General features: G+C 65.4%; 108 protein-coding genes and 3 tRNA genes (2 of these 111 only partly in view). 49 read left to right on the plus strand and 62 right to left on the minus strand.

Annotated features, from left to right (window positions below):
• The 7 genes from tuf to ABQE93_RS10045 form a co-directional block, all read right to left on the minus strand.
• Positions 1-1,113: the 5' portion of an elongation factor Tu gene (gene tuf, locus ABQE93_RS10015; RefSeq protein WP_448406725.1), read on the minus strand. It extends 78 nt beyond the left edge of the window; only the first 1,113 of its 1,191 coding nucleotides appear in the window; its start codon is at positions 1,111-1,113; the stop codon falls past the left edge of the window.
• Positions 1,114-1,201: 88 nt separating this feature from the next.
• Positions 1,202-3,307 carry an elongation factor G gene (gene fusA, locus ABQE93_RS10020; protein ID WP_448406724.1) on the minus strand — a complete coding sequence of 702 codons (2,106 nt, stop codon included), beginning with the start codon at positions 3,305-3,307 and terminating at the stop codon, positions 1,202-1,204.
• Positions 3,308-3,381: 74 nt separating this feature from the next.
• Positions 3,382-3,852 carry a 30S ribosomal protein S7 gene (rpsG, locus tag ABQE93_RS10025; RefSeq protein WP_448392744.1) on the minus strand — a complete coding sequence of 157 codons (471 nt, stop codon included), beginning with the start codon at positions 3,850-3,852 and terminating at the stop codon, positions 3,382-3,384.
• Positions 3,852-4,226 carry a 30S ribosomal protein S12 gene (gene rpsL / locus ABQE93_RS10030; RefSeq protein WP_448392743.1) on the minus strand — a complete coding sequence of 125 codons (375 nt, stop codon included), beginning with the start codon at positions 4,224-4,226 and terminating at the stop codon, positions 3,852-3,854. Before rpsL ends, rpsG begins: the two co-directional genes overlap by 1 nt.
• Positions 4,227-4,515: 289 nt before the next feature.
• Positions 4,516-5,124: a TetR/AcrR family transcriptional regulator gene (locus ABQE93_RS10035; protein ID WP_448406723.1), complete on the minus strand. Its 609-nt coding sequence runs from the start codon at positions 5,122-5,124 to the stop codon at positions 4,516-4,518.
• A gap of 82 nt (positions 5,125-5,206) precedes the next feature.
• Complete coding sequence (locus tag ABQE93_RS10040) at positions 5,207-5,728, minus strand: DUF3558 domain-containing protein (protein ID WP_448406722.1); 522 nt, start codon at positions 5,726-5,728, stop codon at positions 5,207-5,209.
• Positions 5,729-5,730: 2 nt separating this feature from the next.
• Positions 5,731-6,264, minus strand: coding sequence for a DUF3558 domain-containing protein (locus ABQE93_RS10045; RefSeq protein WP_448406721.1), 534 nt, complete (start codon positions 6,262-6,264; stop codon positions 5,731-5,733).
• A gap of 88 nt (positions 6,265-6,352) precedes the next feature.
• On the opposite strand from ABQE93_RS10045, the gene ABQE93_RS10050 reads away from it, so the two are divergent.
• Both ABQE93_RS10050 and ABQE93_RS10055 read left to right on the plus strand, forming a co-directional pair.
• Entirely contained in the window at positions 6,353-6,727 is a 375-nt protein-coding gene (locus ABQE93_RS10050; protein ID WP_448406720.1) for a DUF3060 domain-containing protein, read from the plus strand.
• Positions 6,724-7,125 (plus strand): DUF3060 domain-containing protein, encoded by a 402-nt coding sequence (locus ABQE93_RS10055; protein WP_448406719.1) that lies wholly within the window; start codon positions 6,724-6,726, stop codon positions 7,123-7,125. Before ABQE93_RS10050 ends, ABQE93_RS10055 begins: the two co-directional genes overlap by 4 nt.
• An 89-nt stretch (positions 7,126-7,214) precedes the next feature.
• Here the strand turns inward: ABQE93_RS10055 and ABQE93_RS10060 are convergent, their stop codons facing one another.
• The 7 genes from ABQE93_RS10060 to ABQE93_RS10090 form a co-directional block, all read right to left on the minus strand.
• Positions 7,215-7,973 carry a crotonase/enoyl-CoA hydratase family protein gene (locus ABQE93_RS10060; protein WP_448406718.1) on the minus strand — a complete coding sequence of 253 codons (759 nt, stop codon included), beginning with the start codon at positions 7,971-7,973 and terminating at the stop codon, positions 7,215-7,217.
• The gene (locus ABQE93_RS10065; RefSeq protein ID WP_448406717.1) at positions 7,970-8,701 is read right to left on the minus strand and encodes a PaaX family transcriptional regulator C-terminal domain-containing protein; all 732 of its coding nucleotides are present in this window, start codon (positions 8,699-8,701) and stop codon (positions 7,970-7,972) included. The genes ABQE93_RS10060 and ABQE93_RS10065 overlap by 4 nt, the downstream gene beginning before the upstream one ends.
• A gap of 2 nt (positions 8,702-8,703) precedes the next feature.
• Positions 8,704-9,642, minus strand: a complete 939-nt coding sequence (locus ABQE93_RS10070) for a crotonase/enoyl-CoA hydratase family protein (RefSeq protein ID WP_448406716.1) — start codon at positions 9,640-9,642, stop codon at positions 8,704-8,706.
• Positions 9,643-9,754: 112 nt separating this feature from the next.
• Positions 9,755-11,383, minus strand: a complete 1,629-nt coding sequence (locus ABQE93_RS10075; RefSeq protein WP_448406715.1) for an acyl-CoA dehydrogenase family protein — start codon at positions 11,381-11,383, stop codon at positions 9,755-9,757.
• Positions 11,384-11,442: 59 nt separating this feature from the next.
• Positions 11,443-12,651, minus strand: a complete 1,209-nt coding sequence (locus ABQE93_RS10080) for a cation:proton antiporter (RefSeq protein ID WP_448406714.1) — start codon at positions 12,649-12,651, stop codon at positions 11,443-11,445.
• A gap of 1 nt (position 12,652) precedes the next feature.
• Positions 12,653-13,846 carry a phosphatase PAP2 family protein gene (locus ABQE93_RS10085; protein ID WP_448406713.1) on the minus strand — a complete coding sequence of 398 codons (1,194 nt, stop codon included), beginning with the start codon at positions 13,844-13,846 and terminating at the stop codon, positions 12,653-12,655.
• Between the two features lie 55 nt (positions 13,847-13,901).
• Positions 13,902-14,657 carry a deoxyribonuclease IV gene (locus tag ABQE93_RS10090; protein WP_448406712.1) on the minus strand — a complete coding sequence of 252 codons (756 nt, stop codon included), beginning with the start codon at positions 14,655-14,657 and terminating at the stop codon, positions 13,902-13,904.
• A 196-nt stretch (positions 14,658-14,853) separates the two neighbouring features.
• On the opposite strand from ABQE93_RS10090, the gene ABQE93_RS10095 reads away from it, so the two are divergent.
• The 5 genes from ABQE93_RS10095 to ABQE93_RS10115 are packed head-to-tail and all read left to right on the plus strand — an operon-like array spanning position 14,854 to position 19,316.
• Positions 14,854-15,480, plus strand: coding sequence for a TetR/AcrR family transcriptional regulator (locus tag ABQE93_RS10095; protein ID WP_448406711.1), 627 nt, complete (start codon positions 14,854-14,856; stop codon positions 15,478-15,480).
• Complete coding sequence (locus tag ABQE93_RS10100) at positions 15,477-16,916, plus strand: FAD-dependent oxidoreductase (RefSeq protein WP_448406710.1); 1,440 nt, start codon at positions 15,477-15,479, stop codon at positions 16,914-16,916. The genes ABQE93_RS10095 and ABQE93_RS10100 overlap by 4 nt, the downstream gene beginning before the upstream one ends.
• A complete protein-coding gene (locus tag ABQE93_RS10105) occupies positions 16,913-17,878 on the plus strand; it encodes a quinone oxidoreductase family protein (protein ID WP_448406709.1) in 966 nt (321 codons plus the stop codon). The genes ABQE93_RS10100 and ABQE93_RS10105 overlap by 4 nt, the downstream gene beginning before the upstream one ends.
• Before the next feature lie 17 nt (positions 17,879-17,895).
• Positions 17,896-18,288: a nitroreductase family deazaflavin-dependent oxidoreductase gene (locus ABQE93_RS10110; protein ID WP_448406708.1), complete on the plus strand. Its 393-nt coding sequence runs from the start codon at positions 17,896-17,898 to the stop codon at positions 18,286-18,288.
• A gap of 32 nt (positions 18,289-18,320) precedes the next feature.
• Positions 18,321-19,316 (plus strand): YihY/virulence factor BrkB family protein, encoded by a 996-nt coding sequence (locus tag ABQE93_RS10115; RefSeq protein ID WP_448406707.1) that lies wholly within the window; start codon positions 18,321-18,323, stop codon positions 19,314-19,316.
• A 133-nt stretch (positions 19,317-19,449) separates the two neighbouring features.
• Here ABQE93_RS10115 and ABQE93_RS10120 read toward each other — a convergent pair whose 3' ends face one another.
• From ABQE93_RS10120 to ABQE93_RS10145, 6 genes are all read right to left on the minus strand, one after another.
• Positions 19,450-23,400 (minus strand): DNA-directed RNA polymerase subunit beta', encoded by a 3,951-nt coding sequence (locus ABQE93_RS10120; protein ID WP_448406706.1) that lies wholly within the window; start codon positions 23,398-23,400, stop codon positions 19,450-19,452.
• 35 nt (positions 23,401-23,435) lie between these two features.
• Complete coding sequence (gene rpoB, locus ABQE93_RS10125; protein WP_448406705.1) at positions 23,436-26,939, minus strand: DNA-directed RNA polymerase subunit beta; 3,504 nt, start codon at positions 26,937-26,939, stop codon at positions 23,436-23,438.
• 319 nt (positions 26,940-27,258) lie between these two features.
• The gene (locus ABQE93_RS10130; RefSeq protein ID WP_448406704.1) at positions 27,259-29,037 is read right to left on the minus strand and encodes a hypothetical protein; all 1,779 of its coding nucleotides are present in this window, start codon (positions 29,035-29,037) and stop codon (positions 27,259-27,261) included.
• Positions 29,038-29,062: 25 nt separating this feature from the next.
• On the minus strand, positions 29,063-30,850 hold the full coding sequence (locus tag ABQE93_RS10135; RefSeq protein WP_448406703.1) for an alpha/beta hydrolase: 1,788 nt from the start codon (positions 30,848-30,850) through the stop codon (positions 29,063-29,065).
• A 103-nt stretch (positions 30,851-30,953) separates the two neighbouring features.
• Complete coding sequence (locus ABQE93_RS10140; RefSeq protein ID WP_448406702.1) at positions 30,954-33,134, minus strand: molybdopterin-dependent oxidoreductase; 2,181 nt, start codon at positions 33,132-33,134, stop codon at positions 30,954-30,956.
• Between the two features lie 18 nt (positions 33,135-33,152).
• Entirely contained in the window at positions 33,153-34,232 is a 1,080-nt protein-coding gene (locus ABQE93_RS10145; protein ID WP_448406701.1) for an ABC transporter ATP-binding protein, read from the minus strand.
• Between the two features lie 529 nt (positions 34,233-34,761).
• Between ABQE93_RS10145 and ABQE93_RS10150 the strand changes: the two genes are divergently transcribed.
• The 8 genes from ABQE93_RS10150 to ABQE93_RS10185 are packed head-to-tail and all read left to right on the plus strand — an operon-like array spanning position 34,762 to position 43,398.
• The gene (locus ABQE93_RS10150; protein WP_448407245.1) at positions 34,762-35,607 is read left to right on the plus strand and encodes an MlaE family ABC transporter permease; all 846 of its coding nucleotides are present in this window, start codon (positions 34,762-34,764) and stop codon (positions 35,605-35,607) included.
• Between the two features lie 9 nt (positions 35,608-35,616).
• Positions 35,617-36,474, plus strand: a complete 858-nt coding sequence (locus ABQE93_RS10155) for an ABC transporter permease (protein ID WP_448406700.1) — start codon at positions 35,617-35,619, stop codon at positions 36,472-36,474.
• Positions 36,475-36,476: 2 nt separating this feature from the next.
• Entirely contained in the window at positions 36,477-37,826 is a 1,350-nt protein-coding gene (locus ABQE93_RS10160; protein ID WP_448406699.1) for an MlaD family protein, read from the plus strand.
• Entirely contained in the window at positions 37,823-38,875 is a 1,053-nt protein-coding gene (locus ABQE93_RS10165) for an MCE family protein (protein ID WP_448406698.1), read from the plus strand. Before ABQE93_RS10160 ends, ABQE93_RS10165 begins: the two co-directional genes overlap by 4 nt.
• Positions 38,872-39,894 (plus strand): MCE family protein, encoded by a 1,023-nt coding sequence (locus ABQE93_RS10170; RefSeq protein WP_448406697.1) that lies wholly within the window; start codon positions 38,872-38,874, stop codon positions 39,892-39,894. Before ABQE93_RS10165 ends, ABQE93_RS10170 begins: the two co-directional genes overlap by 4 nt.
• Entirely contained in the window at positions 39,891-40,994 is a 1,104-nt protein-coding gene (locus ABQE93_RS10175) for an MCE family protein (RefSeq protein WP_448406696.1), read from the plus strand. Before ABQE93_RS10170 ends, ABQE93_RS10175 begins: the two co-directional genes overlap by 4 nt.
• On the plus strand, positions 40,991-42,085 hold the full coding sequence (locus ABQE93_RS10180; protein WP_448406695.1) for an MlaD family protein: 1,095 nt from the start codon (positions 40,991-40,993) through the stop codon (positions 42,083-42,085). Before ABQE93_RS10175 ends, ABQE93_RS10180 begins: the two co-directional genes overlap by 4 nt.
• Positions 42,082-43,398, plus strand: coding sequence for an MlaD family protein (locus ABQE93_RS10185; RefSeq protein ID WP_448406694.1), 1,317 nt, complete (start codon positions 42,082-42,084; stop codon positions 43,396-43,398). Before ABQE93_RS10180 ends, ABQE93_RS10185 begins: the two co-directional genes overlap by 4 nt.
• 53 nt (positions 43,399-43,451) lie before the next feature.
• On the opposite strand, the gene rplL is transcribed toward ABQE93_RS10185, so the two are convergent.
• The 7 genes from rplL to ABQE93_RS10220 form a co-directional block, all read right to left on the minus strand.
• Positions 43,452-43,844, minus strand: a complete 393-nt coding sequence (gene rplL, locus ABQE93_RS10190; protein WP_448406693.1) for a 50S ribosomal protein L7/L12 — start codon at positions 43,842-43,844, stop codon at positions 43,452-43,454.
• 79 nt (positions 43,845-43,923) lie between these two features.
• Entirely contained in the window at positions 43,924-44,451 is a 528-nt protein-coding gene (rplJ, locus tag ABQE93_RS10195; protein WP_448406692.1) for a 50S ribosomal protein L10, read from the minus strand.
• Between the two features lie 273 nt (positions 44,452-44,724).
• On the minus strand, positions 44,725-45,159 hold the full coding sequence (locus tag ABQE93_RS10200; RefSeq protein WP_448406691.1) for an anthrone oxygenase family protein: 435 nt from the start codon (positions 45,157-45,159) through the stop codon (positions 44,725-44,727).
• 68 nt (positions 45,160-45,227) lie between these two features.
• Entirely contained in the window at positions 45,228-46,133 is a 906-nt protein-coding gene (locus tag ABQE93_RS10205; protein WP_448406690.1) for an ROK family protein, read from the minus strand.
• Positions 46,133-46,678 (minus strand): DUF7158 domain-containing protein, encoded by a 546-nt coding sequence (locus ABQE93_RS10210; protein ID WP_448406689.1) that lies wholly within the window; start codon positions 46,676-46,678, stop codon positions 46,133-46,135. The genes ABQE93_RS10205 and ABQE93_RS10210 overlap by 1 nt, the downstream gene beginning before the upstream one ends.
• Positions 46,675-50,802: a glycoside hydrolase family 38 N-terminal domain-containing protein gene (locus tag ABQE93_RS10215; RefSeq protein WP_448406688.1), complete on the minus strand. Its 4,128-nt coding sequence runs from the start codon at positions 50,800-50,802 to the stop codon at positions 46,675-46,677. The genes ABQE93_RS10210 and ABQE93_RS10215 overlap by 4 nt, the downstream gene beginning before the upstream one ends.
• Positions 50,803-50,914: 112 nt before the next feature.
• Positions 50,915-51,682, minus strand: a complete 768-nt coding sequence (locus ABQE93_RS10220) for an endonuclease/exonuclease/phosphatase family protein (RefSeq protein ID WP_448406687.1) — start codon at positions 51,680-51,682, stop codon at positions 50,915-50,917.
• A gap of 46 nt (positions 51,683-51,728) precedes the next feature.
• On the opposite strand from ABQE93_RS10220, the gene ABQE93_RS10225 reads away from it, so the two are divergent.
• Positions 51,729-52,280 carry a nucleotidyltransferase gene (locus ABQE93_RS10225; RefSeq protein ID WP_448406686.1) on the plus strand — a complete coding sequence of 184 codons (552 nt, stop codon included), beginning with the start codon at positions 51,729-51,731 and terminating at the stop codon, positions 52,278-52,280.
• Here the strand turns inward: ABQE93_RS10225 and ABQE93_RS10230 are convergent.
• Positions 52,270-53,229: a helix-turn-helix transcriptional regulator gene (locus ABQE93_RS10230; RefSeq protein WP_448406685.1), complete on the minus strand. Its 960-nt coding sequence runs from the start codon at positions 53,227-53,229 to the stop codon at positions 52,270-52,272. The two genes, ABQE93_RS10225 and ABQE93_RS10230, sit on opposite strands and share 11 nt — an antisense overlap.
• A gap of 61 nt (positions 53,230-53,290) precedes the next feature.
• Here ABQE93_RS10230 and ABQE93_RS10235 point away from each other — a divergent pair, with 61 nt between their 5' ends.
• Together ABQE93_RS10235 and ABQE93_RS10240 are read left to right on the plus strand one after the other, a co-directional pair.
• A complete protein-coding gene (locus ABQE93_RS10235) occupies positions 53,291-53,809 on the plus strand; it encodes a DinB family protein (protein WP_448406684.1) in 519 nt (172 codons plus the stop codon).
• Between the two features lies 1 nt (position 53,810).
• A complete protein-coding gene (locus ABQE93_RS10240) occupies positions 53,811-54,407 on the plus strand; it encodes a DinB family protein (protein WP_448406683.1) in 597 nt (198 codons plus the stop codon).
• On the opposite strand, the gene ABQE93_RS10245 is transcribed toward ABQE93_RS10240, so the two are convergent.
• Both ABQE93_RS10245 and ABQE93_RS10250 read right to left on the minus strand, forming a co-directional pair.
• A complete protein-coding gene (locus ABQE93_RS10245; protein WP_448406682.1) occupies positions 54,404-54,754 on the minus strand; it encodes a hypothetical protein in 351 nt (116 codons plus the stop codon). The two genes, ABQE93_RS10240 and ABQE93_RS10245, sit on opposite strands and share 4 nt — an antisense overlap.
• Positions 54,755-55,318: 564 nt before the next feature.
• On the minus strand, positions 55,319-55,915 hold the full coding sequence (locus tag ABQE93_RS10250; protein ID WP_448406681.1) for a TetR/AcrR family transcriptional regulator: 597 nt from the start codon (positions 55,913-55,915) through the stop codon (positions 55,319-55,321).
• An 89-nt stretch (positions 55,916-56,004) separates the two neighbouring features.
• Here ABQE93_RS10250 and ABQE93_RS10255 point away from each other — a divergent pair, with 89 nt between their 5' ends.
• The 5 genes from ABQE93_RS10255 (at position 56,005) to ABQE93_RS10275 (ending at position 61,441) form a co-directional block, all read left to right on the plus strand.
• Complete coding sequence (locus ABQE93_RS10255) at positions 56,005-56,997, plus strand: oxygenase MpaB family protein (protein ID WP_448407244.1); 993 nt, start codon at positions 56,005-56,007, stop codon at positions 56,995-56,997.
• Positions 56,998-57,115: 118 nt separating this feature from the next.
• Positions 57,116-57,991, plus strand: coding sequence for a type IV toxin-antitoxin system AbiEi family antitoxin (locus ABQE93_RS10260; RefSeq protein ID WP_448406680.1), 876 nt, complete (start codon positions 57,116-57,118; stop codon positions 57,989-57,991).
• 114 nt (positions 57,992-58,105) lie between these two features.
• Positions 58,106-59,452 carry an ABC1 kinase family protein gene (locus tag ABQE93_RS10265; protein ID WP_448406679.1) on the plus strand — a complete coding sequence of 449 codons (1,347 nt, stop codon included), beginning with the start codon at positions 58,106-58,108 and terminating at the stop codon, positions 59,450-59,452.
• A gap of 32 nt (positions 59,453-59,484) precedes the next feature.
• A complete protein-coding gene (locus ABQE93_RS10270; RefSeq protein WP_448406678.1) occupies positions 59,485-60,384 on the plus strand; it encodes an alpha/beta fold hydrolase in 900 nt (299 codons plus the stop codon).
• Positions 60,385-60,544: 160 nt separating this feature from the next.
• Positions 60,545-61,441 (plus strand): cyclopropane mycolic acid synthase family methyltransferase, encoded by an 897-nt coding sequence (locus ABQE93_RS10275; protein WP_448406677.1) that lies wholly within the window; start codon positions 60,545-60,547, stop codon positions 61,439-61,441.
• Between the two features lie 31 nt (positions 61,442-61,472).
• Here the strand turns inward: ABQE93_RS10275 and ABQE93_RS10280 are convergent, their stop codons facing one another.
• Positions 61,473-62,117 (minus strand): porin MspA, encoded by a 645-nt coding sequence (locus ABQE93_RS10280; RefSeq protein ID WP_448406676.1) that lies wholly within the window; start codon positions 62,115-62,117, stop codon positions 61,473-61,475.
• A 202-nt stretch (positions 62,118-62,319) separates the two neighbouring features.
• The gene (locus ABQE93_RS10285; protein ID WP_448406675.1) at positions 62,320-63,834 is read right to left on the minus strand and encodes a PE-PPE domain-containing protein; all 1,515 of its coding nucleotides are present in this window, start codon (positions 63,832-63,834) and stop codon (positions 62,320-62,322) included.
• A gap of 398 nt (positions 63,835-64,232) precedes the next feature.
• Here ABQE93_RS10285 and ABQE93_RS10290 point away from each other — a divergent pair, with 398 nt between their 5' ends.
• The 12 genes from ABQE93_RS10290 to ABQE93_RS10345 all read left to right on the plus strand — a co-directional run bounded on the left by ABQE93_RS10290 (position 64,233) and on the right by ABQE93_RS10345 (position 77,661).
• Complete coding sequence (locus tag ABQE93_RS10290) at positions 64,233-64,529, plus strand: hypothetical protein (RefSeq protein ID WP_448406674.1); 297 nt, start codon at positions 64,233-64,235, stop codon at positions 64,527-64,529.
• 77 nt (positions 64,530-64,606) lie between these two features.
• On the plus strand, positions 64,607-67,360 hold the full coding sequence (locus tag ABQE93_RS10295; RefSeq protein WP_448406673.1) for an AAA family ATPase: 2,754 nt from the start codon (positions 64,607-64,609) through the stop codon (positions 67,358-67,360).
• A gap of 190 nt (positions 67,361-67,550) precedes the next feature.
• Entirely contained in the window at positions 67,551-67,961 is a 411-nt protein-coding gene (locus ABQE93_RS10300; RefSeq protein WP_448406672.1) for a hypothetical protein, read from the plus strand.
• 115 nt (positions 67,962-68,076) lie between these two features.
• Positions 68,077-69,936 (plus strand): DUF4012 domain-containing protein, encoded by a 1,860-nt coding sequence (locus ABQE93_RS10305; RefSeq protein ID WP_448406671.1) that lies wholly within the window; start codon positions 68,077-68,079, stop codon positions 69,934-69,936.
• Between the two features lie 163 nt (positions 69,937-70,099).
• Positions 70,100-71,497 carry a tyrosine-protein kinase domain-containing protein gene (locus tag ABQE93_RS10310; protein ID WP_448406670.1) on the plus strand — a complete coding sequence of 466 codons (1,398 nt, stop codon included), beginning with the start codon at positions 70,100-70,102 and terminating at the stop codon, positions 71,495-71,497.
• Between the two features lie 65 nt (positions 71,498-71,562).
• The gene (locus tag ABQE93_RS10315) at positions 71,563-72,603 is read left to right on the plus strand and encodes a glycosyltransferase family 4 protein (protein WP_448412361.1); all 1,041 of its coding nucleotides are present in this window, start codon (positions 71,563-71,565) and stop codon (positions 72,601-72,603) included.
• 5 nt (positions 72,604-72,608) lie between these two features.
• Complete coding sequence (locus tag ABQE93_RS10320) at positions 72,609-73,781, plus strand: O-antigen ligase family protein (RefSeq protein WP_448406668.1); 1,173 nt, start codon at positions 72,609-72,611, stop codon at positions 73,779-73,781.
• Positions 73,778-74,674 carry a sulfotransferase family protein gene (locus ABQE93_RS10325; RefSeq protein WP_448406667.1) on the plus strand — a complete coding sequence of 299 codons (897 nt, stop codon included), beginning with the start codon at positions 73,778-73,780 and terminating at the stop codon, positions 74,672-74,674. The genes ABQE93_RS10320 and ABQE93_RS10325 overlap by 4 nt, the downstream gene beginning before the upstream one ends.
• A gap of 88 nt (positions 74,675-74,762) precedes the next feature.
• Positions 74,763-75,881: an MATE family efflux transporter gene (locus tag ABQE93_RS10330; protein ID WP_448406666.1), complete on the plus strand. Its 1,119-nt coding sequence runs from the start codon at positions 74,763-74,765 to the stop codon at positions 75,879-75,881.
• Positions 75,878-76,936: a polysaccharide pyruvyl transferase family protein gene (locus ABQE93_RS10335; protein ID WP_448406665.1), complete on the plus strand. Its 1,059-nt coding sequence runs from the start codon at positions 75,878-75,880 to the stop codon at positions 76,934-76,936. The genes ABQE93_RS10330 and ABQE93_RS10335 overlap by 4 nt, the downstream gene beginning before the upstream one ends.
• A 165-nt stretch (positions 76,937-77,101) precedes the next feature.
• Positions 77,102-77,413, plus strand: coding sequence for a transposase (locus tag ABQE93_RS10340; RefSeq protein ID WP_448406664.1), 312 nt, complete (start codon positions 77,102-77,104; stop codon positions 77,411-77,413).
• Positions 77,414-77,493: 80 nt separating this feature from the next.
• Positions 77,494-77,661: a hypothetical protein gene (locus tag ABQE93_RS10345; protein ID WP_448406663.1), complete on the plus strand. Its 168-nt coding sequence runs from the start codon at positions 77,494-77,496 to the stop codon at positions 77,659-77,661.
• Here ABQE93_RS10345 and ABQE93_RS10350 read toward each other — a convergent pair.
• Positions 77,631-78,431 carry a hypothetical protein gene (locus ABQE93_RS10350; protein WP_448406662.1) on the minus strand — a complete coding sequence of 267 codons (801 nt, stop codon included), beginning with the start codon at positions 78,429-78,431 and terminating at the stop codon, positions 77,631-77,633. The genes ABQE93_RS10345 and ABQE93_RS10350 overlap by 31 nt on opposite strands.
• A gap of 275 nt (positions 78,432-78,706) precedes the next feature.
• A complete protein-coding gene (locus ABQE93_RS10355; protein WP_448406661.1) occupies positions 78,707-80,011 on the minus strand; it encodes a sugar transferase in 1,305 nt (434 codons plus the stop codon).
• Between the two features lie 1,003 nt (positions 80,012-81,014).
• On the opposite strand from ABQE93_RS10355, the gene ABQE93_RS10360 reads away from it, so the two are divergent.
• Entirely contained in the window at positions 81,015-81,533 is a 519-nt protein-coding gene (locus tag ABQE93_RS10360; protein WP_448407243.1) for an arsenate reductase/protein-tyrosine-phosphatase family protein, read from the plus strand.
• A 108-nt stretch (positions 81,534-81,641) separates the two neighbouring features.
• On the opposite strand, the gene ABQE93_RS10365 is transcribed toward ABQE93_RS10360, so the two are convergent.
• A complete protein-coding gene (locus ABQE93_RS10365) occupies positions 81,642-83,423 on the minus strand; it encodes an SLC13 family permease (protein ID WP_448406660.1) in 1,782 nt (593 codons plus the stop codon).
• A gap of 295 nt (positions 83,424-83,718) precedes the next feature.
• Between ABQE93_RS10365 and ABQE93_RS10370 the strand changes: the two genes are divergently transcribed.
• Positions 83,719-84,693 (plus strand): endonuclease/exonuclease/phosphatase family protein, encoded by a 975-nt coding sequence (locus ABQE93_RS10370; protein ID WP_448406659.1) that lies wholly within the window; start codon positions 83,719-83,721, stop codon positions 84,691-84,693.
• A 24-nt stretch (positions 84,694-84,717) separates the two neighbouring features.
• Here the strand turns inward: ABQE93_RS10370 and ABQE93_RS10375 are convergent, their stop codons facing one another.
• The 4 genes from ABQE93_RS10375 to ABQE93_RS10390 all read right to left on the minus strand — a co-directional run bounded on the left by ABQE93_RS10375 (position 84,718) and on the right by ABQE93_RS10390 (position 87,785).
• A complete protein-coding gene (locus tag ABQE93_RS10375) occupies positions 84,718-85,032 on the minus strand; it encodes a DUF732 domain-containing protein (RefSeq protein ID WP_448406658.1) in 315 nt (104 codons plus the stop codon).
• Positions 85,033-85,194: 162 nt separating this feature from the next.
• Complete coding sequence (locus ABQE93_RS10380) at positions 85,195-85,677, minus strand: hypothetical protein (RefSeq protein WP_448406657.1); 483 nt, start codon at positions 85,675-85,677, stop codon at positions 85,195-85,197.
• Between the two features lie 143 nt (positions 85,678-85,820).
• A complete protein-coding gene (locus ABQE93_RS10385) occupies positions 85,821-87,443 on the minus strand; it encodes an alpha/beta hydrolase (RefSeq protein WP_448406656.1) in 1,623 nt (540 codons plus the stop codon).
• A gap of 6 nt (positions 87,444-87,449) precedes the next feature.
• On the minus strand, positions 87,450-87,785 hold the full coding sequence (locus ABQE93_RS10390; protein WP_448406655.1) for a WXG100 family type VII secretion target: 336 nt from the start codon (positions 87,783-87,785) through the stop codon (positions 87,450-87,452).
• 134 nt (positions 87,786-87,919) lie between these two features.
• Here ABQE93_RS10390 and ABQE93_RS10395 point away from each other — a divergent pair, with 134 nt between their 5' ends.
• The gene (locus ABQE93_RS10395) at positions 87,920-88,594 is read left to right on the plus strand and encodes a hypothetical protein (protein WP_448406654.1); all 675 of its coding nucleotides are present in this window, start codon (positions 87,920-87,922) and stop codon (positions 88,592-88,594) included.
• 85 nt (positions 88,595-88,679) lie between these two features.
• Complete coding sequence (locus ABQE93_RS10400) at positions 88,680-89,315, plus strand: RES domain-containing protein (RefSeq protein ID WP_448406653.1); 636 nt, start codon at positions 88,680-88,682, stop codon at positions 89,313-89,315.
• 6 nt (positions 89,316-89,321) lie between these two features.
• Here ABQE93_RS10400 and rplA read toward each other — a convergent pair whose 3' ends face one another.
• The 11 genes from rplA to ABQE93_RS10455 all read right to left on the minus strand — a co-directional run bounded on the left by rplA (position 89,322) and on the right by ABQE93_RS10455 (position 94,025).
• On the minus strand, positions 89,322-90,029 hold the full coding sequence (gene rplA / locus ABQE93_RS10405; protein WP_448406652.1) for a 50S ribosomal protein L1: 708 nt from the start codon (positions 90,027-90,029) through the stop codon (positions 89,322-89,324).
• Positions 90,030-90,095: 66 nt separating this feature from the next.
• Entirely contained in the window at positions 90,096-90,524 is a 429-nt protein-coding gene (gene rplK / locus ABQE93_RS10410) for a 50S ribosomal protein L11 (protein ID WP_448406651.1), read from the minus strand.
• 68 nt (positions 90,525-90,592) lie between these two features.
• A complete protein-coding gene (nusG, locus tag ABQE93_RS10415; RefSeq protein ID WP_448406650.1) occupies positions 90,593-91,417 on the minus strand; it encodes a transcription termination/antitermination protein NusG in 825 nt (274 codons plus the stop codon).
• Between the two features lie 28 nt (positions 91,418-91,445).
• The gene (gene secE / locus ABQE93_RS10420) at positions 91,446-91,892 is read right to left on the minus strand and encodes a preprotein translocase subunit SecE (RefSeq protein WP_448406649.1); all 447 of its coding nucleotides are present in this window, start codon (positions 91,890-91,892) and stop codon (positions 91,446-91,448) included.
• Between the two features lie 67 nt (positions 91,893-91,959).
• Positions 91,960-92,032, minus strand: a tRNA-Trp gene (locus ABQE93_RS10425).
• A 143-nt stretch (positions 92,033-92,175) separates the two neighbouring features.
• The gene (gene hadC / locus ABQE93_RS10430) at positions 92,176-92,727 is read right to left on the minus strand and encodes a (3R)-hydroxyacyl-ACP dehydratase subunit HadC (protein WP_448406648.1); all 552 of its coding nucleotides are present in this window, start codon (positions 92,725-92,727) and stop codon (positions 92,176-92,178) included.
• Between the two features lie 3 nt (positions 92,728-92,730).
• Positions 92,731-93,159: a (3R)-hydroxyacyl-ACP dehydratase subunit HadB gene (gene hadB / locus ABQE93_RS10435; RefSeq protein ID WP_448392091.1), complete on the minus strand. Its 429-nt coding sequence runs from the start codon at positions 93,157-93,159 to the stop codon at positions 92,731-92,733.
• Complete coding sequence (gene hadA / locus ABQE93_RS10440; RefSeq protein WP_448406647.1) at positions 93,146-93,622, minus strand: (3R)-hydroxyacyl-ACP dehydratase subunit HadA; 477 nt, start codon at positions 93,620-93,622, stop codon at positions 93,146-93,148. The genes hadB and hadA overlap by 14 nt, the downstream gene beginning before the upstream one ends.
• Positions 93,623-93,643: 21 nt before the next feature.
• Positions 93,644-93,811 carry a 50S ribosomal protein L33 gene (gene rpmG, locus ABQE93_RS10445; RefSeq protein WP_059101288.1) on the minus strand — a complete coding sequence of 56 codons (168 nt, stop codon included), beginning with the start codon at positions 93,809-93,811 and terminating at the stop codon, positions 93,644-93,646.
• A gap of 35 nt (positions 93,812-93,846) precedes the next feature.
• Positions 93,847-93,920, minus strand: a tRNA-Met gene (locus tag ABQE93_RS10450).
• Between the two features lie 32 nt (positions 93,921-93,952).
• Positions 93,953-94,025, minus strand: a tRNA-Thr gene (locus ABQE93_RS10455).
• Positions 94,026-94,305: 280 nt separating this feature from the next.
• Between ABQE93_RS10455 and ABQE93_RS10460 the strand changes: the two genes are divergently transcribed.
• The 6 genes from ABQE93_RS10460 to ABQE93_RS10485 all read left to right on the plus strand — a co-directional run bounded on the left by ABQE93_RS10460 (position 94,306) and on the right by ABQE93_RS10485 (position 99,282).
• Positions 94,306-95,169 carry an NYN domain-containing protein gene (locus tag ABQE93_RS10460; protein WP_448406646.1) on the plus strand — a complete coding sequence of 288 codons (864 nt, stop codon included), beginning with the start codon at positions 94,306-94,308 and terminating at the stop codon, positions 95,167-95,169.
• Positions 95,170-95,189: 20 nt separating this feature from the next.
• Positions 95,190-95,906, plus strand: coding sequence for an MBL fold metallo-hydrolase (locus ABQE93_RS10465; protein ID WP_448406645.1), 717 nt, complete (start codon positions 95,190-95,192; stop codon positions 95,904-95,906).
• 9 nt (positions 95,907-95,915) lie between these two features.
• Positions 95,916-96,464 (plus strand): DUF4352 domain-containing protein, encoded by a 549-nt coding sequence (locus ABQE93_RS10470; RefSeq protein WP_448406644.1) that lies wholly within the window; start codon positions 95,916-95,918, stop codon positions 96,462-96,464.
• Between the two features lie 85 nt (positions 96,465-96,549).
• On the plus strand, positions 96,550-97,503 hold the full coding sequence (locus tag ABQE93_RS10475; RefSeq protein WP_448406643.1) for a phospholipase effector Tle1 domain-containing protein: 954 nt from the start codon (positions 96,550-96,552) through the stop codon (positions 97,501-97,503).
• Between the two features lie 108 nt (positions 97,504-97,611).
• Entirely contained in the window at positions 97,612-98,310 is a 699-nt protein-coding gene (locus ABQE93_RS10480) for a crotonase/enoyl-CoA hydratase family protein (RefSeq protein ID WP_448406642.1), read from the plus strand.
• A gap of 6 nt (positions 98,311-98,316) precedes the next feature.
• Positions 98,317-99,282, plus strand: a complete 966-nt coding sequence (locus ABQE93_RS10485; protein WP_448406641.1) for a magnesium transporter CorA family protein — start codon at positions 98,317-98,319, stop codon at positions 99,280-99,282.
• On the opposite strand, the gene ABQE93_RS10490 is transcribed toward ABQE93_RS10485, so the two are convergent.
• From ABQE93_RS10490 to ABQE93_RS10510, 5 genes are all read right to left on the minus strand, one after another.
• A complete protein-coding gene (locus ABQE93_RS10490; RefSeq protein WP_448406640.1) occupies positions 99,260-99,445 on the minus strand; it encodes a hypothetical protein in 186 nt (61 codons plus the stop codon). The two genes, ABQE93_RS10485 and ABQE93_RS10490, sit on opposite strands and share 23 nt — an antisense overlap.
• 129 nt (positions 99,446-99,574) lie before the next feature.
• The gene (locus tag ABQE93_RS10495) at positions 99,575-100,240 is read right to left on the minus strand and encodes a DUF2927 domain-containing protein (protein WP_448406639.1); all 666 of its coding nucleotides are present in this window, start codon (positions 100,238-100,240) and stop codon (positions 99,575-99,577) included.
• 119 nt (positions 100,241-100,359) lie between these two features.
• Complete coding sequence (locus ABQE93_RS10500; protein ID WP_448406638.1) at positions 100,360-102,627, minus strand: BamB-related PQQ repeat family beta-propellar protein; 2,268 nt, start codon at positions 102,625-102,627, stop codon at positions 100,360-100,362.
• A 308-nt stretch (positions 102,628-102,935) separates the two neighbouring features.
• Positions 102,936-103,244 carry a hypothetical protein gene (locus ABQE93_RS10505; RefSeq protein ID WP_448406637.1) on the minus strand — a complete coding sequence of 103 codons (309 nt, stop codon included), beginning with the start codon at positions 103,242-103,244 and terminating at the stop codon, positions 102,936-102,938.
• Positions 103,245-103,584: 340 nt separating this feature from the next.
• Positions 103,585-104,262 (minus strand): DNA-binding response regulator, encoded by a 678-nt coding sequence (locus ABQE93_RS10510; RefSeq protein ID WP_448407241.1) that lies wholly within the window; start codon positions 104,260-104,262, stop codon positions 103,585-103,587.
• A 216-nt stretch (positions 104,263-104,478) separates the two neighbouring features.
• Here ABQE93_RS10510 and ABQE93_RS10515 point away from each other — a divergent pair, with 216 nt between their 5' ends.
• Both ABQE93_RS10515 and ABQE93_RS10520 read left to right on the plus strand, forming a co-directional pair.
• Positions 104,479-105,249 (plus strand): WXG100 family type VII secretion target, encoded by a 771-nt coding sequence (locus ABQE93_RS10515; RefSeq protein ID WP_448406636.1) that lies wholly within the window; start codon positions 104,479-104,481, stop codon positions 105,247-105,249.
• Between the two features lie 15 nt (positions 105,250-105,264).
• Positions 105,265-105,864: a hypothetical protein gene (locus tag ABQE93_RS10520; protein ID WP_448406635.1), complete on the plus strand. Its 600-nt coding sequence runs from the start codon at positions 105,265-105,267 to the stop codon at positions 105,862-105,864.
• A gap of 15 nt (positions 105,865-105,879) precedes the next feature.
• Here the strand turns inward: ABQE93_RS10520 and ABQE93_RS10525 are convergent, their stop codons facing one another.
• From ABQE93_RS10525 to ABQE93_RS10555, 7 genes are all read right to left on the minus strand, one after another.
• On the minus strand, positions 105,880-106,515 hold the full coding sequence (locus ABQE93_RS10525; protein WP_448406634.1) for a hypothetical protein: 636 nt from the start codon (positions 106,513-106,515) through the stop codon (positions 105,880-105,882).
• Between the two features lie 11 nt (positions 106,516-106,526).
• The gene (locus ABQE93_RS10530; protein WP_448406633.1) at positions 106,527-107,840 is read right to left on the minus strand and encodes a hypothetical protein; all 1,314 of its coding nucleotides are present in this window, start codon (positions 107,838-107,840) and stop codon (positions 106,527-106,529) included.
• Positions 107,837-108,778, minus strand: a complete 942-nt coding sequence (locus ABQE93_RS10535) for a PP2C family serine/threonine-protein phosphatase (protein ID WP_448438057.1) — start codon at positions 108,776-108,778, stop codon at positions 107,837-107,839. The genes ABQE93_RS10530 and ABQE93_RS10535 overlap by 4 nt, the downstream gene beginning before the upstream one ends.
• Positions 108,775-109,476: a vWA domain-containing protein gene (locus ABQE93_RS10540; RefSeq protein ID WP_448406631.1), complete on the minus strand. Its 702-nt coding sequence runs from the start codon at positions 109,474-109,476 to the stop codon at positions 108,775-108,777. The genes ABQE93_RS10535 and ABQE93_RS10540 overlap by 4 nt, the downstream gene beginning before the upstream one ends.
• 158 nt (positions 109,477-109,634) lie before the next feature.
• On the minus strand, positions 109,635-111,323 hold the full coding sequence (locus ABQE93_RS10545) for a DUF7937 domain-containing protein (RefSeq protein ID WP_448406630.1): 1,689 nt from the start codon (positions 111,321-111,323) through the stop codon (positions 109,635-109,637).
• Positions 111,324-111,371: 48 nt separating this feature from the next.
• Entirely contained in the window at positions 111,372-113,624 is a 2,253-nt protein-coding gene (locus ABQE93_RS10550; RefSeq protein ID WP_448406629.1) for a DUF7159 family protein, read from the minus strand.
• Positions 113,625-113,944: 320 nt separating this feature from the next.
• Entirely contained in the window at positions 113,945-114,196 is a 252-nt protein-coding gene (locus tag ABQE93_RS10555; RefSeq protein WP_448406628.1) for a hypothetical protein, read from the minus strand.
• 314 nt (positions 114,197-114,510) lie between these two features.
• Here ABQE93_RS10555 and ABQE93_RS10560 point away from each other — a divergent pair, with 314 nt between their 5' ends.
• Together ABQE93_RS10560 and ABQE93_RS10565 are read left to right on the plus strand one after the other, a co-directional pair.
• Positions 114,511-115,212: an RDD family protein gene (locus ABQE93_RS10560; protein WP_448406627.1), complete on the plus strand. Its 702-nt coding sequence runs from the start codon at positions 114,511-114,513 to the stop codon at positions 115,210-115,212.
• Positions 115,213-115,343 carry the 5' end (the start) of a type VII secretion EssC family protein gene (locus ABQE93_RS10565; protein ID WP_448406626.1) on the plus strand. The gene runs 4,318 nt beyond the window's last position, so only the first 131 of its 4,449 coding nucleotides appear in the window; it begins with the start codon at positions 115,213-115,215; its stop codon lies off the right edge, out of view.

Genomic DNA, 115,343 nt, shown 5'->3' on the forward strand with positions numbered 1-115,343 from the left:
CATGGCGACGGGCTGAATCAGCTTCACGGAGATGTCGGTGTTGTCACCGGGCATCACCATCTCGGTGCCCTCCGGCAGCGTCACCACACCGGTCACGTCGGTGGTGCGGAAGTAGAACTGCGGACGGTAGTTGTTGAAGAACGGCGTGTGCCGGCCACCCTCGTCCTTGGCCAGGATGTAGACCTGACCCTCGAACTCGGTGTGCGGCGTGGTGGTGCCGGGCTTGGTCACAACCTGACCGCGCTCGACGTCCTCACGCTTGATGCCGCGCAGCAGCAGGCCGACGTTGTCACCGGCCTGGCCCTGGTCGAGCAGCTTGCGGAACATCTCCACACCGGTGACCGTGGTCTTGGTGGTGTCCGGGCGGATGCCGACGATCTCGACTTCCTCGTTCACGTTGATCACGCCGCGCTCGACACGACCGGTGACCACGGTGCCGCGGCCGGTGATCGTGAAGACGTCCTCGACGGGCATCAGGAACGGCTTGTCGGTCTCGCGGACCGGGTCCGGAATCTTCTCGTCGACGGCTTCCATCAGCTCTTCGATGGACTTGACCCACTTCTCGTCGCCCTCGAGCGCCTTGAGCGCCGAGACCCGGATGACGGGGGCGTCCTCGTCGAAGTCCTGGGCGGCCAGCAGCTCGCGGACCTCCATCTCGACGAGCTCGATGAGCTCCTCGTCGTCGACCGCGTCCGACTTGTTCAGCGCGACCAGGATGTAGGGCACGCCGACCTGACGGGCCAGCAGCACGTGCTCGCGGGTCTGCGGCATCGGGCCGTCGGTGGCGGCCACGACCAGGATCGCACCGTCCATCTGGGCCGCACCGGTGATCATGTTCTTGATGTAGTCGGCGTGGCCAGGGGCGTCGACGTGGGCGTAGTGCCGCTTGTCGGTCTGATACTCCACATGGGAGATGTTGATCGTGATGCCGCGCTGACGCTCCTCGGGCGCATTGTCGATCTGGTCGAATGCGCGCGACTCGTTCAACTCGGGGAACTTGTCGTGCAGAACCTTGGTGATTGCTGCGGTCAGCGTGGTTTTGCCGTGGTCAACGTGACCGATGGTCCCGATGTTGACGTGCGGCTTCGTCCGCTCGAACTTCGCCTTCGCCACTGTGGTGTCCTCCTGGACTGTGTTGGTGCTTGATAAGCAGTGTTGATCTTTACAGTTGTGCGGTCCCGCCAAACCGGCGGGTCAGAATCTACTGACCCGTCGCCTTCGCGATGATCTCCTTCGACACGTTGGCCGGAACCTCGGCATACGAGTCGAACACCATGGAGTAGTTCGCCCGGCCCTGGGTCTTCGACCGAAGGTCTCCGACATAGCCGAACATCTCCGACAGCGGAACCTGCGCCTTGACGACACGAGCACCGCTCCGCTCCTCCATGGCCTGGATCTGACCACGGCGGGAGTTCAGGTCACCGATCACTTCACCCATGTAGTCCTCGGGTGTGGTCACTTCGACCGCCATGATCGGCTCGAGGATCACCGGCTGAGCAGCCTGCGCCGCCTTCTTCAGCGCCTGTGAACCTGCAACTTTGAACGCCATTTCCGACGAGTCCACCTCGTGGTAGGCGCCGTCGAGCAGGGTGAGCTTCAAGTTCACCAGCGGGTAACCGGCCAGCACGCCGTACTGCATGGCGTCCTGAGCGCCGGCGTCCACCGACGGGATGTACTCCCGCGGGATACGACCACCGGTGACCTTGTTCTCGAACTCGTAGGTCGCCCCGTCCTCGCCGGTGAACGGCTCGATCGTGATGATGACCTTCGCGAACTGACCCGAGCCACCCGTCTGCTTCTTGTGGGTGAACTCGACGTTCTCGACCTTGCGCTTGATCGTCTCGCGGTAGGCCACCTGCGGCTTGCCGACGTTGGCCTCGACCTTGAATTCGCGCTTCATCCGGTCGACCAGGATGTCGAGGTGCAGCTCGCCCATGCCGCCGATGACGGTCTGGCCGGTCTCCTGATCCAGGTGCACCTTGAACGTCGGATCCTCTTCGGCCAGCTTCTGGATCGCCGTGCCGAGCTTTTCCTGGTCGCTCTTGGTCTTGGGCTCGATCGCCACCTCGATCACCGGATCCGGGAACGTCATCGACTCCAGCACCACCTGCTGGTTCGCGTCGCTCAGGGTGTCACCGGTGGTGGTGTCCTTCAGCCCGATCACCGCGTAGATATGCCCCGCCGAGGCCCGGTCAACCGGGTTCTCCTTGTTGGCGTGCATCTGGAACAGCTTGCCCAGCCGCTCCTTCTTGCCCTTGGTCGCGTTGATCACCTGCGAGCCGGACTCCACCGTGCCGGAGTACACCCGCACGTAGGTCAGCTTGCCGAAGAACGGGTGCACGGCGATCTTGAACGCCAGCGCCGAGAACGGCTCGTCCACCGAGGGCTTGCGGAGGATCTCTTCGTCCTCCTTGCCGGGAACGTGTCCGCGCACCGACTCGACGTCCAGCGGCGACGGCAGATAGTCGATGACGGCGTCCAGCATCGGCTGCACGCCCTTGTTCTTGAACGCGCTGCCGCACAGCACCGGGTAGACCTCGCTGGCCACCGTCAGCTTGCGGATGCCGCCCTTGATCTCCTCGAGGGTCAGCTCCTCGCCACCGAGGTACTTCTCCAGCAGTTCCTCGTCGGCTTCGGCGACCGCCTCGACCAGCTCGTTGCGGTACTGCTCGGCCTTCTCGGTCAGATCGGCCGGAATGTCGACGACCTCGTAGGTCTCGCCGAGCTTGGTCTCACCGCGCCACACCTTGGCGCGCATCTCGACCAGGTCGACGATGCCTTCGAAGTCGGCCTCGGCGCCGATCGGCAGCTGGATCACCAACGGCTTGGCGCCGAGGCGGTCCTTGATGGTCTGCACGGTGAAGTAGAAGTCCGCACCGATCTTGTCCATCTTGTTGACGAAGCAGATGCGCGGCACGTCGTACTTGTCGGCCTGCCGCCAGACCTGCTCGGACTGCGGCTCGACACCTTCCTTGCCGTCGAAGACGGCGACGGCACCGTCGAGCACGCGCAGGGAGCGCTCTACCTCGACGGTGAAGTCGACGTGGCCGGGGGTGTCGATGATGTTGATCTGGTTGTCGTTCCAGAAGCACGTCACGGCCGCGGAGGTGATGGTGATCCCCCGCTCCTGCTCCTGCTCCATCCAGTCGGTGGTCGAAGCGCCGTCGTGCGTCTCACCGATCTTGTAGTTGACGCCGGTGTAGTACAGGATGCGCTCGGTCGTCGTGGTCTTACCGGCATCGATGTGCGCCATGATGCCGATATTGCGGACCTTGTTCAGGTCGGTCAGCACGTCCTTCTGTGCCACAGAAGTCTTCTCTCTCGCTTAGTTCGCTTCGGTTGCTGTCAGTGACCCCGCCGGGAGCACCGCCGGGGCTTCAATCACCAGCGGTAGTGCGCGAAGGCGCGGTTCGCCTCGGCCATCTTGTGGGTGTCCTCACGCCGTTTGACGGAGGCTCCGAGACCATTGCTGGCGTCGAGGATCTCGTTCGCCAGACGCTCGACCATGGTCTTCTCCCGGCGCTGCCGCGAGAAGCTCACCAGCCAGCGCAGGGCCAACGTGGTGGACCGGTCCGGACGCACCTCGACGGGCACCTGGTAGGTCGCACCGCCGACGCGGCGGCTGCGGACCTCGAGTGCGGGTTTGACGTTGTCGAGAGCGCGTTTGAGGGTGATGACCGGATCGGTACCGGTCTTGTCCCTGGCCTGTTCGAGCGCACCATAAACAATGCGCTCGGCCAACGATTTCTTCCCTCGGACGAGAACTTTGTTCACCAGTTGGGTGACCAGCTGTGAGCCGTAGACCGGATCGTTCACCAACGGACGCTTGGGCGCGGGTCCCTTCCGCGGCATCAGCTCTTCTCCTTCTTGGCGCCGTAGCGACTGCGTGCCTGCTTGCGGTTCTTCACACCCTGGGTGTCGAGCGAACCGCGGATGATTTTGTAGCGCACACCCGGCAGGTCCTTCACACGACCACCACGCACCAGCACCATCGAGTGCTCCTGCAGGTTGTGGCCCTCGCCCGGGATGTAAGCGGTGACCTCAACCTGCGTGGTCAGCTTGACGCGCGCGACCTTCCGAAGCGCCGAGTTCGGCTTCTTCGGAGTCGTGGTGTACACGCGGGTGCACACGCCACGGCGCTGCGGGCTGCCCTTGAGGGCCGCAACTCGCACCTTGCTCGGCTTGTCACGGCGGCCTTTGCGGACCAGCTGCTGAATGGTTGGCATCTACCGGCTTTCTGTGTTCTCTGCTGTTGTTAAGTCTCTGTACTGCTGTTATGTCCCGTTCGCGTACCCCGCGACCGGGTGTGTCGCGCGCGTCCGCCGTGACAATTCAAGGCATTGCCTAGTTCTCAGGGCATGGCGACGCGCGAATTTGCCCAGCGTGCAGGCATGCCTGCGGAAATTTCCAGCCGCAAGCGCCTTATCTGCCAGGCACGATCGTCCACAATACCAGGGCAGCCCGCGCCGAAACAAACTCGTCCGACGGCCCCTTCGTGCAGGTCAACAGACTAGCTCAGCGCCGTTCCATACCTGAAGCCAGCCGCATCACCATGTCGGTGAACACCGCATCGGTGTCGATGCCGTCCATCGCCCCGGTCATCTCCAGCAGCACGAAGCCGTGCATCGCCGACCAAAACTCCAGCGCCGCATAGAACGCGTCCTCGCCGTCCAACCCGTAGGAGGCCAGCACGCTGATCACCGGTGCGGCGGCCGCCCTGGTGGCCGCGGTGAACTCGGGGTCGTCGCCGCCGAGCGGCATCCGGGTGAACGCCGAGTACCGGCCCGGGTGGTGGTGGGCGTAGCTGCGGTAGACGCTGGCCATCACCATCACCGCGTCGTCGCGCGTGCGGCCCTGCCCGGCGGTGTTGAGCATCTCGATGATGTCGCCGACGACCCGCATCCGCACGGTTCGGCGCAGGTCGTCGAGGCTGTGCACGTGGTTGTAGAGCGACGGGCCCTTGGTGCCGAGTTGCTGGGCTAAGGCGTTGATGGTCAACGCATCCCAGCCTTCCCGGTCAAGGAACGTCAGGGCGGCGTTGACGATGGAATCGCGGCTCAGCCTGGCAGGTCGGCGTCCCGCTGGGCGGGCCGGTGGAGCGTGCGGCTCCGGCTCGGCTGCCATGCGCTTCTCCTAGGTCGACGCGGAACCCCGAAAAAGGGGCAGCGCCAAACTAACACCTCTAGTTTTCACTGGTCGGTGCAACTCAGTTCACCCGCTCTTGGCTCAGGTGTGCCAGTTGTTCGGTGACCGCGCACAGGTCGGGCAGCACCGCCGGGTTCATCGTCTGGACCGACCAGGTGATGACGTCACCGCCCTTGGCCACGTAGATGCTGCACGCATTGCCGTCGTAGGCCTTGAAGCCCTTGTTGTCGTCGACCGACAGTTCCTCGATGGTGCGGCCGGCCCGCTGTTCCAGGGACCGCTCGGTGTCCATGTCGCTGCCGCGGTACCACCATGTCGAGATGCCCATCCCGGCGCCGACCGCGCCGAACATCGTGTTCTCCTGCCAGAAGCAGCCGGCGTCGCTGACGACGGTTCTGGTGAACATCGCCGGGCCGACGGCGTTGGCGATGTCGGCGTCGGTGATGCCGTTGCAGTCGACGCTGTGAAAGCCGCTTTCTGACCCGGTGGCCGTGGGTGTCGGCGCCGACGGCGGGTCATCGGAGCCGCAGCCGGCCAGCAGCACCGCCGCTGCCGCCAGCACGCCCCGCAGTCCCCCACGCATGGTCACATCTCCGATTGCAGGGTCGCCGACAGCAGCTTTGCGGCGCCGACGCACGGGTCGCCGCTGGTTGCGTCGCGCAGTTGAACCCACCAGCTCAGCACCCCGGTGCCGGCGGCGGCGGTCGCCGAACAGGCCGCGCCGGTGACGTCGCGCCGGGACACGAACGCCGGACGCCGTTCGATGACGGTGTCGGTGATCTCGGCCCCGCGCTGGTCGGCCAGCGCCCGTTCGCGGTCCAGGCTGCCGGATTCAAACCAGGAGAACGTGACGTCGATCGGGGCGCCGCCGCGCATCAACACGTATTGGCAGACGGCGCCGCTGTAGGGGCGCACGACGGAATCGGCGTCCAGGACCTGCTGCACGGTGTCGTCGGCGAGCAGCCCGCAGCGGTCGTTGACGTAGCCGTAGTTGCGGTCGGGATCGGGCACGCCGAGTCGGGCCCGCTGCGCGGTCCCGCTAACGGTCGAAGAGCAACTTGCAACGGTCATCGCCGCCGCGACCGCTACGACAGCAACCTGATTGACACGCCAACGCATCGCATCTCACGCTACCCAGCGCCGACGCCGATGGCGACTCGTGCGAACCGCCGTCGTTCACACCGCACGCCACGTACGCTTACCGATCATGATGTCGACTGTTGTGGCCAGGACACTGACGGCGAGCCTGCTCGCGGTGCCCGCGCTGATCGTGGCGGCGCCCGCGGCGTCCGCGGAGCACGGCGACACCCACGTGACGGGTCTGGGCGTCACGCAGACCATCGACTGCAACGACGCCACGTTGTTCGTCAACGGCGCCAACAACCGGATCACCGCGCTGGGAACCTGCTATGCGGTGACGGTTCAGGGCAGCTCGAACTTCGTCGTAGCCGACAACATCGTCAACGACGTGACCGTGTACGGCTGGGATCAGACCGTGCTGTACAAGAACGGCTCCCCGATCGTGTGGGACCGCGGGCGAGAGCTGGGCATGACCAACCACGTCGATCGGCTCGTCGCATGAGCATCCGCCTGTTCGCCACCGCAGCAGCCGTTTCGGCTGCCGTCGTGCTCGCCGGCTGCGGTTCGGAAAGCGCCGACACCAACACGCCGACCGCGACCGCGGGCACCTCGGGCGCTCAAGTCGAGGTCGGCAACACCATCAACTACGGCTCGTTCGGCACGACGGCCGACATCGACTGCGCCGACGGTAAATCGCTGAACATCGGCGGCTCGAACAACACGTTGACCGTCAAGGGCACGTGCGCGAACGTCAACATCGGCGGCGCGGACAACAAGATCACGTTCGAGCGGATCGACAAGGAGCTCAGCGTCGTCGGGCTCAACAACACCGTCACCTACAGCGACGGCGACCCGAAGATCAACGACACCGGCCGCGACAACCGGATCACCAAGGCCTGACGCCTCTTTTCTGTGCGAGCGTGCGTGTTTGCGGGCGACACGCCGCGTTTCATCCCGAGTTTGCGCACGCTCGCGCCGCCAGTGGGCCTCTACGCCCCGTGCCGTCCGGCGCCCGCCGCGAACCGCGCGGCGCCTTCCAGCGACTCGGCGGCGACGCGCGACATGCTGCCGAACTCGAAGTCCATCGCCTCGGCTTCGGGCATACCCCACTGGTTGAGCATCGAGAGCCGGTCGGCGCGCATGCACTGCTGCGGCAGTGCGGCCAGTTCGGCGGCGAGTTCCTCGGCCCGTTGCCGCGCTTCACCTTTGGGCACCACCCGGTTAGCCAGCCCCATCGCCAGGGCCTCGGGAGCGTCGACCGCGCGGCCGGTCAGGATCAGGTCCATCGCGCGGCTTTGGCCGATCAGGCGCGGTAACCGCACGGTGCCGCCGTCGATCAGCGGCACACCCCATCGGCGGCAGAACACGCCCATCACCGCGTCGTCCTCCATCACCCGTAGGTCGCACCACAGGGCCAACTCGAGCCCACCCGCGACGGCGTACCCGCTGATCGCGGCGATCACCGGTTTGGACAACACCATCCGACTCGGGCCCATCGGACCGGGGCCGGTGCGGTGCACCGGGTTGGAGTCGGGGGTGCCGAACGCCTTGAGGTCGGCTCCCGCACAGAATGTTCCGTTGTCACCCCACAACACCGCGACGGCCGCGGAGTCGTCGCGGTCGAACGCGTCGAAGGCCTCGTACAGCTCGGCGGCCGCGGGGCCGTTGACGGCGTTGCGCGCCTCGGGCCGGTTCATGATGACCGTCGTCACCGCGCCGTCGCGTTCGACCCGCACTCCACCGCTCATGTCGCCTCCATCAGTTGTTGGGTGTCGCGCCGCGAACTCAACTTTGCGGCGAAGTCCGTGTAGGCCTCGCGCAGCGCCGCGCCGGGCCAGACTTCGGGCAGCAACTCGGCGGGCAGCACGGGGTCGGTCAGCAGATGCCGCACGATACCGGCCGCCGCGACGAACCGGCCGGGAATGTTTGGGGCCGAGTTGATTTCGTCGAGCAGCTGATGGCCCACCGCCGCCCAGCCCGACAGGTCCCACAGCTGTGCGGCGAGGGCGACGGAGTCGTCGTCGCGCGCCCGCAACACCCGCACGCGGTCGAGCACGTCGGCCGGTGACACCAAGTCGAGGTTGTCGGGGCGCAGCCACACCCCTTCGCGCAGTTCGGCGAACCTGTTGTGCTGCAGTGCGGTCCGCAGGCACGCGCGGGTGCGGGCGTCGGTGCCGACGCTGGTGATCACCAGCGTCGTCCAGTCGCCGTTCCACTCGCGCAGTCGCGGGTTCAGCGCGTCATCCTGGCGGCGCTGCCGGGCCAGCAGCCGCTCTGACAACCGGTAGCCCTCCGGGGCACGCACCAGGTCTCCCGCGCTGACCATCCGGGTCAACGCGACCCGTATCGTCGACTCCTTGATGCCGAAATCGGCGGTGAGACCGATCAGTTCACTTGCCGTGGCGCAGGCCGGATGCGCGCCGAGCAGGACGCTCAGCACCACGGAGCGGGCCGTCATCCGCGAAAGCTTCGGCATCGCTAGACGTCCGATGCCTTCCGGCCGTGATCGCCGAACGGTTCGTCGCGTTGGCGTACGGCCTCACGGAAGCCGTGTTCGCGCGACTGCGCGACGAACGCGTGCCCCTCGGGGGTGTGCCGTGCGATGCCGTCGAACACGGTCGAGATCATGGCGCTGTTGGCGGTGCCCTGGTTGTACAGCGCGGAGTTCATCGCCAGCTTGACCATGATGAGCTGGTTGATCGGCACGGCGGCGATCCGTTCGACCAGGCGCTCGGTACGTTCGTCGAGATCGTCGGCCGACGGCGCCTCGACCGCGAGACCCCATTCGGCGGCCTGCGCGCCGGTGATCGAATCACCGGTCAGCAGTAGCCGTTTGGCCCGCTGGTCGCCGAGCCGGTGCGCCCACATCCCGGCCGCGGGCACCCCCCACACCCGGGTGGGCGGATAGCCGATCTTGGCGTCGGCCGCCGCGATCACCTGGTCGGCGTGCAGCGCGATGTCGGTGCCGCCGGCCACGCAGTAGCCGTGGATCTTGACGACGGTGGGCTTGTCGGCGTGCATCAGGCTGGCGAAGCCGCGCACGAACCGGCTCATCATCTGGTAGTCGATCATCGGATCCCACGGCTGGTCTGGCAGGTGATTGACCGCCTGCGTCTTACCCGACAGCACGGTGTCGCGGTAGGGGCTGCCGCCACCCGCCGACGAGGAGCCCTCGGCGTATGCCGACAGGTCGAATCCCGCGCAAAACCCTTCGCCCCGACCGGAAACCAGGATCACGTGCACGGTCGGGTCGAGGTCGGCGCGCTCCACCAGCGCCGACAATTCCAGCGGGGTGTCGGCGACGATCGCGTTGCCCTTCTCGGGCCGGTTGAACGTGATGCGGGCGACGCGGCCCGTCACCTCGTAGGTCATCGTCTTGAGGTTGTCGAAGTCGACGGGCCTGATCGCGTGGGTCATCGCGCCTGCCCCTCCTTGCGCGAGCAGACACAAAATGCCCCAATTTCACCCTTTCTGGGGGCCTTCTGCGTCTGCTCGCGGAACGAACGGGTCATCGAGCGGGAGTAACGGGTCATCCCTTGACCAGCGCCCGCTCGAGGACCGGCGCGAGATCCAGCCCGGTGGGCAGGGTTCCGAACGCGCCGCCCCACACGCCGCCCATGCGCGTCGCGAGGAACGCCTCGGCGACGGCGGGGTGGCCATGCCGCACCAGCAGCGAGCCCTGCAGCGCCAGGCTGATGTCCTCGGCGACCTTGCGGCCCCGGTACTGGATGGTCTCGAGGTCGGACAGCGAGGGCCGCAGCGTTTCGACGTGCGCGTCCAGGCGCGGATCGTGGCCTGCGGTGGTCGCCAGTTCGTCGAACAACACGTCGATGCACTCCGGGCGAGTTGCCATGGCGCGCAACGTATCCAGCGCGCTGACGTTGCCCGAGCCTTCCCAGATGCCCATCAGCGGCGCCTCGCGGTACAGCCGCGGCATACCGGAGTCCTCGACGTAGCCGTTGCCGCCCAGACACTCCATCGCCTCGGCGGCGTGCGGGGTGGCGCGCTTGCAGACCCAGTACTTGGCCGCGGCCAGGCCGATGCGGCGCAGCAGCGTCTCGCGTTCGTCGCCGCGCACCGCGGCGTCGGTGGCCCCGGCCATGCGCATCGCGAGAATCGTTGCGGCTTCGGCCTCCACAGCCAGGTCGGCCAACACGTTACGCATCAGCGGTTGGTCGATCAGATACTCGCCGAACGCCTTTCGGTGCTGCGCGTGGTGGATGGCGCGGGTCAGGCCGTTGCGCATGCTGGTCGCGCTGCCCAGCGTGCAGTCCAGCCGGGTGAGGTTGACCATCTCGATGATGGTCTTCACGCCACGGCCCTCCTCGCCGACCAGCCACGCGATCGCGCCGTCGTACTCGACCTCGCTGGACGCGTTGGCGTGGTTGCCGAGCTTGTCCTTGAGGCGCTGCAGGTGCATCCGGTTGCGGCTGCCGTCAGGCAGCACCCGCGGCAGCAGGAAACAGCTGAGCCCGCCGGGGGCCTGCGCGAGCACCAGGAAGACGTCGCACATCGGCGCGGAGGTGAACCACTTGTGCCCGCGCAACGAGTAGCTGCCGTCGCCGTTGGGGGTGGCCTGGGTGGTGCCCACCCGCACGTCGGAGCCGCCCTGCTTTTCGGTCATCGACATGCCCGCGGTGATGCCGGCCTTGGTGGTCGGCACCTTGAGCTCGGGGTCATAGGCCCGGCTGGTCAGCAGCGGCTCGTAGACCGCGGCCAGTTCGGGGTTGTGGCGCAGTGCCGGCACGACGGCATACGTCATCGAGATCGGGCAGATGTGGCCGGGTTCGGGCGTCCACACCGACGTCTTGGCGGCGCGTACGACGTGCGAGCCGGTGCGGTCGTCGGCCCACGGCGCGGCGTGCAGGCCGTGGGCGATCGCCACCGTCATCAGCTCGTGGTAGGCGGGATCGTATTCGACCTCGTCGACGCGGTGCCCGTAGCGGTCGTGGGTGTGCAGGATCGGCTGGTTGCGGTCGGCCAGCTCACCCCAGCGCTGCGCCTGCGGCGAACCCGCCAGCGCGCCCAGCTCGAAGACCTCATCCAGGCCCCACTCACCGCCTTCGCGGATCAGCGCCTCGGTGAGCACCGGCGACGTGGCCGGGTTGTAGTTCTGCAGGGGTGGAACCTGGTTGGTGACGACGTGCGTGTCTGGCATACCACCACTATTACACTTCCTCGACAACTGCACAATGCATGTAATGCGCCGGGGACGGGTCACGTCTTTCGCGCGGCCGAGACATAGAGAGCGCGGCCGGGGGCTCCGCTCAGCCCGAAGGCGATCGTGCTCATCACCAACACGAGGTACCCGGCAGCCAGCACCGTTTCGTTCACGCCCGCGCGGTCGGATTCCAACGTCAGATAGAACAGCGCAGAGACGCCCACCGGGCCGAACCATCCCAGGTAGAGAGCGTCCCGGACGCGCAGCCGCAGCGGACGTTGCAGCGCCAACAGGATGGGGACGCGTCGCAGCAGCAGCACGCTTACCGCCAAAACCAGTGCGGGCCAACCGAGTTGGAACCAGGCCTGCCACGGCAGGGTGATTCCGACCAGGACGAACAGGGGCATCACCGCGAACCGGTTGACCGCCTCGTCGATCGACACCTCCATGGCCCGTTCCCGGCCGCTGCCCACCGCGTTGAAGACAAGACCACCGACGAAGACCGCGAGAACGCCATCGGTGCTCAAGAGCCCCGCAGCCCCCAGGATCCCGAGCGCAAGCACCACCGTGAAGAACAACGCCGGCGCGGCGTCGGTGGCGCCGTATTCCTCGCCCCACCTGAGCGCTTTGCCGCCGGCCCACCCGACGGCCGCGCCGATCACGACCGCCCCGAACACCTGCCACAGCGACTCCCGGACGGCGGCACCGACGCCCATTCCTCCGGCAAGCGCGACGGCGACCAGAACGAGCGGCAACGCCAACCCGTCGTTGGCGCCGGACTCCAGCGACAGCATCTGACGGTTGCGCGCCGGAAGGTCCCGTTCGGCGTCATCGCCGGTCACCACCGTCGAGGCCAGCACCGGGTCGGTGGGACATAGCGCGGCGCCCAGCAGGGCTGCCAGCGCGACGGGGATCGACAGCACGAGCCACCCCAAGGCGGCCGTCACGACCGCCATCACCGGCATCGCCACCAACAGCAGCACGGTCACCGGGCGCCACATGCGTCGGATGTCGCTGATCGGATACCGCAGCGCCACCGCCATCACCGACACCGCCAGCAGGATCCGGCTCGTCTGGTGCAGCAACGACTGCTCTTCGGTGATGAGCGGAATGCGCACCACGTCGAGCACCTGCGGCCCGATCAGCACCCCGGCGGCCAGGCCCAGCAGCGGCTCGGAGATGGGCAGCCGACGCATCTTGGCCGACAGCGCCGCGACGAACACGCCCAGGACACCGATGACGGTGAGCAGGACGTCCGTTTCCATGTCAGCGACTGTCGAGTTCGGCGACGACGTCGTGGCGGCGCGGCTCCGGTTCGACGACGGGCTGGGGCTCAACTGCCGTCACGGGCTCGGCCGGTCGGTCGTATAACGGGACCATCTCGACCGAACGTTCCGCCGAGCGCAACGCCCTCGCCCGTCGCCACGCCTCGTAACGGTGGAGAAGGACGATGATCGCGGCCGCCAGCGCCCAGCCGAGCAGGATGTCGATGACGTAGTGCTCGGCGGTGTACACCAGCGTGAAGGCCATCAGCAGCACATAGGCCACCAGCAGTGGACGCCACGCCCCGTGTACGCGACGCCACAGGAAGGCCGCGATGGCCGCGGTCATGCCCGCGTGCAGGGACGGTATCGCCGCCACCAGGTTGACGCTGGCTTGGCCCGCGTCGAGCAGCGCGCTGGCGGTGTGCATGTTCAGGTTGCCCCAGCCGCGGCCGACAATCCGCTCGATCCACTGGTTCGCCCCGTCCTGGCTGGTCTGCATCGCGCCGAGGACACCGCCGTCGGGCACGCCGCGCGCCGAGCCGAACATGCAGCGCGCGTACGCCGGTCCTCCCTCGACGTCGGCGGGGGTGCACCGGGCTGCTGCCCACGGCGGCGCGGCCGGCACCAGGGCGTAGATGGCCAGGCCCACGAAGTTCAAGCCGACGAACAGGCGCACAAACGCTTTCCACTCCTCGCGGTCACGCAGCCACAGCACCCCGGCCACCACGTACGGCAGGATGAAAAACGACATGTAGACGCAGCTCAGGACCACTTCCCACCACGGCGGATGGCCCTGTTTGAGCTGCTCCTGCAGCCACACGGTCGGTACCGTGCCGAAGAACAGCCAACGATCGGCGTCGACGGGCCACTCCCACAGCGTCGGTCGCCCGATCATGTCCGCGGCGCCCCTGCTCAGGTCGTAGGCGATCAGGATCAACGCGAACGGCAGCCAGTCGCGGATGACGTAGAGCATGCGGCGGACCTGACCGATGCTCGCGGCCAGCAGCCCGGTGGCGATGTAGAGCAGCACCAGCTCGCGGTTGAACGCAAAACCCTCGGTGACCGTGCGATACAGAACGACCGCAGCCCAGATCGCAACCGCGATCCGGCGCGCATACTTGAGTCGGCGTTCCCGCGTCTGGTTCGCCTCTGGGGCACGCTGCGACGCAATTGACGACTCGTCAATCGCAGACACTCGGTTGAATCTAGTTCACCGGACCGTTACCGCGGGTTCGACCGGGGTTCGGTTATCAGGTCGTGATGTGCTCGCGCAGAAAGGCGATGTCGTCTTTGCGGCCCTCGTCTGCGGTTTCGCAGATGACGGGCGCGCCGGCGGCCTCCACGACCGCGACCAGCAGTTGCGGGTCGATCTGGCCGGTGCCGAAGTTGGCGTGGCGGTCGGCGCCGGATCCCGCCGCGTCTCTGGAGTCGTTGCAGTGCACCAGGTCGATGCGCCCGGTGATGGCCTTGATCCGGTCGACGGCGTCGATCAGCTTCTCCCCCGCGGCCCAGGCGTGGCAGGTGTCCAGGCAGAAGCCGATGCCCTTGTCGCCGATGTGGTCCCACAGCCGGGCGATGGTGTCGAAGTGGCGGGCCATCGCGTGGTCGCCGCCTGCGGTGTTCTCGAGGTAGACGGGCACGTCGGTTTCGAGGTAGTCGAGGGCCTTGACCCAGCGTTCGAAGCCGGCGTCCCAGTCTTTGTCGTCGGCGTGCCCGCCGTGCACGATGACGGCCGTCGCGTTGACCTCGGCGGCCGCGTCGCAGGTGTCCTGCAGGATCTTGCGCGACGGGATGCGCACCCGGTTGTTGGCCGACGCCACGTTGATCAGATACGGCGCGTGCACGTAGAGCGGGATGCTGGATGCCCTGAGCACCTCGGCGTCCTCGCGCGGCTTGGGTTTCTTCCAGCTTTGCGGGTTGCCGAGGAAGAACTGCACCGCGTCGGCGCCGTCAGCCTGCGCGGCGGCCAGGGGGTCGTCACCGTGGACGTGCGATCCGATGAGCACGACGCCAGTCTAGGCGGCGCCCCTTTTTGGTCCGGCGAACGTTCCTTACCACTCGAAAAATGCGCGAAAGTTCGAGCGGTAAGGAACGTTCGGCAGGCCCGGTCGACACCTCGACAAGCCCCTTGCGCGCTCCGGCCGGCCCGCGCTATCGTCGAACCGTACCGTTCGGTTCGGTCCGGTTCGGAGGGAGGTTCGGATGGCCCGCGACGACATCAAGGTCCAACAGATCAGGGCGGCCGCCCACACGTTGTTCCTCAAGCACGGCTTCGCCGGCGTGAGCACCGCGGCCCTGGCCAAAGAGGCCGGGGTCTCCAAGGAGACGCTGTACTCCCGCTACCCCAACAAAGACGCCGTCCTCGCCGATGTGCTGGAGCACCTCATCGCCCTCGGCCAGCTCGACGCCGACGTGGACCTCCCCGCACCGGCCAGCATCGCCGACCTGCGCGTCGCACTGCGGTCGCTCGCGACCGAACTCGGTGAGCAACTCATCCAGCGCGACTACATCGAACTGGTGCGCATCGTGATCGCCGAGACCCCGCGACTGCCGCACGTCGGCGACATCTTCCGGCAGTCGGTGCCGCGGCGGGCCTTTCAGCTGACCGGCGCGCTGCTGACCGCGGGCAAGGACGCCGGCCTGATCGGCGACGTCGACGTCTTGGCGGCGTCTCGAATGTTCCTGGGCCCGCTGGTTTTACACACGTTGATCAACGTGTTGCTGGTGGCCCCCAGCGCGGGCTCGGCTGTGCAGCCCATCGACGTCGACAGCCACGTCGACCTTCTACTCGCGGCGATCACTTCGCCGAACTTCAAGGAGAACTCATGACTTTCGATGTACTCGTCGTCGGTGCCGGCCCCACGGGCCTGACGATGGCGGCCGAACTGGCCCGTCGCGGTGTCAAGGTGCGCATCATCGACGCCGCCGCTGCCCCGACCACCGAAACCAGATCCCTTGGCGTGCAACCCAGAACACTTGAGCTGTTCGAGCGCCTCGACTTGACCGACGCCGCCGTCGCAGAGGGAACGCGCGTCACCGACTTCAAGGTGTTCAGCGAAGGTAAGCAGTTCATGCACCTGTACTTGGACGGCCTGGACAGCCCATACCCGTATCTGCTGATGCTGCAACAGCCACGCGTCGAATCGCTGCTGCGAGGGCGCCTCGACAGCCTCGGCGTCTCCGTCGAGCACAGCACCGAGCTCACCGCGCTGAGCCAGAATGACGGTGCGGTGCAAGCGATTCTGCGACACGGCGACGGAACCACGGAGACGACGCGGACGTCGTGGTTGATCGGCTGCGACGGCGCCCACAGCACCGTGCGCCACCAGCTCGGCGTGCAGTTCGTCGGCGCCGCGTTCGAGGAGAACTTCGCGGTGGCCGACGTCCGGATGGACTGGGCGCTGCCCCACGACGTATTCCACGCGTTCCTCAACCGCGGAAACTTCGCCGCCTACTTCCCGATGCCCGGTGGGCTGCACCGGCTCACCATCGCCTACCGCCCCGGCGAGACCCCGACCGGCGACGTGACCTACGACGAACTGCAAGCCGCCGTCGACCGCGGCGCACCACCGGGCGCGCGCATCGCAGAAGTCCACTACGCGGGCCGCTTTCAAATCAACCAGCGCAAGGTCGCCCGCCATTCGGTGGGCCGGGTCTTCCTCGCCGGCGACGCAGCACATGTGCACTCCGTGGTCGGCGGCCAGGGCATGAACACCGGCATACAGGACGCGTTCAACCTGGGTTGGAAGCTCGCCGCGGTCGTCAACGGCCATGCCCACCGTCGGCTGCTGGATTCCTACGCCGACGAACGCGCACCCGTCGCGCGCCGGTTGGTCAAGGGTACGCGGCGAGCGACGCGGATGACGTTGCTGCGCAACCCGATTGCCACGGCTGCACGACGCCACATCGCACCGCACATCACCCCACGCCCGGCCCTGCAGCGTGTGTTGCGTCGTGCGCTGACCCAGCTCGACGTGTCCTACCGCGACGGTAGCGGCGGCAGCACCGACGACCGCATCGCCGTCGGTGACCGGTTCCCCGACATCGGACTGCTGCACCCAACCAAGTACACGCTGCTGGTACACGGCACCGAACCGCCGCCCCGGTTGGCCGACTACTCCGCGCTGGTCGACGTGCGCCACGTCCCAGACGGTGTTGGGCTGACGCTGGTCCGGCCCGACGGCTACATCGCCGTGCTCGCCGACGATGCGGATGCGGTATCGGCCTATCTCGAAACGACCCTCGGACAACGGAGTCTCGTGTGAAGGCGATCAGAATGCACGGCTTCGGCGACCCGGACGTGCTCCACCTCGACGAGGTCGACGTCCCCCGCCCGGGTGACGACCAGGTGCTGATCAAGGTCGAGGCGGCAGGCGTGGCGTACGGCGACGTCATGAAACGCCAGGGCGTCTTCGGCCAGGATCTGCCGCTGCCCGTCGGGCTCGGGCTCCAAATCGCCGGTGAGGTAGCAGAACTCGGCGAGGGCGTCTCCGGTCCGGCTCCCGGCACCCGGGTGATCGCGTGGGTCGAGCACGGATACGCGCAATACGCCGTCGCCCCAACGGCCAACGTCGTCCCGATCCCCAACGGCGTCGAATTCACGGATGCCGCCGTCCTGCCGGTGCAAGGGTTGACCGCCTACCAGACCTTGCTGGAGGCCGGAAACCTGCAACCCGGCGAATCGGTACTGGTGCACGCCGCAGCGGGCGGGGTCGGGGGCCTCGTCGTGCAGCTGGCACGCCTGCGTCGCGCTGACGTCATCGGCACGGCCAGCACCCCCGACAAACTACGGCATATCGGTGAATCAGGCGCCACCGCTGTCGATTACACCCGCGACGACTGGCCGCAACGGGTTCGCGACGCCACCGGCGGACGCGGTGTCGACCTCATCCTGGACTCCGTCGGCGGCGCGGTGACGACCCGAAGCCTCGAGTGCCTGGCCCCGTTTGGCCGAATGGTCAGTTTCGGCGCAGCGAGCGGCTCACTCGCCGACATCCCGACGATGGCGTTGATGCAAAACAACGCGTCGGTCACCGGGTACTCCCTCGACGGGTGGCTGTCCCGCAGAGACCGCAGAGACACCGCGGTCGAGAGGCTCCTCGGCTATGTGGCCACCAGACAGCTCAACGTCCCTGTCGCACAGGAGTTCCCACTGGAGAAGGCCGCCGAAGCGCACCGCGCCATCGGTGACCGAAACACCGTCGGCGCCACGGTCCTGGTGCCGTAAGTAGAGGAGGTTCCGCCATGCCGGCTCCACGATGGGTCGCCCGCGCCAACAAGAAGGTGCTCAACCGGGTCACCAAGTTCATCGCCCCCTGGGCGCCGGGCTGGGCGGTCGTCATTCACCGCGGCCGCAAATCGCAGCGCCTCTATCGGACGCCGCTGTGGGCGTTTCGGCGACACGGCGGGTTCGTCATCGCCTTGACGTACGGCTCCGGCGCCGACTGGGTGCGCAACGTGCTGGCCACCGACGGCTGCGAGATCGAATCCCGCGGCCGTCGCTACCAGGTCGGGTCGCCGCGCGTCTACCACGACGAGAACGCCACGGATATGCCCGCGTTCATCCGGTTCATGCTGCGCAAGGTGATCAAGGCGCCGGAATTCCTGCGCCTCGACATCGTGCGCGAATCCGGATAACCCGCGTTCGCCGCGCCCCCTAGGCTCGGAGCGTGGCATCTGGAAGCGACCGGTCACCGTTCTCGTCGTGGGCTGACACGGTCGCCTCCGCCCGTTCGACACTGCAACGACGCGCGCTGACCATGCTGTCGCGTGCGCCCCGACCGGCGCGGCAGGCCGGACGGCTGATCGCGCGCACCATCAACGACACATTGCGGGACCGCGTACCCGGGCTGGCCGCCGAGGTCGCGCTGTTCTCGCTGATCTCGCTGCCGTCGCTGCTGATTGCGGTGCTCGGCTCGCTGGGGTTCATCGCCGAAGCGCTCGGCCCGGAGGGCACTGAGCAACTGCACCGGTTGCTGCTGGAGGTGCCCAGCTCCTTTCTCGCCGAACGAACCTTCGAGTCATACCGTCGCGTGGTCGAGGCCGGGCTTGCCCAGTCGCGCGGAAGCGTGATCTCCATCGGCATCCTGCTCAGCCTGTGGACGGGCTCGCGGGCGGTGAACCGGTACCTGGAGACGATCACCATCGCCTACGGGGTCGAGCCCAGGCCCGCATGGCGACGACGGCTGCTGGCGATGGGGCTGACCATCGCCGGGCTCCTCGGTGCCGTGGCGATTCTGCCGCCGCTCGTCCTGGGACCCGACCTCGTGGCGTGGGTGACGCCTGACCCGTTGACCGACAGCACGTTGCGCGCACTGGATCTGCTGTTCTGGCCGGGGGTGGCGCTGCTGATCCTGGTGGGGCTGGTCACGCTGTATCACTTCGGTGTGCCGTGGCGAACCCCTTGGCGCCGCGACATTCCCGGGGCGGTGCTGGCGATGGTCCTGTGGCTGGTGGCCTCGGCTGGCCTGCGCGCCTACCTGGCGGTCAGTGCGCGCGACGACGCGGTCTACAGCCAGCTCGCCGTGCCGATCGCCGTCGTCCTGTGGCTCTACATCACGGCTTTCGCGGTGTTGCTCGGTGCGGAGTTCAACGCCGAGATCGAAAAGATGTGGCCACACGACAAGCATCCGTGGCGGCTGCGCCGGCTGCGAAGGGCTGGCTGACCTCTCCGGCGCGCCGAGTGTGGGCTTGTGTCACGCGAAATCGTGCCGGGGCGTGCGGGTAACCCACGTTCGCGCCACAGACCAGGCAACGAAAAGGCCCCCGGGTCGTACCCGGGGGCCTCTTCGTCAGTGACTAGCGGTAGTCGCTGTAGCCGTAGTCGTCCAACGGCACCGCGGCACCGGTGGCCTGGCCGAAGTCCGGGCTGTAGTACTGATCCTCGTAGGACGGGATCGTGTACGCCGCAGCGCGGGCCTCTTCGGTCGGCTGCACCTGGATGTTGCGGTAGCGGTTGATACCCGTACCGGCCGGGATCAGCTTGCCGATGATCACGTTCTCCTTCAGACCCATCAGCTTGTCGCTGCGGCAGTTGATCGCCGCATCGGTCAGCACGCGAGTGGTCTCCTGGAACGACGCCGCCGACAGCCACGAATCGGTGGCCAGCGACGCCTTGGTGATACCCATCAGCACCGGACGCCCGGCCGCGGGCTCGCCGCCCTCGGCGACCACCCGACGGTTCTCGGACTCGAACTCGGACCGCTCGGTGAGCGAGCCGGGCAGGAACTCCGTCGCACCCGAATCGATGATCGTCACGCGACGCAGCATCTGCCGGACGATCACCTCGATGTGCTTGTCGTGGATCGACACGCCCTGGGCACGGTAGACCTCCTGGACCTCCTTGACGAGGTGGATCTGCACCTCGCGGGGGCCCTGGACGCGCAGCACCTCGTGCGGGTCGGCGGAGCCTTCCATCAGCTGCTGGCCCACCTCGACGTGGTCGCCGTCGGCCAGCAGCCGCTCGGTGCCGTCGGCGTGCTTGAACACCTTCAGGCGCTGACGACGAGACAGCTTGTCGTACACCACTTCTTCGCCGCCATCGTCGGGAATGATGGTGATCTTGTAGAAGCGCTCGCCCTCTTCGAGCTGCACCCGACCCGAGACGTCGGCGATCGGCGCCTTGTCCCGCGGGATGCGCGCCTCGAACAGCTCCTGCACGCGAGGCAGACCACCGGTGATATCGCTACCGCCGGTGACGCCGCCCTGGTGGAACGTACGCATGGTCAGCTGCGTGCCGGGCTCGCCGATGGACTGCGCGGCCACGATGCCGACGGCCTCGCCGATGTCGACGAGCTTGCCCGTCGCCATCGAACGGCCGTAGCACTTGGCGCAGACGCCGGTGCCGGTGGCGCAGGTCAGCACGGAGCGGACCTTCACCTCGGTGATACCCGCGGCCAGCAGTGCCTCGATGGCCGGGTCGCCCAGGTCGTGGCCGCGCTCGACGACCACGTTGCCCTTGGCGTCGACGGCGTCAGTCGCCAGCGTCCGTGCGTAGGCCGACGTCTCGATGTGCTGATCGCGCACCAAGGCATCACCCTGCAGTTCGGCCAGCGTGACGTTGATGCCACGCTCGGTCTCGCAGTCGGTCTCGCGCACGATGACGTCCTGCGACACGTCCACCAGACGACGGGTCAGGTAACCCGAGTCGGCGGTGCGAAGCGCGGTGTCCGCCAGACCCTTTCGGGCGCCGTGGGTGTTGATGAAGTACTCCAGCACCGTCAGGCCCTCACGGAACGAGGACTTGATCGGACGCGGGATGAACTCACCCTTCGGGTTGGTCACCAGACCCTTCATGCCGGCCAGCGTGCGGGTCTGCGTGAAGTTACCCGTGGCACCGGAGTCGACGATCAGGATGATCGGGTTATCCGACGGGTAGTGGCTACGCAGCGCCTCGCCCACCTCTTCGGTGGCCGTCTGCCAGATCTTGACCAGCTCGCCGTTGCGCTCCTCGTGGTTGAGCTTGCCGCGCTGGTACTGCTTTTCGATCGCGTCGGCTTCCTTCTCGTAGCGCTCGAGGATCTCCTGCTTCTCCGGCGGCACCAGCACGTCGGCCATCGACACGGTGACACCCGAGCGGGTGGCCCAGTAGAAGCCGGCGTCCTTGAGCTTGTCGACGGTCTGCGCCACCACGATCATCGGGTACCGCTCGGCCAGATCGTTGACGATGCGCGCCTGCACCTTCTTGTGCATCTGCTCGTTGACGAACGGATACTGCACCGGCAGAAGCTCGTTGAACATCACCCGGCCCAGCGTCGTCTCGGCCGTCCAGGCGTCGCCTGGATTCCAGCCGTCGGGGAACAGCTCGGCCTCGATGTCGGCGGGCGGACGCAGCTGCGTCAACCGCACGCGGATCTTGGCGCGCACCGAAAGCGCATCGCGGTCCATCGCCATGATGGCCTCGGCCGGCGAGCTGTACACACCCGACTCCGGCTGATCCTTGGCGGCAGGCGTGTATTCGCCGGCCTCGCCGTCGATCATCGTGGTCAGGTAGTACAACCCCGTCACCATGTCCAGACGCGGCATGGCCAGCGGGCGGCCCGACGCCGGCGACAGGATGTTGTTCGACGACAGCATCAGGATGCGAGCCTCGGCCTGCGCCTCCGCCGACAGCGGAAGGTGCACGGCCATCTGGTCGCCGTCGAAGTCGGCGTTGAACGCCTCACACACCAGCGGGTGCAGCTGAATCGCCTTGCCCTCCACCAGCTGTGGCTCGAACGCCTGGATGCCGAGGCGGTGCAGCGTCGGTGCGCGGTTCAGCAGCACCGGATGCTCGCCGATCACCTCTTCGAGCACATCCCACACCTGCGGACGCTGACGCTCCACCATCCGCTTGGCGCTCTTGATGTTCTGCGCGTGGTTCAGGTCGACCAGACGCTTCATCACGAACGGCTTGAACAGCTCGAGTGCCATCAGCTTGGGCAGACCGCACTGGTGCAGCTTGAGCTGCGGGCCGACCACGATGACCGAACGGCCCGAGTAGTCGACGCGCTTGCCGAGCAGGTTCTGGCGGAACCGACCCTGCTTGCCCTTCAACAGATCCGACAGCGACTTCAGCGGGCGGTTGCCCGGCCCGGTGACCGGACGTCCGCGCCGACCGTTGTCGAACAACGCATCCACCGACTCCTGAAGCATGCGCTTCTCGTTGTTGACGATGATCTCGGGTGCGCCGAGATCGATCAGCCTCTTGAGCCGGTTGTTGCGGTTGATGACGCGGCGGTACAGGTCGTTGAGGTCCGAGGTGGCGAAGCGGCCACCGTCGAGTTGCACCATCGGGCGCAGCTCCGGCGGGATCACCGGAACCGCGTCGAGCACCATGCCCATCGGCGAGTTGCTCGACTGCTGGAACGCCGCAACCACCTTGAGCCGCTTGAGCGCACGAAGCTTCTTCTGCCCCTTGCCACTCCGAATCGTCTCGCGCAGCGAATCGGCCTCAGCCTCGATGTCGAAGTTCTCGATCAGCCGCTTGATGGCCTCGGCGCCCATGGCGCCGGTGAAGTACTCGCCGTAGCGGTCCTGCAGCTCGCGGTAGAGCACCTCGTCGACGATCAGCTGCTTGGGAGCCAGCTTGGTGAAGGTGTTCCAGATCTCCTCGAGCCGGTCCAGCTCACGCTGGGAGCGGTCGCGAAGCTGGCGCATCTCACGCTCGCCGCCGTCGCGCACCTTGCGGCGCACGTCGGACTTGGCGCCTTCGGCCTCCAGCTCGGCCAGGTCGGCCTCGAGCTTCTGCGCGCGGGCCTCCAGATCCGAATCACGCTGGTCCTCAACGGCCTTGCGCTCCACGGCCATTTCGGCCTCGAGCGTCGACAGCTCGTTGTGGCGCATCTCCTCGTCGACCTCGGTGATGACGTAGGCCGCGAAGTAGATGATCTTCTCGAGATCCTTGGGTGCCAGGTCGAGCAGATACCCGAGCCGTGACGGCACACCCTTGAAGTACCAAATGTGGGTGACGGGCGCGGCCAGCTCGATGTGGCCCATCCGCTCACGACGCACCTTGGCGCGGGTCACCTCGACGCCGCAGCGCTCACAGATGATGCCCTTGAAGCGCACACGCTTGTACTTGCCGCAGTAGCACTCCCAGTCGCGAGTCGGCCCGAAGATCTTCTCGCAGAACAGGCCGTCCTTCTCCGGCTTCAACGTGCGGTAGTTGATGGTCTCCGGCTTCTTTACTTCACCGTAGGACCAGTTACGGATGTCCTCCGCAGTGGCAAGGCCAATCCGGAGCTCATCGAAGAAGTTGACGTCTAACACGTAACTCCCTTTCCCCTTGCGGGACTAGAAAACTATTAGGCCAAATCCTCAACAGAGGCAGATTCGTTGCGCGACAGGTTGATTCCCAGGTTCGCAGCAGCGCGCTCCAGGTCCTCGTCGTCGCCGTCACGCATCTCGATCGCCGCGCCGTCACTGGAGAGCACCTCAACGTTGAGGCACAGCGACTGCAGTTCCTTGAGCAGAACCTTGAACGACTCCGGTATGCCCGGTTCGGGGATGTTCTCGCCCTTGACGATCGCCTCGTACACCTTGACCCGGCCGACGGTGTCGTCGGACTTGATGGTCAACAGCTCCTGCAGCGTGTACGCCGCGCCGTAGGCCTGCATGGCCCAACATTCCATCTCGCCGAACCGCTGACCGCCGAACTGCGCCTTACCGCCCAGCGGCTGCTGGGTGATCATCGAGTACGGCCCGGTGGAACGCGCGTGAATCTTGTCGTCCACCAAGTGGTGCAGCTTGAGGATGTACATGTAGCCGACCGTCACCGGGTACGGGAACGGTTCACCGGAGCGACCGTCGTACAGCATCGCCTTGCCGTCGGAGTCGACCAGCTTCTCGCCGTCGCGGTTGGGCAGCGTCGAGCCCAGCAGGCCCAGCAGCTCGTCACCGGTGGCGCCGTCGAACACCGGGGTCGAGACGATGGTGTTCGGCTCGGCCTCCATCAGATCGTCGGGCAACTGCTCGGCCCACTCCGGCTTACCTTCGACCTTCCACCCGCTGTGCGCGGCCCAGCCCAGATGGGTCTCCAGGATCTGGCCGATGTTCATCCGTCGCGGCACACCGTGCGTGTTGAGGATGATGTCCACCGGGGTGCCGTCGGGCATGAACGGCATGTCCTCGACGGGCAGGATCTTGCCGATGACGCCCTTGTTGCCGTGGCGTCCGGCGAGCTTGTCGCCGTCGGAGATCTTGCGCTTCTGCGCGACGTACACGCGGACCAGCTCGTTGACGCCGGCGGGCAGCTCGTCGTCGTCCTCGCGCGAGAACACGCGGATGCCGATGACCTTGCCGGACTCACCGTGGGGCACCTTCAGCGACGTGTCGCGGACCTCGCGCGCCTTCTCCCCGAAGATCGCACGAAGCAGCCGCTCCTCCGGGGTCAGCTCGGTTTCACCCTTCGGGGTGACCTTGCCGACCAGGATGTCGCCGTCGCGGACCTCGGCGCCGATGCGGACGATGCCGCGCTCGTCGAGGTCGGCCAGCACCTCATCGGAGACGTTCGGGATGTCCCGGGTGATCTCCTCGGCGCCCAGCTTGGTGTCGCGGGCGTCGATCTCGTGCTCCTCGATGTGGATCGAGGTGAGCACGTCCTCTTCGACCAGGCGGTTGGAGAGGATGATCGCGTCTTCGTAGTTGTGGCCTTCCCACGGCATGACGGCGACGAGCAGGTTCTTGCCCAGCGCCATCTCACCGTTCTCGGTGCACGGTCCGTCGGCGATGACCTGGCCGGCCTCGACCCGGTCGCCGGCGTCGACGATCGGGCGCTGGTTGGCGCAGGTGCCGTGGTTGGACCGGGCGAACTTGCGCATCCGGTAGGTGTAGCGGGTGCCGTCGTCGGCCATCACCGTGATGTAGTCGGCCGAGACCTCCTCGATCACGCCGGACTTGTCGGCGACGACGACGTCACCGGCGTCGATCGCGGCGCGCAGTTCCATGCCGGTACCGACCAGCGGGGCCTCGCTGCGCACCAGCGGAACCGCCTGACGCTGCATGTTGGCACCCATCAGGGCGCGGTTGGCGTCGTCGTGCTCGAGGAACGGGATCATCGCCGTCGCGACCGACACCATCTGGCGCGGCGAGACGTCCATGTAGTCGACCCCGCTCGACGAGATCTGCTCGACCTCGCCGCCCTTACGACGGACCAGCACGCGCTCCTCGAGGAAGCGGCCCTTGTCGTCGATCGGCGAGTTGGCCTGCGCCACGACGTGGCGGTCCTCCTCGTCGGCGGTCAGATACTCGATCTCGTCGGTGACGATGCCGTCGCGCACCTTGCGGTACGGCGTCTCGATGAAGCCGAACGGGTTGACCCGCGCGTACACCGACAGCGACCCGATCAGGCCGATGTTGGGGCCCTCCGGGGTCTCGATCGGGCACATCCGGCCGTAGTGGCTGGGGTGCACGTCGCGGACCTCGAGGCCGGCGCGCTCACGGGACAGACCGCCGGGGCCCAGCGCCGAAAGGCGGCGCTTGTGGGTGAGCCCGGACAGCGGGTTGTTCTGGTCCATGAACTGCGACAGCTGGCTGGTGCCGAAGAACTCCTTGATCGCCGCCACGACGGGACGGATGTTGATCAGGGTCTGCGGCGTGATCGCCTCGACGTCCTGGGTCGTCATCCGCTCGCGCACGACGCGCTCCATCCGCGACAGGCCGACGCGGATCTGGTTCTGGATCAGCTCGCCGACCGTGCGCAGACGACGGTTGCCGAAGTGGTCGATGTCGTCGACCTCAACGGGCACCTCGGCGCCGCCGGGCACCGTCATCGTCTGATCGTTCTGGTGCAGGCGCACCAGGTACTCGATCGTGGCGACGATGTCCTCTTCGGTGAGCGTGGTCGTGGTGATCGGCTCACCGGGGTTCAGGCCCAGCTTCTTGTTGACCTTGTAGCGGCCGACGCGGGCCAGGTCGTAGCGCTTCTCCTTGAAGAACAGGTTCTCCAGCAGGGTCTGCGCGGACTCCTTGGTCGGCGGTTCGCCCGGGCGCAGCTTGCGGTAGATGTCGAGCAGCGCCTCGTCGGTGCCGGCGGTGTTGTCCTTCTCCAGCGTCGACATCATGATCTCGGAGAAGCCGAACCGCTCGGTGATCTGCTCGCTGGTCCAACCGAGCGCCTTGAGCAGCACGGTGACGGGCTGACGGCGCTTGCGGTCGATGCGCACGCCGACGGTGTCGCGCTTGTCGACGTCGAACTCCAGCCACGCGCCGCGGCCGGGGATCACCTTGACGCTGTGCAGCGTCTTCTCGGTGGACTTGTCGATCGTCTCGTCGAAGTACACGCCGGGCGAGCGGACCAACTGCGACACCACGACACGCTCGGTGCCGTTGATGATGAAGGTGCCCTTCTCGGTCATCATCGGGAAGTCACCCATGAAGACCGTCTGGCTCTTGATCTCGCCGCTCTCGGCGTTCATGAACTCGGCCGTGACGAACAGCGGGGCCGCGTACGTCATGTCCTTGTCTTTGCACTCGTCGACCGACGCCTTGACGTCGTCGAAGCGCGGATCGGTGAACGTCAGCGACAAGTTGCCGGCGAAGTCTTCGATCGGCGAGAGCTCGGTGAGCACCTCTTCGAGGCCACCGACCGGGTCCACGTCGCCGCGGGCCTTGGCTTTCTCTTTCCACTCATCCGCGCCGATCAACCACTGGAACGACTCGGTCTGCACATCAAGAAGCCCCGGAACCTCGAGCGGTTCGTGGAGCTTTGCAAAAGTAATTCGGTTGGGTGCTCCGGGGACGGAGTTATTGGGGTTAGCTACAGCTGTCTTGTTTGGGCGGGACCCTGCCAAGATGCATCCTTCCAGCACCTCATGCGACTATCTGGGAGACCGGTGAGCCGGTTTTCCCGAACGGCCGCGATATCTGCATCGGTTCGGCTGGCCTCTCCAGGAACCACAGCCTCCCGAACAAGCGGCACGCGACTAGATCACCGAGCGGAGCTCAGGCTAGGACAGCGGTGTCAAGTGCGGGTTTAGGTGGGCAGGACGCAGCCAGCGCAACGTCCAACAATAGCGCAGGACGGCGCATTCCTCAACCACCGTGTGCGTAATCACAGGGGTCGCTGGCTGGCGTCATAAACCCGTGCACACATGCTGTCCAACAGACTGGCGCGTCGTGGCCTTTCCGTCAAGAGATAACGCGGTGTTTGGTGTGGAGTTTTGTGTCGGTCGAGTGGGTGATGAAGTCGTTGGAGTTGATCGAATGCAGCAGCCGGGCGAAGAACCACTCGATCGGCGACAGCGAGGGTGGCGGGCCGGGCAGCACGTAGCCGCGGGCCAGACCCGCGTCGGTCGGGATGTCGATCACGGTCTCGCCGGGCTCGCCCGGTGCGCCGTAGATGCCGGTGCGCGTCGCCGGGTCGTAGACCCGACCGGCGTACATATCGGTCAACCAGCCCTGCGACAGCACCTGGACGGCTTCGACGTTCTGCGGCGCGGAAAAGCCGAACACCAGCCCCACGAAACCCTGGACCAGGCCGAAGTAGGCGTCGCTGCGGAAGGCATCCGAATGCGCCCCACCGATCAGCTGCACCCCGTTGAACTGGCCGGGGCGCTTCTCGGTGAGCACCTTGTTCGCCCCACCGCCGTAGTTGAACACCGACGGGGTCGCGGCGACCTGCAGGACCGGCACCGACGACGGCAGCTTGTCCAGGGCGCGACCCAGCGCCCCGTTGGCCGCCGAGCCGTCGTAGAGCAGGACACCGACCAAGTCGTTCCGGTCGCCGGCCGGGGCTCTGTCATAGAAGTAGCCGGCGGCACCTGCGGCCAGCATGCTGCCTGCGGACTGGCCGGCGAAGACGAACTGCTCGGGCAGCGTCCCTTCGAAGCCTGCGGCCCTGGCACTGGCGACAAGAGCCTCGCGGTCGCCTTCGAATAGGCGGGCCACCGCGGCGTGCATCGGGTCGGCGGTGAGGCTGCACCCGTCGCAGGCGAAGTAATTCGAGGTGATCGACGGCGCCACCACGATCGCGTTGTTGCGTTCGGCGAGCTCGGCCAGCGTGAGGTTGTAGACGCCCGCGTGCGCCAAGAACCCGTGCTGGAAGTAGATGAACTTGTCGGGTTGTCCTTCCTTCGGGTAGTACCAGTCGGCGTCGGCGGTGTAGCCGTCGCCGCAATCGATCTGCAGCGTGGAGCGGCGCGCGGTCACCGTGCTGCCCGGCGGCACGGCGGGCGGGCCCACGACCAGCTTCACCATGAAGTCGATGACGCTCCAGGCGATCGTGCCGATCACGTTGATCACCTTGGTCACAAGCGATTTCGGCGTGGGCAACGCCGGCGTCGCCACCTCGATCTGGGTGGTCGCCGACTTGGGCTCCGCATCCGGTGCCGTGAACGTCCGGGGCTCGGGTGCGGCGGCGGGAGCGTCCTCGGCGGCGGACAAGGGCTCGACGGTGACCTCGGTCTGTTCGTCGGTCTCCTCGGACTGCTCGAGCTGCTCGGGTTCCTCGACCTGGTTCGCGATGGCGACTGCCGGGTTGCGCGTCGGCTCCTCGGTGCCGGTGTCGCTGCTCGCGTCGTCGTCGACGACGGCCGCTTCTGCGGCGTCTCCTACGGCGACGACGTGCTCTTCGTCCTCGGTCCCCACGTCCTCGACCGTGACGTCCTCTTCTTCGGCCGCTCCTTCGACGACGTCCTCTTCCTCGGTGACGCCGTACTCGTCGGTGCCGTCTTCGGTGACGTCTTCGACGTCGGCGGCGGGTTCCGCGTCGTCCTCCTTGACGGCGTCATCGACCTTCACACCAGCCTCACTGTCCGGCTCGGATTCCGACTGCGACGAACTCGGCTGACCGGCGCCGGTGCCCGAACCCGGTTCGGCCACCGCGATTCCCGCGCCGACGAGCACCACGCACGACAACCCCGCGGTGAGGACACCCGCACTCACCCAGCGCTGCAGCCGGTCGTTCATCGACGCACCCTTTCGCGGTGGCTCGCTACGCGGCGATCGAGCCCTCGCACGCGTTCCCGGCGGCCGCACCGACGCTCGCGTCCACGCACGCCGGGCTGAACCGGAAGATGCCGTCACCGAGTTGGACAAACGGTTGCAGCAGGTTGAACGGGAACAGCTTCGTCAACGGGTTGGGCAACCCGACCAGGACGGCCAGACCGCCGGGGTTCCTCATCTCCAGGCGCTCACCGGGACCGAGGTCGTAGACGCCGGTGGCCTGGTTGCCGGCGAACATGTCGTTGGCCCACGTCACCATGAGGTGGCGCGCCGCGGCGACGTTGCGCGGCTGAGAGAACCCCGACACCAGCTGCTGGGCGAACTGGATCAGCGGGTTGCCGCCGCGCATCGTGTCGACGTGCGAGCCGCCTTCCAGCGTGACGCCGACGAACTGACCCGGCCGCGCCTCCAGCAACGCGGCGCTGCCGACGCCGAACTGGTTCCAGAAGTAGCGCGGCGCGGCGATCTGATAGATCGGGATGTCCAGCGGCACCTTGCGCAACGCGCCGGTCATCGAGTCGTCCAGGCCGACACCGTCGAGCAACACCACACCGGCCAGCCGATCGGAGCTGCCGTTGTCGACCATGTAGCCGGCCGCTCCCGAGACTGCGCCGCCGCCCAGCGAGTGGCCCATCAGCACCACCCGGTCGGGAACCGGCCCGGTGTAGCCGGTGCGCGCGGCGCTCTCCGCGAGCGCGGTGTTGTCCTCGTCGAACAGGCCGGCGATGGCCTGGTGCATCGGCGGGGCGCCGAGCCAGCAGGCGTCGGCGGCCAGGAAGTTCGACGTGATCGTCGGCGCGACGACGATGCTGCCGGTCTGCGTGGCCAGCGCCGCCGCGGTGTAGCTGTACCACGGGCCGGCGGCCAGGAAGCCGTGCTGCAGGTAGATCATCCGGTCCGGCGGGTTCTCCTCGGCGCCTTCGGGGAAGTACCAGTCGACCGGCACGTTGACGCCCTCCCCCGGCGCGCAGCCGCAGTCGAGCCGCAGCGTGGTGCTGCGCACGGTCACGTTGCTGCCCAGCGGAAGCACCGCCGGGCCGCCGAACACCCGGGTCACCGCGGCGTAGATGCCGAAGACGACGGTGCCGATGAAGTCGAGCACGGTGGTCAGCGGGTTGCGGAACGCGGTCGCGCTGACGGCAGGCGCCGCAGCCGCGAACGTGATCGCCTCGACCTTCGGAATGGCCTTGAGCTCCGCGGCGACGTCCTCGACGACGACGGAGGTGCGCTCGGCAGCCTCGGGTGCGACGTCGATTTCTGCGGCCTCGTCGTCCTCGGCGACGACGACGGCGCTGTCCGCGGGCTCGGTGTCGACGGGGGCTTCTTCTTCGGGCTGCTGGGTCGCGGGCTGGGTCGCGGGTTGCGCGGTCGTGGAGGTGTCGACGTCGCGGTCGCTGTCGGAGCGGTCGTCGGCAACCTCCTCGGCTTCATCGACGGCGGGCTCTTCCTCGTCGACGACGGCCTCGGAAAGCTCCTCCTCTTCGCTGAGTTGCTCCTCGTCGACGGCCGGCTCTTCCTCGTCGACAGCGGGCTCCTGCTCGGACAGCTCTTCGTCGTCGACGGCGGGCTCCTGCTCGGTGGGCTCGCTGTCCTCGGTGTCGGCCGCCGAATCCTCGCTATCTTCAGTCGAATTCGTCGACTCCGAGGTGTTGGTCGAACTCGAGGTCGCACCGGAGTCGTGGTCGGCGACCGCTGCGCCCGCGCCGGCGAGCATCGCCGCCACCATTGCGCTGGTAACCACGCCTGCGCCGAACCATTTCAAGATCGAGTCGCCCATGACTAGCAAATCTATTGCGCGCATCGACGCCGAAAGGGACAAACGGGCGGAAAAGTGCGAGCAAGACTCACCATCTTGTCGATCTCGGCGGGGGTTCGGGGTGTTACGCGCGGCGAACGCGCACCGGCACACCCGTCAACCGCGCCATCCCGGCGAGGCTTTCGATGTCGTCGGGGTCGCTCGACATCAGCTTGTTGACGTTGGCGCCGCCCGCATCGTTGGCCAGCCGCCACCCCGCCGAACCCGTGTGCCCCCATCCGTGCGGGACGGCGACCACACCGGCGACGATGTCCTTGGTGACGATCACCGGCAGCTCGATCTCGCCGTTGACCGACGCGATCCGCACGACATCCCCGTCGGCGATGTCGGCCGCGGCGGCGTCGTCGACGTGCATGCGCGCGTGCTGGGTGCGTTCGCCGCGCATCAACAACGGCGAGTTGTGCATCCACGAGTTCTCCGACCGGGCCTCCCGCATCCCGATCAACCGCATCGGATAACCGGCGGGCGCGCTGCGCCGCGTCAACTTCGAGACCTCGTCACTGATCTCGCGGTGGCGCAACTGGACTCGTCGATCCCGATACACCACGACGTCGCGCAGCACCCCGGCACGCAGGTTGGTCGTCAACACCTTCCCGTGCGGGTATGAGCGCGTCAACGTCGCGAAGCTCAACCCGCCGCGCCGCAGACCGAACCGGTCGCCGCCCTCCCCCAACCGGATCAGCGCATCGACCAGCAACCGCGGCGAAAGTTGAACACCGAAGACACCCAACGCCTTTCGCGCTACCGCCAGCATCGCCAACGAAGGTGTGCGACGCCACAACCGCCGCGTCAGCTCGTCGATGATCTCCCACTCCGCGCGCGCCTGTCCCACCGGCGGAATCACCGCCTCGGTGGCCTGCCGGAACGGCGTGGGCTGCAGCGGCTGAAACGGAAGCGGGAAGTCGTCGCGTTCGTACATGCTGGCCGCGGGCAACACGTAGTCGCAGTGCGCCAGCGTCTCGTTGACGTAGAGGTCGATGCCGACCATCAAATCCAGTCCAGCCAAGGCGGATTCGAGTTCGTCACCGTTGGGCACCGACAGCACCGGGTTGCCCGCGCTGACGAACAACGCCTTGACCTGCCCCCGGCCGGGCGTGGTGATCTCCTTGGCCATCACCCCGGCGGGTTCGGACCCGAGCACCGCGGGAAAACCACCGATGCGGGAACGCCTGCGGTGGTAGACCGAACGCAGCAGCCCCGCGCCCGCCTTGTTCAGCCACCGCTCCGCAGGCAACCCGTACCGGCCGAACATGGCGCCCCCGGCCCGGTCGAGGTTGCCGGCGACCAGGTTCACCGCGTCGAGCAGATACGTTGTCAGCGTGCCGTTTTCGCCGGTGCTGGTGCCGACGCGCCCGTACACCGCGGCCCGTTCGGTGCGCACCAGGTCGTGGGCCAGGGTGTGCACCGTATCCGGGTCGATCCCGGTGTGCGGCGCGGTGACCTCCGGGGTGAACGGCCTGGCGAGTTGCTCGAGCCAGACGACGCCCTCGGCGTGCCGTGCCAACTGACCGCGGCGCACGAGGTTTTCGGCGAACATCACCTGCAGCAGTGACAGCAGCAGGTAGGCGTCCCCGTCGGGCATGATGCCCAGCCATTCGAACGCCGCCGCGGTTTCGGTCTTGCGCGGGTCGATCACCAGCACCCGCCCACCCCGCTTGACGATGTCCTGCATGCGGTCCTTGATCCGCGGCAGGGTGAGCACGCTGCCATGGGACACAATGGGATTGGCGCCGATCACGACGAGCAACTCGGCGCGCAGCACATCGGGAACAGGCAGCGCCAGCGGGGTGCCGTAAAGCAGTTGGCTGGCCACGAACCGGTTGTTGACGTCTTGGGAGCCCGCGGTGAACAGATGCATGCGCGGACCCAGGCCGAACATCAACGAGGTGAGGCTCAACGTGTGCGAGTAGCTGAACGCCCCGGGGTTGCCGAAATACCAGCCGATGGCGCCCGCTCCGTGCGCACGATAAAGAGCCGCCAGCCGTCGCGTGATGTCGGTCATCGCGACATCCCAGGACACCGGCTCAAAGCGACCGTCGGCGCGCTTGCGCAGCGGGGTGGTGACGCGGTCGGGGTCGTTGACCACTTCGGCGAACGCGATGCCCTTCTGGCAGGCGAACCCCTTCGAGACCGGATGGTCCTTGTCGGGGCGCAGTTCGACCAGCCGGCCGTCCTCGACGGTCGCGATCATGCCGCACAGCGGCTCGCAGATCCGGCAGAACGTCGGGTGGTACTCGCGGGCCATACCGACCCCGGTGTGGGGCTACCTTTCGGCGGTGGGGATGGCGCCGGTCGGGGCGTCGTCCTCGACCGCATGATGGCGAGCGGTCTCGGTGTCGCCGAACTCGCTGCCCGCGTACTGGTGCGTGCCCTCGAGGTCGTCGCGGATCGCGGCCTGCGCCTTGGGCGGCAGGGTGTGCAGGATCTCGCGCACCCGAGCCTGGCGGCGGCCCACGGCGCGACGCTCCGGCATACCCGGCGTCGCCTGGATCTGCGGCGGCACGCCTTCGATCTCCTCGACACCGCCGTCGTGGTGGCCGGCGTCGAACATGGCCTGCTCTTCGGCCATCGTCGACTCGTCCTTCTCCTCCGACATACCGATCGGACCGATCCGGCGGCCGTTGAGGAACTGCTTGACGACGGGCTCATCGCTGGTCAGCAACACTTCGCGCGGCCCGAACATCACCAGCTTCTTGCGGAACAGCATGCCCATGTTGTCGGGCACGGTGCGGGCGATGTTGATGTTGTGCGTGACGATCAGGATCGTCGCGTCGATCTGGGCGTTGATGTCGATCAGCAACTGCGACAGGTAAGCGGTACGGACGGGGTCCAGACCGGAGTCCGGCTCGTCGCAGAGGATGATCTGCGGATCGAGCACCAGCGAGCGGGCCAACCCGGCGCGCTTGCGCATACCGCCGGAGATCTCGCCGGGGAACTTGTTCTCGTCGCCGGCCAGACCGACCAGCTCGAGCTTCTCCATGACGATGTTGCGGATCTCGCTTTCCTTCTTCTTGGTGTGCTCACGCAAGGGGAAAGCGGTGTTGTCGTAGATGCTCATCGAGCCGAACAGCGCGCCGTCCTGGAACATCACGCCGAACAGCGTGCGGATCTCGTAGAGCTCTTTGGCGGTGCACTGAATGACGTCGGTGCCGTCGACGATGATCTTGCCGCGTTCGGGGCGCAGCAGTCCGATCAGTGACTTCAGGAAAACCGACTTACCGGTACCCGAGGGGCCCAGGAGCACGCTCACCTCACCCGGCGGGACTTCCAGCGTCACGTCTTCCCAAATTCGCTGGGGGCCGAAGGACTTGGTCAGCCCCTCAACCTGAATACCAATGCCCACGCGAGATCCTTCCGCCCAATTTTGTCCGCCACACGGCTCCCACCTGTGGCTTGAGTCACTGTAGCGCACGTCGGTATCCGGCACTGCGGTTGTGTCCCGACCAATATCACCGATTACCGAGAACGGCGTTCTCGGGGCGTTCACCCGCACCGGAAACACCATCGTAGTTCGTTTGCTGCGTTAGCTCAACCATGTCGATTTACTGCAGCGTTAATACGACGGTGGCATTGCCATGCTGGGTACGGATTCCCAGCCCGGCGCGGTGAGCACCCCGCGGGCGAGAAGCCCTCTAGCCGAAGTTTGGCGCCGATTCCGACGGCCCAGCCGATCTTGCTAGCCGCTCGGTTGAATGCTCAGTACGAACCGCCAAGCTCGGCTAATATCCGCGGTGCGGTGGATCACAGTCGACCGCATTCCATGAAGCGCATCACATATTGACGTGCTGGTCGGCGCACGTATTCGGGGGTCCGATCGCTGCCCCGCGGTGAATCCGAGCCGACCAGAGGGAGACGCATCGTTGTCGCAGTCCGTGTGTGACCCGCCCCGGGTGCCCGAGCGTGCCGTCGTCGCCGACTCCGTGCGCGGCTACGTGCGCGCCCACCCCGTGGCCGCCATCGAGACCACCGGCAACCAGGTCGTCCTCGGACTGCGCTGCCTGCAGTACCTCTTTCTCGACATCGTCACCGGCCGCTTCGCGTGGCGCGAGTTCGTCCGGCAGGGCGCGTTCATGTCGGGCACCGCCGTCATTCCCACGCTGTTGGTCGCGATACCGATCGGCGTGACGCTGTCCGTGCAGTTCGCGCTGCTGGCCGGACAGGTGGGTGCGACGTCGTTGGCCGGCGCGGCCAGCGGGCTCGCGATCGTCCGGCAGGGCGCCTCGCTGGTAGCCGCGGTCATGATGGCCTCCGCCGTCGGCTCGGCGATCACCGCCGACCTCGGCTCGCGCACCATGCGCGAGGAAGTCGCCGCGATGGAAGTCATGGGGGTGTCGCCCATCCGGCGCCTCGTCGTCCCGCGCGCGGCCGCGGCGATGCTGGTGGCCGTCGGGCTCACCGGCACGACGTGCTTTGTGGGCTTCTTCGCCAGCTATCTGTTCAACGTCTACTTCCAGCACGGGGCACCCGGAAGTTTCGTCAGCACGTTCTCCGCGTTCGCGACGGTCGGTGACCTGATGCTCGCCTTGTTCAAGGCGGTGCTGTTCGGGTTGATCGTCGCTGTGGTCGCGTGCGACAAGGGCCTGCGCACCAAGGGCGGGCCTGCGGGTGTGGCCAATTCCGTCAACGCCGCGGTGGTGGAGTCGATTCTGGTGCTGATGCTGCTCAACGTGGCAATCACCCAGGTGTACGTGTTGATGGTGCCGCAACATGGGCTGTGATCCGACGCCGTGACGCCCTCGACGTATCTCGTTCCCGGTACCCGACCGCTCGTGGCGTCCCTCCGTGCAGCCACGCGGACGGTGCGACGGCTCGGACACATGCTGTCGTTCTTCATCGAGTCGATCGCGTCGATCCCAATCGTGTTGCGCCACTACCGCGCCGAGTTCCTGCGGCTGCTCTCCGATGTCACCTGGGGCAACGGTTCGATCGTCGCGGGCGGCGGGACGGCGGGGGTCGCGGCGGTGCTCGGCATCGCCGCGGGGGCGATGATCGGCATCGAGGCCTACAACATGCTCGGCATGATGGGGCTGGGCCCGGCGACCGGCTTCGTGTCCTCCCTGGTCTCCACGCGCGAGCTCATCCCGATGATGGCCGCGCTGGCGTTCGCCATGCAGTCGGGCTGCCGGTTCACCGCTCAGCTCGGCGCGATGCGCATCAACGAAGAGATCGACGCCCTTGAGGCGCTTGCCATTCGGCCCATCCCGTTCCTGGTGTCCACTCGGATGCTGGCCTCGGCGGTGGCGGTGGTGCCGCTTTACGTGATGTGCCTGTGCCTGGGATACCTGACCGCGCAGGTGGTGGTGAGCCTCTCAGGCGGCGGCTCGACAGGGGCGTACCTGCACTACTTTTCGCTGATGCTCAGCGGCGCCGACATCATCTACTCGGTGTTCAAAGCGGTGATGTTCGTCTGGCTGGCGTCGACGATCCAGTGCTACTTCGGCTATTTCGCCGCCGGCGGACCGGAGGGCGTCGGCGTCGCCGCCGGGCACGCCATGCGCGCGGCCGTCACCACCGTGGTCGTCGTCAACATGCTTCTCACGATGGCGATTTGGGGCGCCGCCTCCGGCGCGAGGTTCGGCGGCTGAACATGGCGAACTCGATCGAACCCAACGGCCGCGGCTGGTCTGACCGCCAACTGCTGATCGGCGGCGTCGTCGTGCTGGTGGTCGCGACGTTGGTCACCGGCGTGCTGTTGGCCAAGTCGCAGGGCCATCTGGATCGCCACGTCCGGGTGACCGCCGAACTGGTCAACGTCGGCGACGGCTTACCGGAGCGCGCCGACGTCAAGTTCCGCGGCGTGCTCGTCGGGGCGGTCGGCAGCGTGCAGCCCGCGCTCGACGGCCGACCCAACATCGTCACGATCAACCTCACACCCGATGCCGCCCAGGGCATTCCGAGCACTGTCACCGCCCGGGTGGTGCCGAGCAACGTGTTCGCCGTGTCCTCGGTGCAGCTGGTCGACAACGGCGACGCACCGCCGCTGCACAACGGCGCCGTCATCGCCGAGGACACCCGACTGCCCACGGTGCTGTTCCAGACCACGATCGACCGGATGCGCCAGATCCTGGCGGCCACCCAGCGCGACGACACCGATCCGCCGGTCGGGATGATCAACCTGCTCGCCGAAGCCACCGATCACCGCGGCGACGCGCTGTTGAGTTCGGGCGCCCGCGTGCAGCGCATCCTCACCGAGCTGAACCGGTTGATCGCGCGCAGTTCCGATGAGCCGTCGACGGTTTCCGCGCTGAGCGAGATGGCCGACACGTTGTCGGCGACGGTTCCCGGGCTCGTCGACTCCATGGACAACGCCGTGGTGCCGATGCGCACGCTCGCCGAAAAGCAGGCGCAGTTGCGCAGCCTGCTCGCCGCGGGCCTGGACACGTCGGGCACCGCGGCCACCGCGTTCGACAACCACGCCGACCAACTCATCGGCATCACCACACATCTGGAACCGGTCCTCGGCGTGCTGGCCATGAACCATGACAAGTTCCTGCCCATCGCCACCCGGCTCACCCGCCTGTCCGAGAAGGCCATGACCGACGCCTGGGATCCCGAACAGCAGGTGTTTCACGGCAACTTCATCGTGTCGTTCACGCCGCTGCGCACCTACGTCCGCGCCGACTGCCCGCGCTACGGGCCCCTCCAGGGACCGAGTTGCCATACCGCACCGGAGACACCCCAGAAGTTCGACATTCCCCAGGTGCTGCTTCCCGAGAGCTACGAGCCTCCGCCCGGCCTGGCCCCGCCGCCCGGCACGCCGCTGCCTGCGTCGTACGGCGGCAACGTCGGGCCCGTCGGCAGCGCCGGTGAACGCGAACAACTTTCGACGATCCTGGGCGAGGACGCGAACAGCGCCCAGCAAGTCCTGCTCGGGCCGGTGGCGCGCGGCACGGCCGTGACGGTCAGCCCTGCTCCCGACGGCGACGGTGGCCGATGAAGTTCCGGGGCGCGCTGGTCGGCTTTTCCGCTTTCATGGTGGTGGCGCTGGCGTTGACCGTTCTCGTGTACGGCACCCTGCGTCGCGACCCCGACGGTCCGACGGACCGTTATTCGGCGTTGTTCACCGACGTCACCGGTCTGCGCGGCGGCGACGACGTCCGTGTCGCCGGTGTGCGCGTCGGGCGTGTCGACGCGGTCACCCTGGCCGGTGACGTCGCGCAGGTCACGTTCCAGATCGACAGCGAACAGTCGATCTACCCCGACACCATCGCCTCGGTGATGTACCAGAACATCGTCGGCCAGCGTTATCTCGGGCTGTCGCGCGACCGCAGCAGCGCACCCGCACAGCGGCTACCGCCCGGCAGCCGAATCCCGTTGGAGCGCACCGAACCGTCCTTCGACGTCGGCGCGCTGCTCAACGGTTTCGAACCGCTGTTCACGCTGCTCGATCCGGCGCAGGTGGACCGGTTGACCACCGCCATGATCGACGCCTTCCAGGGCGATTCGGTCGACGTCGCCCGGTTCGTCGCCCAAACCGCCGAACTGACGGCCACTTTCGCGGGCCCCGACGAAATCCTCGGCGACGTGATCGACAACCTCGACACCATCGTCGGCGACCTCGCGGCCCAGGACGCCAACCTCGACGCGGTGATCACCTCGGCGCACGCGATGGTGTCCGAACTCAACCACCGGCGCACGCAGCTCGTCGCGTCAGCCGGATCGCTGAACCGCACCGCCGCGCGCATCGCCGCGATCGGGGACGCCGTCTACCCGCAGATGTCCGAACTGCTGCACCGCGAACCGGGTTTCGCCCAGCACCTCGCCGGAATGCCCGACCAGTTGGCGTTCCTCGGCTCGAACACGCCGCTGCTGCTCAAGGGGCTGGCCCGGATGTCGGGGGACGGCGCGTACGCAAACGCCTACGGCTGCAGCGTGAACCTGATGGGCTTCTTTCCCGGCCTCACCGAGCTGGTGCCCAAGATCGTCGAGCTGGCCTCCCCCGGCAACGACGTGAAGAACTCACCGAAATGCAGACCCACCTCATGAAACGCACGCCAAGGCTGGAGTCCTACCACCCGTTCTGGATCGGGCTGGTGGCGCTCGTGATGACCGCCGTCGTGGTCGCCGCCCTGCTGATCGCGCGCACCGCAGGATTCGGATACACCAGCTACAAAGCCGAATTCGCCCAAGCCGCGCAGCTGCGCGTCGGTGACAATGTCAGCGTCGCCGGCATCAGCGTGGGCGAGGTCAGGTCGGTCGCGTTGGCCGGTGACCGCGTCGTCGTCGCGTTGCGGGTGCGCGACGACGTCCGGTTGGGCGCGCACACCAGGGCGGCCATCAAGCTGACCACGCTGCTGGGCTCGCGCTACGTCGAGCTGCGCCCACGCGGTGAACAGCCGCTGGCCGACAAGCTGATCCGGCGGGAGTACACCGAGGTCCCCTACGACCTGCAGGCGCTGCTGACGGACTCGACGTCGACGTTCGAACAGGTCGACACCGACCGGCTCGCGTCCGCGCTGACGGTGCTATCCGGCCAGCTCCACGGGCTGCCCGAAGCGTTGCCGCAGGCCATGACGAACCTGCAGAACCTGTCGGGGATCATCGCGGCGCGCCGCGACCAGATCGGCACCCTGCTCAACGCGAGCGCGACGCTGACCGCCACGCTGCACCGCCAGCAGGCCAACCTGGGCCAGCTGGTGTTTCAGGGCCGGGACCTGTTGGCGGAGTTCGTGTCCCGACAACAGTCGTTCCGGCAGCTGATGGCGTCGCTGACCCAGCTCGTCGACCTGCTGAGCAAAGCCGTGATCAGCGACCGGCCCGCCGCCGAGAAGCTGGTCGACGACCTGCTGGAGCTCAGCGCGATGGCCGCCGAACACGACGACCTGTTCCGCAACACCCTGCAGGCCCTGCCGATCCCGGTCCGCAACCTCACCAACGCCACCGGCACCGCACCGGGCGTGGACGTCTTTCCGGCCGCCGGCATCCTGATCGACGACTGGATGTGCGCGATCAGCGGCCGCGCCACCCAATTCGATCTCGTCGAGTACTTCCAGGACTGCGGATGAAAAAGTTCATCGTCGCCGGCGTCGTCGGGATCCTCGCGGTGGCCGCCATCGGCTATCTCACCGCCGCCAAATCGGGTATCACGTCGCGGCCCATCACCGTGACCGCCCACTTCGACGAAGCCTCCGGGCTGTACCCGGACAACGCCGTCGAAGTGCTCGGCATGCAGGTCGGCACCGTGCAAAGCGTCACGGCCAAGGGTTCCTACGTCGAGGTGGTGCTGAGCATCGACGAGGACGTCCAGATACCGGCCGACGTGATGGCCGCGACCATCTCGAGTTCGATCCTCACCGACCGCCGCGTCGCGCTGTCCCCGGCCTACACCGGCGGCCCCGTGCTCGAGGACCACGACGTGATCCCGCTCAACCGGACCCGCACACCGGTCGGCTTCGACCGGGTGCTGGCCACCATCGACCGGCTCATGGCCGCCATGCACGGCGACGGCCGCGGCGGCGGGCCGCTGGCCGATTTGGTCAACATGGGCGCCAAAACCGTTGCGGGCAACGGCAACGACATCAAGGGCGCGCTCGATCAGTTGTCGCAGGCGTTGCGGATGACCTCCGACGGCGCGCAGACCGAAGACGACCTCACCACGATCGTCACCAGCCTGAGCGCGTTGGCCAAAGCGGCCTCGGACAACGACGCGACGATCCGCGAGTTCGGCTCGTTGGTGCGCGCCACCAGCGCGGTGCTGGCCGCCGAGAACTTCGGTTCGGGCACCACCGGCGGTCGGGCCAACGAGGTGCTCGCGGCCGCCGCCGATCTGCTGGAGAAGAACCGGGACACGATCAAGCAGGCCGTCACCAACAGCGACGTGTTGCTGACCGCGACCAACGACCACAACCGCGAACTCGCCGAGACGTTCGACCTGCTGCCGTTGTTGATGGACAACGTCTACAACGCCATCGACGCGAACAACGGGGCGATCCGCGCCCACGCCCTCGTCGACAAGATGATGTTCGACAGCCAGATGACCAAAGAGGTCTGCAACATGATGGGTCTGCGCCAACTCGGCTGCAGCACCGGCACATTGCAGGACTACGGACCGGACTTCGGGCTGACCTACATGCTCGACGGCATGGCACGGATGGGGCAGCGATGACCCTCCGACTGCGCAGGTACGTCATCCTCGGCCTCAGCGCCGTGCTGGCTCTCAGCGGGTGCGCCGCACCGAGTCTCGACCGCATCCCGCTGCCGGCACCCTCGGTGGGTGCGGAGTCCTACACGTTGACCGCGACGTTCGCCAACGCGCTGAACCTGCCGCTGAAGGCCAAGGTGCGCCTCGGCGGCGCCGACATCGGCCAAGTCGTGTCGATGAAGTCCGTCGACTACACCGCGGTGGTCACGATGGAGATCCGCAAAGGCGTCCAGTTGCCGATCGGGTCGATGGCCGAACTGCGCACCGCCACCCCGCTCGGCGACGTCTACGTCGCGGTGAAACCGCCGGAAAGGCCGGGGCAGGCACTGCTCGCCGACGGCGACAACCTCGGGTTGGGCTCGACCGGGTCCGCGGCGACGGTCGAGGCGGTGCTGAGTTCGGCGGCCGTCCTGGTCAACGGCGGCGTCGTGCGCAACCTGACCAAACTGGTCAACGGCGTCGGAAGCGCCGCGGGCGACAACGGTGACGCCTTCCGCGATCTGGTGCGTCAATCCAACCAGCTCACCGAGACACTCAGCGCGCGCTCGCAGCAGATCCGGGCCTCGCTCGACAACACCGCGACGCTGATCGACACCGTCAACAGCCGCCAGGACAGCATCAACGAACTGCTTGCCGCGTCGTCACCGGCGATCGGCGCTGTGGACACCCGCGAACTGATCGATCTGCTCGACACCACCGGCGCCATGTCGCGCCAGCTGTCGCGGTTCCCGTCGCTTCAGGGCACCGACACCCGCAGCATGGTCGCCGACATCAACGCGCTCTCAAACGCTTTCAACGACGTGGTGGTCAGCCCGGACACCAGCATGCTCGCGATGAGCCGGATGCTGCCGCCGTTCGTCAAGGCGACGTCGGGCACCGCGATCGCCGGGAAGGGCAACCTGGCCAAGTTGGCGCTGGGCAGCATGCCGGATATCGGCTATCTGGGCGACCCGCAGTTCCACGGTCCCAAGCGGGCCGACTGGCACTTCATGGTCGGCAGCCTGAAGTACACCCTGTTCCGGTTGCAGGAACGCGTCGTTGGGCAGGGGCCGTGATCGACCGGGCCGCCGCGGCGTGGTTGGGAGCGCTGGAGACGGTGCGCCGCAACCGGTTTGCGCTCTCAGGGCTGTCGCTGGTCGTCATCTTCGTGGTCAGCGTGGCGTATCTGACCTTCGGCGCGCTGCGGATCAACCCGGCCCGCACCACGATCGAGGTGCGGGTTCCGCTGGCCGAATCGGGTGGGTTGCTGCCGAATCAGGACGTCACGGTGCGCGGTGTGCCGGTGGGACGCGTCGAATCGGTGGTGCTGGCCGACGGCGGGGTGACCGCGGTCGCCTCGATCGACGCGCGGGCGAAGATCCCGGTCGACAGCGCGGTGCGGGTGTCGGGCTTGTCGGCGGCCGGTGAGCAGTATCTGGATTTCCGCCCGCTCGCCGATTCCGGGCCGTATCTGGCCGACGGCAGCGTAATCGACCGGGACCGCACGTCGGTGCCGGTGACGTTGGCGCAGGCGTTGGCCAACGCGAACGGCGCTCTGACACAACTGGATCCGGACAAGCTGGCGACCATCCGCCGCGAACTCGGCGTCAGCGTCGAGGGTCCGGAGAAGCTGGCCGACATCCTCGACGGCGCAACGTTTCTCATCTCCGCGTTGGACGGTGTGTTGCCGGAGACGGTGAGCCTGCTGTCCACCAGCCAGGTGGTGTTCACGACGGTGGCCGACGTCGACCCGGGGCTGGCCGCCACCGGGCAGAGCTTGGGCTCGCTGTTCGCCGGGATGGCCCGGATGGACGGCGGATTCCGCACGCTGGTCGCGCGCGCGCCGGACAATCTGCGGGGCATCGACCACCTCTTCGCCGACAACTCCGAAACCATGGTGCGGTTGTTGGGCAACCTCGCCACGGTCGCCGAACTGTCGTATGTGCGGGTGCCCGCGCTCAACGCGTTGTTCCCCGACCCCGCCGTGCGAGGTTCGGTGCTGGAGAACATGTTGACGGTGTTCCACGACGGCGCCGCGTGGGGCATCGGCGATATGTACCCGCGCTATGCATGCGATTACCAGGCGCCGCGCCAGCCGCCGTCGTCCGCGGATTACCCGGAGCCGCGCCGATACACCTACTGCAACGACCCGGACCCGTCGGTGCTCATCCGCGGGGCGCGCAACGCGCCGCGGCCCGCCGGCGACGATACGGCCGGGCCTCCGCCGGGCGCGGATCTGACCGCCACCACCGACCCCACCCCGCGCGGACGGTGGACGATCCCCACGCCGTACGGCGGGCCGCCGTTACCGCTGGCGGTGCCCGGCGATGCCCCGCTACCGCCGGGCGCCCCGCCGCAGCCGCCGGGCTGGCCGATTCAGGTTCCCTAGAGACGCAGAACCGCCCGGGATCGCGGTGATCCCGGGCGGTTCGAAACGGTGAACTACTTGACGGTGACCGACGCGCCGGCGGCCTCGAGCTTGGTCTTGGCCTCCTCGGCGGCGTCCTTGGCGACCTTCTCCAGCAGCGGCTTGGGCGCGCTGTCGACCAGGTCCTTGGCCTCCTTGAGGCCCAGGCCGGAGACGATCTCGCGGACAACCTTGATGACGCCGATCTTCTTGTCGCCGGCGGCCTCGAGGATGACGTCGAACTCCGACTGCTCCTCGGCGGCCTCGGCGGGCGCGCCGGCAGCAGCGCCGGGGGCGGCCGCGACGGCGACCGGGGCGGCAGCGGTGACGTCGAACGTCTCCTCGAACTTCTTGACGAACTCGGAGAGCTCCAGCAGCGTCAGTTCCTTGAACGCGTCGAGCAGCTCGTCGGTGGACAGCTTGGCCATGATGGGTCCTTCCTAATTTGTTGCGATTTGTGGAGTCCTGGCCGCGCTCAGCGCGGTTGCGGCTCCCCAAGTTGGGTGGTTACGCGGCCTCTTCGCCGGATTTCTTCTCTTCCAGTGCGGCGGCCAGCCTTGCGACCTGCGACGCCGGAGCGGCGAACAGACCGGCGGCCTTGGACAGGTTGGCCATCATCGCGCCGGCCAGCTTGGCCAGCAGCACCTCACGCGACTCCAGGTCGGCGAGCTGCTCGACCTCGGCGACGCTGAGCGGGCGGCCGTCCATGTAGCCGCCCTTGATGACGAGGGCCTTGTGGTCCTTGCTGAACTTCTTCAGCGCCTTGGCGGTGTCGACGGCCTCGCCCTTGACGAACGCGATCGCGGTGGGACCGACGAACAGGTCGTCGAGCCCCTCGATGCCCGCCTCCGCCGCGGCACGCTTGACCAGCGTGTTCTTGGCGATCCGGTAGCTGGCGGAATCCCCGAGCGACCGCCGCAGCTCGGCCAGGTTGGCGACCGAGAGCCCGCGGAACTCGGTGACGACCGTGGCCGTCGACGAGTTGAATCGCTCGACGATGTCGGCAATCGCGGCGGCCTTGTCCTCCGTGGCCATGCATGCCTCCTCGTGGTTGGTGTTCGGCGTTCCGCCTCAAACCGCCCCGAGAATGACGAACGCCCCGACGCAGACAGGTCGGGGCGCACACGAATACAGCGTTAGCCTCGTCCTCCTGCGTGGGCCGCCGGGTAATCCCGGACCTTCAACCGACTTCTCGGTGACCGACGGTCTTCGGTGGAACCGACACAGAATAGCCTGCCACCCGCCGATCAGCCAAAACGGCGATTTCGGCGCGCTCATGACCCGTCACGGTCCGTGAGCGCGCCGAAGTCACCACATCACGCCGACGACCAGCAGCACATACAGCGCCACGAGCAGTAGCACCCGCCGAAAATGCAGCCGGTCCCACAGCCGGGCGTCGTCGCGCGACACGTCGCCGGCCCCTGACCAGCGGCCGATCCGGTTGTTGATCGGCACCATCAGGATCACGGTCATCAGCACGACGACGGCCATCACCGCGGCGGCCGTGACGATGAACCAGTTCTCCCAGGTGACGACGGCGGTCGCGATCAGCACCAGCAGCGTGCCGACGTACCAGAACGGCATCACCTTGCCCAGCACCCGGGCGCCGTCGCTGCGGGCCTGCGCGAACCCGTCGTCGGGCAGCCGGCCGAAGACCGGGTTGGTGAACGCCGCGACCGCGATCTCCACGCCGACCAGCGGGCCGGTGATCAACAGGGCCAGAGCTTCCACGGTTGCGTCCATACCCTCAACCCTGACAGCTTCTCGGGTTCCGCCGCGACTTCGGCGCGCAAACAGCCCGTCAGCGAGCGTTAGCGCGCCGAAGTCGCCAGGGCGGCCGCGCCGACGAGCCCCGCCTCCCCGCCCAATTCGGCGGGCACCACCCGCAGGCCGTGCAAGAACGACAGCCCGGCATAGGACGTCAACGCCTCACGCACCGGGTCGAAGAGCAGCGCACCGGATTTCGCCACGCCGCCGCCGATGACGACAAGGTCCAGGTCGCACACGGCGGCCACCGACGCGATCATGGCTGCGACGGCCGTGGCCCCGCGCCGAAATGTCCGCAGCGCGACGGGATTTCCGGCATTGGCGGCGTCGGCGAGTTCCTTGGCGTCGGCGCCGACGGGTGCGTCCCAGCCCTGCGCGCGGGCCCAGGCCGCCATCCGCGGGCCGGCGGCGATGGTCTCGACGCAGCCGTGTCCGCCGCAGCTGCACCGCGCGCCGCCGGGGTCGACGACGACGTGGCCGACGTGCCCGGCGTTGCCGGTGCGCCCGCCGTAGGGTGCGCCGTCGAGTACCAGCCCGCCGCCGACGCCGGTGGACACCACCATGCCCAGCAGGAACCGCGCGCCCCGGCCCGCGCCGCGCCACCGCTCCCCCAGCGCCATGCAGACCCCGTCGTTGTGCATCCGCACCGGGGCGTCGACCATCGCGGCCACCCGGTCGACAAGCGGAAAGCGTTGCCACTCAGTGATGTTGATCGGGCTGACGGTGCCTGCGGCCATATCGATCGGGCCGCCGCATCCGATCCCGGCGGCGCGCACACTGCCGCCGGCTGCCGCGAGCGCCTCGCTGATCAGCGACTCGACCGCCGCCCACACGGTCTCGGCGTCCCCGTTGGGCGTCGGCAGCCTGCCCTGGTGCACCAGCGTGCCGTCCTCGTCGACCAGCCCGACGGCGATCTTCGTGCCGCCGATGTCGATCGCCAGCGTGGTCATCAGTGCCGATGGGTGTTGTCGGGTTGACGCGGGTCGCCGGGGTGCTCGTAGCCGGGGGCGAGTTCGACGACGGCCGCGCAGCGTGCGTCCAGCCACAGCCGAAATGCCCGGCGACGGGCCACCCCGCGCAGATGCGCGGCGACCGCGTCGGCGTCGTTGAACCGCAACGGGTTTCGTTGTTGGTACGACGCGACATCCTCGGCGGTGACGTCGACATCGGCGGTGACGCTGGCGAACACCGCGCGGGCCAGCGGGTCGGCGAGCACCGACGCCGCGACGCTGCCGATCTCCATACGGGTCACCGTGTCGGGCAGCAGGTCGTCTTCGGTGGGCGCGCCGTCGGCCGTCAACCCCAACGTACGGGCTTCGGCGGCGACCACGCGTTCGGTCACCAGCAGCTGGGTCAGCCACCGGCGCAGCTGTCGGCCCTCGCTGGTGCCCGGCCGGGGCAACGACGACGCCAAGCGGGTGGCCCGCAGTTGCGCCTCCCGCGCGTCGACGTCCTCGACGGTCACCGGGACCCCGTCGACGGTCGCGGCGTTCATCGCACCACCACCTTCACCGCCGGCGAGTACAGCAGGCTGCCGGCACCCGCGACGCGGATCAGCACCCACCATTCGCCGGGTTGCACCCACGGCGGCGGGGCGACGTCGAACTCCAGTTCAGCGGTGCCGCGGGCGGATAACTCGGCGCCACGGGCAGCCGGGCCCATCCACTCCCAGGTCCCCCACGGGCTGATGAGATGCGCCTCGACCGCGATGTCGGCGTGCGCGTCAGTGTCGACGGTGACACTGATCCGCGCCGTGTCACCGGCTTTCACGTCGACCGGTACGGGTTCGGTGACCAGTCGCAGCAGCCTGTCGTCGGGCGGTGCCTCGACCGACACCACACAGACGTCCTCGACCGTCTGCCGCCACGCCGGCGGCATCGAAGTGTGATTGCCGGTCAGCGTCAACTCCGCGCGCACCGGATACAGACCCGGCGCGACGGCGGACGCTGGCGTCAACGACACCCCGGTCTCGAGGTACTCCCCCGGCGGCAACATAAACGACAGCTCGGCCGGATCGGCCGTCCAGCCGGTGGGGCAGCGCAGCCGCACCCGGCCGTGCAGGACCGCGTCGCTGCAGTCGCTGACCGCGGTAAGACGCACCGACACCGTGTGATTCGGCTCGGCGTCGACGGTCTGCGGATGCAGGTGCGCGACGACGGGCATACCGCCCAGCGCGGCGGGTCCGCGGTTGTGCAGCCAGTACCGCGCATACAGCGGTTGGGCGGCCTCGGCGTCGGGCGCCAGCACGGTGTGGTCGGCGTCCAGCGTGCGCGGCAGGTTGAGCTGGGCCCGAACGGTCGCGATCTCGTAGCCGTGCATCTGCAGCTCATCGGTTGCCGGCGATTGCGGGTGTTCGAGCAGGTCGACCCGCACCGCCCCCGAGACCCGTTGCAGCCCCGCCTGTACAGTCACATCTGTTGATGTACCGCAGGTCTCGACCAGCCGGATCACCACGCCGTCGGACGGGCTGACCCGCTGGGTGCTTCCGGACTCCAATGGGTTGCCCGCCGCTTTCAGCGCACCGAGCTGAACCTGTCCGGCCGGCTCGATCTCCAGCAGCGACCCTGTCGCAGGTAATCTTCCCGTGGCATAGGGCTTTTCGGTGATCGCTTGCAGCGGGTGGGAGAACTCCGCGCTGCGCGACGGCAGGTCGGCCTGACGCCAGTCGCCGTCGCCGGATACCAACGCGTAGTCGAAGGTGTGCGTCCAGTGCTGCAGCTGAAAGTTGGAGCCGTCCGGCGCGGTGCGCCGCGGCGGGTCGATCCAGGTGCCCGACGGCCATCCGGTACACGACCGCATCAGCGACATATGCAATGTCCCGTCCGATTCCACTGCGAACCCGGGCATTCCGCGGTTGAGCAGCGCAACCGTGCGTGCCTCGAACGGCTCGAGCTCGGACGGCGCGGCCTGCTCGACGTGGATCTCGAAATCGTCGAGATCCTCGATCACCTCCGCGATCGCCGACCCCGCCACGATCAGCACGGGCAGCGCACGCACATGGCGCAGATCGGCGCCGGGCACCCACACGTCGGCCAACGGTGCGATCGGCGGCACCCATACCCGCGCCGCACCGGTGGCATACAGCTGGCGCTTGAGCTCTTCGCCATACACCGGATCAGCTTCGGCCAGAACCTCGGCTGTGAACGCGTTTTCGTCCGGGCCACCGAGCGCGATCCGCGCGTCGGGCAGATTGGAGTCGACGGTCAGGTCACCGTAGCGCGGCTTGTCCGCGCTGCTGCAGGTGGCGGTGACACCCGCGCGCGCCAGCGCGACTATCAGATCACGTGCCTGCCCCGACGTCGGCGCCACCACCTCTGCCACCGAGACGGCGCGCACACCGTCGCCAACGCGCACTCGCACCGCCGACGACAACCCGAACCAGCCGTACGCCGGATTATTTAGTGTCCAAGGATGTTTCGCCGAGTCGACAGCCGCTTCACCGTCGTGGAACAGGCCGAACCCGCGCCCGATCACCGCGTCGCCGACCTCGCTCACCGGAAGCGCCCCGGGCACCGGGCAGGGCCAACGCACCCGCAGCAGGTGATCGGCGCCGGTGAACTCGTCGATCGCGGTCTGGCACTCCACCCGCGCCACACCGTGCCAGAGCGTCAGGGTCTGCGTGTAGCGCAGCACTTCGCCGATGCGGCCGCGCACCACGATCCGCTGCCCCAGCGCACTCCGGTAGGCCCGCACCTCCGCCGGCGCGGCCGATGAGGCCACCACGGGACCCTTCGGCAGCAGATGCCACGGACCCTCACCGGCCTCGGGGTGCGCGGGATACTCGTCGTAGACGGCCAGTTCGTTGCCGACCCGGCCGTCGGCGATAAGCTCGCGCCCCGAGGCCACCTCGGTCAGCGATGCGACGCCGCCGCCGCGGGCCGGGTCCACCGTGAGGCGGTAGTGCTCGTTGCCGATGGTGTTGCCGTCCAACGGCTCCCAGCCGTCGGCGGTATCGCCGTCGCCCAGCCGATACGACTGCCACCCCAGCGACGGCACATCGCGCGCCAACCAGCTGACGCAACAGCCCGACACATGGGTCGGCAACGCCGCGCCGTCGGCGTCCAGCACCTGCGCCTCAGGCGGCACCGGCTCGGCAAATCGGGCGGTGACGATGTCGGTCCGCTTGTGCGCCAGCGTATTCCACACCACCAGAGGGCCGTCGACCGCGCTGGACAGCAGCGCCAGCGCGTTGTCGCGGGCGGTGGTGCCGAGTTCCCAGGCGTCGCGCCAACCGGTCAGCAGATCGAGGTACACCTGGTCGGATTCCGAACCGGTGATCGCGTCGTGGTGGGCGCCGTAGGCCAGTTGCACCCAGGCCTTCGCCAGCGCGGCGTGCGGATAGGTCGCGCCACCGAGGAGGCCGGCGAACACCGCGAACTTCTCCGCGTCCAATACCGCGTCCTCGGCGGCGCGGTTGGCCTGTTTGGTGTCGATGTAGGACACATGACAGCCGGTGTAGATCGGGTTCATGTCGCGGGTCTGCGGCGACGCGTCGACACCGCGCTCGGCGAGTTCGGCGCGCACGGCGGCGAAGAACTCGCGCGGCAGCGCGCAGATGAACTTCGGCCACGTGTAGCGGGTGTTCCAGTCGCGGTGAATCTCGGTGACCCACTTGTTCGGCGGCGTGTAGTCGGTGCCGACCGGCAGCAGCACGTTGCGGGTCAGCGCGACCTTCTTCAGCGAGGTGAACAACTCATACGTCGCCGTCGATGCCTCGTCGAGTGTCGCGGCGGAGTCCATCCACCATCCCGCCGAGTAATGCGCGGGCATGTAGTGCGTGAGCAGCCCGCGACCCGACGGGGCGATCCATTCGAACTCGCTGCAGAACTGCATCCGCTCGGGGTCGCCGCCGCCGGCCATCGGGCCCCACTGGTGGTGCGGGCCGCGTGCCCAGGAACTCGAGGTCAGGCCGGCGTCGGCGGCCATGCCGGGGAACTGCGGGTCGTGGCCGAACGCGTCGAGCTGCCAAGCGGTTTCGGGCGAAGCGCCCAGCACGCCGCGTTGAAAACCCATGCCTGCCACGAAGTTCCGGATCGTCGTCTCGGGACTGGTGAGGTTGGTGTTGGGTTCGTTGTAGGTGCCGCCCATGATCTCGACGCGACCCTCGCCGAGGAAGCGGCGCAGGTCGGCGCGGTCCTCGGGGTGGGTGTCCCAGTACGGTTTGAGGTAGTCGACTTCGGCGAGCACGAACTTGTATTCCGGTTCACGGCGGGCCATTTCGAGGTGTGCGCGCACCAGGTCGAAGCTGTTGGTCTGCCGGGCGCGGCCGGGCGGGTCCTCGGACCACACGCTGGTGTAGGCGGCTTGGGTGTTCCACCAGACCGGGTCGTAGTGGAAGTGGCTGATCATGTACATGGTCCAGCCGGGTTCGGCGACGGTGAAGACGAACGGGATGTCGGCGACACGGGCGTTGCGCTGCTGTCCGACGACCGGGTCGGTGACCGTCACCGGCACCTCGACGGTGCCGTCACCCTCGGGGGCCTGCACCTGACCGCTCAGGCCGTCGCCGTCGACGCGCACCGTGCCGTCGCCGTCGCTGTAGGTCACGCGCACCAGTTGCAGCGGCGCGTCCGGCGGCCCGACGAACAGATCCGTCGACTCCGCCGAAATCACCCGCACGCCAAAACCCTACGGAATTTATTGGATTCGCGCCGCGAGTCAGCGACCGTCGCGGAAGTTGAGGAACGCCGCGACGTCCGTCTTGACCGCAGCAAGATACTAATTCACGGCCTCACACCCGCGACACGTCGACCACCAGCGCGCGGTGATCCGACACCGGCAACGCCGGCGCGCAATAGCGCTCCACGCGCAACCCCGAGTCGCCGGTCAGGATGTGGTCGAGCTGCCGCGTGGGCGCCTCGGTGGGAAACGTCATCCCGTGCGCCAGCGCCCGCAGCCCGCTCCAACGTCGCACCGGCCCCGGCGTCATGTTCAGATCCCCCATCAGCACCGACGGCGACGGGAACCCCCGCAGATCCCGCAGCAGATGCCGCAGCTGCACCCGGTTCCACCCCGGCACGAACGACAGATGCGTGTTCGCGACGGTCAACGGCCCCAGCGGCGTGTCGAGCCGGCCCACCATCGCCGCGCGCGGTTCCTCGTCGACCACCTGCACCCGCTTCGGCCCGGGCAGATACATCGGGAACCGCGTCGGGATCCGCGGCAGCCGCAGCACCTGCCAGTTCTCGGCGGGAAACCGCGACAGCAGCGCGATGCCATAGGCCGCGGTGCCGGGCTGTTCGTCGCCGGTCGCGGCCATCCACGTCGCACCCGGCGTGCCGGAGATCGCCGCGACGAACCGGTGGCTCAGCGCGCCCATCGCCTCCGCGGCCACCGCCGTCAGATCCGTCCTGCCCGACCGCGGCTGATCGACGTCGACCTCCTGCAACGCCAGGATGTCGGCGTCGAGCTCACGGACGGCCTCGACGAGTCGGTCCTGCTCGACGACGCCGTCGTGGACACTGCGCCCGTGCAGGATGTTGAAGGTCGCCATCCGCATGGGTACTCAAGTACCCACAATGTCCGCCGAGCCCTACAGGAGACCTGTGCCCGCACGAAACGACGATCTGCGCGACGCGCTCCGACGGGCCGCGTCGGCGCTGCGCGACCACGGGCCCGATTTCGCCCTGGGCGGCAGCTATGCACTGTGGGTGTTCGGCGGACCCGAACCGGTGCACGACGTGGATTTCGTCGTCGCCGAACCCGACACCGAAGCCGCCGCGCTGACGCTGGAGAAAGCCGGCTTCACCATCGAGCGCACCCCCGAGGACTGGTTGTTCAAGGCCTGCGTCGAGGACGACTTCGTCATCGACGTGCTGCACCGGCTCAACGGCGTGGCCGTCGACGCCGACACCATCGCCGCCGCCGAGGAGTACGACGTGCTCGCGATCCGGATGAAGGTGTTGTCCCCGACGTACGTGCTGGTGGAAAAGCTCAACGCGCTCAACGAGCACAACTGCGACTTCTCCGCGCTGCTGCCCGCCGTGCGCGCCGTGCGCGAGCAGCTGGACTGGGAGCGCCTCATCGCCGACACCGCCGAAAACCCGTTCGCAGCCGCGTTTCTGGTGCTCGCCGACCGGTTGGAGATCACCCCGTAACACCGGCCCGAGACAAACGCTGCGCGACGGCCGCTACCGCAGCCACCACCTCGGGCGGTTCGAGCACCTCGAAGTCGTAGCCGACCGTCGCGAAGTACAGCACCATCCGCTCGGGGTCGTCGGCGCCGGCGGTGACGATGCAGGCATCGGGGCCGTCGGGTTCGATTGTCGCCGAAGCTGGTGGAAAGTGCTGGGCCACAGCCTCTTCCGAGGCTTGATAGCGTACCCGGGCGACGTAGCGGTACGGCGAACTGCTGATCGACCGTCGCACGTAGGTGGCGGCGTCGGGCGCCTCGCGCGCCACGAACGTCGTACCCAGCGCGCGCACATCCGACATCCGGTCCAGCCGCAGGCTGCGCCAGTCCTGCCGATCGCGGTCGTAGGCCAGCAGATACCAACGCCGCCCGGTGGTCACCAGTTGGTAGGGCTCGAGCCGACGCTGGCTGGCGTTGCCGCGGATGTCGACGTAGCCGGCGCTGACGTGTTCGTGGTCGCGGCTGGCGCGGGCCAACGTCATCAGCACATCGGGTGCGACGGGCGCATCCGACGACGGCGACGTCAGCGTGACGGTCGCGTCGTGCAGCGCGGAAACCTGCGAGCGCAGCCGCGACGGCATCACCTGGTCGAGCTTGGACAGCGCGCGCAGCGCCGATTCACCGACGCCGGCCACCGTGCCGCCCGCGGCCAGCCGCAGACAGACCGCCATCGCGACGGCTTCGTCGGGATCGAGCAGCAACGGCGGCAGGGCCGCGCCGGCGCCCAGTTGGTAGCCGCCGCCGGCGCCCTTGCTCGCGTGCACGGGATAGCCGAGGTCACGCAGCCGTTCGACGTCGCGGCGCACGCTGCGGGTCGTCACACCCAGGCGCTCGGCGAGCTCCTCGCCCGTCCACACCCGCCGCGACTGCAGCAACCCCAGCAGCTGCAGCACCCGGCTCGTCGTTTCCGCCATATGCCGACCCTGTCGCAGTTATAGGACCGAAACTGTCCTATATAGGTGTCAGCGTAGTCGTATGGACCTGACCGCGTTGATCGCCGACCAGCTCGACTTCCACTGGACACACCAGCTTCGGCCCCGCCTGGACGGCCTGACCGACGACGAATACTTCTGGGAGCCGGTACCGAACTGCTGGACCGTCGGGCGCGACGGGTCTATCGACTTCGCCTATCCGCCGCCGGAGCCGGCGCCGTTCACGACGATCGCGTGGCGGTTGGCGCACGTCATCGTCGGGGTGCTTGCGGTGCGCAACTACTCGCACTTCGGCGCGCCGCCGGCGAGTTATGAAACGTGGCCGTACGCTACCGACGCCGCGACGGCACTGGGTCAGCTCGACGACGCGTACGCCCGGTGGATCGCCGGGGTGCGCGGCCTGTCCGACGACGACTTGGGTCGCCCGGTCGGGCCGGCCGAGGGTCCGTGGGCCGAGCACTCGATGGCCGAGCTGGTGTTGCACATCAACCGCGAAGTGATTCATCACGGCGCCGAAATAGCTTGTATCCGAGACCTTTACACCCACACGAAAGGGAACTGATATGCCAGGAATGCCCCCACCCGCCGGGGACGAACGCCAGACCCTGTTGGAGTTTCTGGCTTTTCAGCAGAACGCATTCTTCGCGGTGGCGTACGGCCTGACCGATGAGCAGGCGCGGTCGACGCCGTCGGTGAGCACGCTGTCGATCGGCGGGCTGATCAAGCACGCCGCCGGGGTCCAGAAGGGCTGGACGGACCGCGCGGCCTGTGCGCCGGAGTTTCCGCCCAAGGACGAGCGGCCGATGGCCGAGATCATGGCCGAGTACGCCGATCAGTACGTGATGCGCGAGGACGAGACGCTCGAGGGCCTGTTGGATCAGTTGAAGCAGCAGAACGCGGAGACGCTGCAGGTGCTGGGATCGGTGGCGCTGGACACGCCGGTGCCGGTGCCCCAGGAGGTGCCGTGGTTTCCCAAGGACATTGACCACTGGGACGTGCGCTGGGTGGCGCTGCATCTGATCGAGGAGTTGTCCCGGCATGCGGGGCACGCCGACATCATTCGCGAATCCGTCGATGGCGCAACGATGTACGAGTTGATGGCCGCCAACGAGGAGTGGCCGGAGACCGACTTCATCAAGCGCTGGAAGCCGTCGTCTTAGGCTGGTAGGGAGTCCAACCACGCGTCCATGAAGTGTTCGTCATCCTCGAATCCGCGTAGCCGTGCGACCTCGTCGAACAGGTCCAGCACACGTTGGTGGATGCGGTAGGCGGTGGAGCGGGGCATGCTGTCGGGTGCGTAGACGCCGCGACGCAGCCGACGCGCCCGACCGCGGCCGATCTCCCAGCGCATCGCGTCGGAGACGGCTTTGGAGGGGTTGCCGACCACGGCGAAACCTTGGTGCTCGAGCAACTGGAGCATTTCGTAAATGCTGGCGGGGCCGTGCACGTCAAGGTTGTGCGTCAGCACGTAGCGGAGCTCGATGCCGCGCAGGACTCTTCGGTTCATGGCCACACAGTGGCATCGAGGGGTGACATGTGCGCGCCGGCTCCGGGGTACATGTGCGAAAGTGCCCACCTCTGAGCGAATCTTTCGCTCACCTACTACAGCCCCCGGTAACTTCAGCGAATTTTTCGCTCATAGCCGGGCACTGAGAGCAGTGCTCCCCGAGAGGGAAGACGGCGCGGCTCAAGAGGGACGCGGCGCCGACGGCGGGCACGATGCCGCGCCGACGGCATGGCCACCTCGTGACGGGACGCGTCGCCACCGGGCCCGGGGTCCGAGACGCACCCCCCGAAACCGAGCCGTTCCTTTCCTTGCCTCGGAACGCATGTGCTCCCAAACTGGCCCGGACGCGCTCGCCCCGAGCCGTGTGGCCTTCCCCGCCGCGCGCCGGTTCCGGGGTACATGTGCGAAAGCGCCCACCTCTGAGCGAATGTTTCGCTCACCTACTACAGCCCCCGGTAAGTTCAGCGAATTTCTCGCTCATAGCCGGGCACTGAGAGCAGTGCTCCCCAAGACGGAAGACGGCGCCGACGGCGGGGCGCGATGCGGCGCCCAAGAGCCGAGCCCCTATCGCAGCACCGTCCGCACCGCGTAGTCGACCACCGCATCCAGATCCGTGCCCAGCCGGCCGGCCAGCCACTGCTGCGCCAACTCGGCCATCGCGCCGGTGTACATCGCCGCGCCCACCTGCGCGGCCACCGGATCGAACGTCGGGTGCAGACGCCAGCCCTCCGTCAACACGCCCTCGCGCAACTGATCCTGCGTCGCCGCCCGACGCGCGGCCAGCACCGGATTCGACCGCGCGTCCGTGAACAACACGCGTCCACGCCGCGGATCCGCGGAACTGAACCCCAGCACCGCCGCGATCCCCGCCCGCGTCCTAGCCCGAAGCGACTCCCCCGCACCCTCCATCGCCGACGCCACCTCGTCGGCCAACCCCGCGCTCACCTCGTCGTACACCGCACCCAGCAGGTCGTCGATGTCGGCGAAGCTCTCGTAGAAATACCGTGTGTTCAGGCCGCACGCGCGGCACACCGACCGCACCGACACCGCGGCTTCCCCGCCCTCGCCGAACAGCTCGTACGCCGCAGCGACCAACTGCGCGCGACGCTCCGCGCGCCGGTCGGTCAACGGCACACCGGCCCATCGGGTGGGACTGGACATGCCCTTCAGGGTAAGCCGACTCTGGTCACGGATGTAACCAAAGTTGTATTCTGGTTACAGCCGTGACCAAACCTGAAAAGAGGTCAGCCTTGTTCCTGCCGCACCAGATCGTCGGTCAGATGCTCAACAAACGCTTCGACCAGGGCATTCGTCGCAACTTCTTCAAAGGTATGGAGTTCGCGGCTCCGGTCGGCGACCCCGGCTGGTTCGGGCCGGGCAGCGCGGTCTGGCATGTGCATTCGCACATGTACTCGCTGATCTTCGGTCTGCAGTGTGCGGCTTACATGGAGCGGCTCGACCCGTCGATCTACTGGATGGGCATGCACCACTCGCGGCTGGTCAAACGCGACCCCGAAACCGGTATCGCGGTGCCCAAGATCGACCCCAAGGGCGCTCTTGTGCGCCTCGGCCACTCCGTCGCGTTCTTCACCGGCACCGCCTACGGCTCGACCGAAACCGCCGAGCGACTGGCCCAGAGCGTGCGCGCCATGCACCACACCATCAAGGGCACCCGCCCCGACGGCGCCACCTACGACGCCGACGATCCCGACTGGCTGCGCTGGAACTACGCGACCGTCGTCTGGGGCCTGGCCACCGCCCATGAGCTCTATCACCCGAACCCGTTGCGCGGCAAGAAACTTGACCAGTACTACGGCGAGTTCGTCCGCGTCGGCCACGCGCTGGGCGGCACCGACCTGCCGACCACGAAAGCCGAGACCGCCGAGTGCCTCGAGTCGTATCTACCCAAGCTCGCGGTTACCCACGGCACCGCGATGGCCACCGGCCCGAACCTGCCGATGCCGCAGGCCGCTGTCGACTGGGCCATCCGCGACACCATGCCGAAGTGGGCCAAGGAGATGATCCAGCACACCGACCCCAACATCATCGAGCGCACGGCCCGGCGCGCCACGGTGTGGGGCATCATCAACGGCCTGCAGACGGCCGCCGGCACCCCACCGGAGTTCCGTCAGGCCAAGGAGCGGGTGAAGTCGGGGACGACGGTCAAGCACACACTGCCGACGTACCGCCCAGGCGACGATCCGGTGCGCACCCGCGACGAGATCGAGCACAGCTTCGCGTAACTCTTAGCGCCCCCGCGAGATTGCAAATTCGCATGGAAAGCGCGAGTAACGCCCTGCGAAAATGCAATCTCGCGGCACTATGCGGCGATGTGTCGGAGGTCGTCGCCAATATCGGCACATGGGGGAAGTCTTCATCGGCCGAGAGGCCGTCGAGCGTGGCATCGTCACCCGACACGAATTGCAGCGTTGGTATGCGCCGATGCTTCCGGGCGTCTACGCCCCCAGGGGCGTCGTCTCGCTACCCGACCGCGCCGCCGGAGCGTGGCTCTGGTCGAAGCGCCGAGGCGTCATCACCGGTGTCGTCGCCTCGGCGTTACACGGCGCCGAATGGGTCGACGAGTATCAGCCGATTGAGCTCATCTGGCGTGCCACCCGATCGCCGCGCGGGCTGGTGGTACGAAATGAACGCATCGCCGACGACGAGATCACCTGCGTCGCGGGGATTTCCGTAGCAACCCCGGCCCGGGCGGCCTTCGATATCGGACGGTACCTGCGGCGCAGCGGCGCCGTCGAGCGATTGGACGCGTTGGCCAGGGCCACACCGTTGTCGAGCGAGGACGTGCTATTGATCGCGAAGCGTTATCCGGGCGTGCGCGGACTCAAGCGGCTCAGGCGAGCACTACCGCTGGTGGATGCCGGCGCGGCATCCCTGCAGGAGACTCGGTTGCGGTTGCTGTTCATCGACGCCGGATTCCCCCGGCCTGCCACGCAGATTCCGGTTTACGACGAAAACGGGCAACTGGTACGCATCCTCGACATGGGCTGGGAGGACTACAAGGTGGCCGCCGAATACGACGGCGATCAACACCGCACCGATCGGTACCAGTACGTCAAGGACATGCGGGTATACCCCAAGCTCGCACGCCTGGGATGGCTGGTGTCACGGGTCATCAAAGAGGACCGGCCCGTCGACATTCTCGAACGCACGCATCAGATGATGTCGGCGCGTGGTTGGCAGGGTCGGGTGAGGTTTCCGAGACGCGCGAGACTGTGACGAGCCGCGAGGCCGCCAAGATGCGCGAGATTGCAATTCCGCAGACAAAGTTCGAGTACACCCCTGCCAAACTGCAGTTTCGCGGCATTCGCGTCGTTTTGAGACACTGGGGCCATGAGTACGACGAAAAACCGCGAGGTCGCGCGGCTGGACCGGGTGTCGTTGCCGCTCGAGGCCGCGCGCATGGGAGCGACGGGTTGGCAGGTCACCCGCACCGGCGCCCGGGTCGTCACCAAGCTCGCCGGCCGCGGCTCGCTGCAACAGAAGGTCATCAAGCAGATCCCGCAGACGTTCGCCGATCTGGGGCCGACGTACGTCAAGTTCGGCCAGATCATCGCGTCGAGCCCCGGCGCGTTCGGCGAACCGCTGTCCAAGGAGTTCCGCAGCCTGCTTGACCGGGTGCCGCCGGCCGACGCCAGGCAGATCCAGAAGCTGTTCCGCGAGGAACTCGGCGACGAACCCGCCAACCTGTTCAAGAGCTTCGACGAACAACCGTTCGCATCAGCGTCGATCGCGCAGGTGCACTACGCCACCCTGCACAGCGGCGAAGAGGTCGTCGTCAAGATCCAGCGTCCAGGGATCCGCAAAAGAGTCGCCGCGGACCTGCAGATCCTCAAGCGCGGCGCGCGGCTGGTGGAGTTCGCCAAGCTGGGCCAGCGCCTGTCCGCCCAAGACGTCGTCGCGGACTTCGCCGACAACCTCGCCGAGGAGCTGGACTTCCGCCTGGAGGCGCAGTCGATGGACGCCTGGGTGGCGCATATGCACGCCTCGCCGCTGGGCAAGAACATCCGTGTGCCCCAGGTGTATTGGGACCTCACCAGCGAGCGGGTGCTGACGATGGAGCGGGTCAACGGCACCCGCATCGACGACGTCGCCAACATCCGCAAGAAGGGTTTCGACGGCACCGAACTCGTCAAGGCGCTGCTGTTCAGCGTGTTCGAGGGCGGGCTGCGGCACGGCCTGTTCCACGGCGACCTGCACGCCGGCAACCTCTACGTCGACGACGACGGCAAGATCGTGTTCTTCGACTTCGGCATCATGGGCCGCATCGACCCCCGAACACGTTGGCTCCTAAGGGAACTCGTCTACGCGCTGCTGGTGAAGAAGGACCACGCCGCCGCGGGCAAGATCGTCGTGCTGATGGGCGCCGTCGGCACCATGAAACCCGAGGCGGAGGCCGCCAAGGATCTGGAGAAGTTCGCCACGCCGCTGACCATGTCGTCGCTGGGTGATATGAGCTACGCCGAGATCGGCAAGCAGTTGTCCGCGCTGGCCGAGGCCTACGACGTCAAGCTGCCCCGCGAGCTGGTGCTGATCGGCAAGCAGTTCCTCTACGTCGAGCGCTACATGAAGCTGCTCGCCCCCAAGTGGCAGATGATGTCGGATCCGCAGCTCACCGGATACTTCGCCAACTTCATGGTCGACATCAAGCGTGAGCACGACGCCGAACTCGAGGTTTAGATGCAGCGACGAGCGCTGGCGCGAGGAGCCATATGATCAGCCGCGAAGGCACCGCCAAGTCCGGTGAGCTCGACATCCACTACGAGGATATGGGCGACCCGAACGACCCGGCCGTCCTGCTCATCATGGGTTTGGGCGCGCAACTTCTGTTGTGGCGCAAGGAGTTCTGCGAGAAGCTGGTCAACCAGGGACTACGCGTCATCCGCTTCGACAACCGCGACGTGGGCCTGTCGAGCAAGCTGAAGGGCCAGCACATCAGCACACCCCTACCGCTGAGGATGATCCGCTCGCAGCTCGGCCTGCGAAGCCCGGCGCCCTACACGCTCGACGACATGGCCGACGACGCCGCGGCGCTGCTGGATCACCTGCAGATCGAGCAGGCCCACGTCGTCGGCGCATCGATGGGCGGCATGATCGCGCAGGTCTTCGCCGCCCGACACAAGACCAAGACCAAGACATTGGCGGTCATCTTCTCCAGCAACAACCAGGCGTTGCTTCCGCCGCCGGCGCCACGGCATCTACTGGCGATCCTGCAGCGGCCCAAGGACGCCAGCCGCGAGGCCATCATTGAAAACGCAATAAGGGTCAGCAAGATCATCGGCAGCCCCGGCTATCCGCGTCCCGACGACACGATCCGCGCCGAGGCGATCGAGGGCTTCGACCGCTCCTACTATCCCGCCGGCATCGGCCGCCAGTTCTCGGCGATCCTGGGCAGCGGCAGCCTGCGCCACTACGACAAGCAGATCACCGCCCCCACCGTGGTGATCCACGGCAAGGCCGACAAGCTGATGCGCCCGTTCGGCGGGCGCGTGGTCGCCAGGGCAATCGACGACGCGCGCCTGGTCCTGTACGCCGGGATGGGCCATGAGCTGCCCGAACCGCTGTGGGACGACATCGTCGGCGAGCTCAAAACCAACTTCTCGGCGCGCTGAGCACGGCGAAGTGGAGTCGGCGAGACACAAAGGGCTACGCTCTACCGCTTGAGAGCGTGTCCGCCGTCCAGCAGCCGTGCGGGGAGTACGGTCAACAACATCATGTGATCGGCGTCACCGACGCGTCACAGCGTCACCAGAAAGGCCAAGCAGGGGAAATATGTCTGATAACTCATCCGGCACCAAGGATCTGACGCCGCACTTCGAGGACATCCAGGCCCACTACGACCTGTCGGACGACTTCTTCGGCGTCTTCCAGGACCCGACGCGCAAGTACAGCTGTGCGTACTTCACCGGTCCGGACGTGACGCTGTCGGAGGCGCAGATCGCCAACGTCGACCAGCATCTCGACAAGCTCGACCTCAAGCCGGGGATGACGCTGCTGGAGGTCGGCTGCGGCTGGGGCCTGACGTTGCAGCGGGCGATGGAGAAGTACGACGTCAACGTCATCGGCCTCACGCTGAGCAAGAACCAGCAGGTCTACTGCAACGAGTTGCTGAGCAAGGTCGACAGCGAGCGGACGTTCGATGTGCGCCTGGAGGGCTGGGAGCAGTTCCACTCCCCCGTCGACCGGATCGTGTCGATCGAGGCGTTCGAGCATTTCGGCCACGAGCGCTACGACGACTTCTTCAAGACCTGCTTTGACATCCTGCCCGACGACGGCCGGATGACGATCCAGAGCAGCGTCGGCTACCACCCCTACGATCTGGCCGAGCGTGGCAAGAAGCTGACCTTCGAGATGGCCCGCTTCATCAAGTTCATGATCACCGAGATCTTCCCGGGCGGACGACTGCCGACCACGCAGATGATGGTCGAGCACGGCGAGAAGGCCGGCTTCGTGGTGCCCCAGCCGCAATCGCTGCGCAACCACTACATCAAGACCCTCGGCATCTGGGCCGACCGGCTCGAGCGCAACAAGGACGCGGCGATCGCGGCCACCGACGAAGAGAACTACAACCGCTACATGCGCTACCTCAAGGGCTGCCAGTTCTACTTCATCGACGAGGGCATCGACGTCAGCCTGGTCACCTACCTGAAGCCGGGCGCCGCAGCGTAACCGGCGACGACGACGGCAGACGAGCCCGGCGTCAGTTCATGTTCCACCGCTCGCCGTAGGTGGTGACGCTGTCGCCGTCGGCGGAGATGAGCCGGGCGAACGGACGCAGCATCACCCCGCCGGCGGCGCCGGTCACCGTGCCGTGCGCGTTGGACACCGCCACAGCGCCTTTGGGGCCCTTGACGTTGACGGAGAACGTGGCGACTTCCTGGATGCCGGGGCCGTTGCCGAGGTCGGCGCTGATCGACGCACCCGGAAACAGGTTCGGCGTGGTGATGAAGTTGTCCAAGTAGAAGCCGCTACCGGGAATCGGCAGGGGCGCCGAATCCAACAGGATGTTGGGCGTGGTGTATCTGAAGTTGATTCCGACTCCCAGGGACCACGGGAACCCGATCTGATAGCCCAACTCGAGCTTGCCCTTGAAGTTCTTGGCTTTCGGCCCCTCCACGGTGTACTTGGCCCGGCCGGAATGGAACCACTCGCGCGTGAGGCGATTGCGGTCCATCGGCACCACCCCGTTGAGGAAGGTGTCCCACTGCTGGATGGTCAGCGTGCGATCCTTGCCGTCGACCACGCTTAGCTCGTTGTCCAGAGTTGCGTGGGAGGTTCCGGTGCTGACGAACAACGACGCGACGGCCGTTACGAACACGATCGCTACCCGACCGATTGCGTGCATGATCACCTAACTTGTCCTCGGCCGCCTGATCGGCCCTCGTTACCGCATGTGAATACAAAAAGCTTTGTCGATCTAAAGTAGTGCTCATCTGCAACAAAAGAAACATAACGCGCACGAAAATTACGGATGCCTAGGGGGTCTAGGCGAGCGCGCGTCGTGGGTGTCTATGCGTTAAGTGCCAAGCTCTGAGCGAATCTTTCGCTCAGGCCGCGGCCTGGCCGGCGTCGTCGTCACCCGCGTCGTCATCACCGGCATCGTCGTCGTCACCCGTCGTCGTATCGGCGCCGACGTCCTCGGTGGCTTCCTCGACCTCGGCGTCGACGTCCTCGGACTCGACGTCCTCGGCTTCGGTGCCGATGTCCTCAGACTCGGTATCGACGGCCTCGGTATCGGTGCCCTCGGTTTCGTCGTCGATGGTCCCGACGGCCTCGGTGCCGTCCTCGTCCTCGGTGACCGATTCTTCGTCGACCACCTCGTTGTCGACGACGGTCTCGTCGTCCTTCTGGTTGACGATGGCCTCCACCTTTTGTTTCCAGGTGGGCTCGGACTCCACCGACTTCTCAGCCGGCGCGGAGAACGCGGCGGTGTTCGACTCGGCGGGCGGGGCGATCAGCGTGGTCGTTCCACCGCCGAAGGCGTTCTGGATACCTTCACCGACCGCCTCGACGAGGTCCTGGCCCACCGCGAACCAGTTCTGGAACGGGTTGAACGGCAGCGGCGACAACCACCGTGTCTGCCCCGGATCGCCGCTCCAGTTGTAGCCCAGGTCCACCAACACCTTCAGCACCGGCGTGACGAGGTCGACGATCGGCCGCACGAACGGCTTGAATGGGCCGGGCACGATCTGCATCACCAGATCCGTCAGCGGCAGGCTCTTGGCCGGAATCATGAAGTACCGGTTGCCGTCCCCGTCGACGCGGCAGTGCGGGCCCGGGCAGGGCTCGTCCAGGATCGCCGCCAACTCTTCCTCGGTGTAGCCGTAGGCGATCGAATCGGTGGGCGCGTTGCCGTCGGGCGTCAGGTAATAGCCGTGCACAAGCTCGAATGCCGCCAGCGCGTTAAGCATCGCGAACGGGTTGAGCCAGTACAGCGGCGCATACATCACCGGGTCGTACTCGAAGCCGACGCTGGTGGTCTCGATCCCGATGTCGGTCGGCATCGACGGGCCGAACGTCACGTCGATGAACGGGATCGTCGGCAAGAACCCGAGCCGGGTGAACAGCCCGCCGTCGGGGTTGTAGGCGTTGCCGATCACAAACACCGACAGCCGTTCCTTGAGTTCTGGGCTGAGGCTGGCCAGGTTGCGCAGCTCGTTGGAGACGACGGCCCCGCCCTGGGAGTAGCCGGCGAGGATGATGTCGTCGTCGGTGTTGACCAGCCGGTCGATCAGCGTGGTGTTGAGGTTGGTGACACCGGTGCCCACCGAGTCGTTCCACGTCGCGCACCGGCCGGGCACGCACCACCCGGAGAAGAAAAACAGCGGGAAGAACGACGCCGGGTAGTTGATCCCGGTCAGCGTGCAGTCGGTGGCCACGACACATTCGGAGGGCAATGCCGGGTCGGTGCCGCCGATGTAGCGGTCGTAGAAATGCGGCATGTAGTTCTCGACGACGTTCGCGTCCGGCGTGCCAGTGCCCGGAACGATCAGCACCGAGGTGGCGGCCAGGCTGATCGCCGCCATCACCGCCGTGATGGCACCGAAGACAGCCGTGCTCACGGCGCCTAGGAGTACGAGGAAGGTAACTCGACCAGCCTTACGCATTCGTTGAATATCACATAACGCACCGGTCCATGGCGGTAGAACACGCAAAAGTTGCTGCAGCAAAGTTAGCCACGCGGTCCCAACCGTCAGATCCGTATCGTATTGACCTCAGGTAGACAGTGAGCCACGAACCAGCCCTGTCGGCCGGGGCGGCTCTGGCGGCACAAACGTTGCGACTTTCCGCTTGGGCACGCGGGCAATCTCAGTGCGCCCGTTGGCGATCGGCGAGACGGGGGCATCGCGCCTGCGCAGAAACCGTTGCGCTGTCACAAACGTAAATAATTGCGGTTTCCCACAATTCATAGGGAAACACCCGATTCCATTTCGGCGGGGAATCGCTACGGTCCACAGGTATGGAGGCGGCAGATGAAACCGCGTGCTTCTTGGCGGAGTGGTACCTGCCTGAGCTGACCGAGGAATCCGTCAACGAAATGGTGGCCCGGCTCGACGCGGCCGCCGCCAGCGCCACGAGCGAGGGCACGCCGGCCCGCCTCTTGGTGACCCTCTCCGTTCCCGCCGACGAAGTGCTCTACGGCGTGTTCTGCAGCGACTCCCCGGAGATCGTCTCGCGGGTCTGCAACGCGGCCGGCGCCCCACACCAGCGGCTGTCCACCCGGGTGGGCACCCGGATCCGAAAGCAACATTCCTGACGTTGCCAGGGCGGCCTCATGGGGCATACCACCACTAGCCGTTATAGGCTCGGTTTGCTGTCGGCGAGGGGTGGTCAATGGCTTCCGGCGTTATCGAACGTCCGGCTGAATATCGGGTGGTGTCGGATTTCCTCCGATCCGCCGCGATGCGCCCGTCGGGTCTGGTCCTCGAGGGCGAGACGGGCGTCGGCAAGACCACGCTGTGGTTCGCCGGGGTCGACGATGCGCGCGAGCGCGGCTTCCGGGTGCTCTGGGCCCGGGTCGGCCCGCAGGAAACCTCGCTCACCTACGCGGCCGTCGCCGACCTGTTCATCGACGTCGATCCGGCGGTGCTCGACTCGCTCCCAGAGGTGCAGCGCAACGCCGTCGACCACGTGCTGCTGCGTGCGAGCGGCACCGGCCCGGCGACGGATCAGGGCGTCATCGCCGCGGCGCTGGTTTCGGCCATCGAGCAAACGTCACGTGACGAACCGGTCCTGGTGGCGATCGACGACGTGCAATGGCTCGATCCGTCCAGCCGGGCGGTCCTCGCGGCTGCCGCCCGACGGTGGTCGGGACCGATCGGGCTGCTGCTCACCGAGCGCACCGAGCACGACGGCCGCGAAGCGACCAGTTGGTTGCAGTTGGCCACTGCCGACGGCATGGTTCGGCACCGCGTCGGAGCGTTGAGCCTGGGCGCGTTGCATGCGCTGCTCTTTGCGCGACTCGGCCGTGCGCTCCCCCGCCCGACGTTGGTGCGGATCGCCGAGGTCTCCGGCGGAAACCCGTTCTACGCACTGGAACTGGCGCGTGCGGTCGAGTCGGGCAGATCGTCGTCAGAGCTGCCACCGACGCTCGCGGAGTTGATGCGACAACGGATCGGACACCTCGACGATGAGGCGAAGACGCTGCTGCTGGCCGCCGCATCGTCGGCGGGACCCACCGTCGATTCCCTTGCCGAGATCACCCGCACCGACCGGCAACACACCCTGCAGCTGCTCAAAGAGGCAGAAGCCAAGGGCCTGCTCCACATCGACGGTGATGCCGTCCAATTCGCCCACCCGCTGTTGGCGCAGACCGTGTACTCCGACGCCACGCGACGCGAACGCCGGGCCATGCACCGACGCCTCGCGGAGGTGGTGACGCTGCCCGAAGCGAGGGCCCGACACATGGCGCTGGCGGCCTCGCGTGCGGACGCCGCCACGCTGGCGGCCCTCGATGAGGCCGCTGGCGCCGCCCGTGCGCGCGGTGCCCCCGGCGCCGCCGCCGAGTTGATCGAGCTGGCGATCGGGCTCGGCGGGGACACCTCGATCCGCCGAATCCGTGCCGCCGAGCACTATCTGCACGCCGGCGACCTGGAGCGCGCCCAACGGCTGCTGGACACGCTGATGGCACGCAACCCGCAAGGTACGGACAAAGCCATGGCGCTGAACCTGTTGGCCGCCATGCGGATCCACGACAGCCGCTTCGACGACGCAGTCTTACGGCTCGAGAAGGCGCTGCGCACCGCCGACTGCAGTTCTGACGTGCGGGTTCGCACGCTGCTGCTGCTGTCGCACGCCCGGCTAAACGCCGGCGATTTCGTAACAGCGCTACAGAACGCCGAGCGCGCCGTCACCCACGCCGAAGAGATCGACGATCCCGACCTGACCAGCCAAGCCCTGTCGCTGCGGACCACGATCGGCTGCATGTGCGGACGCGGTGTCGACCTTCCGAGCCTTCGGCGCGCACTGACCCTGGAACGGCCCGACAGCGAGGCCCCAATCGCCTTCCGCGCCAGCGCCAACAACGCATTGTTGCTGGCGTGGACCGGCCAATTGGACGAAGCCGGTGAGCATTTGGCCGCGGTGTACCGACGCTGCGCCGAGCGCGGCGCAGAGACGGACCTGACCTTCATCGCCGTGGTGATCGCGCTGACCGAGGTATGGCGCGGCCGGTACGACGAAGCGGCGCAGGTGGCCGAGGAGACGGCGCAGCGTGCCCAACAGCTCGGCGGCGACCAGTTGTGCGTTGTCGCCAAGGCCGTGCAATCACTCATCAGCGCACACCAGGGCAAGGTCTCGGAGACCCGCGAGAACGCCCGTGACGCAATCGGTTTGGCCCACCAATGCGGGTCGCCCAATCTGGCGTACTGGGCGTCGGTCAGCCTGGGCTTTCTCGAGGTCTCGCTCGGCAATTACCAAGACTCGGCGAGAATTCTGCAGCCGATGGTGGACTGCTTCCCTTCGGTCTCGGGCACCGAGATCATCAACGTGGCATGCGTTTCCGACGCGGTCGAAGCGCTCACCGCGCTGGGCCGCCACGCCGAAGCAGAGCCCATGGTTGACGCGCTGGAGACCAACGGGCAGGTGCTCGACCGGCCGTGGATGTTGGCCACCGGGGCCAGGTGTCGGAGCTTGTTGTCGGCCGCACATGGCGAAATCGAAGCGGCCGTGTCCAAGGCGGAAGAGGCCTTAGCACACCATGACCGGCTGCCGATGCCGTTTGAGCGCGCCCGCACGCTGCTGCTTCTCGGCCAGCTGCAACGCCGGCGACGAAAGAAAGATGTTGCGCGCGCGCTGGTCACGGAGTCGCTGCAGGTTTTCGAAGCCGTGGGGGCGCCGCTGTGGGCGGACCGGGCGCGCGCCGAATTGGACCGCGGCGGCCGTCCCACCCGCGGCGATTGGGGCCTCACGGCCTCCGAGCGCCGGGTCGCCGAATTGGCGGCAACCGGTATGACAACGCGGGAAGTCGCCACGGCGTTGTTCATCAGCCCGAAGACCGTGGAAGCCAACCTCGCCCGCGTCTACCGCAAGCTCGACATCAACACTCGGGCCGAACTCGGCCGCAGATTTAGCCAGGAGCAACGGTAGCTAGAACGATGCTGTCGAAAGCAAATTTGCAGGTCCGTCAAGTTTTTTGCAGGGCGACGGATGTACCGAGTCCGCCAGTAACCGCGGTGTCGGCCAGAAAGCATCCGTGTTCTGCACTTTCCTATTGACACATCGTGTTAAGGTCTGGCACGCTAGCAAACAGTCTCAATTCAAGAGCTTTGGGGGAAAAATGAGCGGGGTCATCACTAAGTTCCAGACGGGCGTTGCCGCCGTTGCAGTCGCAGCAGCAGCCACCGTCGTCCCAGCCACGATGGCGCAGGCCGCCCCTGAGGTGCCCGTGCCGGCCGCGCCGGTTGTCCAGACGCTCGACTTCGCTCCGCTGCAACCACAGCCGATCGAACTCGACGAGCCGCGGACCTGGTTCCAGAACTCCCTGTGGTGGTTCGGTTCCTCTAACCCGAACCCGCCGTCCAACGAGCGGACGTGGTTCAGCTTCAACCCGTTCACCCTGATTCCCAGCTTCCTGCGGCCGTTCTTCGGCTGGATGGGTAATTTGAACTTCCAGGCGTGCTTCGCGGGTATCAGCGCCAAGATCGGCCCGTACGGTTCGTTCAGCGTCACTGTCGGTAGGCGCTGCTAAGTTCCGTCGTTCGTTATCTCGTAATCGGCTGTCGGTACGTGTCGGTCTGAGGTAACTTCGTCGTTGCCTAAATCGGGGCGTACCGCCTCAGCCGAGTACGGGGGTTAACTTCTGCGTGCAAATTCCGCGAAATCCGTTTCGACGCGAGTCGAACGGTGACAACGACGATTCTGCGCATACAAATGAAGGTGACCACGAAGCGGACCGGCCGGAGTTCCTGAAGCGGCGGAGCACGCTGATTGCCGGTGTGGTGCTCCTGGCCGTCGTGGCGTTCGGGGCTTGGCTGGCGTACGGAGCCTTCCAAGCGCGGTCGAACCTCGAAGCCGCCCGCAGCGCTGCTCAAGAGGCACGGGAAGCGCTGCTGAAAGGCGACGCTGAGGAGACCACCCAATGGGTCGACAAGGCCACGGCGCACGCCAAAGACGCACAGGACGCGACCCATTCGCTTCCGTGGAATATCGCCGCGACCGTACCGTGGCTCGGGAGCCCGTTCAAGACTGGGCAGCAGATCTCTGACGTAGTGGTCGGCCTAGCCGCCGATGTGTTACAGCCCTCCGCCGATGTGGCAGAAGCACTCTCGCCGGACCGGTTGCTTCAGGACGGCACGGTCAACGTCCAGTTGCTCCGTGATTCTGCGCCACGATTGAGCGAGATCTCGGCTTCCGCCGCAGAACTGGGCGAGCAAGCAGACGCGATTTCACAGCCCGCTTACTTCTCTGCCATGCGCGATGCTCGCACGCAGCTGCAGTCGCAGACGTCAGACGTGACAGGCCTGCTGGAAAATACGGATCTTGCAGCGCGTCTTGCCCCGGGGATGATGGGTGCCGATGGTCCCCGGACTTACTTCATGGCATTTCAAACCAATGCCGAAGCCCGAGGCACCGGTGGCCTGCTTGGCGGATTCGGCATCCTCCGGTTCGACAACGGGAAGCCGACCGTGGACAAGCTGGCACCGAATACTGAACTTCGAGCAGCCTCCACGTCCATTGATCTGGGCCCGACGTTCGACCAGCAGTGGGGATGGGCTAATGCATACACCGACTTCCGCAACAGCAATATGAGCCCACACTTCCCATACGCGGCCCAGATTTGGAGGTCGATGTGGGCGGAGGAATCGGGCATGAACGTCGACGGCGTGATCGCTATCGACCCCGTCGCGCTCAGCTACATCCTCCGTGCTGTCGGGCCCGTGACCATGCCGGATGGCGAGAGAATCACGGCGGATAATGTTGTCGAGTTGACGGAATCCACTGTATACGAGCGCTTTCCAACCGATCAGACCGCGCGCAAGCAGTACCTCCAGGACGTTGCGAGCGAAGTCGTGAACAAGATAACGGGCCGAGTGGAGTCGCCACGCAAGCTGCTCGACGCCCTCGGCAAGGCGACCAGTCAACGCCGCATCGCGGTGTGGAGTGCGTCGCCAGAGGAACAAGCGCTTCTCGAAGAGACGCCGCTGGCACATGTGGTACCCGACGATGATGCACCTTACGCCGAGGTGGTGATCAACAACCTCGGCGGAAACAAGATGGACTATTACTTAACGCGGCAGATCGAGTACGCGGCCGACGGATGCGACGGCGAAACCCGAAAATCCACCATCACAGTCCGTTTGGCGAATACTGCACCGGATGGTCCGCTGCCGGATTATGTGGCAAGCAGCGGCGGCATCGTGGAGGCAGCTCAGGCGCCGCTTAACGCACCGCGCGGTGCCATGTTGACCTCGGTGACGCTGGTCGCCACAAAGGGCGCCGAGTTGGCGGGCGCCATCGCCAACGGCCAGAACGTGCCGGTTTCACGCGGTATGGAACGCGGCCACCCCATGTTTGAAATGCAAGTTGGCATACCGCGCGGAGAATCCGGCGAAATAAAGTTCCTCCTTAGCGAGCCGACTTCGCCGGGCGCGCCCCGGGTGCCGATACAGCCGTTGATCGACGATGTTACTCCCAAAGTGTCGGTGCCCGAGTGCTCGCATTGATCAGGAAACGCACGCCGACCCTACAACTAGGCGCCCAGAATTGTCTTTGCTGCGCACCTTACTTTGGTCATGGTGCAGGCGACGGCAGCGGTAGACTTCGGCGAATCGCGGCGTCGCTTACCGGTGCACGCGAAGGGGTACAAACGGGGATTAGGGACTTGCGTTGACCATTCAGGATTATGTACGAATTCTGCGCGCTCGGTGGGTCGTCGTCTGCAGCATGATCGTGCTCGGGCTTCTAGGAGCTGTTGCGGTCAACTTGCTCACGACTCCTCTGTACGAGGCATCGACGAGACTCTTCGTTTCCACCACTGCCGGCACGTCCGCCTCGGAGATATATCAGGGCAATCGGTTCTCCCAGGAGCGAGTGGTTTCGTATACCGAGATACTTAAGGGGCACACGCTGGCTCAGCGGACTATCGACAAACTGGATTTGGACACCAGCGCCAGCGATCTACAAGCGCGTGTTGAAGCGACGTCCAAGCCCGACACGGTTCTGATTAATGTCAGTGTCGTCGATCCATCACCGGTACGGGCTCGCGACATTGCGGACGCACTATCCGACGAGTTTGTCGCTATGGTGCGGGAGTTGGAGACTCCGCCGGACGGGACTTCACCCGATGCCCGAGTCGTCGTTGAACAGCGTGCGTCGATTCCCTCTGAACCCGTCGTTCCTAAAAGCAAGCGAAACATCGCGATCGGCCCAACTCTCGGCCTGTTGGCGGGTATCGCTCTCGCAATTCTTCTCGATCTCATGGACAACACAGTGAAGAGCCGAGAGACGATCGAAGACGTCTCTGGTGTCGGGCTTGTTGGCAGTATCCCGTTCGATAAGGACCGCCGCAACGAACCGGCGATTTTCTTCGAGAATGACAACTCTGCAATCGCGGAGAGCTTCCGGAAGCTTCGAACCAACCTGAAGTTCCTTGCAGTCGACAATCCGCCACGTGTGATCGTGGTAACGAGCGCGTTGGCAGGCGAGGGCAAGTCCACAACTGCCGTCAATATCGCGTTTGCGCTGGCGGAAGACGAGCACAACGTAGTAATCGTCGATGGTGATCTACGCCGACCGCGACTAGACAAATACCTCGATCTGGTGGGCACCGTCGGATTCAGTTCCGTGCTGGCGGGCAGCGTCTCACTCGATGATGTAGTCCAGAAAACTAGGTTTCCGGGGCTGTCCGTCGTTACTTCAGGCCCGATTCCTCCCAATCCGAGCGAACTCCTCGGCTCGCAAGCAGCGAAGAAGGCGCTCGATGAACTACGGGTCCACTTCGACTATGTCGTGGTGGATTCCCCTCCACTCCTAGCGGTGACGGACGCCGCCGTTCTAGCAACCAACGCCGACGGTGTGTTGATGATTTCACGCTTCGGCCAGACCAAACGCGACCAACTCGCGCATGCGGTCGAAAACCTGAAGAGTGTCGGAGCAACACTGCTCGGTGCGGTATTGGCCATGACGCCGGCTCGAGGCAATTCCTCATACAACTACAACTACTACGGCGACCGCAAAGTGGAGACCGGCAAGCTTGGCCGGGCCGCTACTCGGTGGCGCAAATAGAGAAGTAGTGGCGGTCGCAACCCGTGATAAGAGTCGTCCACCTTGCTGAACCCAGGAACGGCGGCGTGCCGTCGGTGATGGCCTCCATCGCCATCGCACAGTCTGCAGCAGGTATGAACGTCACAGTCCTGGGGCACCCAGAATCCGACCAACGCGATCGCCTCATCGGCAGCGGTGTGACCTATGTTGACACCCGGTTCACCGCATGGGGAAGGCTTCCCGCCAATATTCGCCTTATACGCTGTCAAGCGCGAAGGGCGGATCTTCTCCACTTTCATAGCTCCCGGGCTGGCCTATTCCGTATCTTATTCTTACTCTCTAAACGCTCGCCGGTGATTGAGTTTTCCCCCCATGGTTGGGGTTGGCTCGCCGCACCACGTTTTGCCCGTAGGGCATACGCCATGGTTGAGCGATTGCTGGCTGTGACTACCGACCGGTTCCACGTCCTTGGAACTCTTGAACTCGAGGAGGGCCATCGACGCCTCGGCTTGCCCGAATCCAGATGTACGCAGATTGGCAACGGCGTGGACACGAAGCAATTTGCGCCGACACTCGACGACACCTTCTCCCCACGAGGAGGAGGTGTCGAGATTCTCTGCGTCGGTCGACTGTGCCGTCAGAAGGGGCAAGATCTTTTAATCCGGGCCGCAAGTCAATTGCCTGACAGTCCCTGCAGTGTCACGCTGACGCTAATTGGTTCCGGGCGTAGCGAACAGGAGTTGCGGCGCCTTGCATCCGAGCTGAACGTCGAGGTGGACTTTTTGGGCAATCTCACCAACCTCGTGGACCATTATCGCCGCGCCGATATTGTAGTGCTGCCGAGCCGATGGGAAGGTGTCCCGTTGGTCGCACTTGAGGCAATTTCGTGCGGTTGCGCGCTGTTGCTCACAGAACCGGCGGCCGACCCACAACTTCGGGAGTGGGCAATGACATGCGAGCCCAGCGTAGAAGGAATTGCCGCGGCGATTGCCACCCTTGTGAACGATGTGTCCGCGAGGCAGAGACTGCGCGCGCGGGCAGGGCAAGCTCGAACCCACATTGACGAGCAGGTCGTACTTGATGCCCACGTGAATCTTGTCAGGACTCTTGTTGCGGCGACATCGTGAGTCGAATGGCGGTTCGTGAGCACCGTAGGACCGAAGGCGTTTTGGGTCGCCGCACTTTTCTGCTCGCCGTTGCGCTTATTGCGGTTCAACCTACGCTTTCGCGGGGGAACGCTCCGCTGGTGGCCATTTCCGATGTCCTTCTCGCAACCACGTTAATCATCAATCTCAGATCAGTTCCAAGGTTGCCACGCTCCGCCCAGGTTCCAGTCGCACTCATGGGTGTTGCCTTAATCCTCGGTTGGTTCGTCACAGTATCCCGGAGTGACGATATGATTCCATGGGCAACTATTCGTTTGGTCGGCTACGGGGTAACAGTATTTTACCTTGTCTTCGCATTTCACTATGGGAAAGACCCCGAGTTTATCCAGCAGGCAGTTCGATGTTTCGTTTATGTGACATTGTTTGTCAACTTGCTGCTACTTAGCGGAATGCCGACGAAGGTTCAAGCCCTGACCATATTCCCAGAAAAGTGGCCTTCGCGTTTGTCGGGCGGCCTGTATGACCCCAACGCGAATGGCACCGCGCTTGCCTGTTGCCTATTGCTTGTCGGGTTTGGCGGGGCAGTAGCTGGCAGGCGACTTATGGTTCGCGGAGCAGTATTTCTTGCGCTGGCCCTTTGCCTTACACTGACCTACTCGCGGGGTGCACTGGTATCGTTAGCCGTCGCGGCCATGGCTGTTTCAGTAATTGCGCTTCGCCGACGGCCGTCCATTATTGCTGCCTCATTATTCGTGGCTGCGATCGTTTATATTCTCCTCGACTATTTCGGCGTTATTGCTAATGCAATTACGGAGTTTGAGGTTAGGCCTGAGAGTTCGTTCGACAACCGGGTGTTCTATATCCAAGATGCAATACGCGCGTTCGAGGAGAATCCCTTCTTAGGTGCTGGGCTCGGGGCTGCAACGGATCGAAACGGCGCCGTGGTACACGCATCACTTTTTTGGCTTCTAGGAGACGTCGGGCTCCTCGGCTTTATTGGTTGTGTTCTTTTTCTGTTCCTGAACCTGAGAACTGCGACCATCCTTACCCTTATGAACCGAGGTTTAGGCATCGCCGGTGCACTCATTGCCATGGTTGTATCGTCTTTTAGCTTCGAGGCTCTTTATCAACGTCATTGGTGGATCCTTTTAGGTTTTGGTATTGCGTTGGCGCGCAACCGCATTGAGAGGGATGAATGAGGCCGATTTTCGTCGGAGGAGCGGCACGGTCGGGGACAACCGTATTCGCGGCCCGACTTGGTGAACGGCTCGGTTATGCAGTGCTCCCCGAAGCCTATTTTCTGGCGCCTTCGGTTCTCAACAGCTTCGCTGGGGGATCCTTCACGGGGCTGCAGCCGTCGTGGCGGCTCCGGACGTGGGAACTGAGTGACGCCGACTTTGCTTGGATCCAGTCTGCTCGATCCGTTTCTCAAGCATGGTCGCGGGCGCTATCAGCGCGAGGGGTTGCCGATACTGATCCGTGGATCGAGCATAGTCCGCATAATTTGCGATACTGCGGATCGCTGCTCAAAGCTTTTCCCGACGCGAAGTTCGTACACTTGGTCCGAGACGGCCGTGCCGTCGGTGCTTCTCTGCGCCGCACCGACTTTGGCCCCTATACATCTGCCGCAATCGCTCGCTGGTGGACGGAGTCCGTCGCTGTCGGCCTCGCAGCGCATCGCGCCTTTCCGAATCAAGTCCGCCAGGTCACCTTCGAGCACTTCCTGACAGAGCCGGACCGCGTGTTAGACGACCTGGTCAAGAGTTTCGGTCTCCAGACTCGTGGCGCTCCAGAAGTTAAGCCTTCTTCTTTTGTTCACTCATATACCCGCCAACACCACCGACTCGTCGATGGCGAGCTGAGGACTGATCGACTCGACGGATGGCAGGCAGACGTCTCACCTCGATGGGTCAAACGTTTTGAACAAATAGCCGGGCCCCTATTAGAGGGCTTCGGCTATCGCCTCCACTACCCCGCTCAGGTTGCTCCGACACAGGTCGCGCGCGTTCTTGACCCGATTCTTGACGGCGCAATTCAGCTTGGACTAAAGGCACCCCGGCGTCGTTTTCGTCGATGGAAATATGCGCGCTAGAGGGTCGATTCCCGAAGGACCACACCAGAGATCAACGCTGCTCGTACTGGTCGATCAGGCTCTCTCAAGCGGCACAAACTTCGCGCCGGTGGTTCTCGCGGTCCACGCGTCACAGGGCAGTGAATTTGCCACGGCAGGGATAGTTCTCGTCATCCTTCGCCTGAACATCGGGATCTCGCGCAGTTGGTCGGCGGAGGCATCTTTGACCTATGCCGGTGAGATCACTCGTCCTGGCGAAGAGATCGGTAGATCGGCAAGAATCGCGGGACCATGTGCACTCAGCCTTTCGCTCATCGGCCTGATCCTGCTGTACGCCGGCAACACACTCTCGATCGAAGTGGCGCTGCTGCTAGTTACTGCCGGCGTGTCGATGAGCGTTGGTGAAGCGGCCCGATCGACGGCACTCCTGTGTCAACGGGTTGGGACGGCGCTCTGGTACGATTCGGTTTGGCTGATTGTGTCAGCGTCCCTTTATTTTGTATTGAGTCCACGGACGCCTATCGCCATCTTAATGCTGTGGAATATTGGTTCAATGGCTGCACTGGTTGTCTTCGGACGTTACTTGGTGCAGCGATGCGATTCTCCCGGCCCATCAATGCGACAGCGTCTCGGCATCGCTGCTGACGCAGTGGCTGACCGGGGTGCGAGTCAAGTCGCCACCCTGGTTTTAGCGTTCGGGCTTCGTCCTGAACTGTCGGCCGGATTCACCGCGGCACGAAATCTGTTGGGACCCCTCAACCCAATCGCGCTCTCACTTTTCAATCTCACATTCCCGCGTAGCAGGCGATCAGATGCAATTGGGCGCGGGCGTTTGCTTGTGCGCAACCTCGTCGTGATCTTCGTTGCTGTCACCGCACTGTGTCTGGTACTCATGGCACTGCCGACAGCGCTCATGACTTCGGCAGTCGGGGAAACGTGGTCGACCGCCGCGCAATTTCTCATCCCAGTATCACTGTCCTATATGGGAATGCTGTTCGTTCAAACGTCGTCCGCTGTGGGACGCGGGGCAGGATTGGGGCAGGAGGTCCGCCGGAGCCGCTTCCTGGCGGCACTTCTTGGTTTGGTGCCGAGTACGCTGATCTTCACGTCGCTATTACCCGGTATGGCGGTAGTGTTTGTCGCTTCGGCCATTGCGCTCGCGGGATCAATTCAGTTTGCTCTCATTGTTCTGAGGAAGGTGACCTTGAAAGGTTCAACTGACAAATGAAGATCGGAATCGCCAGTGGCTTCTGGAGCCAGAACATCGGAAACGCGTTCTTCCAGTTAGGCGGCGCGCACATGCTGCGTCGTGCAGTACCGGGTGTCGAAGTCGTCCGCGTGCCCGACGCTGCGGGGAACTGGACTCTGCGCAACAAGGCCACCGGCAACCCTAAGCAGGCATTCGACCTCACCGCACACGTGAGTGGCTTGGATTACCTAGTGATACAGGGGCCGTCCCTGACCTGGTACGTAGACCAATTCTGGAATTCCACAATCCGCGACTTACGAAGAAACGGCACCCGGATAATTCTGAATGGTATTGCATTCTACCGGTTCGACAAGCGAGAAATTGACGCAACGTCGAGGTTTTTGGCCGCCGCCGACCCAGTGTGCATCATAACCCGCGACAGCCGCTCGTACGAGCAGCTGCGCTCAATGCAGGGGGTCGGCGACACGCTTTTTGACGGCATTGATTCTGCATTTTGGACGCCCTTCGAGACAGTACCGGACCTAAGCGTGGAACCGTTCGTATGCGTCACCTTCGACCGTTATGTCGAACCACGATGGTGCCAGAACGATCAATCCGAAGGGTCTCGGATTACTTTGCCAAATGGCCGGAGGCTCGCTTGGTCGACAGACCACAAGCTCAACCGGATTGCTTCGCGCGGTAAGGGCGTCGCCTATGTTTCGGCTGTGGTAGATCGCTTTAAGCGGCGTCCGTCCGAGTTGGGTGGGTACACGGTGGTTCGGCCGGAGCATCGAAGCAATCCTCCTATGCACTGGAAATCCTATGGAAGTCCAAACGGTTACATGGCGGACGAACCGTGGAGTTATCTGGCACTGTACAAGTCCGCCGAGGCGACGTTGTCGGACAGAGTCCATGCGTGCGTTGCTGCAATGGCGCACGGACGCCCTGCGATGCTCTTCAACTCGTCGCCGCGCGGCAGCCTAGTTGAACGCGTCGCGGGCACATCGATCCGCTCAGAACTGGTTCAAGTGCCACTTGAAAAACTCGACGCGCTACGAGCCGACCAAGAGAGCTTTATAGCCAACATCCTTTAATGTCCGTCTGCGGTGACGTTGCCCTTTACGGCGGGCACCTGACTGGTGGGCTGCTGATATGCCTGAAGTTTGAGCATTTCGCTTAGTACCTGGGGTTAAATCCGAGATCGGTGAACCACCCCTGGTTTGATGCGCACCTTCTTTCGGGGGAAGGTTGTTTGCATCATGCCGAGTAAGTACGTCGATGAGTTCGAGGTCCGCGCGGTGCGGTTGGTGATCGACCATGGTGAGGAGTACGACACCCGCACGACCTGCATCACTGCGGTGGCCAAGCGGTTGGGAGTGTCCTACGAGTCGCTGCGCCGCTGGGTAACCAGTCCGAGGTGGACACCGGGGTCCGGGACGAGGTGCCCACCGACACCACGCGCGGGTTTGCGTGAGCTTAAGCGTAAGAACCGCGAGCTTGAGGAAACCATCGAAATCCTGAAGGCGGCAACAAGTTTCTTCGTGCGGGAGAGCGAACCGCGATACCGCTGATCTGTGCGTTCATCGCCGAGCACCGTGCTCGGTTCGGGGCCGCTCCGATCTGCCGCGTGCTCACTGAGCATGGTTGCAAGATGGTCACGAGAACGTTCTACGCCTGGTTGTTGAGCCGACCGCCTTCGGCGCGGGCCCTGTGGGACACCGTCCTCACCAAGGTGTTGGCCGGCTACTACGAGCCAGACGAGCACGGCCAGCGCAAACCGGAATCGCTCTATGGTGCTGGCGGGTCGCCAGACGATTGATCGTCGGGACTTAATTGACCAAGATTCGAACTAGCAATCGTTATGTAGTCGGCAACCTTTGAAATTACCGGGGCGCCTGTAGCCGGGTCATTTGGAACAAGATTTGGCCGTCCTCCATCGGCTGCAGCCACACGAAGTCCTAATTCGGGGTGATTTGCAAGTTTCGATTGCCAAATTTCCAGCGTCATGGCGTTGCCCCGACTATCCGCTTGCACCTCCGGGTCAAACGGTGAGTTTGGATCAAGAAAGCCATATGGCGCACCGTCGAAATCTCGATGGTCCCGTAAGTCGACACGATGAACAGATAGTGCCCCGGGAGATGCACGCCCCTTAATCGAATTCAATATCTGGATCAACTTCGATGGCGCGATATGTTCTAGAACGCTAATCGACCAGATAAAATCGAATATCGGCAAACCCTCGGCGTTAGCAATAACATCAAGGGGCGCGATGTAGCTGAACGGGATTTCGTCGAAAGATATGCCGGTCCGAGATGCCGCGATATTCTTTAGTATCTGCACACGTGCGTTCCAGTCACAATCAGGTTCGATCTCTCTGAGTAGGTCACACACAATAGTAAAGTCAGCCCTGGCTAACCCTAGGTGCATAGCCCGTAGGTTAGCGATGTTATTGTAATCGACCGCGACAACAGATCGCGCTCCAAGCAACCACATTGAAATGGCATCCATCGGAACATATCCCGCACCGAAGTCGATGCAAATCCGGCCGCTGAGCAATCGTGCCGCGTCGTAACCCAATACATCGACCATCTGTTGCAATGAGAGGTCCAGCCGCTTCTTTCCTAAGGCATCTTTCCGAGCTGTCAGGGGGTCCAGAACACTAATGGAGTGACCGTTCGACCGAAATGTCTGCTTCAGCGCATGGCGGGCAGACGGTGGTAGTTTAAGGTACAATCGGTGTATAAGCATATTTCACTAGGCCCCGTGTTTGGTCGACGAATACAGTGAGTCTCGAAGATCGCAAACTCACCCCCTCGACATCATCGCTTTAGCCGCATCGTTCGATTAGCTTTAAATGATCGAACTTATCTTCCGCGGTAAAAGATGACCTCACGAAACGTCCGCAAAATGATCTTGATATCGAGCCAAAGTGACCAGTTCTCAATGTAGAAGTTGTCGTATCGCGCACGGTCGGCGATGGAAGTATCGCCCCTGAGTCCGCTAACCTGAGCGAAACCGGTGAGTCCCACCTGCACTCGGTGGCGGTGCGCGTATCTATCGAACTGTGTTGAGAACTGCTCGACAAAGTGCGGCCGTTCTGGTCTTGGCCCCACCAGCGTCATATCACCTCGCAGTATGTTCCACAGCTGCGGCAGCTCGTCGATCGAGGTGCAGCGAAGGAACCGGCCTACGGGGCCTACTCGATTATCGGTAGCCACACACCACTTGGTCTGCGACTCAAAATCGTTCGCCGGCCGCATCGACCGGAATTTCAGCAGCTCAAAGTGCTTGCCTTCGCGGCCCACTCTAATTTGTCGAAAGATGACGCCGGGCCCGCCCTCAACCCGAACCGCCAGCGCGGCGAGAGTCAAGACGGGCAGCAAGATGATAAGCGCCATGACCGAAACTACGATGTCAAAGGCGCGCTTGATGATCCGCGCGGGTCCATGAAGATTAGGTCTGCGGACCCGCATGATCGGAATGGAACCAATGTGGTCAGCCGTTCCCGTAACGGTGTGAAAGTGGTGCATACGTGGGACGACAAGTAGCTGTGCATCCTGACATATCTCTGTACCTACGGCTTCGATCAACGCGCGTTCATCGAAGCTGCCATCTGCTACGAGCAAGGTGTCTGCACGGCTCAATCGAACTGCCGTGTCCAAATCAGCCAGTCGCCCGAGTCGCGGCAGATATTCAGACGCCAAACACCCATCACCATCATCGACAAAGCCAACCGCCTTGAGTCCATACTCATCGTGTTGGCCAAGGATTCTGGCGAGCTCAGTGGCGACAGGACCGCCACCGATCAGGACCGTCTTGCGTCTAGAGATGCCATTTTGGCGGCCAAAACTGATGAGCCGGGTGACGATGACGCGACCAACGACAACTAGAAGCGCCGCCTGAAGGGCTGTCTCAAGAAAGGTCAACACCTGCGCCTTCTGATGCAGATGCAGGATTATGGCAGACACCGCTGCGATAGCAGTTAGCACGCGAGTGATGATGTGCGGCAACTCATCTAACACGCTGAGATGTAGCCGGGCTACGTACCGCCCACCTCCTGCCAAGAGGATTGTCGTGAGGATGGCGAACGCCAACATCGACTTTGGTTGTGGTGGACGCCATAGGAGAGGAGTCAGTAGTAGCGCAAAATCAACAATCGGCACCACCATCCACGCGCGAAGGTGACTGAGGCGCGATACAACTGACGGCTCAGCGTCGGCGACTGTATTGGAACCTTCCTCGGCGAGCGGAGTCGCCGGGCCAAGCGCACCAGGGTCCCTAAGCCACGTGAGACTTTCAGTACTGTCGCTTTTGTATAGTCGGTCGTTCTCAGTCAGACTGCTCCCGACTTGGTGCTCGCCGACTACCGCCTTCCAAATAGTCTTCGACTGAATTGGCTCGACAGCGGTCATGACTGTACCCCCCCAGTCGCCGCACAACTCCTGCAATCGCCCCCGCGCGCAGGCATCCGCCCACGATTCATGCTATACCCCCAAGTAGCCGTCTGGTGACGGCTGTGTCGCTGAGAACTCCGGCTCCCGATGCCGACTCGCGGCCTGCGTTGTGGTTACAACGCGCCTCCCGGTCGCTCTCCACTAGACGACAGCATATTAACTGAAGGAGTCCTGGGGAATCAGGGATTTCCCTATGTTTCTTGCAGCCGGGGAAATTAACTACGAAGTCAGTGCGACAACATTGCTGTTGGCGACCGAACTGAAGCTGGCATAGCCGGATCGACGGCGTTCCCATCAGACGGGCAAATCGACTGCCGGCACCCAACCCATGGCAAAGGATTGAGTTAGCTGCGGGGCGCCATGATATGCCCGTTTACCTCACTGTTAATACTACTTCGCCCACCCTCTAACGGAGCGTGGCAACGGCAACTATGCCATTGCCCAGTGGCATTCAGTAGCTTTGCCGAGTATGTCGCGTAGTGCGTCGATGGGCCCGCGCCTGCTGTGATCGCCTGATAGGCAGAAAGGAACGGCGACATCCGATGCCAAACGCCTCCGACGCTCGCCACACTCTTCGAAGACGTTCTATCTTGGAAGGAGGCCCACGTACGTTCCTCCCATCTGAGTGCCCACCCGTAGCGAACGAGCGCAGCACTCCCGGATACTGATTCCGGTTCATGCCTGCCTGACACCGTGCTGCTTCGAACAAGGAGTTGCTCTGCACATACTGTTCATCTGCACCGGAAACATCTGTCGGTCACCGATTGCAGAACGACTTGCCATTGCCTTCGCTGCGCAGCTGGAGATTCCCGACTTCAACGCATCCAGCGCCGGCATTCGCGCGGTGATCGGACACCCAATCCAACCCGATGCGGCGCTCGTCCTTCAACAACTAGGCGGGGACGCGTCCAACTTCGCCGCGCGGCAGCTCACGTCCAGAATCGCATCAGATGCCGATCTTGTACTCACCATGACTACGGCACACCGCGACGCTGTTCTGGAACTCGCTCCGCGCCAACTCCATAGAACCTTCACACTGAGCGGCGCGGCCCGACTTGTGTCAGAGTTCCACGCGCGAAAGGTCGACGACCTTGCCGCGCTTCGCCCGCACCTGCATGGGGACAAACAGTTGGACATCCCCGACCCGATCGGTCAAAGCGCCGAGTTCCATGCGACGGTCGGGTCACAAATTGCTGAACTCTTGCCGTCGGCCCTCAGCCTTTGCCAGCCCGAATGATCCACGCCGGGCACCGTCGCCGCTGTCATCGCACCGCAATCGTGACCTCGAAATAGAAACCATTCGATCGAAATGGACGGCCACATGGCCTTCTCGCGCGCAAGCGACTCAATGGAACGGGAAGAAGACTGGCACCAGCACCGGAGTCGCAATCAATACGAGAAAAGTCAATGGCGCACCTAGACGCGCGAAGTCTGTGTATCGGTAGCCGCCCATCGCCCACACCATGGTGTTGGTTTGATACCCGATGGGTGTCAAGAACGAAAGGCTTGCTCCGAAAATTATCACTACCGCGAACGGCAACGCGTTGAGTCCTGCTTGCTCGGCGATCGCAATCGCAATCGGGAACATGAGTGCTGCAGCTGCGGTATTCGAGACCACTTCCGTCACAAGCATGGTGGCTGCGAGTACGGCAACTAACAAACCGTAGGCACCCAGGGAGCCAGCAGCGCTCATCACCAAATGTGCCATAGTCGACGCGAGACCGCTGTCCTGCACCGCTAGCCCGATACCGAAACTTGTTGCCATCAGTAGAAGTACATTTGCGTCGATGGACCGGCGCGCATCTTCAAGTGTCACGATTCTGGCCACGACCAGCCCGAAGGCGACTAGCAACGACACCTGCAAGAGACTCATCAATCCGCTTCCGGCCACGACCAGTAGCGCAGCGATGCAGATCTCGACCACTCTGGCGTGCTCGCTCCGAAGAGGCCGGTCCCAGTTGAGCGGCGCAACGACGGCGAAGTCTCGGTGCTGGCGATATCGTTGCGTGAAGTCAGGTCCTGCCAACACCAGAAGGACGTCTCCGGCCCGCAGGCGCACCTCGCCGAGCTTGCCTTTCAACTGCTCACTGGAACGATGAACCGCAACGACCGCCGACGCGTAACGACGGCGAAAGCCCGAGGCTTTCAAGCTGGATCCCACCAGCGGAGATCCGGCACTGATGACGGCTTCGACGAACTGGCGCTGCGGGTTACGCGCCAGATCATCGAAGTGGCGCGCTTCTGCCGAGACGAGCCCCGCCATCCGGTGTAGATCCAACACCCGAGCAAGATTGCCAACGAAAACCAATCGATCTCCGGCTGCAAGTGGCAAATCAGGTCCGATTGCCGCAAGCACCTTCTTAGCGCGCTCGATTTCTACCAGGAACACGCCGTCGAGGTTGCGAAGGCCAGCTTCAGCAACCGTGGCTCCGGATAGCGGACTGTTGGCGGGAATGGTCATTTCTATGGTGAACTCCCGTTCCGGCTCGGCAAGACTGTCGGTGGGCGTGTGGCGCTCGCGCAGTAGGTACGGCCCCAGAAGGACGAGGAGGCCTACGCCGCCGACGGCGAGTGGTAGGCCAACCCCAATAATCGAGAACACGCTTAGACGGCCGAGCCCTGCCTTATCGATTAGGTCGTTGACGAACAGGTTGGTCGACGTCCCGATCATCGTCATGGACCCGCCCAGGATGATCGCATAACTCAGTGGCATCAGGTAGCGCGATGGCGACCGCCCGGTGCGCCGACACCAACGGACCACGCGCGGCGCGAGCATGGCCACCAGCGGTGTATTTGCAATGAACGCCGATACTGCCGCCGACGGTCCGCATACCCGCATGAGTTCTTGATGCGGCCGTAATCGCGCTCCGTTACCTAACAATCGCGAGGTAATGCCGTCGAATGCTCCCGTGACGTCTGCTGCTCCGGCAAGTACATACAGTGCCGCAACTATCGCCAACGATTCGTTCGCGAATCCATCAAGTACCTGGCCCTCATCGATCACACCAGCCAGAAAGAGCGCGAGGACGGCGCCACCCATAGTCAGTGTTGGATTGAACCGGTCTAGCACCAAAACCACAATCGCCACGATCACGACAGCGAGGGTGATCCACGCATCCACAGTCATAATCGGCGCCCCCGTAGCACACCCACGAGCGAGGAACCTCCCCTATCCACACCGTCTCATCGTGCACTTCCGCCTGACATGCAGTCGCCGAGTCAAGCTAACCGACAAAATACCTATTCCGCCGGCGCGCACATTGCAATATTCCACCCGGCGCGGAACACTCGGTGCGGCTAGCGTCGGGAGCGTCCCTCAATCTTGAAGTAGCGACCCGTCGGCCGCATCGTCATCAACTGATAACCTTCCGCCAATTGCAAGCACAGAAAGGACGCGCCGTTCCTTGTCCGGCAGGCTTCGGGTGCGCCTGACACTGCTGGCCGTGGCGGCTCTCGCGATTTCAGTTGTCGCGCTGTTCTTTAGGACCCATCCGATTTCGAATGTCATCGAACTCGTCGCTGCTGTGAGCTCGCCTTATGTGCCGTTGGTTGCACTATTGGGTCTGACGCTCTTGATCCTGTGCCGCCGGATCGTCCTGTCGATCATCGCCGTGGCTGTTGTGACCACGACTCTGGCAGCCCAGGTGCCGTGGTACTACTTCGGGCGTCCGGCTGAGGTCGGACCGCACGCCGACGTCCGCGTGCTCTCGTCGAACCTCCGGAAAGGTCGGACGGACGCGGCGTCATTCGTCAGGCTGGCTAACGACCACGCGGATCTCATTACTGTGGCGGAGTTGACACCCGAGGAGGCCCGGCGCTTCTCGCAAGCCGGGATAGAAGAAGCATTCCCATATTCAGTGCTCAAACCCGCGCCCGACGCTAGTGGGATCGGCCTTTGGAGCCGGTTTCCCCTCGCCACGGTGCGGCCGTTGAAGCAACGTTATGCCGCCATCGTGGCAGCGCGCGTGCGGGTTCGTGGCGTGCGGTTCGACCCGCTTATCGCGAGTGTGCATATCACCTCTCCCGTCACGGCCAGAGCAGGCTCATTCGACAGATGGCGAACCGGCATAACGAACGCCAAGAAAAATTTCGCGCATTTCGCCGAGATCGCCGGGACAGCCGCCGTCGTGGTGGCTGGTGACTTCAACAGCACTCCAGACATGCGTCCGTTCCGGGATCTGTTGACCAACGGTTACCACGACGCCGTCGACCAGACCGGAGCCGGCTTCGCGCCGACATTCCCTTCCAACAAGTGGTTTCCACCTGTGCTCGTGATTGACCACGTGATAACCCGGAACGCTGGCGTGTCATCGATCCGGACGGTAGACGTTCCTGGCTCCGATCATCGATCACTATTGGCGACCATCAACGTGCCGGTCGAACCTACCGCCTCGTAGACATGGAATCCTGGTCACCAGGCGTTAGCAATAAGCTCGGATCGCGGCTCTAGCGAAGTCGGAAAGTTCGGATCCGGCCCATCCCATCTTGTCCATGAGCTCGTTGTTCACCGGGCCCATTCGCGCGTTCGGTCGGCTACGCGCAAGGCAGTATTCTTTCCCGGCGCGAATCACCTCCGTCGGATTCGAATAGGGCACACCCTCTATGTCGAGTAGCTCGATGAACTCGTCGTCGTCCTGGCCAGCGTGCGCAGGCGCGACCGATAAAACGGCACCGGCCGCGACCAGAAGAGCTGCTAACGCTGCGCTCGCGCTACGGCGAAAATCAGAAAATCCCATCTACTTCCCCCTGTACTTCCCCGCGTCGCTCTGCACCTCTGCGAGTTCAGAGCGACCAACTCACACCGTACCGAACGAGTGCGGCGTCACCCACCACATCGGACACGAGCGCTCGATCGTTTCATCGCTGCCCCCGGATCGCGCCCGAATAATGCGGCATCTCTACCCGCCGTGGTCCAACACCGTCGGCCGCCGCACATCGTCCTGACGCAGATTCCCCGGAAAGCACGGCGACGTCCCGATCAGTGACGGCGCCTCAGCCGGGTCGGGCCGCGCCTGGATCTGAAGCACATAACCGTCGGGGGCGTAGCCGAACCGGTTCGGCTTGTCGAAACCGTCGCGCTCGAGCACGTCCCAGCCCCAGTCTTCCCAGATCCCACCGACCTGCGCGATCAACGCCTTGACGTCCGTCCCCGCCGGCACCTTCATATCCCGCCAGTCCTCGACCTTCACCGGCGCGTTGCGGTCGGCGGGATCGTCCTCGCAGTACGCCGTGCCATCCCCGACCATGTAGCGCGTCCCGTCCAGGCTGATGCCCTCCGGCAGCGCGTCGATCGTCTGCTGCAGATAGCGCAGCACCGTGTCCTGCGCCTCCTGCTGGCTCGTCGGGATCTTCGGCGACTCGGGCACCGGTGTCTGCTCCATGGGACCTCCTGGGATGGCTGTGGCGCCCGACGGTGTGGTCGGCCCGAGTGAATCCGATGGCGACTCCGGCGACGACGAATCGCAGCCAGCAACCAGCCCCACCAGCAGTGTTGCGGTGGCTACGGAGACAAGCGTTCGGCGCATCATGGTGTGAAGGTCGGTGGTGTGACGTCAGTTCTTCCGGCAATGATGCGGCCCATGTTATCCAGTGCCGGGTTACCCGCGGTCCAATAACTGCTGTGCGCGTCGACCGTGGGTGTGCCGAACGGGCCCGCCGCCCCCGGCGCCGCCTCGAACGGGATCCCCCCGAACCGACTGTTCATCGGGTCCGGACCCAACGTCGCATACGTCGCGATCCCGATCATGTCGTTCTCGGCGCGCGACGCGAACACATTGGCCCCCGACGCCAAACTCAGCTCGCTGGCATGATCCGCGAGAATCCCCGGACTGCCCACCGCCACAACGTTATTCACGTCCAGATGATTACCGTCGAGCGCCGCCGCGCCCATCAACGTCGAACCGTAGCTGTGCCCGATCACCGTATCGATCGACGGCACCCCCTCGTGCGACGCCCGCATCCCCGCCTGAAACGCCGCCAGATCGTCGCCGCCGTCGTGCGCGTACCCCGGCGACGCCGCCTCGAACAGGTTCATCGGCCGGTCATAACCCATCCACGTCGTCACCGACACATCACCGGCCTGCAGATTGGGATCCGCGCGCATGGTCGCCAGATACATCTTCTCGGACTTCTCGGCGCTGAACTCCAACCGCGTCAGATCCTGGCCGGTGCCCGGCACGAACGTCGCATTGCGCGTAGCGGTATCGGGATTGCCCATCGACACCGCCGCATGTCCCTCCTCATCGAGCATCCCCAGCAGCCGCGGCACCTCGTCGTTGGACTGCAGCTCTCCCTGAACCGCCTGATAGCGGCTCATATCCTCGTGCGCCGCGTCCCAACGCTGCTTCCACTCCCGGTACGCCGGCGGGTTCGGGTTCGGGGTGTTCGGCCTACCGCCCGCCGCCCACGCCGGATGCTCCTGGGCCAGCCGGTCGATCTCGGCCTGCGTCTCGCTCAGCAGCTCCCCCAGGTGCCTTTGGTTGTAGTGGTCCTTGTCGACGAACGGCATGCCGGGGTGATTGCCCACCGAACGGTCCTGTTCGTACAGCAAGTCCTTCTCGGCGTCGGTCAACTGCTCCCAGTGCTCGTGGAACTCGTTCGGGTCCTCCGGCAACGGCTGCGCCACCATCTCCGGCGAGACCTCCGGAATCGGCGCGTCGCCGTCGGTCATGTCGATCGCGCGGGCCAGGTCGTCGTCGACCTGGTTGGCTCCCACCAGGATGGCCTCCAGCCGGGGCTGCAGCTGCATCATCTTCAGCTCGACCTCCATGGGCGACGCGCCCTCCAGCCCCGGGCCGGGCAGGATGCGGTTGCTCACCGGGTCGATGACCATGCCAAGGCTTTCCGCCTCGTCGCGTAGCGCCGCCAGGTCCGCCTTGACCTTGTCGATGCCGTCGGCGGCGTTGGCCGCGGCCCGGCCGACCACCAGCTTCTCGTCGCCGTTGAGCTCGAGTTCGCGGCGGATCTCGTCGTTGGTCTGGCCCGCGGCCTCGGCCGCGTCACCGCCCCAGCTTTCGAAAGCCGGCAGCGACGCCAGCACCTCAGCCGTGTGAAACGACGCCTGCGCGCTGGCCTGCGCGGCGTGAAACACCTGGCGCACCGCCTCGGCGTTCCACCGGTCGATCTCGGCGACCGTCAGCACCGTCACGGCCGCTCACAAATTCTGCTGTGCTGCGAGCCGTTCGACCTTCGCCTTCGCCTGCTCGATTTCCTGCGCGCCACGCTGATCCGTGCTGCCGTACTCGGTGGCCGCGCAGTGAAGCGCCTGGCCATGCTCGACCACCCGCGCCTGCAGCGCCGCATCCGCGGCCTGCCACTGCGCCAACCGCTTGGCCAACGACATCGACGACCGGCCGGTCCAACCCGCCTGCGCGGACTCGATCTGACCGTGCGCCGAGGTATGACCAGTCGCCAACTCCGTGGCCTGACCATCGGTCTGCGTCGCGGAGGTGTTCAAGTGCGCCAAATCGACGCGCAGCTGCCGAGACATGTGTTTCAGATTACGGGCCCGCACACCGGTGCCCGCGCACCAAGTTCGGGGCTGCAAGCTTTGCCGACCTCCCACCCGCGCACAGCTTGTGCGTAGCAGATGACATAAAATCAGTATCGCGCTACGCTTGCTACATGAGTCGCACCAGTTTTGAGATAGCTCAGCGTCGCGACCGTATAGAGATTCGCGGGCTGACACAGTCTGAACTCGATGAAACGCTAGAGCAGCTCCAACTGGTCCAAAGCTTGCAAGCTGAGAAGGTCGTGAGTAGCGGCGACCTAACTGCGACGCTCTGGGAGCTCGTCGAACTTCTTCGCACACTTCAGGCTGAGCACACCGCGGCAATTCGCGACGATCTGATGCAAGTACTTATGAGCCGGGAAGTCAGCCTCACTCCGCCGGCGACGCTAATCCAGGCGCAACGATTGGCAGCCCACCGCGTCGCGCTGCTCGCGACGCCCGTCTTGACACACGAAACACTGAGCGCGCTGCGTGGGGATTCGAGCGAGTCAAGCACCAGAACGTGGCTCGCCCGACGACGGGATGAGCGCGCATTGTTCACCGTCAACTACAAAGGAAAGACGGTTATCCCGGCCTTCCAATTGGACGAGGAAGGAGAGCCTCGACCTGAGTTGCGGCCGATGTTGTCGGTGCTGCACGAAGGCGGAATCGAGGCCTGGTCCCTCTGGACGTGGCTGACCAAGCCCACCAGCTTCCTCTCCGGAGGTGTTCCCGAGGAAGTGGCTCGCACCAATCCGGATAGAGCATTGCGCGCGGCCCAACGCTTCGCAGCCGCCCCGGCCGCCTAGGCCTTCGTGCATGACGACCTATCCGCCCGAAGACACTGTCTGTCCAGATCCGGGCAATTGTGGCGTGGCTGGGACGCTCCCGCGGTTGCAGACAGTCACGTTGACGGCCGGTACACCCCTATTCCGGGTCTATGACGGGACGTTTGGCTACGACCAACACAACCCTGGCTTTGGCGATACGAGGTTCGCGCCGATCGACGACCCGAACACGGGCAGTCGCCTATCCAACATGTACTTGGGAGAGACGCCTACCACCGTGTTGCTCGAAACGATTTTCCACGACGTTCACGAAGTAGGGAGCAACGTGATCTATGAGCAACAGTTGGTGGAAAAGCTCTTGGCGCACATCCTGGTTCCCGTTGACGCGAGACTCGGAGATCTTCGCGATCCAGCGCTGGACAATCTCGGCCTCAGCCGCAATCAGGTGGCGTCGAGCCCTGCGGAGCACTACCCCTGCACACGCAGGCTGGCCATCGCTGCACTCGCGCAGCACCACACTCCGCCACTGCAGGGCCTCGTCTGGCATTCCCGGCAAGCCGAGCTCGCCGGTGCACCACCGCAGGAGGTGCTAGTGCTGTTCGGTGAGCGATACCAAACCAAACCCGGCAGTTGGCGCCGAGTCCCGCCAGGTCTACAGAATCTTTACGAAGGCCCGGGCCGTCTGCTGGTAGACAGGATTGCCTCGGATCTGGGCGCGGTCATCGAGACGGGAGCGCCGTAGCGGGAACTACGCCTCGGCGAAGTTGCGCGTCACGGTCGGGTCGACCGGGATGCCCGGGCCCGTCGTCGTCGACAACACGATCTTCTTGAGATAGCGGCCCTTCGACGACGTCGGCTTGGCGCGCAGGATCTCGTCCAGCGCGGCGCCGTAGTTCTCGGCCAGCGCCTTCTCGTCGAACGACGCCTTACCGATGATGAAGTGCAGGTTGGCCTGCTTGTCGACGCGGAAGTTGATCTTGCCGCCCTTGATGTCGGACACGGCCTTGGCCACATCGGGCGTCACCGTGCCGGTCTTCGGGTTCGGCATCAGCCCGCGCGGGCCGAGGATGCGCGCGATGCGACCCACCTTGGCCATCTGATCCGGCGTCGCGATCGCGGCGTCGAAGTCCGTCCAGCCGCCCTGGATCCGCTCGATCAGATCGTCGCTGCCCACCACGTCCGCGCCGGCGGCCTCGGCGGCCTCGGCCTTGTCCCCGACCGCGAACACCACGACGCGCGCGGTCTTACCGGTGCCGTGGGGCAGGTTCACGGTGCCGCGCACCATCTGGTCGGCCTTACGCGGGTCGACGCCCAGCCGGATCGCCACCTCGACGGTCGCGTCCTGCTTCTTGCTTGATGTGTCCTTGGCCAGCTTCGCAGCCTCCAACGGGTGGTACAGCTGCGAGCGGTCGATCTTCTCGGCGGCTTCGCGATATGCCTTGCTGTTCTTGCTCATTGATCTCTCCTGTACTTAGAAGTTGTGGTCGTCCGGGCCGATGCCAGCCCTGCCACTACGGCCGAACTATTCGACCGTGATGCCCATCGACCGGGCGGTGCCGGCGATGATCTTGGCGCCCTGCTCGATGTCGTTGGCGTTGAGGTCTTCCTTCTTGGTCTCGGCGATTTCACGCACCTGATCCCAGGTCACCTTGGCGACCTTGTCCTTGTGCGGCTCCCCCGAGCCCTTCTGCACACCGGCGGCCTTCAGCAGCAGCTTGGCCGCGGGCGGGGTCTTCAGGTTGAACGTGAAGCTGCGGTCCTCATAGACGGTGATCTCCACCGGCACGACGTTGCCGCGCTGGTTCTCCGTCGCGGCGTTGTACGCCTTGCAGAACTCCATGATGTTGACACCGTGCTGGCCGAGCGCCGGACCCACCGGCGGGGCGGGGTTGGCCTGCCCGGCCTGAATCTGCAGCTTGATCAGCCCGATGACTTTCTTCTTCGGGGCCATTTCTTCCTCTCGTTTTCAGTGATTTCGGCGCAGCTGGTCACGCTGACCGTGACGAAACACGCCGAAACCTAGATCTTGGCGACCTGGTTGAAGGTCAGTTCCACCGGCGTCTCACGGCCGAAGATCGACACCAACACCTTGAGCTTCTGCTGTTCGGCGTTGACCTCGCTGATCGACGCGGGCAGCGTCGCGAACGGGCCGTCCATGACGGTCACCGACTCGCCCACCTCGAAGTCCACCTCGATCGGCGTCTGCTCGATGCCGGTGTCGGCGGCAGCAGCCGACGTCGACGCGGCCTTGCCCGGCTTCTTCGCCGTCGCCGGCGGCAGCAGGAACTTCACCACGTCGTCCAACGACAACGGCGACGGCCGGGACGTCGCGCCGACGAACCCCGTCACACCGGGCGTATTGCGCACCGCGCCCCACGACTCGTCGTTGAGCTCCATGCGCACCAGAATGTAACCGGGCAACACCTTGCGGTTGACCTGCTTGCGCTGGCCGTTCTTGATCTCGGTGACCTCTTCGGTGGGCACCTCGACCTGGAAGATGTAGTCGCCGACGTCCAGGTTCTGCACGCGGGTCTCGAGGTTGGCCTTCACCTTGTTCTCGTAGCCGGCGTAGCTGTGGATGACGTACCAGTCGCCGGGCTTGAGCCGCAGCTCCTTCTTCAGCGCGACCGCCGGATCCTCTTCCTCTTCCTCGGCGGGCTCGACGTCGGCTTCCTCGGCGGGCGCCTCACCGGCGGCGTCGGCGGGGGTGGCCGCCTCGTCGCTCACGGCGTCACCGGCGACGTCGGCTTCCTCGGTCGCCGGGTCGGTGGTGGCTGTCGTGGTCTCGTTGTCGACGAGATCGACGGCCTCGGCCGAAGGCGTGTCGCCCTCGAAGCTAGTCACGTGTCAGTCCTCTCACTTCTTCCGCTCGTCAGCCGAACACCAGGTTGATGAGCTTGCTCAGGCCATAGTCGGTCACGAAGATCAGCGCGACCATGAACGCCAGGAAGATCAGCACCACGGTGGTGTAGCTGATCATCTGCTTGCGGTTCGGCCAGATGACCTTGCGCAGTTCGGCGACGACCTGCTGTAGGTACGTCCAGACGAACAGGAACGGGTTGCGTCCACCTTTTCCGGAACCGTCGCCGCGCTTCTTGGCGGTCTTCTTCTTTTTCCCGGAGCCGTTCTTGGTCGGAGCGGCCTCGGTTCCGGTGTCCAGGTCGACGGCCGAGCTCTCGCCCTCGGCAGCAGCACCGCGCCGCGACCGCTTCCCGGTGGGCCGCTGCGGTGCCACCACTGCGGTCCGGCCGTCGCCGTCGGGCCCTGGGTTGCTGCCGGCGCCTGTCGAATCAGGGCGTGCCGGCTCGGAATCGCTCACCGCATGCCTTTCGTCTGTGTGGTGTGGTCACCTTCCAGTGTCCACACTTGTCGAGTATTCAGTTGAGCAGGGGCGACAGGACTCGAACCTGCAACCTGCGGTTTTGGAGACCGCTGCTCTGCCAGTTGAGCTACGCCCCTTCAGGATGGCACGGCAGGCAACCATCCGTTCCGGGGCTCACACAATTCGCGCGCTCCCCGTTCGGCTGATCAAAGCCGGTGGACAGCGCGCTGGACTGGGAAAACCCCGAGGTACGAGTGTAGCGCGCCACCCTGGTCAGTTACTAATCCGCCGGTGAAGCGTCGACCTCGTCGGGATCGGTCGGGTCATGCACGACGGGTTTGCGGGTCACCTGCCCGGTCTTCGGGTCCCAGCCCGCCGAGATCGAGTTGTCCCCCTCATGGCCCATCAGCGTGGTGAAGGACTCCATCACGACCTCGCCGTCGGGGTCGGTGAGCACGTTTCGCGTGGTGACGATGTCGGCGCCGAAGCGTTCGTCGACGCTTTCGATGCGCAGCACGCCGGTCAGCGCGTCACCTTCTTTGATCGGCCGGTGGAACTTGAACTTCTGGTCGACCTGCACGATCTGCATGGTCTCGAAGCCGATGTCGTTGTGCTGGAAGAAGTGGCGCTGGATCATCACCGCGAAGATCGACATGAACGTCAGCGGCGCGACCAGCCCGTCGTGCCCGGCGGCCTGGGCGGCGGCCACGTCGAGGCTCTCGGGGTCCTCGGCCTGGATCGCGTTGGTGTACTGGCGGATCTGCTCGCGGCCCACGACGAACGGTTCGGGGTACTTCCAGACCATCCCCCGGATATCGAGTTTGAGCGCCATGGCCTACGCCAACTTCGCGATGGCGATCGCGCGGCCGAAGATCTTCTTGCCCCCGGCGGTGGCGGACAGCGCGATGGTGACGGTCTTGGTTTCGGGCTCAACGGATTTCACGCGTCCGTTGAAGATGATCTCGGCGCCGACGCCGTCGTTGGGCACGGGCACCACCGCGGTGAAGCGCACGTTGTACTCGCTGACCGCGGCCGGGTCACCCACCCAGGAGGTGACGTATCCGCCGCCCAGACCCATGGTCAGCATGCCGTGGGCGATGGCGGTGTCCAGGCCGACCTGCTTGGCGATGTCGTCGTCCCAGTGGATCGGGTTGAGGTCACCGGACACCCCGGCGTAGTTCACCAGGTCCTGCCGTGTCAGCGGGATCACTTTCTCGGGAAGCTGATCACCCACCTTCACCGAATCGAACTCACGCAGTGGCATCGCTGAAACCCTCTTCTTCCTCACCCGCACGACCCGCCAAGGTCGTGAACGTCTCCTGCATCACGTCACCTTTGTCGTTGGTGACGACGGTCTTGAGCACGACGATGTCGGTGCCGTGGGCTTGGCGCACGGAGTCCACGGACACATCGCAGTAGAGCTTGTCGCCGGCGAAGACCGGCCTGAGGTACTTCAGCACCTGGTCGACCTGCACGATCTTGGCGTCCTTGATCTCGACGTTGGCGTGCTCGAAAAACGCCACCTGGGCCATGTAGCCCAACACCGAGGTGAACGTCAGCGGTGCGGGCAGCCGGTCGTGGCCCAGCTCGGCGGCGGCCTTCTCATCGAAGAACGCCGGATCATCGTTTTTGACCGCGGTCGCGTATTCGCGCACCTTCTCGCGGCCCACCACGTAATGGTCGGGATAGCGAAATTTGATCCCGACGATGCGCTCGGACAGAGACACGCTTGGGCTGAACCTGCCTAGTTACCGCGACTCTTTGTGCGGCTGGTGTTTGCCGCAGTTCGGGCAGAACTTCTTGATCTCGAGCCGGTCGGGATCGTTGCGGCGGTTCTTCTTGGTGATGTAGTTGCGGTGCTTGCACACCTCGCAGGCCAAGGTGATCTTGGGCCGTACGTCGGTACTGGAGGCCACTTCTGTCGTCCTTCTACGCGTTCGTCCTGGTGTTGTAGCGGTGGGGGGACTCGATCCCCCGACCTCACGATTATGAGTCGTGCGCTCTAACCAGCTGAGCTACACCGCCTTACCGGCGCCGCCGCCCGGGGCGGTCCACCGAGCCCCCTAACGGAATCGAACCGTTGACCTTTTCCTTACCATGGAAACGCTCTGCCGACTGAGCTAAGGGGGCCGCGACCCGCACCATGCGGCGGGCCTTAAAGAGGGTACAGCCTCGCCGATTGGCGCGCCAAACCGCTGGTCGATGCCGAGCAGCTCACTCCTGGGTCACTGTGCTCTAGCTGCCAGCTATGAGCGACAAATTCGCGGACGTTACGAGCTGCGGTAGTAGTTGAGCGAAAAATTCGCGCGTAGCTTGGCACTTCCCGCACTATCCCCCGCGGACGGCCCCGAGGCCGCCGACCGCAGCCGTCCCCCCACGCCGGGCACGCTCCGGGTGATAGGACGGACACGTGACCGAAACCGACATCGCACGCGTGGCGGTGTACCTGGACTTCGACAACGTCGTCATCTCCCGCTACGACCAGATCCACGGACGCAACTCGTTCCAGCGCGACAAGGCCGCCGGCTTCCACAAGAACCCGGGCCGGCTCGCCGAGGCCCGCGTCGACGTCGGCGCCATCATCGACTTCGCCTCCTCGTTCGGCACGCTGGTGCTGACCAGGGCCTACGCCGACTGGTCCGCCGACGTCAACGCCGACTACCGCGACCAACTCGTCGGCCGCGCGGTCGACCTCGTCCAGCTGTTCCCCGCCGCCGCGTACAGCAAGAACGGCGCCGACATCCGGCTCGCCGTCGACGCCGTCGAGGACATGTTCCGGCTTCCCGACCTCACCCACGTCGTGATCGTGGCCGGCGACTCCGACTACATCCCCCTGGCCCAGCGCTGCAAACGCCTCGGCCGCTACGTCGTGGGCATCGGCATCACCGGCTCCATCAGCCGCTCGCTGACCGCGGCCTGCGACGAGTACGTCTCCTACGACTCGCTGCCCGGCATCACCCCGGTCAAACCGAAGGAGGAGCCCAAGCGACGACGCACCAAGGCCGACGCCGACCAGGAGCCCGAGGCTCCCGATCCGCAGGTCGCGGCGACGGCGTTGCTGGAACGCGCGCTGCGCATCGGGCACGAGAAGGACGACGCCGACTGGCTGCACAACTCCGCGGTCAAGGCGCAGATGAAGCGCATGGACCCGTCGTTCTCGGAGAGGTCGCTGGGCTTTCGCTCGTTCAGCGACTTCCTGCGATCCCGCAACGACATCGCCGAGCTCGACGAGAGCAGCACCATTCGGATGGTCCGGCTGCGCAACGACGATTGACCCGCCGATACCCTGACCCCATGGCTAACCCTGATCGCCTCTACTTCCGCCAGCTGCTGTCGGGTCGCGACTTCGCTGCCGGCGACATGATGGCGCAGCAGATGCGCAACTTCGCCTACCTGATCGGCGACCGCCAGACCGGCGACACCGTCGTCGTGGACCCGGCCTACGCCGCGGGCGATCTGGTCGACGCGCTGGAAGCCGACGGCATGCATCTGTCGGGGGTGCTCGTCACCCACCACCACCCCGACCACGTCGGCGGGTCGATGATGGGTTTTCAGCTCAGCGGGCTCGCCGAGCTGCTGGAGCGGGTCAACGTGCCCGTGCACGTGAATAGCCTTGAGGCGGACTGGGTTTCGAAGGTCACCGGGATCGCGCGCAGCGAGCTCACCGAGCACCAGCACGGCGACATCGTCGAGGTCGGCGACCTCGACATCGAACTGCTGCACACCCCCGGCCACACCCCGGGCAGCCAGTGCTTTCTGCTCGACGGGCGCCTGGTCGCCGGCGACACCCTGTTCCTCGAGGGCTGCGGGCGCACCGACTTCCCCGGCGGCAACAGCGACGATATGTTCCGCAGCCTGCAGGCCCTGGCCAAGCTGTCGGGTGATCCGACGGTGTTCCCCGGGCACTGGTACTCCGCGGAGCCCAGCGCGTCGCTGTCGGAGGTGCGCCAGACCAACTACGTGTACCGGGTCAGCAACCTCGACCAGTGGCGAACGCTGATGGGCGGCTGATCCGGCGCGATGTCCACCGCCCCGCCCACCGACGACGTCCGACGGCTCGTCATCTCCTACGCCGCCGCATGCTCGGCGCTGTTGGCGGTGCTGGTGTTCGTCGTCGTCTACGGGTTGTTCATCAACACGACCGCGATCGTCGCGGGCGAGGAATTTGAAACCGAAACGCCCGCACAGGCCATCGCGACCAGCGGTTGGGTTGCCCCGCCGAAGGCTTCGCCTGTCGATGCCGGCGTCGACGGCCCCATGTCGTTCACCGTGCGAGGCTACGAGGCCGATGAGGCTGGCGAGCGCGTCGTCGTCAACCTGACCGTCAGCAACGTCGGCGACGCGCCCGCCACGTTCCTCGGCGCCTACCAGACGCTGAAGGCCGACGGCGCGGTCTACTCCATCGACGACGAGGCGACCTCTGCGCTCGGCGGCGGCGTCGCCGAACTCGCGCCGGGCGGTAAGGCCGACGTCGCGCTGGCATTCGCCGTCCCGGCGGGCACCGTGCCGGGCACCGTCGAACTGCACGCCGACTCGGTCAGCGAGGGCGTCGAGCTGGCGCTGTCCTGATCGCGGCTCGTGCGGTTTTAGCGAAGCACGCATAGACATCGTCGGCTTTGCCAGGCAGACTGTGGTGAGGGCAACGATCCGAGCCGTGGGGGGCCTCGTGAAAAAGCTCGTGTTGTGTTTCGACCGCTCAAATGGCCATCCGGCGCCGCGGGGGGCGACCAACCTGCAGCGCTTGCTGGGTTTGCTTGTCGAGGGAAATGAGCAACTCGGCTGGCACCACGCCGAGCCGTCGGCGCCGCATCGGTTGCATCGGCGCGCGGCCGCCGACGATGCCAGGACCGCGATCGCGGAGGCCTACCGCTTCCTCGTCGACCACTGGGAACCCGAGGACCGCATCTACCTGTTCGGCTCGGGCCGGGGCGCATACTGCGCGCAGACGTTGACCCGGCTGCTGGGCACCGTCGGGGTGCTGCCCGACCTGCTGGACTACGTGCTCGACGCGTACGCCGCACCGCGCACCGAGCGCACGCCGCAGGACTGGCAGCGGGTGACCCGCGTCGCGGCCGGGTTGTCCGAGCGCCATGACGTCGCGGTGCCGGTCCGGTTCCTGGGGCTGTGGGACACGTTGAGAATCCCGAGTTTCACGCGCCGCACGGCGACGGCGTCGCTGCGCAACGTCGTGTTCGGCCGCCACGCCGTCGCGGTGGACGGGTTGCCCGGTGAGCGGCTGGTCGGACCGGCATCGGAGCGTATCGAGGAGGTCTGGTTCCGCGGCACCCACGCCGACATCACCGGTTCTGCGGGTGGGTGTGAGCCGTTGGCCGCGATCACGTTCGACTGGATGCTCGACGGGGCGCTGCAGGCGGGGCTTCGGGTGTCGCGGCGGCTGCCGTACGCGGTGCCGACGCCCACCGAGTGCGACGCGGTCGCGGGCATCCCGCACCGGCTGTCGATGCGGCGCCTGCCCGACGGTGCGGTCGTGCACTCCAGCGTGGAGGTCTATCTGCGCGAGCATCCGGAGTACTGGCGTCGCCTGCCCGCGCGGGTGGCATGGGCGGACCCGGAATGGCTGGCCCGCGGTGAGCGGCTGGTCTCATAGGTTGTTTCCGCCGAGATAGCACCCGCGGTCACAAAACCCGGCGCGGAACAACCCTGGCTTCTCGTTCGGCGCTAGCATCCTGTCGGAACACCGCTTAAAGGAGAACCGATGACCAGCGCCGTTGGCTATGACCTCACCGAATCCGTCGCGACCATCACGATGGACGACGGCAAGGTCAACGTGCTGGGCCCGACGATGCAGGCGGCCATCAACGACGCCCTGGACCGCGCCGAGAAGGACAACGCCAAGGCCGTGGTGCTGGCGGGCAACGGACGGGTGTTCAGCGGCGGCTTCGACCTGACGGTGTTTCAGTCCGGCGACGCGAAGGCCGGGTTGGCGATGCTCTCCGGCGGGTTCGAGTTGGCGGTGCGGTGTCTGACGTTTCCCAAGCCGGTCATCATGGCCGCGACGGGTCCGGCGATCGCGATGGGATCGTTTCTGCTGCTGTCCGGGGATCACCGCGTGGGCCAGCCGAAGTCGAAGTGCCAGGCGATCGAGGTGGCGATCGGGATGACGATTCCGGTTGCGGCGCTGGAGATCATGCGGATGCGGTTGACGCCCGCGGCGTTTCAGCGGGGCGCGTCGATGGCCGCGACGTTCGCCGGCGACGAGGCGATCGCGGGCGGGTGGCTCGACGAGATCGTCGACGCCGATCGAGTGCTGGCCCGTGCGCAGGAGGTCGCGGTCGGGGCCGCGTCGGGTATCCATGCGGGCGCGCACCTGGCCACCAAGATGAAGGCGCGCGAATCTGCGCTGGCCGCGATCCGCGCCGGGATCGACGGCCTGGCAACCGAATTCAGTCTCTAAGGCACCGTGAAGCGGGTCCGGGGGCGGGTGTGGCGCGGCGGTAAGCCGCAGGACGACTTCGACTTCGCGTCGATCTCGGACTACCTCGCCGACGACGACACCCTGGTGTGGTGCGACATCTATGACCCCGACCATGAGACGTTCAAGGAGTTGGCCGAGGAGATCGGGCTGAACACCTGGGCGGTCGAGGATGCGATCGCCGAAGCCGAACGCACCAAAGCCGTTGCCTACCATTCGCACACCTTCTTCACCGTGTACGCCGTCTCGGTCGACGAGTCGACGATCCAGAACCATCGCATCTCGGGGTTCGTGTTGCCGCGCGGGCTGATCACGGTGAGGTTGCCGCCGGACTTCGACATGGACGCGGTGTCCCAGCGGTTCGACGAACTCGGCGGCCAGGAGTACGGCGTGGGCGCGTTGGTGCACGGTTTGCTCGACGTGGTGGTCGACGGCCACTTCGACGCGGTGCAGGTGCTCGACGACGGCATCGAGGCGATCGAGGATGAGTTGTTCGCCGATCGGCCGCGGGATGAGTTGCAGCGCAGTACTTTCCAGTTGCGCAAGGATCTGGTGAAGCTGCGCCGGGTGGTGTTGCCGATGCGCGAGGTGGTCAACTCGATCCAGCATCGCCGCCTGGACGCGAAGACCGCGCCCGAACTGGACCCGTTGTACGCCGACCTCTACGACCACGTGCTGCGGGTCTCGGAGTGGACAGAGTCGTTGCGCGACATGATCACCACGGTGTTCGAGACCAACCTCTCACTGCAGGACGCGCGGTTGAACACGGTGATGAAGAAGCTCACCGGCTGGGCGGCGATCATCGCGGTGCCGACGGCGATCACCGGCTTCTACGGCCAGAACGTGACGTATCCCGGGATCGACACGGTGGCCGGCTTTCTGACGAGCACCGTCATCATCGTGCTGCTCGTGATCATCCTGTATGTGAGCTTCAAGCGCCGAGACTGGCTGTGAGCACGCCGACGACGTCGCCGTCGGCCTCGTACTCGACGGTGAAGCCGTTGTGGTCGTCGACGAGCCTGCTGACGTCGTAGCCGGTGCCCCAGCCGCGGTACCTGAGCACGGAATTGCCGATGACGCAGGAGAACTGGAGCACCTGGTCCCAGCGCGACGTCACCGGCGGCGCTGCCGACGGCGATGAAACCTGGCTGCCACCACACCGTCTTGATACCAATCCGGGGCCGCTGCACACGCGGTCGGTGCACCTAGCATCACCGATTCTGCGGCGCAGACGACGGGCGTGTAATCAGTTCCCGATGATCGCGAGGGTCTCGTCGACACCGAGACCAGCGTGCACATCGGGTCGATACAACTCCCGGATGACGTATTCGTCGAGGTCGGCGTAACTCTCAATGGCAGAAGGGTCTCCGTAGAAGATGCTGTCCGGATAAGAGAACGAGTCGTTCATCAGGCCGAGCATCTGGGTGATCTCTTCGCGGATCAAGTGGTTGCGTGCCACCTGAGTGACATCGCTGGCCACCAGGACCCGGCTGCTGGTGATCTGGCCACCAGCGTCCCACCAAGCCCAGAAGTATCCGCTGTTGCCCGGGACGTAGTTCGGTTCGATCTCGGCGAAACCGCTCTCCGGAGCGAAATAGACATCGACGTTTCCGCCGGACTCGACGACGTCGAGGGTGACCGTGTCGATGAGCGCGTTCAGGTCGGCCACCACCTCGGTGAGTGTCGCCAGGTCCTCGGGCGTGGGCGTGCCGTGGACGTTGATCCTGGGATCGATCGACCACTTGCGGATCTCCCGGGTACTGCGGCCGTACTCGCTTCCGAAGGCCACTTCGAGGAAGTAGTCCAGCGACTCCTGCGGCGATTTGGAGGGGTTGGGACCGGCTACGGTGGCGGGCGCAGAAACGAGGGTCGGTGTCAGCGTGGGCACGACGACGCTCGTGGAGCGGGTCACTGTCGAAGTGCCCACGCTCGACGCGCTCCCGCAACCGGTGGCCGGTGCCACGAGCAGACACAGGGTCAAACCCACATGAACGCAACGCATCATGTCCGAGATGTCGCGCACCGTGGCAATCACCGTCGGTACTTCGTCGAGCCCCGTGAGTCACGGGTGTTGCTGACAACCTTCGCGTAACATTCGTCGACCGGAATCGCTCTGGCGTCACACCATCCGTTGGCTTCGTTGGGGCCGGGGAAGGTGACACCGGCGACGGTCACCCACCAGCCGGCCAGATCGAAGGTCCGCCATTCGTCGCTCCACGCCAGACGTACCTCGGGATACTGTCCACGCATCCGCAGGTGTTGCTGCAAGATCTCGCAAGGCGTCCAGGTGAGCACGCGTCCGTCCACATCGGGTGCGACCAGTCCGGGCCGCTTCGACGACAGTTGCGCCACCCACCGGTCGCTCAATCGAGATTGGACGAACGGCCGGTCGGCATCGACCTGCGCCCGCAACGCTTCCAGCGCGTCCGCGTCGCTACCGCACGCCGAGGCGGAGTCATCCGCTGGCGTGCCCGCAGATTTCACGCTCATCCGTTCGGTGCGCCGCTCGGCGCTTTGCATGCCACTACTTGTGCCCTCGTCTTCGCAGTCCACGACTTCGGTGCCTGAAGCCGTCGACTCGGTCACGATCTCAGTGGCGCCGGAGGCTTGTCCTGCCCTGTCCCCCAAGGTGTTCGGATGCCGCGAGAAGGACCCGCTGCCGAACTCGAGTTCCACCGTGGTCGGCTCTGCCCCGTCGCCACCGAGGACCAGCGGATCTCGGGAGAAGTCGAACACCGCAGAGCAGATGCGGCCGAGCCCGTCACTTATCGTGACCCGCAACCGGTCCGTGGAGACGATGTCCCCTCCCGGGCAGCGGGCAGTGACTTTCATCGTCACTATCAGCGACCCGTTCTCGGCACGGTACTCGACCGGCGTCATCTCCGGTGTGCGGCCGCATTTGGTGATGAGACCGCTGGAGTCCTCGGTGGATCCGCCTTCGTCGCCGACCCGTCCTGGCGCCACCGACGGCCCGCCAGTGGGTGGATAGTATTCGACGAACTCATTGGAGGCGTGGGCGAAGCCGTCGCCCGCTGGCGCCACCGACCGCCAGCCTTCGATTCCGGTGAGCGTCCAGTCCGGCTGCCCCGTAGCGAGATTCACGGCCACCAACCCGCTTTCGGTCTCCACCATGACTCGTTGGCCATCGGACAGATCGATCTCGGAGGGGCTGATGTCGCTGGTCCACAGATGTTGGCCGGTAGCCAGATCGAAGGCGACTAGCGGACCCTGACCGCGCCCGCCACCGAGGACCGTGTCACCGATGACGGTGTGCAGCTCGGCATCTCCGCCACCCGCGGCGGTCCAGAGCTGCCTGCCGCTGGCGAAGTCATAGGCGCTGCGGCCGATGATGTAGGGCAGCTCTTCGTCCGACGCCACGAGCCATGGGTGCGCCGCCGAACCGTCCACGGTGCGCAGCGTCGCGCCTTCGGTGTCCACCACGATCGTGCTGCGGATATCCGGATCGGCGCCGTCGCAGATCTCGGCAGTGAGTCCCTGCGTCGGATACACCGAGAGGTTGAGCACCTCCATCGGAGGCAGCCGCCTGCCGTCGGTCACGTCGGCGACCACCATGCCTGCGTCGATGCCGGAGTACACGACATCGCCCTCGACACCGTCGTAGACCGTGTCGCCGGAGCCGACGCAGCCCTCACCGTCGTCGTTCAGCCGATACCGCTGCTGCCAGTCAGCGGTGAGGTCGTCGACGGTGCCGCGGGTGATGACACGGACGTTGCTGCTCGGCTGATAGCCCATCGTGTACACGGCCGTGCCGTCGGTCTCCACCGCTCTCGTGTACTCGGACACCGGCAGCTGGTGATCGACACCACCGTCGGACATCCGGAGGAAGTGCACATACGGTGGAAGCGGGGGCGCGTCGGGTGCGGCCAGCCGGGAGTCCTGGCCCAGACACGGAAGCAGACCGTCGATGGTCGCGGTGGCGCACACCGGCGCGAAGCCGGCGTAGGCGGTCCACCTGACGTCGCCGGTCGCTGCGTCGATAGCGACCAGGGTGGCGCTGCGATCCGATTGCGGCAGCACCGCCGACGTGACCAGTGTGTCACCGAGATCGATGAACCCGGCACGCCGATATTGATACGAAGTCGGTTCGGGCTGAACGAATTCCGCGCGGTCAAATATGGTGTCCGCGGACAGCCGCCAGCCGATCGACGGCCGGTCCGGGAAGGTGCCACGCAGCTGCCCGGCCACCGCACTGCCGTCGGCACCGTCTGTCGTCCAGCGCTTCACCAGCGCGTACCCACCGCCGACGAGGCCGGCGATCACCGCAATGGTCACTGCCACGACGACGATCGGTCGTACCCGCGGACGCCACTTCAGATCGGATGAGGCCTTCGGCTGCTCTGTGACCGGTTGGTCCGACGGCGCGCTCGGCGCTTCCTGTCTCGGCTCGTCCCAGAACTTCCACCCTGGCGGCGCAGGCGGCCAGGCTGGATCCGGCTCCCACCCGGCCGGAGGCTCCCAGCCTGGTGGCACGGGCCAACCGGGCGGCGGATTGAACACCACTCATCGGATTTTTCCATAATCGAGAGAGCGTTGGCTGTCAGTCATTCGAATGACATTGCCTGCCTTCGTGGCTCAGCAACGCTGCCCTACCGCTTGCAGCTACACAGCGCGACGGAGGTGACCGTGCCTATCGCAAATGGTTCACCAACGAACGGAATCACCAGTCCGCTGCAGTCGATGACTCGTAGCTGATAGGCCGCGTCGGTGTGCGAATCCGCATTGAAGGTCAGGGTATGCGATCCGTCGGAGTCGGATACCGTTTTGATCGGTAGGCCGTAAAGGTCAAATGCTTGTCCCACCAGACTTCCTGGCTCCAATCCATCAGTGGTGCGTCCGCCGTCACCTGGGGCGATCCTGGTCAAGGCGCCGTCAACGAACGTCCACTCCGAGCCCATCCAAGACACCTTCACAACGCCGACGTTGTCCGCGAACGGAAAGTCCGGATGCCGAGACCGAACATCGACTATCCGCTCCCCTAGCCTGATGTCGCCGAGACCCGTTGGCTTGAGCGTCCTTAGCGGCATCGACCGTTCGGAGCCGTGCGGAGCCGTCGGAGCGCCATCGACCTGGAAGCACCCAGTCAGAGCCAGAGTTGTCAGTAGAAGCGTTATCAGGAATCGGCACAACACTTCAGTTTCCCAACATCCAAGACTGACAACCGAACCTAGCCAGCGCGCATCGCGTAGGAACCGCGCAAACAACACTGACCTGACACCTCGGCAAATCCATCATGCGCTACAGATCTTGCAGGCTCAGAATGCCATCCTCGATGGCACGTGCGAGAAGCGCGGACTTGGTGGGCGCAGGCCGTCCCACGCTGGCGTACTTGGCGCGCGCCCGCTGCAAATGAGTGCGGACCGTTGTCGGTGCGATGTAGAGTCGCTGTCCCACCGCTTCCTTGCTCTCGGTTTGGAACCACGCAATCAGGACTTCCTTCTCGCGTTCGGAGAGTCGGATTCGCCCAAGCAGGCTGTCGTTGCGTAGCGCCCGGGCCATTCGCGGTCCGAGATGGGGGGTCGTCGTCCGCGCCGCGTCTATGGCATCCATCAGATGATTGCGTCCTTCAGACTTCAACAGGTAGGTCGCTGCGCCGAGATCAAGCGCCGTGAGGATCACCTCGTCAGCCGTCAGATCAGAAAACACAATGACGCGCTGACCTTGCGCGCAAAGCCGGCGCAACGCATCGAAATCTGGGCGCCTACCGTCAATCTGGAGATCGAAAACAACAGCATCGTGTTGGTTCGAGTTTTCGGGGTAGGCATCAAAGAACTGCGCCGGGTCCCGAAACGTCCCAGCAATATGCACGGGCGGGTCAGCGGCGGCACACCACGCCGCGATGCCCGCGCCTATGACGTCATGCCCGTCGATCACCGCGATTGTCGCGGTCGGCACAGACGGTCCCTCCGCCCCCATCTGCTCCAAGTCCCTTTCCAATGTGACCAGGACGCCACACGATGCGGCCCCCGCGCATCGTTTTGATCGAATTACATCGATTCTGTTGGCACAATAATGGTGCCACGCGTTGCTGACTGTCCTCCGTTGGGCGGATAGCGGATCGACGCGTGGCTTGGTGGGATTGCCGTGGGGCGTCGCCTGCCCGCGGCGGGCCAGATTCAGCGGAGGTCAAAGATGGCAGTGGTTGGCGCAGATGTCGACCAGCTGCGGACCCTCGCACGGACCCTGGGACAGGCCGCCGATCGCTTGGAGGGCATGACCGGATCGGTGACCAGCATGCTGGGTGCGACCACCTGGTTTGGCCCCGACGCCGAGCGTCACCGGTCACAATGGCACAGCGGGTCGATTCCGCAGGTACGAGGCGTGGTGGCCGCACTGCGAGAAGCCGCGAACACGGCCAATCGCAACGCCGACGAGCAGGAACGGGCCAGCAGCGCCGCCGGCGGTATCGGTGCGCCCGCCGCGGGAGGCGGCGCGCCCTCGCCGAGCCCATTCGGCGACGGCCTGCCGTACCGATTCGACATGGTCGACCCTGCGGTGAATATCCGCGACTTCCTCAACACCACTCCGGTATGGCCGATCACCTGGGGCACGATGCTGGGCCCGCTGGACGACTGGGGAGTGCTACCGCTTTTGGATGCGCTCGGATTGGCCGGCGACTCCAGCCTGACCGACGGGCAGCGCATCATCGAGGCGCAGAATTCGCTGACCGATCTGGCCGGCGGCTTGCTCAAGTCCCGGGGCGGGGTGGGTTACCTCGGCGGCGTGGCGGTGGCGCAATGGGGCGACGTCATCGCGCAGGTCTCCCAAGCCGACTTCAGCGCCCCGACGTTGCAGACGACAGCCAACTACATCGCGACCAATCCCGCGGGTGCCTTCGAGGCGGCGAGGGATGCGGTGATCGGGTATGTGCCCAAACTGTTCTCGAACCTGGTCCCCTGGTAGGAGGTACAGACGCCAATGGAACAAACCGCGCTGCTGACCGATGACGAGATCGTGGCGGTTTGCGCCGCCGACGGTCGACCGTGGCCGGTCGGTCTGGCCACCGTCGAACCGACTGCCGAGGAGTTGTCTCGGGCCGGAATGCGCGGTATGCGTTCCTTGATGGTGCGCCGACTAGCCGGCGGCGACGCCGACAAGCCGGGTGTGCGCCCGCACGCGATGATCGCCCGTGACGTGGCGGCGTTCCTGGACGCCACCGATCGCGTCGGTGCCTACATTGCGCCGGCATCCGATCATTCGGTGCTCGGTGGCGCTGCGGTCACCGCGGCACGAACTGCTGAGGGTTGGGTTGTGGACACCGCCACCGCCGCCGGCGTGCATGCGCTGCGGGTGGCGTCATCCGACGAAGCCACCAGCGCCATACTCGAACTGGCCGAAAAAGCCTACAGTGGCGAACTTTTCGCAGGTGAGACAGAAGCGGTCTGGGTGTGTGTGGTGCGTTACGGGCCCGACGGCGAGAACATGCTCACCATCGAGTCCGGTTCGGTGACCGGTGTGGTCGACGGCTCGCCAGTGGAGTCCTGGGATCCCGAACGCATCCGGGCCGCCTTCAGTTGAGGCTGGCTGGGCGAATCAGTATGCGATGAATTGCTCCCGACTGACAAAGAATCCGCTGCCGCTCTCGATGTTGACACAGGTGACGCCGGCCTCTTCGGACAAGCAGCCGTAGTCACCGGCGATCAGTGCCAAGCCATACTGAAGTTCGTTGGCCGCCGACGGCACTTGCGCACCCCCCGTGCACACTCCGTCGACCGCTCCCGCTGCCGTAAGGGTCACGTGATTTGTGTTCCACGCCAGATAGTCCTCGCATGAGGCAGGTCGGGGAGTCGGTTCGCTCGATCTGGCTTTAAGCCCGCAGATCAACCGGTCGCCGCCCGTTTGCTCCCACGTGCAGGTGATGTTCCCGCTCGGCGTGGTGAAGGTGAAGAACCCCGGGGTCGGTCTCAGCGGGCCCGTTGTCCACGACGACTGTTCGTAGTCAGCCGGATTGACCGCGGGTGCCTGACGGACCGCGCTCAGCGGGGTGGCCGGCTCTTCCGGGATGGGGCTGGGTGCCATACCCGGCTGGGGCGCCGCGGTGATACCGGACACGGTGGTCGGCACCGGGGCGTGTTCGGGCGCAGACCGTTGCGGATCGGTTTGCGAACACGCCGAAACCGCCAGGCTCAGCACCGCCAGGCAAACTAGCCACGCCCTGTATCCCGCCATTGCTAACCTCCTTAGCCGCCGAATGTGGACGCACCGCTGAGCACCGCCCAGACGATGAAGATCGCCAAGATCAAGACGATGACCGCCACGGTGACCAAACCGCCCACCACGAGATTCGGGTTGACGTCGCCCAGGTCCCAGCTCTTTGAGTTCCGTTGGTTGGCAACCGGACTCGGCCGGGTCACCCGGTGCGGGCCGGTTGTCGAATTCGGTGCCGCGACGGGCCGCGGCCCAGTGCTGCCGGGCCGTGCCCACACCTGATTCGTCTGGCGTGCTGCGCGTTCGTCGTCAATCGCACACCATGGACAGGTCAACGCGCTGACCGGAATCTGGTGCGTGCCCCGGCGACAGTTCTGCAGCCGGATTCGCAGCAAAGCCTCGCGCCATTCCCGCGCGCTCGGCCGACTCTCCGGCTCACGCGACCCATCCGTGAACGCCCGGACGAACAGGCGCTGAATCTCGACGGGCAGGAAGGTCAGTTGCGGGGCAAGCGGATGGGTGCGCAGCGGTGAACCCGGCCCGCCCGCCCAGCTTCCGGATCGCGCCAGACTCAAGGCGTCCGGCTGCGCCCCGCCACCGGTCCAGGCGCCCCGCATGAAGGGGTGATTGCCCGCCATCAGCAGCTGATGGATGTGTACGGCGAGCGCAAACAGATCCGACGGCTTGTCCCGAGCCGTGGCCCGCAAGTCGACGCCCACCAACTCGGGTGCGGTGAACTCCGGTCTGCCTACGCCGCACAGGAATTGACGGCCCGCATTATCGGTGAATTGCATGGAGTCGCAGTCGACCAGCGTCACCTGGGTGGTGTCGGAGACCAGGATGTTGCGTTCCTGGAAGTCACCGATCACCGCATCGACGCGGTGCACCACCTGCACAGCCAGACATAGGTTGGCGGCGGTGTTGACTAAATGCCCCCACGTCGCGCGCCTGGGCCACTGCGGCGCCGCAGGCAACGGATTCTCTCGATTCGACGGGTTGCTCATGGTGTGGATTTCCACCGATGTCGCGGTGTTGATCCGCGGCATGACGAAACCGACTGCCCGGTCACCGTCGAACAGCATCCCCGACGGCCAGGCCAGCACGACAAATCCGTTGGGTTGTACGTGGCCCGGCGGCGGGGACTGGATCATCGCCGAGACCTTGGCTAGCTTGTCCTCGAGGCCTTTGAGGTTGGCATGGAACACCTTGGCCGCCAGGTCCGGTCGTTGCACCACGGCGTAGACGGTGCCCTCACCCGCGCTGGCCAACGCCGGGGCCAGGGTCAGCTGCTCACCGGTGCCAAGTCGAACCTGCTGGCGTGCTTTGCCACCATGTGCGGTGGTCATCGGCGCCGGCCCATCCGAAGACCCCGCCGTCTGCGTTTTGGCGGCACGGATTCCGCGGCCGACACATCGTCGCGAACAACAACGTCTGTGGCCGACGACCCCGGAGCAGGGGAATGCTCTGTTATGAAATCGTCTGCACCAACGTCGAGTTCATCCGACCGCGAGCGCATCGCAGCCAGCACCATCGTCTTGTCGTCGCCGGTCTGGTCGTCTTCGATCCCGTGCAGCAGCGCCGCAAACTGGCGCGCACTCGCGCCGTTGCGCACGTGTCGCCACGAGTCGCGAAAGAACGGCTCGTAAGCCTCGCCGTTGGCCATATTGGTGATCTTGTAACTCATTCCGTCGGTACTGAGCGCGAAGGCCGTGACATCGCCCCGCACCGCGGTGCGAAACGACTCCTCAAATGCTCGCTCGGACTGCAGGAAAGAGGTGATGTTCGCGTAGTCGTCCTTCGCTTCGGTCAACAGCGACTCGACTTGGCCGTCATGTTCGGCGGCGATCACCCCGTCACCGATCTGGCCGAATGCGGCTTGAGTGCGATCCGCGAGGCCCACACACAACGTCGTCGACAGCAACGTCGGGTCCACACCGAGCGCCTCGGCCTGCTTGGTGACCCGATTCAGTGCGTTGTCGAAGAGCCAGCGGATCATGCTTTCGGCGTGCACTGGTTCGCAGCGGTGGTAGCTGTCAATGAACGCGGGCTGCATAGCGTCGTTCATTACGCCTCGGCAGGCAACCCAAGCGCCCCAGGCCGACGTACCGGTCACCGATCCGGCGCCGTCGGCGACCGAAGCCACCACGAAGTCCCCGGCAATACCGTAGCTGTAGGCGTCGTCGCAGCCGAGCCCGCGACGCTGGTGCTCGCGCCCGGTCACCGAGGCGCCGCATGCCACCCACCGAAACGCGGTCTGCGGCTCATCGCGGCGGCCGGATCTCATGCGCTGGCCCACCCGCTGACCGACGGCAGAGAAATCCGGTCGCCCATGGCGCCCAGTGCCTGGTCGTCGCGGCCGAACTCAGAGGAGTTCGACACATTGCTCAGCGATGCTGACAACCATTCGAAGAGTTCCTCGTATTTCAGCCCGTCCAGCGGGGCCGGACTGCGCCGCGTCGAGAGCCGGGCCAGCTGCTGATAGTCGACCCGCGGCCCGGCACCGACGGCAAAAACGGTGACCCCCCTTGCTGATTCGGCGGCGTTGAGCCGCTGCACCGCCTGGTCGAAGCCGTCCAGGTTGGGCTTGCCGTCGGTGAGCAACAAGATCCAGGGCCGGTAATACTGCAGGCCGGCGACTTTGTAGGCGTGTTTGCGATCCTCGAGGATATCGAGCGCGAGGTGAATACCTGCGGCCATGTTGGTCGTGCCTGCGGCGGTGAACGGTACGGGTTGCAGCGCGCGGGCCTCCTGCATGGGCACCAGCACGGTGGCCACCGTGCCGAACGTCACCACGGACACCTCGACCCGCTTACTGGCCAAGGCCTCGTTGTGCAGATATCGGGTGAAAGCTCCGAAACCGCGTTCCAACGCTGCGATCGGCTCCCCCTGCATAGACCCTGATACGTCAGCCAGCACGACGCACGCCACTCGGGGATCGGGGTTGGCGTCGTTCAGCGCTACCGACCACGCCCGATCAGCCACCGCGAACCCCTCTCCCCGATCTCGCCGCTTGCTTTGGGAATCATCTCATCGTCGCGCGCACCAGTGACACTGAACTACGTCGATAGGCCGGTCAGCACACGAAAAGGCCACACCGGGTTAAGCACGGGGGCACCCCGTCGCGCAGCTTCGCCCCCCTGTCACTCCGGTTCGGTGTGTCGCTTCTGCCCATGCGAATGCGGGGTGGGCGCAACGCCATAGGTCGTTCCGGCAGCGAACCGTTGGGTGGATTCAGCCAGCACGTCGGCAATCCGATCCGTCGCGGGCGCCGCCTGCTGTGCGGTGTCGGGCCGGAAGATCTTGGCTGTGGCGGGAGCTCCGCCCGGCTGACCAGACGGCATGGCGATCGTGGGCGCAGATCGATCCCAGTCCGTCCCGATAGGTCTGGTCCACTGAGCCGACGGCACCTCGGCGGTTGCAGCCGAGATACTCACTGCTACAGCAGCTTCAGCCGCGGCTGGCGCAGTGGCGTCGTTTCGGCGGACGGGTTTTTTCGCGACCGCGCTGCCGGTCATAATGGCGATCATCAAGAGGGCCAACGCCAACACGCACAGTGCCACGTCGAACGTACTGGTGATCTGCTGAGCCAACGTGTTGCCGTATACCTCGGTGATGTCACGTGGATTCAAGGGCTCAACCCGTGGCACCAGCGCCACTCCCAAAATGACCCGGCATACGAGCAACACAAACAAGATGCCAGACAACAGCATCAGCAGCATTCTCGGCGTCGCGACCTTGCCCGAGCTGTTGATGCACAGCCACGCCGCCAAAACGGCGGCGACCAGATCGAAGGCCATCAGCGCGGTGCTGTTGTAGGGCGGGGCCGGCAGGTCGAGTGCGGAGGACACGATCAGATCGAAGATTCGCAGCACCGCGGTTCCGGCGCACCATACGGCGATGAGTATCAGGCACTTTCGCGCTGCGGCACGCCAGCGACCTTCGGAGTCCCGCCCGAAGGCGGCCAGCAGTGTGCCCGATCCGACGATCGCGGCGGTAACCACCCAGGCCAGGTAGCCTTCGAACCCGACGCCCGCGGTCGACGTGTTCTGCGCGACGCCGTGGAAGGCGTCCAGATCGCGTCCCACCGGCAGGACCCAAACGAACACGCCGGCAATCAATGCGGCCACGGCCAGAAGCACCGTAGCCAGTCGGGCCGCCGGGTTCACCGACATGATCCACCGAGTGGCGACGATCACCGGTAGCAGGGCAACGATGCCATAGAGCACGGCGGTCACGGCCACCACGGAGTTCTGCACGCCGGTGTCGGGGTCGCCGATGTTCGGTATGACGAATCGAGTGCGCCAGTACAGGTTGACCAGCACCGCCACCACTGCCAGCAGCAGCATGACGATGCCGATGATGCGTACGAGCTTGGTCTCCCGCCGGTCACTGTCCTGGATACCGGTGATCACCGGCGCAGCCGCCAGAAGCGCACCGGCGACCCCGAGCCAAGCGCCCGGACCGACCCCCGGCGGTACCGCCACGGTGCCACCCAACCGGATCGGCTGAACCACGGCGAACACCACAAAGCCCGCCGCGAGGGCCAGGTACGGAATGTTCAATAGCAGTCGCAGCCGGTCCAACGCCTTCAGCTCGGTGCCAGGCGAGCGAATACTGAACCGACCCACGTGGCTGAGCACCACCGCGGCCAACGACATCAGCGTCACGAGGATCAGAAGGGCCAACACCCCGGTGGCAGTTCCAGTGATCGTGAAGCCCACGTCGATGTTCCACGGCAGCAGCACACCGAGGATGAGTAACAGCCCGGCGGCGCCGTCGCGGATGGTGCTGGGCCTGTGCAGCCGCTCCGGCACTGCGGGCACTGGCACGGCGGGTTGATGCTTGGCGGCGTAGGTCACCTCTGTCCTCCAACCCCGTTAGCTGCTTCCCGAGCCGAACAGGTCCTTACCGAAAGGCAACTTGGGCAGTGTCGTTGCGGGAAGCGAAGGTTTCTTGGGTGTGGGCGCTTTAGGCGCGGGAATCAATTTGGTGGGGATCGGCAGTTTCGTTGGCAACTTGAGGACCGGCGGCGCCGGCGCGGGCGCAGGCGGCGCGGGCGCCTGGATGACCGGTGCGGGTGGTTTCGGAATCTCCACGGGCACTTGCGGCTTCGGAATCTCCACCGGCGCGGGCGGCTTGGGAATCTCCACGGGCACTTGCGGCTTGGGAACCTCCACCGGCGCGGGCGGCTTGGGAATCTCTACCGGCACGGGCGGCTTCGGAACCTCCACCGGCACGGGCGGCTTCGGAATCTCCACCGGCTCCGGGATATCGGCCGGCACCTGTGGTTTCGGAACCTCTACCGGCTTCGGGACCTCCAGCGGCTCTTGAGGCTTCGGGATTTGGACCGGTTCTGAACCGCCCGGCAGCGGCGGCATGTTCGCAATATCCTCGGAGGGCACCGATTCGGCTGGTGACGTATCTCCTGGCACCGCACCTGGAATCTCCGGCACGGAGGCGGGCAACGGCACCTCCGAACCGGGTGCCGACTCCAGAACCTCCGACTCCGGAAGCACAATCGGCCCCGTCCCCTGCACGCCCGGCAAGGACTTCTCGACCGTCTCCGGGATCAGTTCGCCGAGAGGCGGCACTGATGTGACCGTGTCCGCACTGCCGGCTCCGGGCAACGACTCGGAAGTCTTGGTTTCGACGATCTTGGTATCCGACGGCAGAACGTCGGCGGTGGTCAGTTGGGACGAGCCGGTCTCGAAGATCTGCTCCGGGATCGCCTCCAGGTCGGTAGCCGAGTCGGACTCTTCGGAGGTGTCGAAGAGATTTGCCTTGGTCACCGGGGTCGTGACCAGCTCACCCGCCTCGGACAGCTCATTGAGGCCCCCCGTGACACTGCCGAGGGTCTCGAACCCCGCCGTGGTGACATCGGTCGCCGCATCCATCGTGGCTTGCGCGAACGCCCCCATGTTGCCGACCAGTGCCAGGATCTGGCACGGGCTCCAGCGGGAGAAATCCGGGATCAACCGGGTCAAGAACTCGGGTGGTTGCGCGAACACACCGGGGCCGACGCCTCCCGGCGGTGGCGGCGGAGGCAGCGTCACTACGTCTGGCACCACGCCGACCGTTCCGTCCCGGAAGAATTTGATCACCTCGGCGCCGGCGTCTCCGGTGCCGCCGGACGAACCCAGCGATTGGGGACGGAAGACGCGGGCGTCGGGTTCGGTTCCCGGCTCGGGACGTTCCTCGATCATCGTCCAGTTAGGACCGTTCGGGTGCACGCCCTGGCCGGGTGAATTCGGAAAGTACTTGCCCGCCACCGCTTCTTCCTGCAGCCGGACGTCTTGCACGCTGGCCGTCGGACGGATGTTGATGGCGACACTGACCGCCAGCGCGGCAAACCCGACGACTACCACCGCAGCCACAGTGCTGCCCAGCAACAGCACCCGCGGGCGGTTCGGTGCGACGTCTTCTTCTTCGGTTTCGAATTCTTCGGGGTCAACGGCACTTAGTGGCTGCATGGGCGTCTGCAGCGGCACATCCGCACCAACCAGCCCGAAGTCGCCTGAATCTTCCACCTGCGAGTAGGCCAATTGTTGCGCTTGCACGCCCAGCATGGTGTCGGCGGAGTTCAGCGAGGCAGCGGGATAGTCCTCGACGGCGCGTGAGACCTGCTGCCGCCCAAAGCCGGCCAGCGCTGCACCGCGGGCCAAGGCGAACTCCGGATGCTCGGGGAACCGCAGGGGAACCGGGGACGTGGCGTTGAGCTCGGCGGTCACCGCATCATCGAGCGGCGGGCCCAGCACGACGACACTCGTTGCCCCGCCCGGCTCTTCACTGAAGCGCTCCAGCAATTTCCGGTACGCCGCGGTCCGGTCTCCACCGGTAACCGGTTCGACGGCGATGAGTGAGGTGACGTCGGCGGCCGGATCGACTATCGACAGCGCGGCGGTGCTTCCGTCGCTCGTCATCGATGCGGCGGTTTCGCCGCCCACCACAGCGCGCGTCACCGCCGTCAGGGCATCCGACGGAGACACCACGACCACGTTCGTCAGTTCGGCTTCCACAAGTGCGCCGTGAAGTCGAGCCGTCAGGTCGGCGTCCGAGCCACACACTGTGGTGCCCACGAGCCGATGACCCGACTGCGCCAACATGCGATCGGTGGACACCAGCGTCGACACCAAGTTGTCGACCGGTTCGTCGGCGAGGCCGATCTGGGATTGGTCGACCACCGAATGCGGCGGCACCGCGTCGAGTAGCGCAATCTGCGCCGCTGTGCCCCCCACAGTTACCCCGAATGTGACGTCCATCGGGCGTTCACCTCTCTATTACGCCGCCGGATCTCATGCCCGTCCCCGCTGCGGCGTACAAACACCTTAAAACGCCCGCCCGCGTAGGGTTAGCAAAATCCCAAACAGATCTTTTGACTCATCCTGGCAGCTCCACCGACCCGGGGGGTATCGGTCGTTCGGAGGACGCCGCGTACTTCGCCTAAACCGCACTATCGTGCCGCGTCGGCACCCGCCACAAAGACGTACAGCCCGATCACGACGGCACCGATGACCAGGTACACGGCGCTGATGAGCATCGCGGCCCTGGCGAGCGAAGCGCCGCTATCCCCGGACGCCTGGATCTGGCGCTGCGCCAGGTAGGACAGCGGCAAGGTCACTGGCGCGACCACCAGCCCAAAGAGCAGCGCAGCGCCGAACGTGACGGCCGCCAGCCGGTTGAGTCGGCTAGTCGGCGGCAGCACCGAGGCAGCGTGCGAAACGGATGAGGTTCCGCCGACCGTGTACCCCGCCCCGAACTTGCTTGGCGGCGGCGCTGAATCAACCAACGCACACGCCTCCTCGAAACTTTCCGGGTTTGCCAACAGTCACTTTTCCATGCCAAACGCCGATCATGACAATCGTACGATCGGTCGACAACGAATCCGGCCCGATTGGCACGGCAAAGATTTAGTGTTTTCACAGCGACCATTCCGCCCCAGAGCGGATGAGTCGGTAAAGCCCATCACGGCCGTATCACGGCCGAGACACAACGCGTTGGGCCGGACGGAGACAACCGATGCCAGGGAAGCCAGGCGAGGCGACGGGGTATTCGTGCCCGCAGTGTGGCTGCAGCCTGCCCCGAAACGCTCGGTTCTGCGGTACCTGCGGCCACGCCCTCAGCACCCGTGCAGCACCCGTCGCGCATCCGGGCCGCACCACCTCGTCGCGCCTGCCGGTTGCACCGCCAGCTGCACCGCCTGCTTCCCCTCTCACGGTTGAACTCGCCAGCGGCCGGGTTCGTTGCGCGTCGTTCCTATTGGATCTGGCCGCCATGATCAGTCCGGCCATGCCGTTGTCGATCGCTGGCGCCGTGCTTGGTGTACCCGAAGTGGTCTACATCGTCGTACCGGTGGCGTTCGTGGCTGTGTGGATGTGGATGCAGATCTGGCAGGGGTTCACCGGCACCACCTTCGGCAAGGCCATGTTGGGGTTGCGACTCGCCCACGCCGCCGACTACCGGCTGCCGGGGCTGGGCGCCACGCTGCGGCGCAGCCTGGCTTTCATCGCGACGTTCGGTCTCGCCGGCTTGCCGGTACTCCTGAGTTCTGATCCACAGCCCGGATGGCACGACCGGATCAGCGGCCTCACGGTGCTAGACGTGGCCACCGGAGCGAACCCGTTCGGCCAGCGCCAGCAGCCCACCCTGCGCCGACCGGCGAGCCGAGGACTCAACAGGGTTCACTCACCCATTCCGGTCTCAGCATCGAGGCACCGGTAGATGCAGGCCAAGTTCATCCTTCACCGGTCCGACGGAAGCAAGGCCCAGATCGCCATCACCGCCGATGCCACCGCATCGGTGTCCGAGTTGGCGCAGGAGCTGGCCGCCAGCGATCCCGACGTCCGCAATCG

This window comes from Mycolicibacterium sp. XJ662 (genome assembly GCF_053484035.1).

What these genes read in the sequence shown, in the direction of transcription:
- rpsG (WP_448392744.1), bottom strand. Translation starts at nt 3,852, where the DNA reads ATGCCGCGGAAGGGACCCGCGCCCAAGCGTCCGTTGGTGAACGATCCG.
- rpsL (WP_448392743.1), bottom strand. Translation starts at nt 4,226, where the DNA reads ATGCCAACCATTCAGCAGCTGGTCCGCAAAGGCCGCCGTGACAAGCCG.
- ABQE93_RS10035 (WP_448406723.1), bottom strand. Translation starts at nt 5,124, where the DNA reads ATGGCAGCCGAGCCGGAGCCGCACGCTCCACCGGCCCGCCCAGCGGGA.
- ABQE93_RS10040 (WP_448406722.1), bottom strand. Translation starts at nt 5,728, where the DNA reads ATGCGTGGGGGACTGCGGGGCGTGCTGGCGGCAGCGGCGGTGCTGCTG.
- ABQE93_RS10045 (WP_448406721.1), bottom strand. Translation starts at nt 6,264, where the DNA reads ATGCGTTGGCGTGTCAATCAGGTTGCTGTCGTAGCGGTCGCGGCGGCG.
- ABQE93_RS10050 (WP_448406720.1), top strand. Translation starts at nt 6,353, where the DNA reads ATGATGTCGACTGTTGTGGCCAGGACACTGACGGCGAGCCTGCTCGCG.
- ABQE93_RS10055 (WP_448406719.1), top strand. Translation starts at nt 6,724, where the DNA reads ATGAGCATCCGCCTGTTCGCCACCGCAGCAGCCGTTTCGGCTGCCGTC.
- ABQE93_RS10060 (WP_448406718.1), bottom strand. Translation starts at nt 7,973, where the DNA reads ATGAGCGGTGGAGTGCGGGTCGAACGCGACGGCGCGGTGACGACGGTC.
- ABQE93_RS10065 (WP_448406717.1), bottom strand. Translation starts at nt 8,701, where the DNA reads ATGCCGAAGCTTTCGCGGATGACGGCCCGCTCCGTGGTGCTGAGCGTC.
- ABQE93_RS10070 (WP_448406716.1), bottom strand. Translation starts at nt 9,642, where the DNA reads ATGACCCACGCGATCAGGCCCGTCGACTTCGACAACCTCAAGACGATG.
- ABQE93_RS10075 (WP_448406715.1), bottom strand. Translation starts at nt 11,383, where the DNA reads ATGCCAGACACGCACGTCGTCACCAACCAGGTTCCACCCCTGCAGAAC.
- ABQE93_RS10080 (WP_448406714.1), bottom strand. Translation starts at nt 12,651, where the DNA reads ATGGAAACGGACGTCCTGCTCACCGTCATCGGTGTCCTGGGCGTGTTC.
- ABQE93_RS10095 (WP_448406711.1), top strand. Translation starts at nt 14,854, where the DNA reads ATGGCCCGCGACGACATCAAGGTCCAACAGATCAGGGCGGCCGCCCAC.
- ABQE93_RS10100 (WP_448406710.1), top strand. Translation starts at nt 15,477, where the DNA reads ATGACTTTCGATGTACTCGTCGTCGGTGCCGGCCCCACGGGCCTGACG.
- ABQE93_RS10110 (WP_448406708.1), top strand. Translation starts at nt 17,896, where the DNA reads ATGCCGGCTCCACGATGGGTCGCCCGCGCCAACAAGAAGGTGCTCAAC.
- ABQE93_RS10130 (WP_448406704.1), bottom strand. Translation starts at nt 29,037, where the DNA reads ATGAACGACCGGCTGCAGCGCTGGGTGAGTGCGGGTGTCCTCACCGCG.
- ABQE93_RS10135 (WP_448406703.1), bottom strand. Translation starts at nt 30,850, where the DNA reads ATGGGCGACTCGATCTTGAAATGGTTCGGCGCAGGCGTGGTTACCAGC.
- ABQE93_RS10140 (WP_448406702.1), bottom strand. Translation starts at nt 33,134, where the DNA reads ATGGCCCGCGAGTACCACCCGACGTTCTGCCGGATCTGCGAGCCGCTG.
- ABQE93_RS10160 (WP_448406699.1), top strand. Translation starts at nt 36,477, where the DNA reads ATGGCGAACTCGATCGAACCCAACGGCCGCGGCTGGTCTGACCGCCAA.
- ABQE93_RS10165 (WP_448406698.1), top strand. Translation starts at nt 37,823, where the DNA reads ATGAAGTTCCGGGGCGCGCTGGTCGGCTTTTCCGCTTTCATGGTGGTG.
- ABQE93_RS10170 (WP_448406697.1), top strand. Translation starts at nt 38,872, where the DNA reads ATGAAACGCACGCCAAGGCTGGAGTCCTACCACCCGTTCTGGATCGGG.
- ABQE93_RS10175 (WP_448406696.1), top strand. Translation starts at nt 39,891, where the DNA reads ATGAAAAAGTTCATCGTCGCCGGCGTCGTCGGGATCCTCGCGGTGGCC.
- ABQE93_RS10180 (WP_448406695.1), top strand. Translation starts at nt 40,991, where the DNA reads ATGACCCTCCGACTGCGCAGGTACGTCATCCTCGGCCTCAGCGCCGTG.
- rplL (WP_448406693.1), bottom strand. Translation starts at nt 43,844, where the DNA reads ATGGCCAAGCTGTCCACCGACGAGCTGCTCGACGCGTTCAAGGAACTG.
- rplJ (WP_448406692.1), bottom strand. Translation starts at nt 44,451, where the DNA reads ATGGCCACGGAGGACAAGGCCGCCGCGATTGCCGACATCGTCGAGCGA.
- ABQE93_RS10200 (WP_448406691.1), bottom strand. Translation starts at nt 45,159, where the DNA reads ATGGACGCAACCGTGGAAGCTCTGGCCCTGTTGATCACCGGCCCGCTG.
- ABQE93_RS10205 (WP_448406690.1), bottom strand. Translation starts at nt 46,133, where the DNA reads ATGACCACGCTGGCGATCGACATCGGCGGCACGAAGATCGCCGTCGGG.
- ABQE93_RS10210 (WP_448406689.1), bottom strand. Translation starts at nt 46,678, where the DNA reads ATGAACGCCGCGACCGTCGACGGGGTCCCGGTGACCGTCGAGGACGTC.
- ABQE93_RS10220 (WP_448406687.1), bottom strand. Translation starts at nt 51,682, where the DNA reads ATGCGGATGGCGACCTTCAACATCCTGCACGGGCGCAGTGTCCACGAC.
- ABQE93_RS10230 (WP_448406685.1), bottom strand. Translation starts at nt 53,229, where the DNA reads ATGGCGGAAACGACGAGCCGGGTGCTGCAGCTGCTGGGGTTGCTGCAG.
- ABQE93_RS10235 (WP_448406684.1), top strand. Translation starts at nt 53,291, where the DNA reads ATGGACCTGACCGCGTTGATCGCCGACCAGCTCGACTTCCACTGGACA.
- ABQE93_RS10240 (WP_448406683.1), top strand. Translation starts at nt 53,811, where the DNA reads ATGCCAGGAATGCCCCCACCCGCCGGGGACGAACGCCAGACCCTGTTG.
- ABQE93_RS10245 (WP_448406682.1), bottom strand. Translation starts at nt 54,754, where the DNA reads ATGAACCGAAGAGTCCTGCGCGGCATCGAGCTCCGCTACGTGCTGACG.
- ABQE93_RS10250 (WP_448406681.1), bottom strand. Translation starts at nt 55,915, where the DNA reads ATGTCCAGTCCCACCCGATGGGCCGGTGTGCCGTTGACCGACCGGCGC.
- ABQE93_RS10260 (WP_448406680.1), top strand. Translation starts at nt 57,116, where the DNA reads ATGGGGGAAGTCTTCATCGGCCGAGAGGCCGTCGAGCGTGGCATCGTC.
- ABQE93_RS10265 (WP_448406679.1), top strand. Translation starts at nt 58,106, where the DNA reads ATGAGTACGACGAAAAACCGCGAGGTCGCGCGGCTGGACCGGGTGTCG.
- ABQE93_RS10270 (WP_448406678.1), top strand. Translation starts at nt 59,485, where the DNA reads ATGATCAGCCGCGAAGGCACCGCCAAGTCCGGTGAGCTCGACATCCAC.
- ABQE93_RS10275 (WP_448406677.1), top strand. Translation starts at nt 60,545, where the DNA reads ATGTCTGATAACTCATCCGGCACCAAGGATCTGACGCCGCACTTCGAG.
- ABQE93_RS10280 (WP_448406676.1), bottom strand. Translation starts at nt 62,117, where the DNA reads ATGCACGCAATCGGTCGGGTAGCGATCGTGTTCGTAACGGCCGTCGCG.
- ABQE93_RS10290 (WP_448406674.1), top strand. Translation starts at nt 64,233, where the DNA reads ATGGAGGCGGCAGATGAAACCGCGTGCTTCTTGGCGGAGTGGTACCTG.
- ABQE93_RS10295 (WP_448406673.1), top strand. Translation starts at nt 64,607, where the DNA reads ATGGCTTCCGGCGTTATCGAACGTCCGGCTGAATATCGGGTGGTGTCG.
- ABQE93_RS10300 (WP_448406672.1), top strand. Translation starts at nt 67,551, where the DNA reads ATGAGCGGGGTCATCACTAAGTTCCAGACGGGCGTTGCCGCCGTTGCA.
- ABQE93_RS10320 (WP_448406668.1), top strand. Translation starts at nt 72,609, where the DNA reads ATGGCGGTTCGTGAGCACCGTAGGACCGAAGGCGTTTTGGGTCGCCGC.
- ABQE93_RS10325 (WP_448406667.1), top strand. Translation starts at nt 73,778, where the DNA reads ATGAGGCCGATTTTCGTCGGAGGAGCGGCACGGTCGGGGACAACCGTA.
- ABQE93_RS10335 (WP_448406665.1), top strand. Translation starts at nt 75,878, where the DNA reads ATGAAGATCGGAATCGCCAGTGGCTTCTGGAGCCAGAACATCGGAAAC.
- ABQE93_RS10340 (WP_448406664.1), top strand. Translation starts at nt 77,102, where the DNA reads ATGCCGAGTAAGTACGTCGATGAGTTCGAGGTCCGCGCGGTGCGGTTG.
- ABQE93_RS10345 (WP_448406663.1), top strand. Translation starts at nt 77,494, where the DNA reads ATGGTCACGAGAACGTTCTACGCCTGGTTGTTGAGCCGACCGCCTTCG.
- ABQE93_RS10350 (WP_448406662.1), bottom strand. Translation starts at nt 78,431, where the DNA reads ATGGTCGATGTATTGGGTTACGACGCGGCACGATTGCTCAGCGGCCGG.
- ABQE93_RS10355 (WP_448406661.1), bottom strand. Translation starts at nt 80,011, where the DNA reads ATGGTGGTGCCGATTGTTGATTTTGCGCTACTACTGACTCCTCTCCTA.
- ABQE93_RS10365 (WP_448406660.1), bottom strand. Translation starts at nt 83,423, where the DNA reads ATGACTGTGGATGCGTGGATCACCCTCGCTGTCGTGATCGTGGCGATT.
- ABQE93_RS10375 (WP_448406658.1), bottom strand. Translation starts at nt 85,032, where the DNA reads ATGGGATTTTCTGATTTTCGCCGTAGCGCGAGCGCAGCGTTAGCAGCT.
- ABQE93_RS10380 (WP_448406657.1), bottom strand. Translation starts at nt 85,677, where the DNA reads ATGGAGCAGACACCGGTGCCCGAGTCGCCGAAGATCCCGACGAGCCAG.
- ABQE93_RS10390 (WP_448406655.1), bottom strand. Translation starts at nt 87,785, where the DNA reads ATGTCTCGGCAGCTGCGCGTCGATTTGGCGCACTTGAACACCTCCGCG.
- ABQE93_RS10395 (WP_448406654.1), top strand. Translation starts at nt 87,920, where the DNA reads ATGAGTCGCACCAGTTTTGAGATAGCTCAGCGTCGCGACCGTATAGAG.
- rplA (WP_448406652.1), bottom strand. Translation starts at nt 90,029, where the DNA reads ATGAGCAAGAACAGCAAGGCATATCGCGAAGCCGCCGAGAAGATCGAC.
- rplK (WP_448406651.1), bottom strand. Translation starts at nt 90,524, where the DNA reads ATGGCCCCGAAGAAGAAAGTCATCGGGCTGATCAAGCTGCAGATTCAG.
- hadC (WP_448406648.1), bottom strand. Translation starts at nt 92,727, where the DNA reads ATGGCGCTCAAACTCGATATCCGGGGGATGGTCTGGAAGTACCCCGAA.
- hadB (WP_448392091.1), bottom strand. Translation starts at nt 93,159, where the DNA reads ATGCCACTGCGTGAGTTCGATTCGGTGAAGGTGGGTGATCAGCTTCCC.
- ABQE93_RS10465 (WP_448406645.1), top strand. Translation starts at nt 95,190, where the DNA reads ATGGCTAACCCTGATCGCCTCTACTTCCGCCAGCTGCTGTCGGGTCGC.
- ABQE93_RS10470 (WP_448406644.1), top strand. Translation starts at nt 95,916, where the DNA reads ATGTCCACCGCCCCGCCCACCGACGACGTCCGACGGCTCGTCATCTCC.
- ABQE93_RS10480 (WP_448406642.1), top strand. Translation starts at nt 97,612, where the DNA reads ATGACCAGCGCCGTTGGCTATGACCTCACCGAATCCGTCGCGACCATC.
- ABQE93_RS10505 (WP_448406637.1), bottom strand. Translation starts at nt 103,244, where the DNA reads ATGGGCTCGGAGTGGACGTTCGTTGACGGCGCCTTGACCAGGATCGCC.
- ABQE93_RS10510 (WP_448407241.1), bottom strand. Translation starts at nt 104,262, where the DNA reads ATGGGGGCGGAGGGACCGTCTGTGCCGACCGCGACAATCGCGGTGATC.
- ABQE93_RS10515 (WP_448406636.1), top strand. Translation starts at nt 104,479, where the DNA reads ATGGCAGTGGTTGGCGCAGATGTCGACCAGCTGCGGACCCTCGCACGG.
- ABQE93_RS10520 (WP_448406635.1), top strand. Translation starts at nt 105,265, where the DNA reads ATGGAACAAACCGCGCTGCTGACCGATGACGAGATCGTGGCGGTTTGC.
- ABQE93_RS10525 (WP_448406634.1), bottom strand. Translation starts at nt 106,515, where the DNA reads ATGGCGGGATACAGGGCGTGGCTAGTTTGCCTGGCGGTGCTGAGCCTG.
- ABQE93_RS10530 (WP_448406633.1), bottom strand. Translation starts at nt 107,840, where the DNA reads ATGACCACCGCACATGGTGGCAAAGCACGCCAGCAGGTTCGACTTGGC.
- ABQE93_RS10535 (WP_448438057.1), bottom strand. Translation starts at nt 108,778, where the DNA reads ATGAGATCCGGCCGCCGCGATGAGCCGCAGACCGCGTTTCGGTGGGTG.
- ABQE93_RS10560 (WP_448406627.1), top strand. Translation starts at nt 114,511, where the DNA reads ATGCCAGGGAAGCCAGGCGAGGCGACGGGGTATTCGTGCCCGCAGTGT.